General features: G+C 58.7%; 100 protein-coding genes and 2 rRNA genes (1 of these 102 running past the window's edge). 47 read left to right on the top strand and 55 right to left on the bottom strand.

Annotated elements, in window-relative coordinates:
* From queC to AU182_RS06150, 15 genes are all read right to left on the bottom strand, one after another.
* On the bottom strand, positions 1-285 hold the start of the coding sequence (gene queC, locus AU182_RS06220) for a 7-cyano-7-deazaguanine synthase QueC (protein WP_066962517.1). It extends 390 nt beyond the left edge of the window; only the first 285 of its 675 coding nucleotides appear in the window; the start codon lies at positions 283-285; its stop codon lies beyond the left edge, outside the window.
* 42 nt (positions 286-327) lie between these two features.
* On the bottom strand, positions 328-978 hold the full coding sequence (queE, locus tag AU182_RS06215; RefSeq protein ID WP_153039146.1) for a 7-carboxy-7-deazaguanine synthase QueE: 651 nt from the start codon (positions 976-978) through the stop codon (positions 328-330).
* A 199-nt stretch (positions 979-1,177) separates the two neighbouring features.
* A complete protein-coding gene (gene ybgF / locus AU182_RS06210) occupies positions 1,178-2,005 on the bottom strand; it encodes a tol-pal system protein YbgF (RefSeq protein ID WP_227718148.1) in 828 nt (275 codons plus the stop codon).
* Positions 2,006-2,020: 15 nt separating this feature from the next.
* Positions 2,021-2,500, bottom strand: a complete 480-nt coding sequence (locus tag AU182_RS06205) for an OmpA family protein (RefSeq protein ID WP_066962512.1) — start codon at positions 2,498-2,500, stop codon at positions 2,021-2,023.
* Positions 2,501-2,634: 134 nt separating this feature from the next.
* Complete coding sequence (gene tolB, locus AU182_RS06200) at positions 2,635-3,930, bottom strand: Tol-Pal system beta propeller repeat protein TolB (RefSeq protein WP_227718304.1); 1,296 nt, start codon at positions 3,928-3,930, stop codon at positions 2,635-2,637.
* Positions 3,930-4,691, bottom strand: coding sequence for a cell envelope integrity protein TolA (gene tolA, locus AU182_RS06195; protein WP_066962507.1), 762 nt, complete (start codon positions 4,689-4,691; stop codon positions 3,930-3,932). Before tolA ends, tolB begins: the two co-directional genes overlap by 1 nt.
* A gap of 19 nt (positions 4,692-4,710) precedes the next feature.
* Entirely contained in the window at positions 4,711-5,142 is a 432-nt protein-coding gene (gene tolR / locus AU182_RS06190) for a protein TolR (protein ID WP_066962504.1), read from the bottom strand.
* A 20-nt stretch (positions 5,143-5,162) separates the two neighbouring features.
* Complete coding sequence (gene tolQ, locus AU182_RS06185; protein WP_066962502.1) at positions 5,163-5,852, bottom strand: protein TolQ; 690 nt, start codon at positions 5,850-5,852, stop codon at positions 5,163-5,165.
* Between the two features lie 3 nt (positions 5,853-5,855).
* Positions 5,856-6,260 (bottom strand): tol-pal system-associated acyl-CoA thioesterase, encoded by a 405-nt coding sequence (gene ybgC, locus AU182_RS06180; RefSeq protein WP_066962499.1) that lies wholly within the window; start codon positions 6,258-6,260, stop codon positions 5,856-5,858.
* A gap of 127 nt (positions 6,261-6,387) precedes the next feature.
* Positions 6,388-7,407 (bottom strand): Holliday junction branch migration DNA helicase RuvB, encoded by a 1,020-nt coding sequence (ruvB, locus tag AU182_RS06175; protein ID WP_066962496.1) that lies wholly within the window; start codon positions 7,405-7,407, stop codon positions 6,388-6,390.
* A gap of 17 nt (positions 7,408-7,424) precedes the next feature.
* Complete coding sequence (gene ruvA, locus AU182_RS06170; RefSeq protein ID WP_066962493.1) at positions 7,425-8,036, bottom strand: Holliday junction branch migration protein RuvA; 612 nt, start codon at positions 8,034-8,036, stop codon at positions 7,425-7,427.
* Between the two features lie 43 nt (positions 8,037-8,079).
* Positions 8,080-8,610, bottom strand: coding sequence for a crossover junction endodeoxyribonuclease RuvC (gene ruvC, locus AU182_RS06165; RefSeq protein ID WP_153039145.1), 531 nt, complete (start codon positions 8,608-8,610; stop codon positions 8,080-8,082).
* Positions 8,611-8,758: 148 nt separating this feature from the next.
* On the bottom strand, positions 8,759-9,502 hold the full coding sequence (locus tag AU182_RS06160; protein ID WP_066962487.1) for a YebC/PmpR family DNA-binding transcriptional regulator: 744 nt from the start codon (positions 9,500-9,502) through the stop codon (positions 8,759-8,761).
* A 96-nt stretch (positions 9,503-9,598) separates the two neighbouring features.
* The gene (gene aspS / locus AU182_RS06155; RefSeq protein ID WP_066962483.1) at positions 9,599-11,377 is read right to left on the bottom strand and encodes an aspartate--tRNA ligase; all 1,779 of its coding nucleotides are present in this window, start codon (positions 11,375-11,377) and stop codon (positions 9,599-9,601) included.
* 78 nt (positions 11,378-11,455) lie between these two features.
* On the bottom strand, positions 11,456-11,710 hold the full coding sequence (locus AU182_RS06150; RefSeq protein WP_066967590.1) for an FmdB family zinc ribbon protein: 255 nt from the start codon (positions 11,708-11,710) through the stop codon (positions 11,456-11,458).
* Positions 11,711-12,021: 311 nt separating this feature from the next.
* Here AU182_RS06150 and AU182_RS06145 point away from each other — a divergent pair, with 311 nt between their 5' ends.
* The 4 genes from AU182_RS06145 (at position 12,022) to AU182_RS06130 (ending at position 16,327) form a co-directional block, all read left to right on the top strand.
* Positions 12,022-12,450, top strand: coding sequence for an HU family DNA-binding protein (locus AU182_RS06145; protein WP_066962480.1), 429 nt, complete (start codon positions 12,022-12,024; stop codon positions 12,448-12,450).
* A gap of 204 nt (positions 12,451-12,654) precedes the next feature.
* On the top strand, positions 12,655-14,385 hold the full coding sequence (locus AU182_RS06140; protein ID WP_066962477.1) for a proline--tRNA ligase: 1,731 nt from the start codon (positions 12,655-12,657) through the stop codon (positions 14,383-14,385).
* Between the two features lie 258 nt (positions 14,386-14,643).
* The gene (locus AU182_RS06135) at positions 14,644-15,204 is read left to right on the top strand and encodes a lytic transglycosylase domain-containing protein (protein ID WP_066962473.1); all 561 of its coding nucleotides are present in this window, start codon (positions 14,644-14,646) and stop codon (positions 15,202-15,204) included.
* Positions 15,205-15,268: 64 nt separating this feature from the next.
* The gene (locus AU182_RS06130) at positions 15,269-16,327 is read left to right on the top strand and encodes a helix-turn-helix transcriptional regulator (RefSeq protein WP_066962470.1); all 1,059 of its coding nucleotides are present in this window, start codon (positions 15,269-15,271) and stop codon (positions 16,325-16,327) included.
* A gap of 311 nt (positions 16,328-16,638) precedes the next feature.
* On the opposite strand, the gene AU182_RS06125 is transcribed toward AU182_RS06130, so the two are convergent.
* Positions 16,639-16,956, bottom strand: coding sequence for a cytochrome c5 family protein (locus AU182_RS06125; RefSeq protein WP_082859487.1), 318 nt, complete (start codon positions 16,954-16,956; stop codon positions 16,639-16,641).
* Positions 16,957-17,242: 286 nt separating this feature from the next.
* Here AU182_RS06125 and AU182_RS06120 point away from each other — a divergent pair, with 286 nt between their 5' ends.
* Both AU182_RS06120 and AU182_RS06115 read left to right on the top strand, forming a co-directional pair.
* Positions 17,243-18,094 (top strand): peptidyl-prolyl cis-trans isomerase, encoded by an 852-nt coding sequence (locus tag AU182_RS06120; RefSeq protein WP_066962467.1) that lies wholly within the window; start codon positions 17,243-17,245, stop codon positions 18,092-18,094.
* Positions 18,091-19,125, top strand: coding sequence for a HupE/UreJ family protein (locus tag AU182_RS06115; RefSeq protein ID WP_066962464.1), 1,035 nt, complete (start codon positions 18,091-18,093; stop codon positions 19,123-19,125). Before AU182_RS06120 ends, AU182_RS06115 begins: the two co-directional genes overlap by 4 nt.
* A gap of 72 nt (positions 19,126-19,197) precedes the next feature.
* Here the strand turns inward: AU182_RS06115 and AU182_RS06110 are convergent, their stop codons facing one another.
* The 6 genes from AU182_RS06110 to AU182_RS06085 form a co-directional block, all read right to left on the bottom strand.
* Positions 19,198-19,674: an Lrp/AsnC family transcriptional regulator gene (locus AU182_RS06110; RefSeq protein WP_066962458.1), complete on the bottom strand. Its 477-nt coding sequence runs from the start codon at positions 19,672-19,674 to the stop codon at positions 19,198-19,200.
* 142 nt (positions 19,675-19,816) lie between these two features.
* Positions 19,817-21,013, bottom strand: a complete 1,197-nt coding sequence (locus AU182_RS06105) for a pyridoxal phosphate-dependent aminotransferase (protein WP_227718147.1) — start codon at positions 21,011-21,013, stop codon at positions 19,817-19,819.
* 132 nt (positions 21,014-21,145) lie between these two features.
* Positions 21,146-23,281 (bottom strand): autotransporter outer membrane beta-barrel domain-containing protein, encoded by a 2,136-nt coding sequence (locus AU182_RS06100; protein ID WP_066962455.1) that lies wholly within the window; start codon positions 23,279-23,281, stop codon positions 21,146-21,148.
* Between the two features lie 156 nt (positions 23,282-23,437).
* Positions 23,438-23,953, bottom strand: coding sequence for a DUF2878 domain-containing protein (locus AU182_RS06095; RefSeq protein ID WP_066962451.1), 516 nt, complete (start codon positions 23,951-23,953; stop codon positions 23,438-23,440).
* Positions 23,954-24,037: 84 nt separating this feature from the next.
* Positions 24,038-25,525 carry a deoxyribodipyrimidine photo-lyase gene (locus AU182_RS06090; protein ID WP_066962449.1) on the bottom strand — a complete coding sequence of 496 codons (1,488 nt, stop codon included), beginning with the start codon at positions 25,523-25,525 and terminating at the stop codon, positions 24,038-24,040.
* A gap of 8 nt (positions 25,526-25,533) precedes the next feature.
* Positions 25,534-26,577, bottom strand: coding sequence for a DUF523 and DUF1722 domain-containing protein (locus AU182_RS06085; protein WP_066962445.1), 1,044 nt, complete (start codon positions 26,575-26,577; stop codon positions 25,534-25,536).
* Between the two features lie 266 nt (positions 26,578-26,843).
* On the opposite strand from AU182_RS06085, the gene AU182_RS06080 reads away from it, so the two are divergent.
* The 3 genes from AU182_RS06080 to AU182_RS06070 all read left to right on the top strand — a co-directional run bounded on the left by AU182_RS06080 (position 26,844) and on the right by AU182_RS06070 (position 31,794).
* Complete coding sequence (locus AU182_RS06080; protein ID WP_066962442.1) at positions 26,844-29,921, top strand: FAD-binding and (Fe-S)-binding domain-containing protein; 3,078 nt, start codon at positions 26,844-26,846, stop codon at positions 29,919-29,921.
* A gap of 50 nt (positions 29,922-29,971) precedes the next feature.
* A complete protein-coding gene (locus AU182_RS06075; protein WP_066962439.1) occupies positions 29,972-30,691 on the top strand; it encodes a tetratricopeptide repeat protein in 720 nt (239 codons plus the stop codon).
* 677 nt (positions 30,692-31,368) lie between these two features.
* Complete coding sequence (locus tag AU182_RS06070) at positions 31,369-31,794, top strand: 3D domain-containing protein (protein WP_066962436.1); 426 nt, start codon at positions 31,369-31,371, stop codon at positions 31,792-31,794.
* 110 nt (positions 31,795-31,904) lie between these two features.
* On the opposite strand, the gene AU182_RS06065 is transcribed toward AU182_RS06070, so the two are convergent.
* The gene (locus AU182_RS06065; RefSeq protein WP_153039144.1) at positions 31,905-32,585 is read right to left on the bottom strand and encodes a hypothetical protein; all 681 of its coding nucleotides are present in this window, start codon (positions 32,583-32,585) and stop codon (positions 31,905-31,907) included.
* A gap of 257 nt (positions 32,586-32,842) precedes the next feature.
* Positions 32,843-33,115: a hypothetical protein gene (locus tag AU182_RS06060; protein ID WP_066962430.1), complete on the bottom strand. Its 273-nt coding sequence runs from the start codon at positions 33,113-33,115 to the stop codon at positions 32,843-32,845.
* A gap of 190 nt (positions 33,116-33,305) precedes the next feature.
* On the opposite strand from AU182_RS06060, the gene AU182_RS06055 reads away from it, so the two are divergent.
* Positions 33,306-34,319: a rhodanese-related sulfurtransferase gene (locus tag AU182_RS06055; RefSeq protein ID WP_066962427.1), complete on the top strand. Its 1,014-nt coding sequence runs from the start codon at positions 33,306-33,308 to the stop codon at positions 34,317-34,319.
* 29 nt (positions 34,320-34,348) lie between these two features.
* Here AU182_RS06055 and AU182_RS06050 read toward each other — a convergent pair whose 3' ends face one another.
* On the bottom strand, positions 34,349-34,720 hold the full coding sequence (locus tag AU182_RS06050; RefSeq protein WP_066962424.1) for a hypothetical protein: 372 nt from the start codon (positions 34,718-34,720) through the stop codon (positions 34,349-34,351).
* Positions 34,721-34,826: 106 nt separating this feature from the next.
* A complete protein-coding gene (apbC, locus tag AU182_RS06045) occupies positions 34,827-35,987 on the bottom strand; it encodes an iron-sulfur cluster carrier protein ApbC (protein WP_304439083.1) in 1,161 nt (386 codons plus the stop codon).
* Between the two features lie 225 nt (positions 35,988-36,212).
* Here apbC and metG point away from each other — a divergent pair, with 225 nt between their 5' ends.
* From metG to AU182_RS06020, 5 genes are all read left to right on the top strand, one after another.
* Positions 36,213-38,252 (top strand): methionine--tRNA ligase, encoded by a 2,040-nt coding sequence (gene metG, locus AU182_RS06040; RefSeq protein WP_066962421.1) that lies wholly within the window; start codon positions 36,213-36,215, stop codon positions 38,250-38,252.
* A gap of 149 nt (positions 38,253-38,401) precedes the next feature.
* On the top strand, positions 38,402-39,334 hold the full coding sequence (locus tag AU182_RS06035) for a D-2-hydroxyacid dehydrogenase (RefSeq protein ID WP_066962418.1): 933 nt from the start codon (positions 38,402-38,404) through the stop codon (positions 39,332-39,334).
* A 236-nt stretch (positions 39,335-39,570) separates the two neighbouring features.
* Positions 39,571-39,894: a YqjD family protein gene (locus AU182_RS06030; protein WP_066962415.1), complete on the top strand. Its 324-nt coding sequence runs from the start codon at positions 39,571-39,573 to the stop codon at positions 39,892-39,894.
* A gap of 114 nt (positions 39,895-40,008) precedes the next feature.
* Positions 40,009-40,566 carry a hypothetical protein gene (locus AU182_RS06025; RefSeq protein WP_066962412.1) on the top strand — a complete coding sequence of 186 codons (558 nt, stop codon included), beginning with the start codon at positions 40,009-40,011 and terminating at the stop codon, positions 40,564-40,566.
* On the top strand, positions 40,532-40,777 hold the full coding sequence (locus AU182_RS06020; RefSeq protein ID WP_153039143.1) for a hypothetical protein: 246 nt from the start codon (positions 40,532-40,534) through the stop codon (positions 40,775-40,777). The genes AU182_RS06025 and AU182_RS06020 overlap by 35 nt, the downstream gene beginning before the upstream one ends.
* Before the next feature lie 37 nt (positions 40,778-40,814).
* On the opposite strand, the gene AU182_RS06015 is transcribed toward AU182_RS06020, so the two are convergent.
* Complete coding sequence (locus AU182_RS06015; RefSeq protein WP_066962406.1) at positions 40,815-42,173, bottom strand: nitrate- and nitrite sensing domain-containing protein; 1,359 nt, start codon at positions 42,171-42,173, stop codon at positions 40,815-40,817.
* A 521-nt stretch (positions 42,174-42,694) separates the two neighbouring features.
* Here AU182_RS06015 and AU182_RS06010 point away from each other — a divergent pair.
* From AU182_RS06010 to cynS, 3 genes are read left to right on the top strand one after another with little or no spacing between them, the layout of a single operon-like run.
* A complete protein-coding gene (locus AU182_RS06010; RefSeq protein ID WP_066962403.1) occupies positions 42,695-43,534 on the top strand; it encodes a formate/nitrite transporter family protein in 840 nt (279 codons plus the stop codon).
* 42 nt (positions 43,535-43,576) lie between these two features.
* Positions 43,577-45,358 carry a bifunctional protein-serine/threonine kinase/phosphatase gene (locus AU182_RS06005; RefSeq protein WP_066962400.1) on the top strand — a complete coding sequence of 594 codons (1,782 nt, stop codon included), beginning with the start codon at positions 43,577-43,579 and terminating at the stop codon, positions 45,356-45,358.
* Positions 45,359-45,401: 43 nt separating this feature from the next.
* A complete protein-coding gene (cynS, locus tag AU182_RS06000) occupies positions 45,402-45,851 on the top strand; it encodes a cyanase (protein WP_066962397.1) in 450 nt (149 codons plus the stop codon).
* A 56-nt stretch (positions 45,852-45,907) separates the two neighbouring features.
* Here the strand turns inward: cynS and yghU are convergent, their stop codons facing one another.
* The gene (gene yghU / locus AU182_RS05995; RefSeq protein WP_066962394.1) at positions 45,908-46,786 is read right to left on the bottom strand and encodes a glutathione-dependent disulfide-bond oxidoreductase; all 879 of its coding nucleotides are present in this window, start codon (positions 46,784-46,786) and stop codon (positions 45,908-45,910) included.
* 60 nt (positions 46,787-46,846) lie between these two features.
* Positions 46,847-47,440: a transglutaminase family protein gene (locus AU182_RS05990; RefSeq protein ID WP_227718146.1), complete on the bottom strand. Its 594-nt coding sequence runs from the start codon at positions 47,438-47,440 to the stop codon at positions 46,847-46,849.
* A 646-nt stretch (positions 47,441-48,086) separates the two neighbouring features.
* Here AU182_RS05990 and rsxA point away from each other — a divergent pair.
* The 8 genes from rsxA to AU182_RS05950 all read left to right on the top strand — a co-directional run bounded on the left by rsxA (position 48,087) and on the right by AU182_RS05950 (position 57,855).
* Positions 48,087-48,662 carry an electron transport complex subunit RsxA gene (rsxA, locus tag AU182_RS05985; RefSeq protein ID WP_010132630.1) on the top strand — a complete coding sequence of 192 codons (576 nt, stop codon included), beginning with the start codon at positions 48,087-48,089 and terminating at the stop codon, positions 48,660-48,662.
* Positions 48,663-48,669: 7 nt separating this feature from the next.
* Positions 48,670-49,281 carry an electron transport complex subunit RsxB gene (gene rsxB, locus AU182_RS05980; protein WP_066962391.1) on the top strand — a complete coding sequence of 204 codons (612 nt, stop codon included), beginning with the start codon at positions 48,670-48,672 and terminating at the stop codon, positions 49,279-49,281.
* A complete protein-coding gene (gene rsxC, locus AU182_RS05975; protein ID WP_082859257.1) occupies positions 49,278-51,449 on the top strand; it encodes an electron transport complex subunit RsxC in 2,172 nt (723 codons plus the stop codon). Before rsxB ends, rsxC begins: the two co-directional genes overlap by 4 nt.
* A gap of 10 nt (positions 51,450-51,459) precedes the next feature.
* On the top strand, positions 51,460-52,512 hold the full coding sequence (rsxD, locus tag AU182_RS05970) for an electron transport complex subunit RsxD (RefSeq protein WP_066962388.1): 1,053 nt from the start codon (positions 51,460-51,462) through the stop codon (positions 52,510-52,512).
* Complete coding sequence (gene rsxG, locus AU182_RS05965) at positions 52,512-53,207, top strand: electron transport complex subunit RsxG (protein WP_066962385.1); 696 nt, start codon at positions 52,512-52,514, stop codon at positions 53,205-53,207. The genes rsxD and rsxG overlap by 1 nt, the downstream gene beginning before the upstream one ends.
* Entirely contained in the window at positions 53,207-53,920 is a 714-nt protein-coding gene (locus AU182_RS05960) for an electron transport complex subunit E (protein WP_066962382.1), read from the top strand. The genes rsxG and AU182_RS05960 overlap by 1 nt, the downstream gene beginning before the upstream one ends.
* A 600-nt stretch (positions 53,921-54,520) precedes the next feature.
* Entirely contained in the window at positions 54,521-55,267 is a 747-nt protein-coding gene (locus tag AU182_RS05955; protein WP_066962379.1) for a TetR/AcrR family transcriptional regulator, read from the top strand.
* Between the two features lie 173 nt (positions 55,268-55,440).
* Complete coding sequence (locus AU182_RS05950) at positions 55,441-57,855, top strand: transporter substrate-binding domain-containing protein (protein WP_066962376.1); 2,415 nt, start codon at positions 55,441-55,443, stop codon at positions 57,853-57,855.
* Here the strand turns inward: AU182_RS05950 and AU182_RS05945 are convergent.
* The 4 genes from AU182_RS05945 to AU182_RS05930 all read right to left on the bottom strand — a co-directional run bounded on the left by AU182_RS05945 (position 57,832) and on the right by AU182_RS05930 (position 62,864).
* Positions 57,832-58,965, bottom strand: coding sequence for an SO2930 family diheme c-type cytochrome (locus AU182_RS05945; protein ID WP_066962373.1), 1,134 nt, complete (start codon positions 58,963-58,965; stop codon positions 57,832-57,834). The two genes, AU182_RS05950 and AU182_RS05945, sit on opposite strands and share 24 nt — an antisense overlap.
* Entirely contained in the window at positions 58,958-60,265 is a 1,308-nt protein-coding gene (locus tag AU182_RS05940) for a parallel beta-helix domain-containing protein (RefSeq protein ID WP_066962370.1), read from the bottom strand. Before AU182_RS05940 ends, AU182_RS05945 begins: the two co-directional genes overlap by 8 nt.
* A gap of 447 nt (positions 60,266-60,712) precedes the next feature.
* Positions 60,713-61,315 (bottom strand): Yip1 family protein, encoded by a 603-nt coding sequence (locus tag AU182_RS05935; protein ID WP_066962367.1) that lies wholly within the window; start codon positions 61,313-61,315, stop codon positions 60,713-60,715.
* A gap of 484 nt (positions 61,316-61,799) precedes the next feature.
* Positions 61,800-62,864, bottom strand: coding sequence for a branched-chain amino acid aminotransferase (locus AU182_RS05930; RefSeq protein ID WP_066962364.1), 1,065 nt, complete (start codon positions 62,862-62,864; stop codon positions 61,800-61,802).
* A gap of 797 nt (positions 62,865-63,661) precedes the next feature.
* Here AU182_RS05930 and AU182_RS05925 point away from each other — a divergent pair.
* Complete coding sequence (locus tag AU182_RS05925) at positions 63,662-64,972, top strand: hypothetical protein (RefSeq protein WP_066962362.1); 1,311 nt, start codon at positions 63,662-63,664, stop codon at positions 64,970-64,972.
* Between the two features lie 210 nt (positions 64,973-65,182).
* Here the strand turns inward: AU182_RS05925 and AU182_RS16410 are convergent, their stop codons facing one another.
* Positions 65,183-66,076, bottom strand: coding sequence for a hypothetical protein (locus AU182_RS16410; protein WP_153039142.1), 894 nt, complete (start codon positions 66,074-66,076; stop codon positions 65,183-65,185).
* A 1-nt stretch (position 66,077) separates the two neighbouring features.
* Between AU182_RS16410 and AU182_RS16405 the strand changes: the two genes are divergently transcribed.
* The 12 genes from AU182_RS16405 to AU182_RS05860 all read left to right on the top strand — a co-directional run bounded on the left by AU182_RS16405 (position 66,078) and on the right by AU182_RS05860 (position 79,608).
* Positions 66,078-66,503: a hypothetical protein gene (locus AU182_RS16405; RefSeq protein WP_153039141.1), complete on the top strand. Its 426-nt coding sequence runs from the start codon at positions 66,078-66,080 to the stop codon at positions 66,501-66,503.
* Positions 66,504-66,533: 30 nt separating this feature from the next.
* On the top strand, positions 66,534-67,730 hold the full coding sequence (locus AU182_RS05910; protein ID WP_066962352.1) for a hypothetical protein: 1,197 nt from the start codon (positions 66,534-66,536) through the stop codon (positions 67,728-67,730).
* A gap of 107 nt (positions 67,731-67,837) precedes the next feature.
* The gene (locus AU182_RS05905) at positions 67,838-69,403 is read left to right on the top strand and encodes a hypothetical protein (RefSeq protein WP_066962349.1); all 1,566 of its coding nucleotides are present in this window, start codon (positions 67,838-67,840) and stop codon (positions 69,401-69,403) included.
* Between the two features lie 448 nt (positions 69,404-69,851).
* On the top strand, positions 69,852-71,942 hold the full coding sequence (locus AU182_RS05900; protein WP_066962346.1) for a PEGA domain-containing protein: 2,091 nt from the start codon (positions 69,852-69,854) through the stop codon (positions 71,940-71,942).
* Positions 71,943-71,988: 46 nt separating this feature from the next.
* The gene (locus AU182_RS05895; protein WP_066962343.1) at positions 71,989-72,297 is read left to right on the top strand and encodes a hypothetical protein; all 309 of its coding nucleotides are present in this window, start codon (positions 71,989-71,991) and stop codon (positions 72,295-72,297) included.
* Between the two features lie 89 nt (positions 72,298-72,386).
* Complete coding sequence (locus AU182_RS05890; protein ID WP_066967552.1) at positions 72,387-73,181, top strand: MotA/TolQ/ExbB proton channel family protein; 795 nt, start codon at positions 72,387-72,389, stop codon at positions 73,179-73,181.
* Between the two features lie 108 nt (positions 73,182-73,289).
* Complete coding sequence (locus tag AU182_RS05885; protein WP_066962341.1) at positions 73,290-74,594, top strand: hypothetical protein; 1,305 nt, start codon at positions 73,290-73,292, stop codon at positions 74,592-74,594.
* Positions 74,584-75,666 carry a vWA domain-containing protein gene (locus AU182_RS05880; protein ID WP_066962338.1) on the top strand — a complete coding sequence of 361 codons (1,083 nt, stop codon included), beginning with the start codon at positions 74,584-74,586 and terminating at the stop codon, positions 75,664-75,666. The genes AU182_RS05885 and AU182_RS05880 overlap by 11 nt, the downstream gene beginning before the upstream one ends.
* A complete protein-coding gene (locus AU182_RS05875) occupies positions 75,663-76,664 on the top strand; it encodes a vWA domain-containing protein (RefSeq protein ID WP_066962335.1) in 1,002 nt (333 codons plus the stop codon). The genes AU182_RS05880 and AU182_RS05875 overlap by 4 nt, the downstream gene beginning before the upstream one ends.
* A 48-nt stretch (positions 76,665-76,712) precedes the next feature.
* A complete protein-coding gene (locus tag AU182_RS05870) occupies positions 76,713-77,366 on the top strand; it encodes a hypothetical protein (RefSeq protein WP_066962332.1) in 654 nt (217 codons plus the stop codon).
* A 31-nt stretch (positions 77,367-77,397) separates the two neighbouring features.
* Positions 77,398-78,111, top strand: a complete 714-nt coding sequence (locus AU182_RS05865; RefSeq protein WP_227718145.1) for a hypothetical protein — start codon at positions 77,398-77,400, stop codon at positions 78,109-78,111.
* Positions 78,112-78,156: 45 nt separating this feature from the next.
* Positions 78,157-79,608, top strand: a complete 1,452-nt coding sequence (locus AU182_RS05860; RefSeq protein ID WP_066962329.1) for a M48 family metalloprotease — start codon at positions 78,157-78,159, stop codon at positions 79,606-79,608.
* 10 nt (positions 79,609-79,618) lie between these two features.
* On the opposite strand, the gene AU182_RS05855 is transcribed toward AU182_RS05860, so the two are convergent.
* Entirely contained in the window at positions 79,619-81,562 is a 1,944-nt protein-coding gene (locus tag AU182_RS05855; RefSeq protein WP_227718144.1) for a diguanylate cyclase, read from the bottom strand.
* Between the two features lie 411 nt (positions 81,563-81,973).
* Positions 81,974-82,753, bottom strand: coding sequence for an enoyl-CoA hydratase (locus AU182_RS05850; RefSeq protein WP_066962326.1), 780 nt, complete (start codon positions 82,751-82,753; stop codon positions 81,974-81,976).
* A gap of 315 nt (positions 82,754-83,068) precedes the next feature.
* Between AU182_RS05850 and AU182_RS05845 the strand changes: the two genes are divergently transcribed.
* Positions 83,069-83,851, top strand: a complete 783-nt coding sequence (locus AU182_RS05845; protein WP_066962323.1) for a tryptophan 2,3-dioxygenase — start codon at positions 83,069-83,071, stop codon at positions 83,849-83,851.
* A gap of 111 nt (positions 83,852-83,962) precedes the next feature.
* On the opposite strand, the gene AU182_RS05840 is transcribed toward AU182_RS05845, so the two are convergent.
* Complete coding sequence (locus AU182_RS05840; RefSeq protein ID WP_066962320.1) at positions 83,963-84,391, bottom strand: biopolymer transporter ExbD; 429 nt, start codon at positions 84,389-84,391, stop codon at positions 83,963-83,965.
* A 167-nt stretch (positions 84,392-84,558) separates the two neighbouring features.
* Entirely contained in the window at positions 84,559-85,029 is a 471-nt protein-coding gene (locus AU182_RS05835) for a methylglyoxal synthase (protein ID WP_066962317.1), read from the bottom strand.
* Between the two features lie 230 nt (positions 85,030-85,259).
* On the opposite strand from AU182_RS05835, the gene AU182_RS05830 reads away from it, so the two are divergent.
* On the top strand, positions 85,260-85,676 hold the full coding sequence (locus tag AU182_RS05830; RefSeq protein WP_066962315.1) for a hypothetical protein: 417 nt from the start codon (positions 85,260-85,262) through the stop codon (positions 85,674-85,676).
* A 162-nt stretch (positions 85,677-85,838) separates the two neighbouring features.
* Here the strand turns inward: AU182_RS05830 and AU182_RS05825 are convergent, their stop codons facing one another.
* On the bottom strand, positions 85,839-86,711 hold the full coding sequence (locus tag AU182_RS05825; RefSeq protein WP_066962312.1) for a hypothetical protein: 873 nt from the start codon (positions 86,709-86,711) through the stop codon (positions 85,839-85,841).
* Between the two features lie 123 nt (positions 86,712-86,834).
* On the opposite strand from AU182_RS05825, the gene AU182_RS16650 reads away from it, so the two are divergent.
* Complete coding sequence (locus tag AU182_RS16650) at positions 86,835-87,698, top strand: hypothetical protein (RefSeq protein ID WP_066962309.1); 864 nt, start codon at positions 86,835-86,837, stop codon at positions 87,696-87,698.
* Between the two features lie 129 nt (positions 87,699-87,827).
* Here the strand turns inward: AU182_RS16650 and AU182_RS05815 are convergent, their stop codons facing one another.
* The 3 genes from AU182_RS05815 to AU182_RS05805 all read right to left on the bottom strand — a co-directional run bounded on the left by AU182_RS05815 (position 87,828) and on the right by AU182_RS05805 (position 93,254).
* Complete coding sequence (locus AU182_RS05815; protein WP_066962306.1) at positions 87,828-90,989, bottom strand: efflux RND transporter permease subunit; 3,162 nt, start codon at positions 90,987-90,989, stop codon at positions 87,828-87,830.
* Positions 90,986-92,227: an efflux RND transporter periplasmic adaptor subunit gene (locus AU182_RS05810; protein WP_082859255.1), complete on the bottom strand. Its 1,242-nt coding sequence runs from the start codon at positions 92,225-92,227 to the stop codon at positions 90,986-90,988. The genes AU182_RS05815 and AU182_RS05810 overlap by 4 nt, the downstream gene beginning before the upstream one ends.
* Before the next feature lie 325 nt (positions 92,228-92,552).
* Positions 92,553-93,254 carry a cyclic nucleotide-binding domain-containing protein gene (locus tag AU182_RS05805; protein WP_066962303.1) on the bottom strand — a complete coding sequence of 234 codons (702 nt, stop codon included), beginning with the start codon at positions 93,252-93,254 and terminating at the stop codon, positions 92,553-92,555.
* A 543-nt stretch (positions 93,255-93,797) separates the two neighbouring features.
* Between AU182_RS05805 and AU182_RS05800 the strand changes: the two genes are divergently transcribed.
* The 4 genes from AU182_RS05800 (at position 93,798) to AU182_RS05785 (ending at position 100,764) form a co-directional block, all read left to right on the top strand.
* Positions 93,798-95,027, top strand: a complete 1,230-nt coding sequence (locus AU182_RS05800) for a TonB family protein (protein ID WP_066962300.1) — start codon at positions 93,798-93,800, stop codon at positions 95,025-95,027.
* A 187-nt stretch (positions 95,028-95,214) separates the two neighbouring features.
* Positions 95,215-97,296, top strand: coding sequence for a M13 family metallopeptidase (locus AU182_RS05795; protein WP_066962297.1), 2,082 nt, complete (start codon positions 95,215-95,217; stop codon positions 97,294-97,296).
* A 173-nt stretch (positions 97,297-97,469) separates the two neighbouring features.
* Positions 97,470-98,822: an NADP-specific glutamate dehydrogenase gene (gene gdhA / locus AU182_RS05790; protein ID WP_066962294.1), complete on the top strand. Its 1,353-nt coding sequence runs from the start codon at positions 97,470-97,472 to the stop codon at positions 98,820-98,822.
* A 55-nt stretch (positions 98,823-98,877) separates the two neighbouring features.
* Positions 98,878-100,764 (top strand): MFS transporter, encoded by a 1,887-nt coding sequence (locus tag AU182_RS05785; protein WP_066962291.1) that lies wholly within the window; start codon positions 98,878-98,880, stop codon positions 100,762-100,764.
* Between the two features lie 86 nt (positions 100,765-100,850).
* On the opposite strand, the gene tpx is transcribed toward AU182_RS05785, so the two are convergent.
* The 5 genes from tpx to prfC all read right to left on the bottom strand — a co-directional run bounded on the left by tpx (position 100,851) and on the right by prfC (position 105,580).
* Positions 100,851-101,345 carry a thiol peroxidase gene (gene tpx / locus AU182_RS05780; RefSeq protein WP_066962287.1) on the bottom strand — a complete coding sequence of 165 codons (495 nt, stop codon included), beginning with the start codon at positions 101,343-101,345 and terminating at the stop codon, positions 100,851-100,853.
* Positions 101,346-101,499: 154 nt separating this feature from the next.
* Positions 101,500-102,906, bottom strand: a complete 1,407-nt coding sequence (locus tag AU182_RS05775) for a M20/M25/M40 family metallo-hydrolase (RefSeq protein WP_066962283.1) — start codon at positions 102,904-102,906, stop codon at positions 101,500-101,502.
* A 38-nt stretch (positions 102,907-102,944) separates the two neighbouring features.
* Positions 102,945-103,292 carry a hypothetical protein gene (locus AU182_RS05770; protein ID WP_066962279.1) on the bottom strand — a complete coding sequence of 116 codons (348 nt, stop codon included), beginning with the start codon at positions 103,290-103,292 and terminating at the stop codon, positions 102,945-102,947.
* A 21-nt stretch (positions 103,293-103,313) separates the two neighbouring features.
* The gene (locus tag AU182_RS05765) at positions 103,314-103,949 is read right to left on the bottom strand and encodes a lysophospholipid acyltransferase family protein (protein ID WP_227718143.1); all 636 of its coding nucleotides are present in this window, start codon (positions 103,947-103,949) and stop codon (positions 103,314-103,316) included.
* A 47-nt stretch (positions 103,950-103,996) separates the two neighbouring features.
* A complete protein-coding gene (gene prfC, locus AU182_RS05760; protein WP_066962276.1) occupies positions 103,997-105,580 on the bottom strand; it encodes a peptide chain release factor 3 in 1,584 nt (527 codons plus the stop codon).
* Positions 105,581-105,840: 260 nt separating this feature from the next.
* On the opposite strand from prfC, the gene AU182_RS05755 reads away from it, so the two are divergent.
* Positions 105,841-107,607, top strand: coding sequence for an aminopeptidase P family protein (locus tag AU182_RS05755; RefSeq protein ID WP_066962273.1), 1,767 nt, complete (start codon positions 105,841-105,843; stop codon positions 107,605-107,607).
* Positions 107,608-107,744: 137 nt separating this feature from the next.
* On the opposite strand, the gene AU182_RS05750 is transcribed toward AU182_RS05755, so the two are convergent.
* The 8 genes from AU182_RS05750 to AU182_RS16645 all read right to left on the bottom strand — a co-directional run.
* Positions 107,745-109,136 (bottom strand): MATE family efflux transporter, encoded by a 1,392-nt coding sequence (locus AU182_RS05750; protein WP_066962270.1) that lies wholly within the window; start codon positions 109,134-109,136, stop codon positions 107,745-107,747.
* Between the two features lie 78 nt (positions 109,137-109,214).
* Positions 109,215-109,673: a ribosomal protein S18-alanine N-acetyltransferase gene (rimI, locus tag AU182_RS05745; protein ID WP_193754301.1), complete on the bottom strand. Its 459-nt coding sequence runs from the start codon at positions 109,671-109,673 to the stop codon at positions 109,215-109,217.
* Positions 109,674-109,786: 113 nt separating this feature from the next.
* A complete protein-coding gene (locus tag AU182_RS05740; RefSeq protein WP_066962268.1) occupies positions 109,787-110,590 on the bottom strand; it encodes a hypothetical protein in 804 nt (267 codons plus the stop codon).
* 24 nt (positions 110,591-110,614) lie between these two features.
* Positions 110,615-112,150, bottom strand: coding sequence for a 2-isopropylmalate synthase (locus AU182_RS05735; protein ID WP_066962265.1), 1,536 nt, complete (start codon positions 112,148-112,150; stop codon positions 110,615-110,617).
* Between the two features lie 506 nt (positions 112,151-112,656).
* A complete protein-coding gene (locus AU182_RS16885) occupies positions 112,657-113,133 on the bottom strand; it encodes a MarR family winged helix-turn-helix transcriptional regulator (protein ID WP_066967534.1) in 477 nt (158 codons plus the stop codon).
* A 14-nt stretch (positions 113,134-113,147) separates the two neighbouring features.
* The gene (locus AU182_RS05725) at positions 113,148-113,627 is read right to left on the bottom strand and encodes a glutathione peroxidase (RefSeq protein WP_153039140.1); all 480 of its coding nucleotides are present in this window, start codon (positions 113,625-113,627) and stop codon (positions 113,148-113,150) included.
* A 618-nt stretch (positions 113,628-114,245) separates the two neighbouring features.
* Positions 114,246-114,361 (bottom strand): 5S ribosomal RNA (gene rrf / locus AU182_RS05720).
* Positions 114,362-114,575: 214 nt separating this feature from the next.
* A 23S ribosomal RNA gene (locus AU182_RS16645) occupies positions 114,576-115,343 on the bottom strand; the annotation flags it as partial.

Here is a 115,343-nt window from a genome sequence, read left to right as displayed (position 1 = left end):
CACATAAGTGACCGGTATACCAGAGGTCTCTACTTCCGGTACGTCGATACTGTCGTCGGTGAGCGCGGAGCCGCCAATGACCCGTAAGTCCAGCTTCACTACCTTGTGCTCGAGCGCTTCCAGGTCTGCCGCTACGCGCTGCGCGGCCATCAACTCCGCACTGTGCCGCTGTCCATAATCGAAGCCCAATGCAAAACACTGGTAGCCCTCGGCCCGCGCCATGGCGAGGACGGTGGCAGAATCCAGGCCCCCAGATAGCAAAACGACGGCTTTTTTGTCACTCATAACACAATCCATAGTCAGTCTCGGTGGCTGCCACCCGAACCATCACACGCCGGGCACATCACCCCACAGCAATTTGTGCAATTGCATCTGCATGCGTACGGGTAACCCATCTTCCAGTATCCACTCGGCCAACTGCCGGGGCGCCAGCTGCTCGTAGCTGGGGGAGAAAAGTACCTCACCGACCCGATCGACCAGTCCGTACTGGTCCAGGGTAAATCGGGCCCAGTCGTAATCCCCTCGATCACAGATTACGAACTTGATTTGATCATGGCGGCCAAGCAGCGGGATATTTTCCATGCGATTGCGCGCTTGCTCACCGGAAGCCGGTGTTTTCAGGTCCACAACACGGGACACTCGCCCATCGACCCCATCCACCGGCATGGCGCCGCTGGTCTCCAGGGAGACCCGATAGCCCGCGTCACACAGCAGCGTTAAAAGCGGTAGGCAGTTGGGTTGAGCCAGGGGTTCACCCCCGGTCACACACACATGGCGAGCGGGGTAGCTCTCGATCTTCTGCAAGATTTCCGCCAGCGTCATGCGCTCGCCGCCGTAAAAGGCGTATTCGGAGTCGCAGTAGGTACAGCGCAGCGGGCAGCCAGTGAGGCGGACGAACACCGTGGGCAGCCCGGAATCACGCGCCTCTCCCTGCAGGGAGTAAAAAAGCTCGCTGATTCTTAGCGACTCAATAGTCATATCACCCGAAGGCTGCACTGTGCCGGTTTGCACGCTTGTCATCTCGCCCATATGTTCGTTGCAACAGTCTCGAGGTCACCCCGGCGCCAAAAGCCGGACACCACATATAAAAACGCCCGGGAGGCCAATGCCACCCGGGCGCGGGATCATAGAGTTTTTTTGATCACAAAACCAGCACCTCACCGGTGCTGCGGCCGGCTTACTGGAAGTTTTCCTTCAAGTACTGTTTCGCCAGCCCCGAGGCGCGGGCATCGCTGGCCGCCACCTGCTCCAACAGTTCTTTAGCCTTGGCCTTGTCGCCCAACTGGTAGTACACGGTACCCAGCTTGTAACGACCGTCCCACACCTTGCTGGAATTGGGGTAACCGTCCAGCAGCGCCACAAACCAGGTGCGGGCCTCTTCAATGTTCCCCTGCACCAGTGCGATCTCACCTAGCCAATAGTTGGCATTGGGTGCGTACTGGCCATTGGGGTAGTCGTCGAGCAGGCTCTTGAAGGCCTTGCTGGCACCGTCGTAATCGCCGTTTCGGGCCAAACCAAAGCTGGATTGGTAACGATCGCGCTCATTTTCGCTGGCGGCGGCAGCGCCACCACTCGCCGGGGCCTGGGCCTGGGCAGCGGGACTGGCCGCGCCAGCACCACCGGAAGCCGGGGCATCGGTTGCGGGAGCATCGCCGGTCAACTTGGATAGACGGCGGTCGAGGTCCATGTAGTCTTCGGTGCGCTGTTGACGCAGCCGCTTGACCTCGTGCCGAAGTTCCTCCACCGCGCCGCGCAATTCCTGGACTTCCTGCTGCAGAACCTGCATCTGGTAGTAGGCGTCAGCCTGAGGATTTGCCTGCAGGTTACCGGCCGAGGTATCGGTCCGGCTAGCCAGCTGCGGATAACTGGGGGGAGGAGGTGTTGCAACGCCACGATTGCGGCCGCTGTCACTGGACAGGTCGACAATCGGGGCCTGCGAATATACGCACGGAACCGCAGCCATAAAGGCTGCGGCTACCGCGATTCTTCTAATCAGAAAAGACAATTGCATGCTTCCAGATTAGTTGATTACCACGCGACGGTTCATGGCGCGGGCGCTTTCGCTGGAACCTTCAACAGCCGGACGCTCTTCGCCGTAGCTGATCACTTCCAGGTTAGCGGCGTTTACGCCCTGAAGCACCAGGAAGTCGCGTACGGCGTTAGCACGACGCTCACCCAGGGCCAGGTTGTATTCGCGGGTGCCCAGCTCGTCGGCGTGGCCTTCCAGACGTACGGTGCCAGCAGTGGCGCCGCGCATACGGTCAGCGTGCTTGATCAGCAGCTCACGCGTAGAAGGCTTCAGCAGGCTCTGGTCGAAGTCGAAGTAAACGACGTTGTCCAGCGGCACTACAGTTTCGGTAGCAGTGGTATCTTCCACTACCGGAGGAGGGGTTTGCTCAACCATCTGGTTGGCGCTGTCGTCGGTGTCGGTGCTGGAACAACCGGCCATTACTGCCAGTACGCAAGCCAGACCCAAGCCGGTTTTAACTGATTTGAACATAAACAACTCCGCTTTAGTGTTATCGAGAAATCCTGTAAGGGGTAAAACCCGGTATTAAATCAGGGTTTCGCTTCTTCTTATTTGTTTGATCTCACACTTGCCGCAAAAAGATAATATATACGACAGGTACTGCATCAATCAAAGTAAGGCGACCACGCCGGCTCGCGGACATTTCCCTGCTGAGAAGGCAGGCTGTACTTAACCCCGGCATCCAGCGACACCGCAGCTAGAATACCCTTGCTCCCCCGCTTGGTGGCGTACATCAGCATCGCGCCATTGGGCGCAATACTCGGGGATTCGTCCAGGCGCGTCTCCGTAAGGACACGCATTTGTCCGGATACGATGTCCATCGTAGCGATCGTAAAAACCCCCCTGCTACGATGCACCATAACCAGTGTTTTGCCATCGGGGGATACCCGCGGACGCGCGTTGTAGTCGCCGTCGAAGGTTAAGCGGTCTACTTGACCCGTGGCAAGAGTCAATTGATAAATTTGTGGTTTACCTCCCCTATCCGAGGTAAAAACCAGCGATTTTCCATCGGGCATCCAGTTTGGTTCGGTGTCGATGGAGAAGTGGCGGGTCAATCGGGTAAAGCGACCACTGGCCAGATCCAACACGTAAATCTCGGGATTGCCGTCTTTAGAGAGCACCATCGCCAACTTGGAGCCATCCGGCGACCAGGTGGGCGAGCTGTTTAGCCCCTTGAAGTTGGTGAGCTGCTGACGCGCGCCGGTACGCAGGTTTTCGCGGAAAATCGCCGGACGACCTGTCTCGAAAGACACGTAAGCCACTTCCTGACCATTGGGTGACCAGCTCGGTGACATCACCGGTGCACTAAAGCGACGGATCTGACGTGCGCGCGCGCCGTCGATGTCCGACAGCATCAGCGCATAGCTGGGTTGCCCGCCGCGCTGGGTCTCCTGCACGTAGACCATCTGGGTGCCAAAGGCCCCGCGAATACCGGTAATCGCCTCGAACACCTCATCCGCTGCCCGGTGGGCAATATCCCGCAGCTGCTGTGCGCCGCCGGTGACCTGTTTGGTAAACACCTTGCGCTGCCCGAAGATATTGACCAGGTCAAAGCTCAACAGGTAGCCATTGGCCTGGGGCTGCATACGGCCGGTGACCACATACTCGGTGCCCAGCATGCGCCAGTCGCGAAAGCTCACCTGCTCTGGGGTCTTGGGGAAAGACAACATATCCTCCCGCGGCACCGGCGCGATCAGCCCGCTGCGGCGCAGGTCGGCGGCAATGATCGCCGATACATCCTCGGCCAGGACGCCGCTGCCGGACCAGTCAAACGGCACGACCGCGACCGGGGTGGGATTATCGTTACCGTCGACAATTTCAACCACCAGCTGGGCGTGGGCGGAAACCGCCAGCACACAGCCGAGTAACGTGGTGAGAAGAAGTGAGACTGTTTTTTTCATCATTGGCGCAGGCCTTCGACTCTGAATATCAGTTTGGTGGTTCGTATCTGGCGCTCAAACAGCGATGGTTCCTCACGGGCGACCTCAGCCACCTCGGGGAATACCTCAACCTTCTTGACCGCGGTGAGCACCGATCTGTCCACGGCCGCATTGCCACTGCCTTTGGTAATGGTTGAGGCAATCACCCTACCGGTGGGTACGAAATTGATCTGCACTTCTACCACCATGCCATTGCGGGCGCTGGGCGGCCGGCTCCAGACCGCCTCGATGCGCTGCTGAATGGCCTGGGCGACCGACATCACCGCCGCGGAATCATCACTGGCTTCCTGCAGAAACTCCTCATCTTCCAGCGCGTCCTCAAACGCACTCTTGCGCTCCTGCTCCAGCCGTTCCTTGCGTTCTTTTTCCTTGCGGGCCTTCTCCTCCGCCTCGCGCTTCTTGCGGGCGGCTTCGGCCTTGCGTTTTTTCTCTGCCTCGAGCTTCTTTTTGCGCTCAGCCGCGGCCTTGCGCTTCTTCTCAGCCTCGTCTCTGCGCTGGCGCTCCAGCTCCTGCTGACGACGCTTCTCCCGCAGATCTACCTTGGGAGGCGCTTTGGGCTTGTCCGATTTGGATTCCAGCTGCACCAGCTTGGCCTGTACGAACTTTGGCATGGGCTTGAGCTCACGCTTGTGCTCCGCCTCCCAGCCAAACGTAAGCACTGCGATCAAAAGCGCATGCAAAGCCACACTGATAACGATAGCCGGGCCGTAGGAGCCTTTCATACTTGCCTCTTGCCCCGGATCACTCTGACGGCGGTTCGGTAACCAGTCCGACGCTTGGCGCCCCGGCCTGCTGGAGATGGGTCATGGCACCCACGATCAAGCCGTACTTGGCGTCCGTATCGCCCCACACCAGAACCGGCGTTTTCGGCTTCTGGCGCAGCACCTTGGCCACGGTGTCCTTGATCTCCTTCAACGGCTTGGCGACTTTTTCATCTTCACCGAGATTCAGGTAATAGGTCCCATCCGCCTTCACCGACACGATCAATGGCTCGTCATCGGTGTCTTCAATCGGTGCGGAGGGGGCATCCGGCAGGTCCACCTTCACACCCTGCATCAGCAGGGGCGCGGTCACCATAAAGACGATCAGCAGCACCAGCATGACGTCGATGTACGGCACCACATTGATCTCGGAGACCAGCTTGCGCTTCGGAGCCTTGCGAAAATTGCTCATGGTTTCGCTGTCCTCGCGCCTCAGCTAGCGTGCACTTTGCGATGAAGGATGGAGGAAAACTCCTCGGCGAAGGTCTCATAGCTGGACAGCAGCCACTCCGCCCTGGCGGAATAACGGTTGTACGCCATGACCGCAGGGATGGCGGCAAACAGGCCCATGGCGGTTGCCACCAGTGCCTCGGAGATACCCGGCGCGACAGTGGCAATGGTGGCCTGATGCATGGTGGCGAGACCACGAAAGGAGTTCATGATGCCCCACACGGTGCCAAACAGGCCGATATAAGGACTGACGGAACCCACTGTGGCGAGGAACGGCAGGTTCATCTCCACCTTTTCCTGCTCGCGTGACATGGCGACCCGCATCGCCCGCTCGGTACCCTCCATCACGGCCGCAGGGCTGCTTTTACCCTGCTGGCGCAGACGTGTGAATTCGGTGAAACCGGCGCGGAACAGGGACTCCACCCCGTCGATGCCGCCCTTCTCCGCGGCGGCATTGCCATCGCGAAACAGCTGGTTCAGGTCTGCACCCGACCAGAATTTGCGCTCGAAGTTGATCATGGACTTGCGCGCCCGCGACAGATAGCTGCCACGCTGGATGATCATCACCCAGGAGATGACCGAGGCCAGCAACAGCATCAGCATCACCAGTTGCACCAGCAGGCTGGCGCTGGAAATCAGGCCCCAAAGAGAAAGTTGTTCACCGGCATTCATGTTTTAACTCGCTGCCTTCAATGCTTGATAGATGGTTTCAGGTAGTGCGCAGGGTTTGCGGCTGGCATCGTCCACACAAGCCACTTTGACCACGCCCTCGCAAATAATTTCATCGCCGCGCCAGATTTTCTGTTCGAAGGTAATCGCGGCACGCCCGAGCTTGCCAATACGGGCCGAGGCTCGCAGCGCATCGTCCAGTATTGCAGACCGGCGGTACTGGACCTCAGCGGAATGCACCACCAGCAGCAACCCCTGCTGCGGCATGGCGGGCTTATCATAGCCGAGGGCGCGAACCAATTCTGTGCGCGCGCGCTCCATATACTTTAAATAATTGACGTAATACACGATTCCGCCAGCGTCCGTATCCTCGATATAGACGCGAATGGGAATAGAGAAAGGTTCTGACACACACCGTCCTTAATTGACCGACCGCAGACGCGTTTTTGTTGTTGATAGCGGTTTGGGGGCCGCCGGTGCGATTTCAAGGGCACTCAGCGGCGACAACAGGACATGCTACAGGATCGCGACCGGTTCGTCAGGTACGGTCCGGGGCGGGAATACCGAAGTGCGCATAGGCCAGCGCCGTCACCACACGCCCACGGGGAGTGCGCGCCAGGTACCCCTGCTGGATCAGATAGGGCTCCAGCACATCTTCAATGGTATCCCGCTCTTCACTAACCGCCGCCGCCAGGCTGTCCACGCCCACCGGACCGCCATCGAATTTCTCGATCATGGTCAGCAATACGCGCCGGTCGAGCTGATCGAAGCCACTGGCATCCACATTGAGCATGTTCAGTGCCCGGTCAGCGGTCTCGGTGCACACGTGGCCGTTGCCCTTCACTTCCGCGTAATCCCGCACACGACGCAGCAGGCGGTTGGCAATACGCGGGGTGCCGCGGGCGCGGCGCGCCACCTCGTGGGCCCCGCCCTGGTCCATGGCCACCCCCATCAACCCGGCAGAGCGGGCGACGATGCTGGTGAGATCTTCTACCGAGTAGAACTCCAGACGCTGCACGATACCGAAGCGATCCCGCAGCGGTGATGTGAGCAGTCCCGCCCTGGTGGTGGCTCCTACGAGGGTAAACGGCGGCAAATCCAGCTTGATGGAGCGCGCCGCAGGCCCCTCACCGATCATGATATCCAGCTGGTAGTCTTCCATCGCCGGATACAGCACTTCTTCCACATGGGGACTGAGGCGGTGAATCTCATCGATGAACAACACATCGCCAGGCTCGAGGTTGGTCATAATGGCGGCGAGGTCGCCGGCCTTTTCCAGCACCGGCCCGGACGTGGTCTTGATCGCCACGCCCATCTCTGCCGCAATGATGTTGGCCAGGGTCGTTTTACCGAGCCCGGGCGGACCAAATACTAGCGTGTGGTCCAGCGCTTCCTTCCGCAGCTTGGCGGCCTGGATAAAAATTTCCATCTGCTCGCGCACCACCGGCTGGCCCACATAATCGGCCAGGGTTTTCGGGCGCACGGCGCGGTCGTACTGTTCCTCTTGCCCGGAAGGGCCGATGGGTTCGGGGGCGATCAGGCGGTCGGCTTCAATCACAGGGTCATCTCAATACGTTATGCAGGGGCCATGCTTTTCAGGGCGAGGCGGATCAGGGTCGCGCTATCGGCTTCGGGCTGCTCCTTGGCGGCGCGGGCGACCATCTTGCTGGCGTCGGTGGGCTTGTAACCCAGCGCGGCCAGCGCGCTCTCCGCTTCACCGGCATGGTCGACCTGTGGCTCGGCGCTGGCAGCCATCAGCGGGATGTCACCCAGGTCACCGCTCTGCGGGGTCAGCTTGCCACGCAGCTCGATGATCAGTCGTTCGGCGGTCTTCTTGCCCACACCGGGTACTTTCACCAGCGCGCCAACATTGTCGTCTGCCACACAGCGCGCCAGTGCGGCGCCGTCGAGGCCGGACAGGATGGCCAGAGCCATTTTCGGACCGACACCGTTGACCTTGATCAGGGTACGGAACAGCTGCCGGTCGGATTCACGAATAAATCCAAACAACTGCTGGGAGGTTTCCGATACCGCCAGATGGGTATGCAGCTGCACGCTACCGCCCAATTGCGGCAATTCAAAGATGGTGGTCATGGGGGCCAGCACTTCGTAGCCCACACCCTGTACGTCTACCAGTAATTGCGGGGGCTGTACGGCGGCCAGTTTGCCGGTGAGTCTTCCGATCATAGGTGTTCCAAGTTGTTATTTTCCGTGGAAATAGCCACTTCCATTAACCGATGCTCAAGCGTCCGCGCCGGAACCGGGTACGAGATCCAGCCGAGGTCTGAATCAAAGTCTGCATCGTATGCATATGACACAGCGCCACCGCGAGGGCATCCGCGGCATCTTCCTGCGGTGAGGCCGGCAGCTTGAGCAGGGTTTTGACCATATGCTGCACCTGCAGCTTGTCCGCACCACCGTTTCCCACCACTGCCTGTTTCACTTTGCGTGCTTCGTACTCCGAGACAGCCAGATCCGCATGGGTGGCAGCAACGATCGCCGCCCCCCTCGCCTGCCCCAGCTTAAGCGCCGAACCGGCACTCTTGGACATAAACACATTCTCGATCGCCATCTGCTGCGGCTGATACTGCTGGGCAATCTGGCTTACGGCATCAAATATGAGCTTCAGGCGCTCCGGGAGTGGGCCATCGGGGAGCTTGATCACCCCACTCGCCACATAGCGGGCGCTGGAGCGCTCGACGTCGATGAGGCCGTAACCGGTTTTGCGCGAGCCGGGATCGATTCCCAGAATTCGGGTCACGGCGGGCCACCCCCTGTACATTTATACAATTGTTTGCGGAAGTGTCCCAAGGCGACGCCGGGGCGTCAAGGCTGACCGCCGGGTATATCGGCGGCAGATACAAAAATGCCCCGAAATTCGGGGCATTGGGTGGTGGCATCTGGCGAATCTACGCGAGCTCCGCCATCACCTCTTCCGGAATGTCAGCATTGGTGTACACATTCTGCACATCATCCAGGTCTTCCAGCATATCCACCAGTGCCATTACCTTCTCCGCGCCGTCTTTGTCCAGCGGGATGGTGGTGGCCGGAATCATGGCGATTTCCGCATTGTCCGGCTTGAAACCGGCTTCGGTAAGCGCGTCTTTCACCGGCATGTAGTCGGTAAACTCGGTGGTGACTTCGATGCTGCCATCGTCGTTGGTTTCGATGTCCTCGGCGCCGGCTTCCAGAGCGGCTTCCATCAGCACGTCTTCATCGGTACCCGGCTCAAAGTACATCTGACCCTTGCGCGCAAACAGATAAGCAACGGACCCATCGGTGCCCAGATTGCCACCGCGCTTGGTGAACGCGTGGCGCACCTCGGCCACGGTACGGTTGCGGTTGTCGGTCAGGCACTCCACCAGTACCGCCACGCCACCCACACCGTAACCCTCGTAGGTCACCGCTTCGTAGTTATCACCATCCGCATTGCCAGCGCCGCGGGCGATGGCCTTGTCGATGGTGTCGCGCTTCATGTTCGCGCCCAGGGCCTTGTCGATCGTGGCGCGCAGGGTCGGATTGTCTTCCGGGTTGGGGCCAGACTTCGCGGCCACGGTCAGCTCGCGAATGATCTTGGTAAAAATCTTACCCCGCTTGGCGTCCTGAGCCGCCTTGCGGTGCTTGATGTTGGCCCATTTACTGTGTCCCGCCATCGATGAATCTCCGGTCTTTCTCCAATAAGGTGGCTTAAAGGTGGCTTACTTTGCTTCGCGCCCCCGGCGCACACCGGGGGTGTACGTTCAGAAACTTTAGCCCACTTGCTCTTCTTTCTGACGCAGGCGGATGCTCAGTTCACGCAACTGCTTGGCGTCCACGGCGCCCGGTGCGTCGGTCATTACACAGGCCGCGCTCTGGGTTTTCGGGAAGGCGATGACGTCGCGAATGGAATCGCTGCCAGTCATCAGCATCACCAGGCGGTCGAGACCGAAGGCCAGACCACCGTGGGGTGGCGCACCGTATTTCAGCGCATCCAGCAGGAAGCCAAATTTCTCACGCTGCTCCTCCGCGCTGATGCCCAGCGCACGGAATACGGTCTGCTGCATATCCTGGTTGTGAATACGGATGGAGCCGCCACCCAGCTCGGTGCCGTTTAGCACCATGTCGTAGGCACGGGACAGGGCTTCCAGTGGGTTTTTCTCCAGCTCTTCCGCCGCGCAGGAGGGGGCGGTAAACGGATGGTGCAGTGCGGTGATGCTGCCGTCGTCGTTCTCTTCGAACATCGGGAAGTCCACCACCCACAGCGGCGCCCACTCTGCCACATACAGGTTGAGGTCTTCACCCAGCTTGCAGCGCAGCGCGCCCAGCGCTTCGGACACAACCTTGCCTTTATCAGCGCCGAAGAAGATCAGGTCGCCGTTCTCCGCCTGCAGGCGATCGAGAATCGCCCCGCGCACCTCGTTCGGCAGGAATTTGACGATTGGCGACTGCAGTCCACCTTCAAGGTCCGCCTTGTCGTTCACCTTGATATAGGCCAACCCCTTGGCGCCGTAGATAGACACATACTTGGTGTAATCGTCGATCTGCTTGCGGGTCAGCTTGTCGTTGCCGCCGGGCACTTTGAGGGCGGTGACGCGGCCTTTCGGGTCGTTGGCCGGGCCGGAGAAGACCTTGAAGTCCACTTCCGTCATCAGATCCTTGATGTCCACCAGCTCCAGAGGAATACGCAGGTCCGGCTTGTCGGAGCCAAACTTGGCCATGGCTTCGGAGAATGGCATACGCGGGAATTCACCCAGCTCCACCCCTTTCAGCTCTTTGAACAGCTTGCGAATCATGTTCTCGGTGATGGACATGATGGCGTTTTCATCGAGGAATGCGGTCTCGATATCGATCTGGGTAAATTCCGGCTGGCGGTCGGCACGCAGGTCTTCGTCGCGGAAACACTTGGCGATCTGGTAGTAGCGATCAAAGCCAGACACCATCAGCAGCTGCTTGAACAGCTGGGGCGACTGCGGCAGGGCAAAGAACTTGCCACCGTGGGTGCGGCTCGGCACCAGGTAATCGCGCGCGCCTTCCGGGGTGGCCCGGGTAAGGATCGGGGTCTCGATGTCGAGGAAACCTTCACCATCGAGGTAGTTGCGGATAGCGGTGGTGAGCTGCGAGCGGAAGCGCAGGTTGTGCTGCATCTCATTGCGACGCAGGTCCAGGTAGCGGTACTTGAGGCGCACGTCTTCGCCCACCGCGGTGTGCTCGTCCAGCTGGAAGGGCGGGGTTTCCGCACTGTTGAGGATTTCCAGCTGCAGGCCGTACACCTCGATTTCGCCGGTGACCATGTTGGGGTTCACCGCCTCCGGTGCACGGGCGCGCACGCGGCCGGTTACTTTGAGGACATACTCGCTGCGCACTCGGTCGGCAAGCTCAAAATGCTCTGCGGCATCCGGATCGAATACCACCTGGGCGATGCCATCGCGGTCGCGCAGGTCGATGAAGATGACTCCACCGTGATCGCGGCGGCGGTCTACCCAGCCACACAGGGTTACTTCGCGGTCAATATCGGCGGATCGCAGGGCGCCACAGTAGTCGGTGCGCATGGAGTCTTATTCCCTTAGTAATGTTTCGATTCTGCTGGTTGTTCTGGATGCCGCCTGTCTTAGCTTGGCCCAGATGTGTCAGCTGGCTTTGGATTCGGTGCCACTTCCGCTGCTGGATTTGGCGGCATCACCGGCAAGGTTCTTCTTGCTGCCGGTTTTGAAGTCGGTTTCGTACCAGCCGCCGCCCTTCAGGCGAAAGCCGGCCGCACTGATCTGTTTGCTCAGCTCCGCCTTGTTGCAGGCGGGGCAGTCTTTCAGCGGAGCATCGCTCATACGCTGCAGGGCTTCCAGATGGTGGCCACAGGCCTTGCACTGGTATTCATAGATAGGCATCGTGATTACCCGGATCTCACTGAATATAAAGGGGCGCAGATTATACATGAGCACCTGCGAGGGAAGAAGAAGCCTTTAATTTGAGGGCACCCGCCACCCAGACGCTGTGCGTGCGGCGGGATTTGAGGGCCATTTTTCGAGCAAAACCCTGTAAAAAAGCACTTTTTTTCTGTTTTTACCCCGTGCGCGCGGACAAAAACTGGATATACTTCAGCTCAGTACTTGGGTAAGCCTAGGCCCCACAGCCCGGTAAGCCTTGTTGTACACACACTTTCACTGGAAAAACACGTATATAAAGAAGGAAGCTAACGATGGCCGCAAAGAAGAAAGCCGCAGCTAAGAAAGCCCCCGCCAAGAAGACTGCAGCCAAAAAGGCTCCAGCCAAGAAAGCCGCAGCCAAGGCCGCTCCGGCCAAGAAAGTGACTGCGATCAAAGAGAAGTACACCAAAACCCAGATTCTGAATCAGATCGCCGAGAAAACCGAGCTGTCCCGCAAGCAGGTGCAGTCGGTACTCGACGAACTGACCGACGTGATCGAAGGCCACGTGAAGAAGCGCGCAGTAGGCGAGTTCGCCCTGCCCGGCCTGATGAAGATCACCACCGTGAAAAAGCCGGCCAAAAAGGCGCGCAAGGGTATCAACCCGTTCACCGGTGAAGAGACCGTGTTCAAGGCCAAGCCTGCGAGCATCCAGGTAAAAATTCGCCCGCTGAAGAAGCTCAAGGAAATGGCCGAGTCCTGATCCCCGCTGCGTTCAGCCCCGAAAACCCCGCTTTTGCGGGGTTTTCTGTTTTTGGAACACGAGCTTTGTGCGAATTGCGCTCCTTGGCGGCACCTGCACCTTCGCATCGAGTTCGGTGGCCCCTACCAAAACCCGCCCCCACCGGCGTAAAATGGCCGCCCTCTAACTTTCCCCTAAATTCCACCGACAGAAAAAGAAAGCACTATGCGCGCATCCCGCTATCTGATCGCCACCCAGAAAGAAACCCCCAATGACGCAGTGGTCATCAGCCACCAGCTGATGCTGCGCGCCGGCATGATCCGCCGCCTGTCCTCCGGACTCTATACGTGGCTGCCCACGGGTCTGCGGGTACTGCGCAAGGTCGAGAACATTGTGCGCGAGGAAATGAACAACGCCGGTGCACTGGAAGTACTGATGCCGGTGGTACAGCCGGCCGAGCTGTGGGAAGAATCCGGCCGCTGGCAGCAATACGGCCCGGAGCTGCTGCGTATCCAGGACCGCCACAACAACCCCTTCTGCTTGGGTCCCACCCACGAAGAAGTAATCACCGACCTGATTCGCAACGAAGTCAACAGCTACAAGCAGCTGCCGGCCAATTTCTACCAGATCCAGACCAAGTTCCGCGACGAGATCCGCCCCCGCTTCGGCGTTATGCGCGCCCGCGAGTTCACCATGAAGGACGCCTACTCCTTCCATGTAAACGCGGACTCCCTGCAGGAAACCTACGACGTCATGCACGATGCCTACTGCCGTATCTTTGACCGCATCGGCCTCGACTACCGCCCGGTGCTGGCGGATACCGGTTCCATCGGCGGCTCCCACTCACACGAGTTTCATGTGCTGGCCCAGAGCGGTGAGGACGATATCGCGTTTTCCTCTGAAAGCCGCTACGCCGCTAACGTGGAACTGGCCGAAGCCGTGGCCCCCGCAGGCGAGCGCCCGGCGCCAAGCAAAGACATGCAGGAGCTGCACACCCCGGGGCACAAAACCATTGCGGCGCTCGAGGAAGCATTCGGTATCGCCGCCAATACCTCGGTCAAAACCCTGATTGTGTTGGGTGAAACCGCGGAAGAAGGCGACGAGGCGCCACTGGTGGCGCTGGTGCTGCGCGGTGACCACGACCTGAATGAACTGAAGGCAGAGAAACTGCCCGGTATTGCCAGCCCGCTGCAGTTTGCCCCGGAAGCGCGCATTGCCTCGGAGCTGGGCTGTGGTATCGGCTCCCTGGGCCCGGTGGGCATGAACATTGATGTGGTGGTCGACCGTGCCGCCGCCCACCTGGCGGACTTCGTGTGTGGCGCCAACAAAGACGACTACCACCTGACCGGTGTGAACTGGGAGCGCGATGTAGCGCTGGGCCGGGTCGAAGACCTGCGCAACGTGGTACCGGGCGATGCCAGCCCGGATGGCAAAGGCACTTTGGAGATCAAGCGCGGCATCGAGGTTGGCCATATTTTCCAGCTGGGCACCAAGTACAGTGAAGCGATGAATGCCACGGTACTGGACGAGAACGGCAAGGAGCAGGTGATGGCCATGGGCTGTTACGGCATCGGCGTTTCCCGCGTGGTGGCCGCAGCCATCGAGCAGAACCACGACGATGCGGGCATCATCTGGCCGGAAGCCATCGCGCCGTTCCAGCTGGCGATTGTGCCGATCAACATGCATAAGAGCGAGGCGGTGCAGCAGAAGTGTGAGCACATCTATGAAGCGCTCTCGGCGAAAGGCATTGATGTACTGCTGATGGACGAGCCGAAAGCCCGTCTCGGCGGCATGCTGGCGGATACCGAGCTGATGGGCATCCCCCACCGCATCGTCGTCGGCGACCGCGGACTGGAGAAAGGCAATATTGAGTACAAAGGCCGTCGCGATTCTGAGAACCAAGAGTTTTCTGCGGATCAGATTCTGGATATCCTGCTGGAGAAGATTGCCCACTAAGCTGCCGGCTTCGAGGTTCTTTGGGACTTCGTAAGCAAGTCCGGTGGCGGCCAAGCACTGGGGGAAGGGTTTCAGGACCACTGTGAACCCATCCCTGGGCGCTTCGGCGCAAACATCCTGTTTGCGACGATCCTGAAACCCTTCCCCCAGCGCTCGTCCTTCGCATCTCACCGAGAGCTACGGCGGACTCGCTAGAGCCCTAAGACTTGATGCGAAGCCCCTGCCCTTCCCCAGCCCATTCCCGTAAAATCTCACCCCATGATAAGAAAAGTTCTCTCCACATTGCTGCTGTGCCTGCTCAGCACCGCGGGCTACGCCCAGGTCAAGCAGGTGGACCCCCAGCTACTGGCCGCGCTCAAAGGTGCCGTGACCGAAGCCGACTCCTTCGTCGACCGCTTCGATGCCGAAGTGTGGCTGATGTCAAAGTCCCAACCCCTGGCCCGCTACATCAAGGAACCGGAAGAGCGCATGCGGGTACTCAAGGCCATACACCGGGAGGCCACACGCGCGGGGCTGCAACCGGAAATCGTGCTGGCCGTGATACAGATCGAAAGCGCATTTAACCCCTACGCGGTGTCCCGCGTGGGTGCCCAGGGCATGATGCAGGTGATGCCCTTCTGGAAGAATGAAATCGGTCGCCCGGAAGACAACCTGATCGACATGGACACCAATCTCCGCTACGGGTGCACCATCCTCAAGCACTACATCAAGAAAGCGAAAGGCAATATGCCCAACGCCCTGGCCTACTACAACGGCAGCTACGGCCGTCATACCTACAGCCGCAAGGTGCTCGATGCCTGGGTCGATCGCTGGCGTTGAGTGTGCAGACCGGTAGCGTGTGGAAGGCGTGGAAACGTAATAAGAGATAAACCCGAGGTAGCCGATGGATTATCGCTTTTTTACCGGCGCCGCCTGCGCCCTGCTGCTGCTCGCCGCGGCACGCATCGCCATCGGACACCGTCACCGGGTTGGCAGCCACTGGCTTCTGATTCTGATGCTCGGTGCATTTTTGTATCTGCTGCGCCCGTTACTGAATGACCACAACGGGCTGACAGACCTGCTGATCGATCTACCCACACTCCTGATTCCCGGTGCGTTCTGGGTGTTCACCCACCAGCTGTGCAACGACAAAGAATCATTTCCCCGCTGGGGCTGGGTCTTGATCGGGACGGAAATTGCGATCGACCTTGCCAGCCAACTGCATCTGCATGCATTTTTTTATCTGCTGGCACAACCCTGCAAACTGGGACTGATCGGTGCGGGCCTTGCGACCCTGCTGCAACAGCTGCAGTCCGACCTGGTGAACGAGCGCCGGCAATTGCGCATTGGCCTGCTGATCGCGATCGGCAGTTACATGGTGATTGTGGTGTGCGCGGAATTTGTATTTTCCTATTTTCCCATTCCATCGGGTGTTGCCACCCTGCACGCTATCATGGCCAGCGCTCTCGCCTTCGCCGCCTGCCTGTGGTTGCTCGCCCTGTCTCCCAGAGCCCTGGAAGAATCACTTCCCAGCATTGCGGATGAGCCGGAACCAACCACACAGCGTCACACGGCCCCGGCGGCGTCACCCGCACAGCCAGAACCATTGGACGCAAACCAGCACGTTTTGCTGACAAAATTACAACAGCACATGCAAGCGGGCGGATATCGCCATACCGGCCTGACTATCCGTGAGCTGGCGGATCAACTGGCAACCCGCGAGCACGCGTTGCGTGCACTGATCAACCAGCACCTGGGGTTCCGTAACTTCAACGAGTACCTGAATCAATTCCGCATCGATGAAGCCAGCCGCCGCTTATGCGACCCCAATGAAGCGCACCTGCCGGTACTCTCGATTGCACTGGATATCGGTTATCGCTCGCTGAGCCCGTTCAATGCGGCCTTCAAGCGCCGTCATAACCAGACGCCCACCGAGTTTCGGCGAGCGCATTTGCCCGAGTGAACCAGCCATCGCGCCGGCGCCCCCCCACATCGAATACAAAAGCGGGGCAAACCCTGCGTGAGTGACGAGGTTGACAAAGAGATGGATGAAAAGAAAGGGAAAATAAGGAGTGTAAAAATCCGTCAGATTTTTTTGGCTTACCAAGCCAAACGCTGCCACTTGGGCCACACTGAAACTTGCAGGATCTGTTCCGCAGGCGAATAGCCCAGTCACCACCTTGTCTGCGGACAGGTTCCTGCAAACTTCTCAAATACCCGTCCCCACCCGCGCAACAGAACGACTGAAGGCCCAGTGCGGCCGCCTGTGCCCACTTACTGTTTGGGCTCGGACATAAACTTGATCAGCGCCTTGTACTCCTCGTCCGTGCAGTCTGCACACAGGCCGCCGGGAGGCATGGCATTCATCCCATTTTTAATGGAACTCACCAGCGCATCCATACCCTTGTCGAGACGCGGCTTCCAGGCCTCCGGGTCATGTACCTTGGGTGCATTGGCAACGCCACTTGCGTGGCAAACATGACAGGCACGCTGATACTTTTCCTCAATGGTCTCCGACACGGCAATGGCAGAAAAGCCCGCCACACACGCCGTCAAGATGCCGCACACCGCGGTATGAATCATTGATTTCATAAATTCGCCTACTCCATTGGTAATCACTATCAAGTGTAAGTCTGGCAGCCCACGCTAACGCGCCTGCCCAAACTGGCCCGTTAATGACGGACAACTATATACACGGCACCGGCGGTATCCAAATCTCCTTAGGGATTCCAGTTCAAAAATGAAATACCTGCCAAGCGCGGTGTTGGCTTCAAGGGCCTCCGCAGCAAATTCCTAATCTTGAACTATCCTCAATGGGCACAGGAATACGTGTGCAACGAGCCGTCGTCAAAAAAAGAGCATAATTCGGAGTTCGTGAATGGACTTGCGTTGGATCAAGGATCCCAGCTTTCAATTCGCCGCGGTTGGCGCCGCACTCTTCGCCCTCCATGGACTATTCCAGACCGTCTCCCCCGGAGAGGGACAGGAAATTGTCATCACCCAGAACCGTATCCAGCACCTGTCCAATGTCTTCGAGCGCGGCTGGCAACGTCCCCCGGGGCCCGACGAGCTGCAGGGCTTGATCGACGAATATATCCGCGAAGAAGTGCTGTACCGGGAAGCGGTCAAAATGGGGCTGGACGAAAACGATACCGTGATACGCCGCCGGTTGCGGATGAAGATGGAGTTTCTCGCGAAAGATCTGGTGGACGCCATTGAGCCAACGGATCAGGTACTGGAAGCGTACTACTCCAGCAACATCGAAAAGTACACCGTGCCCTCCCACTACTCTTTTGAGCAGGTGTTTCTCGACAGCGGCAAACGCACAGAAGTCGCTGAGGATGCGCGACTCGTACTTACCAAGCTCACCGCCGGCACCGATCCGCAGACGCTCAGCGACAGCAATCTTCTGGAATTTAGCTATGACAACGTGAGCAGCGAGCGCATTGACCGGTTGTTTGGCAGTGATTTTTCCCAACAGTTTCTCGAGCTGGAAACCGGCCAGTGGGCGGGGCCGCTCACCTCCGCCTATGGCGAGCACCTGGTCCGAATTTCATCCTACGAGCCCCGGCATCAGGCCGACTTCACCGAAATTAAAGCGGATGTACTGCGCGACTGGCAGCAGGCAGAGCAGAAAAATATTCTGCAGGCCCAGTATGAAACCCTGCGCGCAAACTACCGAATTCGTGTTGCGGCACCGACCGCAGGGGACGCGGAGGGCGCACAATGAGACGCCTGCTACTGTGGATCGCCCTGCTCTGCACCGCCCTCTCGGCCAGCCTCCCCAGTATCAGCTTCGGCCATGAACTGCGCCCGGCCGCCCTAAGTATCGTGCAGACCGCAGCGGAACAGTTCGATGTAACCTGGCGAGTCCCCGCCCGTGGCGAGATGCGTCTTTCACTCTATGTACAGTTTGATGACCAGACCCTCGAGCGCAGCTTGCCCAGCGCCCAGATGGTCGGAGGCTACTACGTTGAGCGCTGGGCAATTTCCCATCCGCAGGCACTGGTCGGCAGCACACTTTCCATCGAAGGGCTCGCCAATACCATGACCGACGCGCTGGTGCGTATCAGCTGGCTGGATGGGCGGGAACAGATCAGGCGCCTTATGCCAGACCAAACCCAGCTGCAGGTCGAAAACCGGGCGGGCATGCTGCAGGTTGCGGGAACCTATTTTGTGCTGGGTATCGAGCATATCCTGCTGGGCATCGACCACCTGCTGTTTGTGCTGGCCCTGGTGGTTCTGGTGAGTGGCGGCGGGCAACTGGTCGCCACGATTACCGCCTTTACACTGGCGCACAGTATCACTCTGGCGCTTGCGGTACTGGGAGTGGTCACCGTGCCCCAGGCACCGGTCGAGGCCGTCATAGCATTAAGTATCGTGTTTATTGCCACAGAAATTCTGCACAAGCTGGAAGGGCGTAAGACACTCGCCATACGCAAGCCGTGGGTGGTGGCGTTTGGATTTGGTCTACTGCATGGACTCGGCTTTGCCGGCGCCCTGTCTGAAATCGGGGTTCCGGAGCATGCCATCCCCCTGTCTCTGGGGCTGTTCAATATCGGCGTGGAAGCGGGTCAACTGGCGTTTATTGCCGGCGTTGCGGCACTGATGCACCTGCTGCGGCGGGTAAAACCGGTGCAATTGTGGGAGGTACGTACCGGCACCTCGATCACGGCGGCCTCTGCGCTGCCGGTCGCTTATCTGGTGGGCGGGCTTTCCGCCTGGTGGCTGATCGACCGCACCATCGCGCTGGTGGTTTAATCCCCGCGGGCGCCGGGACCAGTCCGACCAGCCCAATCAGGTCGGGCCTAACGGGCAACAAGTGCCCGGTGCTCAATCCTGGAACAGAAGCTCCAGGGGGTAGCCGGTAAACGGCTTGGTTTTCTCAATCACCAGGTGCGACGTCATACGGGTAATCGCCGCATCCTCATCCGCCAGCAACTGTTCCGACACGCGATTGAAGTCCGCGGCATCCGGGCATACAAACCGCAGCATGTAATCAAACTCACCGGACATTTTCACACAGGAAACGATCTGCTCGATCTTGTTGATGGCTCGGCGAAAGCTCTCACTGGTTTTCGAGTCCTGACGCTTCAGCGCGACGTTGACGTAAAACTCTGCGTGGCGCACTTTCTCCAGGTTGATTTCGGCCTGGAACTCGCGGATAAACTTTTCACTGGTGAGCTTCTTCACCCGGGCCAGGCAGGCGCTCTCGGAAAGGCCAATCTGGTCGGCCAGGTTGAGATTGCTGATCCGGGCATTGGTCTGCAGCACTTCAAGAATTTTCAGGTTGTGGCGGTCTACTTTCACGGTAATCTACTTTTCATTCTGCCGGTAACTCGGCTGAGCCCGGAGGCGGGGCAAGGTGCCCGAAGGATAACGCAATTCGCCGTTGCGAACACGTGAGCCACTCGCGGTCCTCACGTGTTCCCAGGGCTATAAGCAGCGAGTTTTAGCCTGCTTTCAGGCAACCACCCGTCACGAACCGCTCAATGCGATCCAGCGCCCGGGAGAGTTCGCTCTCCTCCGCCGCCAGTGTCAGTCGCACGTGGTTCACCGCACTGGGGCCAAACGGTTTTCCCGGTAGTACCGAAACCAGCTCGGCATTGAGTAGCGCATCGGCGAACGCTTCCCCGCTTTCCGCCACTTCCGACACATCCACCATCACAAACATGCCCGCATCCGGGGAGTAGCAGCTGAGGCCCGGAATACGCCCTACCCGCTCCACAATCAGATCGCGGCGTTTCTCGTAGGCTTCGCGCATCTGGCTAACAAAATAGGTATCGAACTCCAGCGCGAACGCGGCGGCTTCCTGAATAAACTGTGGCACCCCAAAAATGGTCGCGCCGGCAAATTCGATCAGGCGTTCAACCATCTCGCCCTGCGCCACCGCCCAGCCCAGGCGCCAACCGCTCATCGCGTGGGACTTGGACAGGCCGTCAATCACAATCACATTGTCCAGCTGCTCGGCCGCCGCGCGCAGGGAAGTATGGCGGCGCGCGAAGGTGATCATGGAGTACATCTCATCGGAGATCAGCCACACGTTGCGCGCCCGGCAATAGGCGGCGAGTTCTCGCAACTGCTCCGGGGTTGCCATGGCTCCAGTGGGGTTGACCGGGGTGTTGATCATGACCGCGCGGGTATCGTCGGTGATCGCCTGCTTGATGGTTTCGATATCAAAAGCAAACCCCTGCTGGGCCGGGCAGGCGACTTTCCGGACATCCAGTTGCAGGGCATCGGTAATCGGCACATAGCCGATGTACATGGGCTCAGGGATGACGATCTGCTCGCCCGGATTCAACAGGCAGGAGAGCACCGCAAAAATGGCATTGGTGCCACCGGGGAACACCACCACGTCGTCGGGGCTGCAGGGGTGCGGTGAAACCTTGCTTTCGATATCGGCAATGGCACGGCGCAGCACGGCTTCGCCAGCCGCCGGCGAATAGTGGGTGCGGCCCACACCCAGACGGGCGCGGGCGAAGTCGAGAATGGGCTCCGGGGTATCGAAGTTGGGGTCACCCACGCACAGGAAAATGACATCTTCCCCCTTATCCGCAAGGTCGTGGGCACGATCGCTGACCGCCCAGACATCGGCGTCCGCGGAGTGCAGGGCCTGGCTCTGTTTGCTGAATCGGGGGCTGTACATCATTGGCGTCCATCTATTCGGGTTGTTATCGATCTGTTCACAATAACAACCGGCGGGTTAATCGATGCCGATTAACCCCCGAGGTTTTCGCAGCATGCCGATTTATTTACCCGGTTTGCCGCAGAAAATTCGGCGTCAGAATCGATAGTTCAGGCTCAGGCCTCCCACACTGTCATCTGGTCGCACCAATACATCAGCCGCCACGCGCAGCTTCTCATTGATACTCACCCCCACCATGGCCCCAACGCCACTCTGGAAGAAGCCGGTGTTGTCACTGCGATAGGACGGCAAGCGCGCCCAGTTGTTATAGATGGATTTGACCCCGATACCAAGGTCGGCAAAGTCGTCGCCGCTGGTGTTTTCCAGCCACAGCTCGCCGAACCACTGGTGTTCCGCGGCATCCGGGCTGTTGTAAAAGAAGCCGGCGCGGTAGCGCAGATACTCCCGGTCCTGCCCGTGTACCCATAGCCCCAGGGGGTCGCGGGGCTGACCCGCACGGTCTGTATAGGTGAGCATGGGGCGGGTGCGCTCGACAAACCCGTTCACGTCAATTTCGGTCCAGTCGACCGCGACAAACGGGCCCATCTGGCTGGCGAGATTGCGGCTTGCATCATAACCAGCGCGAATAAACGCGTTGTAACCTTCGCCATCGGTGTCTCCGTCCAGCCGGTGACGGAAGCTATATCCGAGCTGGATGCTGCGCTCGATGTCATCGTACTGAATGTCGGAGAAGCCGAGACCGCCATCCACAAACCAGAAGCCATCGTCCCAGCGTGCAAAGGCGCTGAAGTTTACGTTGCGGGAGCGGAGAAACAGCTTGTCGGGCTCGTACTCACTGCCGCCGTAGGACAGGCCGAGCCCCCATTCGAAGTCTTCAAAACCCGCAAAGCTCATACCTAAAAAGCCATCCCATACGGGCTGCTCGTCACTGATCGCCGGGCCGGCGCCCGGTTCTGCGTAGCCCACACTGGCGCCGAAAAATACCGTGGTAAAAGGGTCGCGGTAGCGCTGGGACATCAGGTGGTGATCGATATTAACGCGATGCTGGCGCAGATTCTGATACCCGAGGTCCGGCAACACGCCAAAACCCACCGCCGCGGTGAGTGTCTCGTAGTAGTAGTCGGCCAGCACACGCTGCCCCACCAGGGTGGGATGAATCCCGTCATAAAAAACCAGCAGGTCCGGATTGGGATCAGTGCCGTTGGCACCGTAGACCGGGTCCGGGTTGGCGCAATTGATATAACAGGTAGCGCTCTGGTTGATGTCGGCGAGGCCGAACGCCACCGGGTCCTGCAGCACCAGCTCCAGTATCCCTTCCATATCCAGTAACAGGATATTCCCCACGTCATAGTTCAGCTGCCGCCGCAGGGCATTATTGAATAACTCGGTACCCCAGTTGGCGTACTCGATGGCGGCCTGCCCCTGGGCGACGATGGCGGGGGTGCGCCCGATTCTCGGCGCATTCGTCATCACGATGTACTTGGCTCCAGCGCCCTTGAGCTCGCTGGCCGCGGTGGAGAGAAACGTAGCCGCGCGCTCCATCGACATGAGGCTCAGGTTGCCCGCGCGCACGCCGTCGAGAATATTGTTACCGCCCCCGTTGAGAAAAAAGAGATCACTGCGCGAGGGCATGTTCTGCGACAGGTACCCCTGGCCGGTGGCAAACGGCACACCGGTAAGGGTGATGTTGTTGTTCGGGTCATCTACCAGCGCCTGCAGCGCGGCCGGATTATTGAACGCCGCGGTGGCGGCAAGCACCTCCGGAGTGCTCAAATAAGGGCTCTCGCCCGCGGCCGGGCCGCACACCCCATCGGCGCCGCAGCGGCTTGAATCCGGCAAGATGGTCGAAAGCACATTGTGATCGGCCACGGTGGTATTGGGGAACAGCGCACGAAAACGCTGCGGCCCCACCAGGTCGAGCAGCACGTCGGCGGTACGGTTGCCCCCTACCGCCCAGTTGGGGCCATTTACCCGCAGGGAATCAAGGATCTGGGCAAGCTGCGCGTCCGGGCTGCCCGGCGCAGGCGCGCAGGGAATCAGCCCGCCGAAGTCGGCGCCCAGGCCAAAGCAGGAATTCTGTGTGGGCACCCCCAGATGGTCGGCAAGAAAGGAAACCGCGGGCTGACGCGGATAGATTCCCTGCGGGTCGGCGTTGGTAAACACGCCCGCGTTGCCGTTGTCGGCAAGGCTGTCACCAAAAACCACCAGCGAGCGGAATATGGGCTCTTCCGCCAGGGCAGGGGGCGCACTCGTCACAGCGCTGATCGCCAACGCCAAAACACCCGGCAGGCAGTACCTGCGGGGAACAGGTGCAGAGTGAACATATTGCTTCGAGCGCACGGCGGCCTCCTTGCCACGGCAGAATTTCGTGGCAAGTATAGGTCAATGGCTGAACGGAATTTCTGGATAAGACGGATTGTTTGGCAGTCAGGACGCGCGGCTCTCGGCCGCATCCGCCTGTTCGATCAAGGGGATAAGTACACCGCTTAGAAACGCCGCCAGCAGACTCCACACCAGTGCAATGGCCAGCAGACACTCCCACACCGGTCGCCCCCAGGCAACGGGGCCAAACTGAACACTGTTGAAGTAAAACGCGGGCGCCACGAGAAAACCCACCAGCGCCGCCCACACGGGTTTATTGGCCAGCCAGACGAGGGAGTGCCGCATAGTGGTGGCGAGCATGGCCCAGATGCAGATCGCCCAGGCCGGGGGCAGGCTTGAGTGGTATTCCTGCACGCCGCTCGCCATAAACGCCCACTCCACCGCAAAGCCGCAGAAGATAAAGCCGAGTATCACGAACATATCCCGGATATCCCGCCAGATCACAAAGTGGAGCATCACCACCACAAACAGCGCAATTAACGCCAGCGCATTGCCATACAGCAGGGCGGTCCACCATCCGGCGACGAACAGGGTGAAATTGACCAACTTTTTATAATTCATGGGCGACTCAATTATCAGAAAGACTCTGTACCGCGAGCGCGTCACTCCGGGCAATCCCCGGATACTGAATAGATCAGAGGAATCCTAAGACTTCAAGTTAGCAAATACCTCGATTGCCCGTTTGCGGGAGTCGGTCACATCGCAGATGGGCGGCGGGTAGTTTTCCTCGGAGAACAGGTCCTGCGGCGGGCAGTGAATGTCCCGGTCCGATAACGAAGCCAGCTCTGGCACGTACTGGCGAATAAACGCTCCATCCGGATCGTAGCGCTTGGACTGGCTGTAAGGATTGAATACCCGGAAGTACGGAGCCGCATCGGTGCCGGTGGAGGCCGCCCACTGCCAGCCGCCGTTATTGGCGGCGAAATCCGCATCTACCAGTTGCTGCATGAAATAGCGCTCGCCCTTGCGCCAGTCGGTGAGTAGATTCTTGGTAAGAAAAGAGGCCACCACCATGCGCAGGCGATTGTGCATCCAGCCAGTCTGATTGAGCTGGCGCATGGCGGCATCGACGATGGGCACCCCGGTCCGCCCTTCGCACCAGTGCTTGAAGTCTTCATTCCGGTTCGACCAAGGGACGTTCTCGGTTTCCGGCTTGAAAGGCTTGTTGCGACACACCCGCGGAAAGTTAACCACCAGATGCTGGTAGAACTCCCGCCACAGCAGCTCGCTCAACCAGGTGTTCGCGCCCTCACTGGCGCCCACCCAGCACCCGCCGTTTGCCTCCAGCGCCATCTTCACACACTGCCGCACGGACACCGCACCGCAGTTCAGATAAGGGGACAGCCGCGAGGTGTTCTCCCGCGCGGGAAAATCCCGCAGGCGGTCGTAGTCATCCACTTTTTCAGCGAAGACGTCCAGCGCACGCGCGCCCGCGGCCTCCCCTGCAGGCCAGTCCAGCACCCGTTTTTCATCACCGGGGGCCACGCCATAGTCACCGACGGTATCCGGTATCGTACGCACCAGATTGTTCGGGCCGTCCACCGCAATCCACTCGGGCCACTGCGCGCCGTGGTCGGCACCCGGAGCACGGGGTGTCGGCAGGGGCGAGAAGGCCTCCCCGCTATTGTCATGCTGGGCTATAAACGCGCGCTTGAATGGGGTGAACACCTTGAAGCCATCGCCACTGCCGGTGGTGAGGCTGCCAGGCGGCACCAGGGTACGGTCAGTGGAATATTCCACCGGCACCCCCTGCGCTTTCAGCTGTTGCCGCACCGCCTGGTCGCGCGCCAGCTCATTCACCGGATACTCGGCATTGGCGAACAGCGCATCCACCTGCAGTTTTTCTACAATCTGCGCCAGTGCCGCCGGCACATCGGCAAACTGCGCAAGTTCAATGAAATACAGGGGGATCTGCTTTTTCGCCAGCGCCGCCTGCAACTGGCAGAGACTGCGCAGACGCATGGCGACCACATTGTCACCATCGCCATGGCTGCGCCAGGTTTCCGGGCAGGCAATAAAGAGTGCCGCCAGGGCTTTGCAACCCTTGCCGGCGCGATACAGGGCTGTGTTATCTGCCATGCGCAGGTCGTTGCGTAGCCACACCAGCCCGCGTTCATACGCTTTTTCAGACATATATCAATTCAGTGAAAGTCACACAGGCCCAGCTCTGCGGGCTCTGCGGCCAGCAGCACCTGGCTGTGAATAAAGCTGTGGGGGCTGCGCGGTAAAAAGTGGCGCAGCAGGGTCAACACCGCAGACATGGGCTTGTGCCCGAGACGGTACTCCTCGATCAACTCCTTGAGTTCGGCCTTCTCGCGTTTGTCGAGAAACTCGCTCAGATGCCCCGCGCTGTGCATCAGGGCGTTGGTTTTATCTTTGCGCGAGGCCGGACGGGAAAGAATGTCCATGATCCGCCCGCGCACTTCAAAGCGCAGCTCGTCTTCCGGTATGGTTTTGGCGTCCGCCAGGTAGCGCCCCAGGGCGCGGGTTTTGTCCTGGCTGTGGGCCAATAGCAGGTATTTATAGGCGGTGTAAAACTCGATGACGCGCGCAATCACGGAACGCGGCTTGTCAGCATCGGCCTCATTGCCGTCGTTCAGCATGCGCTCCGGCGGCTGGTCATCCTGCCCTTCGACACAGCGGAACCAGGCATCATAGGTGAACACCCGGGTCAGGAAGTTCTCGCGCAGTTCACTGTTGTTCAGGCGCCCCACTTCCTCCATCGGCAGGTGCGGGAACTGCTGCTGCAGGCGCCGGGCAAAAACACCGACACCTTCACTGTCGATGCCGTGCCCGTTGTCCAGGTAGCGGCGCACCCCGTACAGACCGCAGCTGGGAGAGTTCTGCATAAAGATATAGCCGCGCACCCGCTCCAGCTCGGGCACCACCGAGTCTGCGTAGTCACGCAGCGGGGCGGTCACATCCACCTCCGGATTGTCCACGCCGATGACACGCACCGCGTCCACCGGGGCACTGGCCTTCTCTACCAGCAAGTGAATGGGTTTGCGCGGCACACCCATGCCAATGGCCACCTCCGGACACAGGGGCACATACTCGAAACACTGCGCCAGCAGTCCGGTACAGACCTTGCTGTGTTTGTGTCCACCATTAAAGCGGACCGGATCGCCCATGGCACACTGGCTGATGCCTACCGGGATTTTTCGCGGCAACCGTTCTGTCTTCATCAATACTCTATCTCGGGCAGGTATGCGTTTACTTTCCACAGTGTACTCTACGACACAGGCGACACCGCGGATGACCCGAAAAGACCGGGCGACCATCCCGCAACAACCCCGCAACAACCCCGCAACAACCCCGCAACAATCCCCCGCAGGGAGGCCTCTTTTCCGGTAATTGTTGCGCGGCACGCCACCGCCGCTAAAATGCCAGTCCGCGTTGCCCAAGTACCCCTTGGATACGCACCAAGTCTTACCAGATCCCGGGGCCCGGAATGATTCCAGCACTGCGCGAAATCAACGATGTACAGGCGCTTTACCTGCAGTTCCTGCATGCGCTCAAGCAGGCAGGCTTCCATGGGGATGCGAGCCCAAGCTATGCGAGCCGCACGGTGCTCTCCACCGACAACTCCATCTACCAGGTACTGCCGCAGGCGGTGGTGTACCCGCGGGATATTCACGACCTCCAGCTGCTGCTGTCTTTGGCAGACCGCGAGGAGTTCCACAAGGTGGTGCTGTCGCCCCGCGGCGGCGGCACCGGCACCAACGGCCAGTCGCTGACCGATGGCATCGTGGTGGATATCTCCCGCCACATGAACCGCATCCTCGAAATCAACGCCGAAGAGGGATGGGTGCGCGTGCAAACCGGGGTGGTCAAGGATCAGTTGAACGCGGCGCTCAAGCCTCACGGACTGTTTTTTGCCCCGGAGCTGTCCACCAGTAACCGCGCCACCATTGGCGGCATGATCAACACCGACGCCTCCGGCCAGGGCTCCTGCCTGTACGGCAAAACCCGCGACCATGTGCTGGAGCTGAAAACCGTGCTGATGGGGGGGGAACTGTGGCACTCCCACGCCATTGACGACGGCGAGGTGGAAGACATCGCACATCGGGACAGTCGCGCTGGCCGAATCCACCAGCTGGTGGACAGCGTCGAGCGCGGCAAGCGCGCACTGATCGAAGCCAAGTTTCCCAAACTGAACCGCTGTCTTACCGGCTACGACCTGGCGCACATCCGCGACCGGGACCCGGGCAAGGATGGCCGCTTCAACCTCAACAATATTCTGTGTGGCTCAGAGGGCACCCTGGGGTTTATCGCCGAGGCCAAGCTCAACGTGCTGAAAATCCCCAGCTGCGCCGCACTGGTGAACCTGAACTACGACCATTTCCAGGATGCGCTCAAGGACGCCACCGATCTGATGAAGGCGGGGCCGACTTCCATCGAAACCGTGGACAGCAAGGTGCTGCAGCTGGCCATGGGCGACATCGTATGGGACAGCGTCAGCGAGTTCTTCCCGCAGGACGAACGCGCGGTCAAGGGCATCAACCTGGTGGAGTACACCGCGGATTCCGAAGAGGCGCTGGAACAAGCGCTGAAACGATTCACCGACCATGTGGATGGCCGCATCGGCCAGCCGGGCAAGAGCTTCGGCTACACCATTGCCCGCGGTCACAGTGAGGTCAATAAAATCTGGGGCATGCGCAAGCGCGCCGTGGGGCTATTGGGCAATGTCGCGGGTGAGCAGCGCCCCATTCCCTTTGTGGAAGACTGCGCGGTTCCCCCGGAAAACCTCGCCGAGTTCATCCGCGAGTTTCGCGCGGCACTGGATGCGGCCGGGTTCGACTACGGCATGTTTGGCCATGTGGACGCCGGCGTACTGCATGTGCGCCCGGCCATCGACATGAAAGACCCCGAGCAGGCCAGGCAGGTGCGGGTCATCACCGAGAAAGTGGTCGCCCTGGCACAGAAGTACAACGGCCTGCTGTGGGGTGAGCACGGCAAAGGTGTGCGCTCGGAGTTTGCACCGGCCTTTTTCGGCGAGCTGTATCCGGAGCTGCAGAAAATCAAAGCGGCTTTCGACCCCCGCAACCAGCTGAACCCGGGCAAGATTGCCACCCCCAGCGCCGCCTCCGGCCTGCTCAAGATTGATGAGGTCCCCACCCGCGGCGAACACGACCGGCAGATTCCGGTACAGGTGTGGGAGGGATACTCGGAAGGGGTCTACTGCAACGGCAATGGTGCCTGTTTCAACTGGAATCCGGACGACGCCATGTGCCCCTCCTACAAGGGCACCCGCGACCGCATCCACTCGCCGAAAGGGCGCGCCTCGCTGATTCGCGAATGGTTGCGCCTGCTGGCCGAGCGCTCGGTGGACCCGGAGGCGGTGGCGCGCAAAAGTCGCGAACAGTCGTTCCTGATCGGGCTGCCGGGGCGGATCAAGAACTCCCTGGCCCGCGCCCGCGGTGAATACGACTTCAGCCACGAGGTGAATGCGTCCATGCAGGCGTGCCTGGCGTGCAAATCCTGCGCAGGCCAGTGCCCGATCAAGGTGGATGTACCCACGTTCCGCGCCAAGTTCCTCGAACTCTATTACAGCCGTTATCTGCGCCCGCTCAAGGACTACTTTGTGGGCGGACTGGAATTCATGATGCCGCACCTGGCACGGGTACCGCAGCTATACAACTGGCCGCTGGGGCTCAAGCCCGTGCGCTGGCTGATGGAGCGCGGGCTGGGACTGACGGATTCGCCCAAGCTGTCTGCCACGCGCCTCGACCAGGCCATGCAGGAGCTGGGGGTTCCCTACGCCAGCCGGGAATCCCTGCGCGCCATGGGGCCGGCACAGCGCGCCAAGGCGGTGGTGATCGTGCAGGATGCCTTCACCAGCTACTTCGATGCCGACGTGGTGGCCGACACCCTGCGCCTGCTCAAGCTGCTCGATTTCAACCCCCTGGTAGCGCCCTATCGCGCCAACGGCAAGCCGCTGCATGTGCACGGCTTCCTGCGCCAGTTTTCCCAAGCCGCCGTCAGCAACAGCGCCATGCTCAACAGCCTGGCGGAGTGCGGGGTGCCGCTGGTGGGTATCGATCCCTCCATGACCATGACCTACCGCGGGGAATACCAGAAGCTGCTGGGGGACAAGGCCCCCCAGGTACAACTGTTGCAGGAGTGGCTGGCGCAGCACACCGAGCACCTGGCCAGCAACCGCAACCGCCTCCAGAGTCGGCGCTTTACCCTGCTGCCCCACTGCACCGAGCAATCCAATGCCGCCGGCGCGGCGCGCCAGTGGCAGGCGGTATTCCGCGCACTGGGGATGGAGCTGGAGACCCAGGCGGCGGGCTGCTGCGGTATGGCGGGCACCTACGGCCATGAAACCGCCAACAAGGAAACCTCGCGGGTGATCTTCCAGCAGTCCTGGGCCCCCAAGCTGCAGGGCGATACCAGCGCCACACTGGCCACCGGCTACTCCTGTCGCTGCCAGAGCAAGCGCTTTGCAGAGGTCAATTTGCGCCATCCGTTGCAGGCACTACTGGCGCAGATCGAAGATTCGGGGTTTACTGTCAGTAATCACTAACCTGTTCGTCGCGGTCTTCAGGCCGCGGCGAACCCTGAGATGGACTGACCATGTTGCGCCTGCGACCCCTCTGCCGAGGCCGCCTGCTCGCCCCGCTGGGGCTGGCAATCTGCCTTGCATCCCCCGTTGTCACGCACGCCCAGGCGGCAGGCGCCGACATCGACGCCTCACCGCTTATCCTGCAAGCGGAAGAGCTGGCCCTTGAGGGTAGCTACGACGAGGCGCTGCCCCTGTACGAGCGGGCCATCGCCGGCCTCGCCTCTGAGCCCCACCGCCAGAACCAGCTGCGCTACCGCTACGGCATCATCCTGAATGCCCTCGGCGGGCAGCAGCCAGATCTCTACCCCCTGGCCCGCAGCCAGTTTGAGGCGGTGCTCGGCTACATTGAATCGTCCCCCGGGCTGCCCTTCGAACACTCCGCCGCGCGGGTGCGCTCGGCCATTGCCCACACCTACCACCAGCACTCGGCCCTGCAGGACAACCCCACCAAACGCGCCGCCATGCTGCGCAATGCCTACCTGCTCTACCGCAGTGCCATCGACGCCTTGCGCCGCGAAGAAGACTGGCAGAACCTCGCCATTACCGCCTTCAACATTGGTCAGGTGTGCGAGTGGCAGGGCAATCTGGAGGAGGCCATTGAGTGGCTGGAGCGGGCGGTGGCGCTGGACCAGCGCCATGGGTTTGCCGATCTGGAAGAAGACCAGGCGTACCTGACGGCACTGCGGGAACTGGTCAACCCCTCGCGTCCGGTGGGGAATACCGCCATCTGAGCTCCGGGGGCCGGGGGCCGAATATTCCGCCGCCGCCTCCGGTACTCCACCCTTAGCCCCCCAGGACCATCCTCCTAGCACCCTAACCCCACAAACGAGCGGGAAAAGTCTTCCGCTTGCCGTTTTCGCCAGAATGGGGAAAAACTCCGTCTGGCTGCTTCCCCACGAGACAAATCCAGGCTGAACCTTTCGACTTATCGTATTTTTTGTGATGAGCGTTCCGCCTACAACGCTGTCATCAAAAACCGGGGTGACTCTGAACTATCGGTCGTAAATAAATCGAAAAAAATTTTGTTCCACAGGATAGCGAGTCGCCGCGCCCCAATCGTACAAAATTCCACCAGCCGCAGAAGGCATCGCTGTCATCGACGCCCCGGGATTGGCAACCCCGTACCCGAAAGAAACCCACTGAGGGGCTATTTAGGATTGCGACGGTGCCCCAACTAGGTGTTTTTCCTTATTTCCTGACAATCTGAGCCCAAATAGCCCCCAAAGCAAAACTAAACGAAAACGCTATGCGGGATTCACCGGTCTGCGCCGCAAAGATTGATTACCCGCCGTGGATCTTTAATATGGCCAACCCTGATCAAACATTGATCACTTATGAAGAAATCAACTTGGAGGCCCAGCAGATGTAACCCATCTGCGACCAAGCGCCTTCGGAGGTACTGAACACTATGCGACAGAGTCTTAAAAAGTACGTGATTGTACTCGCAGCCTCCCTCTCGGCACTGGCCGGTGGCGACGCCTTTGCCGCGATCAAAAAGGAGCCTGCGAAGAAAAAGAAGTCCATGACCGTCACCGCGACCGCCTACAACTCCGTTGAAGGCCAGACCGATGACGACCCCTGGACAGCCGCCTGGAACAACCGCCTGCGCCCCGGTGACAAGATCATCGCGGTCTCCCGCGACCTGGAAAAGCACGGCCTGACCAACGGCGCCAAAGTGAAAATCGAAGGCTTGCCGGGCACCTACACCGTGCGCGACCGGATGAACAAACGCTACACCAATCGCATTGACGTGTGGATGGAAGAAGATATCAAGAAGGCCCGCAAGTGGGGCAAGAAGAAGCTGAAAATCATCTGGAACCACGACAAGAAATAGGTCGCCGCTGCCCGGGGACGCCCTGCGCACGCGGGCAGACCCAGGCTGTATGAATACAAAAAACCCCGCTTGTGCGGGGTTTTTTGTTGCTTGCAGGAAAAGCACACTATTTACGGCTCCGTGGTGGTTTCCACCCCCACAAGCTCGCGACAATCCTCGTTGTCGATATTTAACATGCTGGGCTGACGCGCCTGATTGTAGCGGTGCTCAATCCCCTCATCGCGAAACACCAACAGGTACTCTTCCTTTACCCAACCCTTATTCGTGCGGTATTCACTCAGCCACAACAGCGCCGGTGAACTTTCATGGCAATTGCCATAAAACATGCGGGTCTTTTCCACCAGCTCTTTGGTGAGGTAATCCCGATAGGTGCCCGGATAGGTAAAGCGCTCGCCGGAAAGGTCGACGTCTGTCACACCGTCTTCGCTGCCCTCCAGCTCTGCCTGGGATTGATCCCGTTGCGCTGCGGTGCTGCCCGCAACATTGCCCTGCTCAAGCCGCGCGAACTCCTCGGGTTCCGGCGGTTCCTCACCCTCCGGCCGCGCGCGCTCTGGCTGGCCGTCCCGGTCGTCAATACGCTCAAGGAAAATTGCGGTATTTTCATCGCAGTCGATACACGTTCGACCGGCAATGATCGCATAGCCATTCAACTCCGAGATCAGCTTGGCCTCGGCGAGATCCACATCGATCACCCGATCATCCGAGAGTGTCAGGGCAATACCCGACTGCGCCGGCATGGCGGGAGAAAAACACAAAAGGGGAATAGCAAGAATGGGAAGGAAATTTTTCATGCAGAGCAACCACACTTTATACATCTGCAACTGTGGCGGCCCGGTGACCGCGATCAGTTGGCACCGCCAGGGCAACATTCCTTGATGCCCGTTGGCGGCGCCGCGATTGGGTAGTGCTGTTACACTGTCGCGATTCCCTTCTATGTATAACCTTAGCAGGCCCCTGAAAAGCTGCAGTACACCGAGGGTTTTATTTGCAAACGAGCTTGCCGCATCGAGTCATCGACGCTAGTGCGCACCACAGCCCCTCCACCAGCCTAGGGCGCTTCCCAGCTGCCACTTGCCTCGGTATCCACCGGCCCAATGAATGCACCAACGCCTTCCTCTTTCAAAGCGTCCAGGGCTTCCTGCAACGCCGCTTCGTCGGTATCGAAGGCGTCCTCCCATACGGTCGTGTTGTTGTGCTCGTCAACAATCTCCAGTAACCAGCCACCCTCGCCATCGGCATATATATCGATGTTGACCGTGTGATCGCCATCGCTGTAGACGCGGCTGAGTGGGGATTCTTGGGGGGTAGTATCATCGGCCATGGGAACAACCTCGTTGGCAACCGGGCGACAAGAAAAATGCGGAGTTTTCCGCGCCCAATGAATCACGGGTCACGGGGCGCCCTCCGCTGTCGAAAAAGTGTACGACAGCACAGGGATTTTTCGTTAGAATGCGCGGCGATTTTTACCCACTGCCCCGGATTTACGCTCCGGCCAGCAAAAGGACAACACCATGACCCACGCGACCGACGTTGTGGTCTGCGCGCTGTACAAATTTGTCAGCCTCGAAGACTACGAATCCCTGCGCCAACCCCTGCTCCAGACCCTGCTCGACAACGAGGTACGCGGCACCCTGCTGCTGGCTCGCGAGGGGCTAAACGGCACCGTCGCCGGTAGCCGCAGCGGAATTGATAACCTGCTCGCCTACCTCAAGTCTGACCCGCGCCTGGCGGAGTTGGATTACAAGGAATCCTACACCGCAGAGATGCCGTTCCTGCGCAGCAAGGTGAAACTCAAGCGGGAAATCGTCACCATGGGCGTCGAGGGCATCGACCCGCGACGCACGGTGGGCACCTATGTCAAACCGGACAACTGGAACGCGCTGATTTCAGACCCGGAAGTCCTGCTGATCGATACCCGCAACGATTACGAATTCCAGGTGGGCACCTTTGAGCGTGCGGTCAACCCGAATACCACCAGCTTCCGCGAATTTCCCCAGTTCGTAAAAGAGCACCTGGATCCGCAAAAGCACAAGAAGGTGGCGATGTTCTGCACTGGCGGCATCCGCTGTGAGAAGTCCACCGCCTATTTGAAAGAACAGGGGTTCGACGAGGTCTATCACCTGCAGGGCGGCATCCTCAAATACCTGGAGGATGTGCCCAAGGAAGACACCCTGTGGAAAGGGGAATGCTTTGTGTTCGACGACCGGGTCACCGTGAATCATGACCTGGAGCGCGGCAGCTACCAACAGTGCAACGCCTGTCGGATGCCAGTCACGGATGAAGAGATGCAGTCCGCGCAGTTTGAACAGGGCGTCAGCTGCCCGCACTGCTTTGATTCTGTATCAGAGGCCGACAAGGCCCGCTTCCGCGAGCGTGAAAAGCAGATACAGCTGGCGAAGGCGCGGGGCGAAGACCATCTCGGTCACGACGCCAAGGCCACTACCCTGGCGCGCCGGGAGCAAAAGCGCGAGCTGCGCCGCCAACAGGCCGAGCAGGCGAAAGGGAATTCGTCGGTAACAGGTTAAGCGCTGGCGGTAAAAAGAGAGCCCTGCACTCAGGACTCCCTGCTGGCAAGCCACTCCAGCGCGGCGTGCTCGGTAAGGAACTCCACCACCCTGAGGCCTTTGGCAGTCGCCGCCTGATCGATACCGACGTTGGCATTGTGGTCCGGTGCATGCAACACGGCGATGTGCGCATGGCTGAGGCCCGGCAGGGTCGCGGCGTAGACGCCAAACTCCTGCCTCTGCTGCATATCCAGCAGTACCTTGGCCTCACGCACATCCACCACCAACAATAGGGGATGCAGGTGGCCATACTTCTCCGCTATCTGCCGCGCCGAGGCCATCTTCTCCTCGATGGTGACCTCGTCGAAAAATATCGCCCGCACTACGCGGTTTGGCGCATCGTATCGAATTTGAAAGCTCAACTGTCTATCCCCTGAGCAGCCAATGATCTCGCCCTGGCATGCCTACCTATAAACTGACTGTAAACATGCCCCGATTAGAACAGACATGTGCTTGAGGGCGCCAGTTTCAGACATTCTCGATGTCTGGCACCCCGTCTTCTTCGCCGAACAGCCAGACTTGTGCCGCGGCTTTTCGTGCAATCGCTTTGTACAGACCGGCGACCTCGCCCTGCGGGTCTTGCTTCACCGTCGGACGGCCACTGTCTACCTGTTCGCGAATGGACATCGCCAGGGGTAACTGCCCCAGCACCCGGGTCTGGTAATCCCGCGCAATCTTTTCACCGCCACCGGTGCCAAAAATCGGCTCCCGGTGACCGCACTGCGAACAGGTGTGCAGCGCCATGTTTTCCACAATGCCCAGCACGGGCACCGATACCTTGCGGAACATCTCCACGCCCTTGATCGCATCCACCAGCGCCAGGTCCTGGGGCGTGGTCACGATCACCGCACCGGACAGGGTCACCTTCTGTGCCAGCGTCAGCTGAATGTCGCCGGTGCCCGGAGGCATGTCCACCACGAGATAATCCAGCTCGCCGTCTTCACTGCCCTGCCCCCACAATGTCTGGGTCAGCATCTGGTTCAGCGCGCCACTGGCCATGGGCCCGCGCCACACCGCTGGGGTGCTCTCGGTGAGCAGATAGCCAAGCGACATGGTCTGCAATCCCTGCGCCGGAACCGGCACAAAAAACTTGCCGCCCTGCACCTCCGGCCGAAGCCCTTCCGTGCCCAGCATGGTGGGCAGGCTGGGGCCATAAATGTCCGCGTCCAGCAGGCCCACGGAAGCGCCCTCGGCCGCCAGCGCCAGTGCCAGATTCACCGCCGTGGTGGACTTGCCCACACCTCCTTTACCGGAAGCAACGGCGATAATGTTCTTCACCGCGCGCAGGGCCTCGACACCCTCACTGGAACCTGTACGGCCGATATCGAAATACAGATCACTCTGGACCGACGCGCCCTCGAGCGGGCCGTCGGCGAGCAGCGGTTCACAGGCGGTTTGAATACGCTGGGCCCAGGCGTCCTGCTGGCTTGCGCAGGGATAGCCCAGGGTCACGCCGGTGAATAACGTGCCGTCATCAAAGCCCACCTCAATATCGGCCTCCAGCTGATCCAGCGGTAGCCCGGTGGCGGGATCTTCAAGCGCGCCGATCACCTCGGCTACGCGCTCGAGCTGGGCCTGGACGTCTGCGGGAATATCCTCGTGGTCATGTTCATGCTGATGGTCGGTCACACTGCGATCCTCGCTGCTAGCTGACGGGACTGGATTTCCCGCGTGGGTTTGCGGCAGCATTGTGGGCAAGGTCTGCTGCCAACACAAGGGTGACGGGGCCCATCGCGGGTGCCTTGCAGGGCCCATTTCTGCTATATTCCGCGCTCTTTTCCGGTGGCTCCGGTCCACCGGCAAGCGCCCCTGAACTACTTGGACAATCCAGTCTCGCAGCTTTTGGAATCAACGATGTCTCAGACTCGCACCCAGCCCAGAAACATCCTCGTCACCAGCGCCCTGCCCTACGCCAATGGCTCCCTGCACCTGGGCCATATCCTCGAATATATCCAGACGGATATCTGGGCCCGCTTCCAGCGCGCACAGGGTAACCAGTGTTTGTATATGTGCGCCGACGATGCCCACGGCACCGCCATCATGCTGAAAGCCGAGCAACTGGGCCTGACCGCCGAGCAACACATTGCCAATATGCAGGCCGAGCACCAGCGGGACTTCAGTGACTTCCTGATCGGTGTGGATAACTATCACTCCACCCACTCGGAAGAAAACCGCGAACTGTCGGCGATGATCTACAAGCGCCTGCGCGACAACGGGCACATTGCCTCGCGCACCATTACCCAGGCGTTCGACCCTGAGAAGGAACTGTTCCTCGCCGACCGCTACATCAAGGGCACCTGCCCGAAGTGCAAGACCGAAGACCAGTACGGCGACAACTGCGAAGCCTGCGGCGCAACCTACAGTCCCACCGAGCTGATCAACCCGGTCTCCGTCATCTCCGGCGCCACACCGGTGGAGAAGGAGTCCGAGCACTTCTTCTTTACCCTGCCGGCCTTCACCGACTTCCTGAAGCAGTGGACCCGGGCAGGCCACCTGCAGAACGAAGTGGCGAACAAGCTCGCCGAGTGGCTGGATGAGGGGCTGCAGGAGTGGGACATTTCCCGCGATGCCCCCTACTTCGGCTTCGAAATCCCCGACGCCCCGGGCAAGTATTTTTACGTGTGGCTGGACGCACCGATCGGCTACATGGCGAGCCTGAAAAATTACTGTGATGAGAAAGGCCTCGACTGGCAGGAATACTGGAAAAAGGACAGCAGCGCCGAGGTGTATCACTTTATCGGCAAGGACATCGTCAACTTCCACGCCCTGTTTTGGCCGGCGATGCTCGATTCCGCCGACTTCCGCACCCCCAGCAAGGTGTGCGTGCACGGCTTCCTGACCGTGAATGGCAAGAAGATGTCCAAGTCCCGCGGCACCTTTATCAATGCGCGCAACTATCTCGACCACCTGAACCCGGAATACCTGCGCTACTACTTTGCCGCCAAACTCACCGCCGGTGTCGACGACCTGGACCTGAACCTGGACGACTTCATCGCCAAGGTGAATTCGGACCTGGTGGGCAAAGTGGTCAATATCGCCTCGCGCACCGCCAAGTTTGTGAGCAAATCCGGCGGTGTCCTGGCCAGCGAACTGGCCGACGCCGCGTTGTGGAACCAGTTTGTGGAAGCCGCGCCGCGCATCACCGAATTCTTTGAAGCGCGCGAATACAGCCGCGCAACCCGTGAAATCATGGCGCTGGCCGATGCCGCCAACGCCTGGATCGCCGACAAGGCGCCCTGGTCGCTGGCGAAGGAAGAAGGCAAGGAAGCGGAAGTGCTGGCGATCTGCTCCCAGGGCGTGAACATGTTCCGCGCACTGATGACCTGGCTGGCACCGGTACTGCCGGAAACCGCGAACAAAGCCGAGGAATTCCTCGGTGTGGCACTGGACTGGAACGCCGCCGTGACACCGCTGGCCGGCCACACCATCAACAAGTTCAAGCCACTGATGCAGCGTGTGGAAAAAACCCAGGTGGAAGCGATGCAGGAAGCGGCGAAGGAATCCCTTGCACAGCTGCAGGCAGAAGCGAAGGCAGCGAGCGGCCCGCTTGCGGACGATCCACTGGCAGAGCAGATCCAGTTCGACGATTTTGCCAAGGTCGACCTGCGCATTGCGCTCATTGCCAATGCGGAGCATGTGGAAGGTGCCGGCAAGCTGCTGCGCCTGACCCTGGACCTGGGTGGCGAGACCCGCAATGTATTTGCCGGCATCAAGAGCGCCTACAGCCCGGAAGACCTGATTGGCAAGCACACGGTGATGGTGGCCAACCTGGCGCCGCGCAAGATGCGTTTTGGTGTGAGTGAAGGCATGGTGCTGGCGGCGGGCCCGGGGGGCAAAGACCTCTGGATTCTGGAGCCACACGCCGGTGCGCAGCCGGGTATGCGGGTGATGTAAATCCGGCTCGCGCCCGGGGCTTTGTTTGAAGTTCCGGGCTGCCCTCAGGGGTCGCCTTCTGCTCCACAACCTCATCGGCAATCGTTCTGCAGAAGGCGACCCCTGAGGGCCTTAGCTGCAACTTCATTGGATTAAAAAGGATATTGGAAATGCGTGGGGTTTTTCTCGATACGCTGACGATGAAACTGGAGGAGCTGGATACGGCCGCTCTGAAAAACGCGCTCGATCAGTGGGATTTTTTTGAAACCACCTCGCCCGAACAGGCCGCAGAGCGTATTGCCAACGCGGACGTGGTGATCACCAACAAGGTGGTGCTCGACCGGCAGTTGATTGAAAGTGCCCCAAACCTGAAACTGATCTGCGTGTGCGCCACCGGCACCAACAACATCGACCTGGACGCCGCCGCGGAAAAAAATATCCCGGTTAAAAATGTCACCGGCTATACCGGCGCATCCCTCGCGCAACACACCCTCGCCCTGATCCTCGCCCTCGCCACCCGCTGGCACCAGTATCACGCGGACGTGCGCAACGGCAGCTGGGCCACATCGCCGGTGTTCTGCCGCCTCGATTACCCGGTGATTGAACTCGCGGGAAAGAAACTGGGCATCATCGGCTACGGCGATCTCGGGCAGAAGGTCGCGCAGCTGGGACAAGCGCTAGGCATGGACGTGCTGGTTGCCGAGTCCTTCAGCGGGGCGCAAAAAGCAGGGCGGGTACCCCTCAGCCAACTGCTGGCAGAGTCGGATGTCATCAGCCTGCACTGCCCGCTGACACCAGCCACCGACCAGATGGTGGACGCAGCCTTTCTCGCGGCCATGAAACCCTCCGCCTTTCTGATCAACACGGCCCGCGGCGGGCTGGTGGATGAGAAAGCGCTGCTTGCCGCGCTCCACAACGGCGATATTGCCGGCGCAGCCCTGGATGTGTTGAGCGTGGAACCACCGCCCGCCGACCACCCGCTGCTGGCCGACGACATCCCCAACCTGATCATTACCCCCCACAACGCCTGGATCAGCCGCGAGAGCCGGCAGAGACTGCTCGACGGTGTGGTCGACAATATCACCCAACAGTTTCCTGCATAAAGAGCCCCGGACGGCCCCTGGTACAACGTGTGAAACTGTCGTGCGCGGAGCAGGACTGTGCATGCGGGACCGGGTAGTCTGGGGCTTGATAAACCTAAAGCCCGCCCGGTTCACGCCTGTTCGATCTATCGCGTCACTCGCTAAGACCGATTATTTTTATCGGTGTTTTTTCTCTGCCAACTCCCCCACCACAAGCCTATCCTTCGCGCTCAACCTGACTATCAGAGGAGAGCGTCATGGCATCTGCAAAAATGCCCAACAGTGGCACACACTCAACCCGTGACAAATTACACCAAGCCTACAATCTGGCCGGGGAAGCCGCGCACGATACGGCGGAGCAGGTAAAAACCCGCGCCCGTGAGACGGCAGATCAGGTCAAAACACGCGCTCGGGAGACCGCCGATCAGGTGAAAACGCGCACCCAGGCCGGCGTAGAGCAAGGTAAGCAACGCGCCCACGATGTGGCAGAGCGCGCGGAAAGCTCCATCAAGGCTCATCCGCTCGTCAGCGTAGGTTGTGCCTTTGCCGCCGGCTGGTTGATTGCGAAGATTTTGAAGTAACCGAAAAAATAGCCAAGGTAACCACAACGTCCAGAATGTTCGGACGCGGGCCTTAAAAGGCCACTAGTAGTCACTTACTGGCAGTAACTTACTGGCGATTCTGGGGATCACTGCATGGCCGGATCAGAAAAACCGGAACAGAGACAGGATGCCGCTAACAGCGGCGCTGCATCGACCACGAGCACGGAAGGCGTTCAGCAATCCCCTGACCCGGCTGCAGAAACCAGCAGCCGGGCACGCCATGAGAAAGAGTCTGAAGTCGGTGAGTCACTCTCTGCCATTAAATCCGAAATCGATGCCCTGGTACAACGGGCCGAAGCGACCATGACACTGGCCACCGCCTGGTCGGAAAACTTCACCCGCCTAGTACAGCTGGAGTTCCAGCGCACCCTGAGCGCAGGAAAGCGCATTGTCGTTTTACTGCTGTTTCTATTTTTTCTCGCCGTTGCGTTGATCGTAAGCCTGTGCGCAGGTCTGGGATTACTCGGCTATTACTTTTTCCAGTCTATCTATATTGGTTTCGGGATTTTCTTCCTGACCCAGTTGCTGGTTTTTTCCGGATTGCTGCTATCGATCAACCGCCTGCGCGGGATGCTCGGCTTTGAAGAAAGTAAAAAGCAGGCAAGTGAGGCACTGAATGATGTCACTGCGCTCTTTAAACAGACAGATTGAACACTGCCGGGAAGAAATGGAATTACAGCGCCAAAGTGCGGTATCCCTGCTGCAGCAGCAACGCGCTCAAGCGCTGACGCAAACCCGAAGAATTCCCCTGCCCGTCGCCATGGGCGCTGCATTTGCGGGCGGCTATGTTCTGCAGCGTTTTTTCAACACTCCCGCACCACATACGCTGATTAACTGGTATCTCACACTGCGGGCATTCTGACGGCCGCCACCGGCGATGGCTCCTATGGGCAATGCGGTCAAAGTGGTTTGCCGTCTCCCGCCGTCGACCTGGGCCGCGCGCTGCCGCCGTCGGGGTTCGTGGCACTACGCTGGCTCCCGATCTCAATAATTTTTTGCGCCACGTCCGCAAGCCTGAGATTCATTTCCATCGCGCGCTGTTGCATAGTCCGGTACGCATCGTCCTCACTCAGTCGCAGGCTGCGCATCAGTACGCCCTTGGCCCGCTCGATCAACTTGCGCTCCGTCAGGGCCCGGCGGGTTTCCTCCAGTTCTTCGTTCACTCTCTGAATATGCGCAACCTGTGAGCGAATCAGGTCGTACAGGGAATGCGTCAGGTTCTGCCCATTCAGGGCCGGCACTGCTGCGGTCTCCGCGCGCCCATAGAGCCCGGGCACTTCGGGGTCGAACAACACCGCCAGCGCCGGTACGCGCCCCCAGTCAGAAGATTTCATTTTCTGTAGTTGCGCGCGATGATGCCCCAATTCCGATTGCGCATCCGCCACCCGCTGGCGACTCACCTGCAACAGACGGGCGGCCATCGCGTCTTCAACACCATGCATGGCATCAATACGCGCTGTGGCCAGCTGATACCAGACTTCGCTCACCTCCGGCGAGATGGGCTCGCCGTTTTTCAGTCCTGCAATCACCCGGCGCAGCCGATTCAGATCCCGCGACGCCTCACTGTCCACAATTTCCTGCCAGCTGGATTCTTCGGTTTCTCCGGCAAACTCCAGAAAAACCTCCAGGCTCCGCCGCTGACAATCCTGTAACTGTTCAAGACGCAAATGCAGCTTTTCGTCGAACCGGCTACCGGCAAATCCGATGGCACCCCAGGCCCGCTCCTGTCCCGCAAATTCCTTGGCCTGCATGAAGTTAAACAGTGCCACCAGCAGCCGAGTCACCTCCGGATCATCCGCAACGTCGGCGGCCTCAAACACCACCGAAAGTAATCCGGCAATCAACCGGCAATAGGCATCCGTGGACCCCAGGGCGTTTACTTCAAATGCATCGATGTGACGTCGCAGCTCTTCAAGCTCATCCAGGCCATGCAATGAATAAGCGATACTGTTCAACAGGCGCATGTCCCGTGGACTACTGCAACGGTCACTCTGCAGGTACTGGTCGTGCAACAGCTGGCGGAAGGTATCCGCACTGCGGGTGCCCTCCCGAATCTGCTCCCTGCGCAGGGCCGCAAACCGATGCCCGGAGGACACCAGGTAGATATTGCTGATACCGCGCTCCCGCTGCAGCTGGTGAACCAGGTCCGATACGGTGGTCACCAGTTCACAACTACTCGCCAGTCGCTCCAACGCCTGGATCTCGGAACGCTTGGCGGCGAGCAGGAATTTCTCTGCGTCTTCACTGTGATTGGGCATAGAGGCACTTTTAACAAAGAGTGATAATCCGCGGGCTCGGCGCCAGCGATGGTCTAACCACTTATTAGTCAGCAATAAATATTCCATTCGTGAACGATGTTTTGCTGAGACTTCACTCAGGTTTCGCGGACTCTGGCTGCCAATCTCACGACCCGAAATACACCATGCCACGATCGCTTGCACCACAATCGTGCATCGCGGTAGCAGCGTGGTGATGCATGTCTTGGTGAGAAATTATTTTCACCCGTTTTTTATCGATCCATAAACGTTGGCACCGAACTTGCTTCAAGCGTAAGCGTAGGGTTCTGGCGCGACAGGTTGCGCAAACCCTGCAGGGCTTCCGCCCGTGACATAACGAATATTCTGGATAAAGGCGTCCATCACGTTCCGGCTAAGGCTGGTCTGTGTGGGCGCTTTTTTTGTGCCCGGCAAACGCTGCTTTGGACAGTACGCCTCTTACGCAGATACCCATTTCCAGCACAGATGGACAACCGGTTCTCAAACTTTCAAAGGTGACAACTATGGCTTATCTCGTTCCCAACGAATTCGTGACCAAAATGGTCGACGCGGGGGAGTCCAAAATTTACATGTCCACCCGTGACACTCTGGTACGCGCCTATATGGCGGGTGCCATCCTGGCACTGGCTGCGGTATTCGCGGTAACCGTGGCGGTGACTACTGGCTCCCATCTTGTCGGCTCGATCCTGTTCCCGGTAGGTTTTTGCATGCTTTACCTGATGGGCTTTGACCTGCTCACCGGGGTCTTTGTACTCGCGCCGCTGGCATGGCTCGACAAACGACCGGGTGTTACCTGGGGCGGAATTCTGCGCAACTGGGGGCTGGTTTTCGTGGGCAACTTTGCCGGTGCGCTTACCGTAGCGGTGATGATGGCTTTTGTTTTCACCATGGGCTTTAACACCGAGCCGGGTGCGGTGGGTGCCAAGCTTTCCTCCATCGGTGAAGCGCGTACTCTCGGCTACGCCGAGTACGGAGCCGCCGGCTGGTTCACCATCTTCGTGCGCGGCATGCTGTGTAACTGGATGGTGTCCATGGGCGTGGTTGGGGCGATGGTATCGACCAACGTCAGCGGCAAGGTGATCGCCATGTGGATGCCGATCATGCTGTTCTTCTTTATGGCCTTCGAGCACTCTGTGGTGAACATGTTCCTGTTCCCCACCGCAATCATGATGGGCGGCGATTTTTCGGTGATGGATTATCTGATCTGGAATGAAATCCCCACCGCACTGGGCAACCTCGTTGGCGGCCTCGCGTTTACCGGCCTGACCCTGTACAGCACACACTACAAAACCGCACCGAAACGCCAGCTGACCGCGGCTGACGCAAACCCGGCGCTCGCCTGAACCTAGCCCACAAGCCCCGCACCTGCGGGGCTCTTTTATTCTATGAACAACACTCTGCAACTCGACATCGGTCAGTACAGCAGCGCCGGCCTCAAAGCGGAAAATCAGGACAGCTGTGGCATACGCTTTCCGCCTGAGCCGCAACTGGGGCTGAAAGGCGCCGCATTGGCGATCGCCGATGGCATCAGCTCAAGCACGGTCAGCGCCATTGCCAGCGAGACTGCGGTAAAAAGTTTTCTCGACGACTACTACTGCACGTCCGACGGCTGGAGCGTACAAAGTGCTGTGGCGCAGGTATTGAAGGCCACCAATGCCTGGCTCTATGACCAGACCCGACAAAGCCCCTACCGGTACGATAAAGACAAGGGGTATGTGTGTACGTTCAGCAGCGCAATTTTCAAGGGTGGGGAGGCCCACCTGTTCCATATTGGTGACTCGCGCATTTACCGTCTGCGCCGCGGCTCCCTGGAGCAACTCACCCACGACCATCGCCAGTGGGTGGGCGAACAACGCAGCTATCTCAGCCGCGCCCTCGGGGTTGCACCACAGGTGGAGGCGGATTACCGGCGACTGACACTGGAAGTGGGCGATGTCTATATCCTTACCACCGATGGGGTGCACGAATCCCTCTCGCAGGCCGAGTTGGCCGGACACCTGGAGCAGCGTGACAGCGACCTCAGCGATATCGCCAGGACCCTGGTCGACAAGGCCCTGGCCAACGGCAGCACGGATAACCTGACGGTGCAATTAGTGCGTGTCGCCGAGCTACCTGAGGCCACGCCACAATTGACCGAACAGGTAGAGAAGCTACCTCTCCCGCCGCTGTTAAAAAGCGGTGACGCCTTCGACGGCTACCGCATTGAGCGCGAGATACATGCCAGTAGCCGAAGCCACGTCTACCTGGCGTACGACCAGGCGAGCGATACCCGTGTGGTACTGAAAACCCCGTCCATCGACCTGTCAGACGATCCCGCCTATCTGGAAAGGCTGTTGATGGAAGAGTGGGTGGCCCGTCGCGTGAACAGCGTGCACGTGATCCATGCAGCAGCCACCCATCGCCCCCGCACCTATCTGTATACCGCCATGGAGCTGGCCGAAGGTCAGAACCTGCGCCAGTGGATGACCGACAACCCCAACCCCGATCTGGAAACCGTGCGCGGCATCGTGGAACAGGTGGCCAAAGGCCTGCAGGCGCTGCATCGGGCGGAAATCCTGCACCAGGATGTGCGGCCAGAAAACATCATGATCAGCAGCGCAGGCACCGTCACGCTGATCGACCTGGGCTCGGCCCAGGTCAGCGGTATTGCGGCAAGTTACCTGATGAATTTTCCGGAAGGTATTGCGGCAGAGGGTATTGCGGCAAACGCCGGGGAAACCAGCCCGCAGATTCTCGGCACCGCCCTGTACAGCGCACCGGAGTATTTTCTTGGCGACCTGGGCACCCCGCGCTCGGACCTTTTTTCTCTGGCAGTGCTGACCTATCACCTGCTATCTGGCGAATTTCCCTACGGCACCCGGGTGGCGCGCTGCACCACCCAGGCCGCGCAACACAAGTTGCGCTACCGCAGTGTTCTGAGCGAATCCCGGGAAATTCCCGCCTGGATCGATTCCGCCCTGAAAAAAGCACTGCAAATAAACCCGCTGCGACGCCACGAAGCCCTTTCGGAATTTGTGCGCGAGCTGCGGCACCCGAACCCGGAATACATCCATGCCACTCGCCCGCCGTTGATGGAGCGCTATCCGGTGCGTTTCTGGCAGTCGGTCAGCGGCATTCTACTGCTGATTATTGTGTACCTGCTGAGCATCATCGGCACAACCACCTGAACAGAGTTTCCCTCACCCGTTCGACCCTAAACAGGAGCAACCCATGATCAGTAACCGCGAACAAGTCACCGCGATGATTCTCTCCGCCAAAGTGCGTAAAGAACTTAAATGGAGTCAGGTCGCCGATGCCATCGGCCAATCCAAGGAGTGGACTACCGCCGCCTGTCTCGGGCAGATGACCCTGACCAAAGCCCAGGCCGATGTGGTCGGGGAGCTGTTTGACCTGAGCGACGAAGCCACGGCCTGGCTGCAGATAGCGCCCTACAAGGGCTCACTGCCCACTGCCGTACCCACCGACCCACTGATCTACCGTCTGTATGAACTGGTGAATGTGTACGGCAGCACGATCAAAGAATTGATTCACGAAGAGTTTGGCGATGGCATCATGAGCGCCATCGACTTTTCCATGGATATCCAGCGCGAGGAAGACCCGAAAGGGGACCGGGTACACATGGTGATGTCTGGCAAGTTCCTGCCCTACAAAACCTATTGAGTAACTGGCATCGAAGGCGGGCTTCTGTCCGCCCTCGACGCCTGGAGCCTCAAAGGTTACTCGCCATTTTCATCGCCGATTTTGTCCTGTGTGCGCAGATCAAAATCGCTGGCGTCGTGCCGTTCATGTAGCTGCCCGGCTGGGTCACCCCAGGTCCGATTCACCATGCTTCCCCGCTTGACCGCAGGACGCTCGCCAATCTCGTCCACCCAGCGGTTTACGTGTTTATAGGTGTGGGCTTCCAGAAACTCCGCCGCATCATACGCTTTGTTTTTTACCACCGCGCCATACCAGGGCCAGATCGCCATATCGGCAATGGTGTATTCCTTGCCCGCAACAAACGGATGCTCTGCCAGCTGCCGGTCGAGCACATCCAGCTGACGCTTTACCTCCATGGTGAAGCGATTGATGGGGTACTCGTATTTTTCCGGCGCGTAGGCGTAGAAGTGGCCGAACCCGCCACCGAGATAGGGCGCGGCGCCCATCTGCCAGAACAGCCAGTTGAGTGTTTCGGTGCGCTGTTCTGGGGTGTGCGGTAGAAACGCCCCGAATTTTTCTGCCAGGTACAGCAGGATAGAACCGGACTCAAATACGCGAATCGGCGGATTGGTACTGTGGTCCACCAGCGCGGGAATTTTTGAGTTGGGATTGATATCGACGAAGCCACTGCCGAACTGATCCCCCTCGGTAATGCGGATCAGATGCGCATCGTATTCGGCGCCCTCGAAGCCAAGCGCCAGCAGCTCCTCGAGCATGAGGGTAACTTTGACCCCGTTGGGGGTAGCGAGGGAATACAGCTGCATGGGGTGCTTGCCCACCGGCAGCTCTTTGTCGTGGGTGGGGCCGGCAATGGGGCGATTGATGTTGGCGAACTGGCCGCCGCTTTCGGAGTCCCACTTCCAGACTCTGGGTGGGGTATAACGCTCGTCGGACATGATGACTCCCTGGTTAACTTTCTGAATGAGCTACCTAGGGTAATCCTGTGGCGATGAATTTTAAACGTCCGGCAGGTTTTCCAGAACCGTCCGGCAGCTGTCGCTGCGTTTCAGCAGATCAATAACCTGCGATAACGGCGCCGCATAAAGGTCCGGAAGGTCGCGTTCACCATCGGCGGACGGGATGTACGCGAGACGTTCCTGGGGCGGAATAAATTCCGTGGTGATACCGCGCTTGTTGCCGCGGGCATCGATGCGAATCCAGCCGTAGGCATCCAGGTGAACAGCGTTGAGGCCATGCAGGCCGTAGCGGTTGTGCGCTTCGTCCAGCCGCAGCCGCTGATAACAGAAGCCCGCGGGGATGTCGTTGGCACGCAGCAACGCCGCCAGCAGGTGGCTTTTAGCAAAACACACACCGGTGCCCGCGGCGAGCACTTCCGATGCCCGACAGGTGACCGGACTCACGTCAAAATCACCGCTGTGGCGAATCTCGTCGCGAACAAACTCGAAGGTGTTGCGCACGGTGCCGAATTTTGCGCCGGAGCGACATTTGAGCTCGGCAGCCGCGGCCACGATTTCCGGGTGCTGCCAGTCAATAATCGGGGAGTCTTGTAGATACGCCTGCATGTTCACGTGGTTTGCCTGAATTCGCATGAATTGGTGTGGGAAGGTCTGCAATGGGCCCGCCTGATATAAACGCTGCCGGTTGCCATGTCTATGCTACGAACGTATGACATCCGCGATCACTCGGCTCGGTGCAGGCCGTCGCGCACCTCTTTGTTGGTCATGTTGGTCAGCCCGTTTGTTGGCCAGCCCGCTTGCTGCAGCCCTGCGCGATCTGGCGCGGTAATCATCCATTATAAAGGTATTCTCCGCGCTTATCTCCGCGCTTATAAGAGCCGCCCCAGCGCTGCCGCGCCATAAAAACCGCCCGTCACGATGCGCGCCCGCGTACAGCCGGCGATCAAAACCCGCCGTTACTCCCGCCGGGCAGTTAAGGCAAGTTGAACGCCTATACCCTCTCGCCCATAATACCGCCCCCGGATCAGGCGGCACTTGCTGGCCTGTGACACAGGCCCGGGGACCTGAAGTCGCCTCGTGCAGTGCAATCCGCTGCAATCTTTGCGCCAGCGCTGTGCATGCGACCTCCAGTGTCGGCCAGGTCGTGCGTCACCCGCAAAATCGCCTGCCGACGGATAGTCTACTTTTTGTACTACCACAGTCGCGCCCCGCGACTCCATCTCTGCGCGAAACACTTGCGCTAAACGTGGCCCGGCGCAGTGGGCAGAACGGAATCTCTATGACCGAATTTACCGTCATCCTGCTTTCTACCATCCTGGTGAACAATTATGTGCTGGTGCAGTTCCTTGGCCTGTGCCCGTTCATGGGGGTTTCCAACAAGCTCGAGACCGCCATTGGCATGGCGGGCGCCACCACCTTTGTGCTGACCCTGGCGGCCATTTGCTCCTACCTGGTGAATACCTACTTACTCGAACCCTTCGGGATGGAGTACCTGCGCACTATTTCCTTCATTCTGGTGATCGCGGTAGTGGTGCAGTTCGCACGCATGTTCATCGAAAAAACCAGCCCGCTGCTGCACCGCGTGCTGGGTGTCTTTCTACCGCTGATTACCACCAACTGTGCAGTGCTCGGTGTGGCACTGCAGAACACCCTGAAAGCCAACAACTTTGTGCAGTCCACCCTGTACGGCTTCGGCGCCGCGGTGGGCTTCTCGCTGGTGCTGATCCTGTTTTCCGCGATGCGTGAGCGCCTCGCGGTGGCCGATGTACCCAAACCCTTCAAGGGCGCAGCCATCGGCATGATGACTGCCGGGCTAATGTCATTGGCCTTTATGGGCTTCAGCGGACTGGTATAAGGAAGCGATGATGGAATGGCTGTCTGAAATATCCACGCCCCTGCTGATTCTCGGTGGCATGGCCCTGGTGTTCGGCGCCCTGCTGGGCTTTGCCGCGGTGCGCTTCCGGGTGGAAGGCGACCCGATTGTGGACCAGATCGATTCGCTGTTGCCGCAGACCCAGTGCGGCCAGTGCGGCCATCCGGGCTGCCGGCCTTACGCCGAGGCCATTGCCAACGGCGAGGCGATCAACAAGTGTCCGCCGGGAGGCCAGGCCACCATCAACGAGCTGGCCAATCTGCTGGATGTGGAGCCGACGCCCCTGGACGCGGAGCACGGGGTGGAAGACGTCAAAAAAGTGGCGTTTATCCGCGAGCCGGAATGTATCGGCTGTACCAAATGCATTCAGGCCTGCCCGGTAGACGCCATTGTCGGCGCGGCCAAACAGATGCACACGGTGATTGTGGACGAGTGCACCGGCTGCGACCTGTGTGTGGAGCCCTGCCCGGTGGACTGCATCGACATGATTCCGCTGGAAACCAGCCTGCAGCAATGGCACCCGAACAAACCCAACGACGGAATCCAATTGATTGCCAGTGACAGACCGGACCTGCACGATGACGACCGGAGTGCAGCATGAGCCAGGTAGACCACAGACAAAGCGCCACCGAGCGCCGCGCAGCCCGTGAAGCCCACCTGATCGCCAGCGAAAAAGCCCGGGGCCTATCCCGGGAGCTCAAGGTCAATGATTTCCACGGCGGTGTCCATCCGCCGGAGAACAAGCACCAGTCCACTGGCGAACCCATCGGCACGGTCCCCTTGGCGGAGGACCTGATCGTCCCGCTCAACCAGCATATCGGCGAAACCGCCATCCCGCTGGTCAAACTGGGGGATCAGGTACTCAAAGGCCAGAAGATCGCGGAAGCGGACGGGCCGATCAGCTGCCCGGTACACGCACCCTCCTCCGGCACCGTGGTGGCGATTGAGCCGATGTCGGTACCCCACCCCTCCGGGATGGCGGCGGACTGTATCCAGATCCGTACCGACGGCCGCGACGCATGGTGCGCACTCTCGCCCCTGAACGACTACACCAGCCTGGACATTGATACGGTGCTGGAAAAAATCCGCGACTGCGGTATCGCCGGTATGGGGGGTGCGGGCTTTCCCACGGCGGTAAAGCTCAACCCCCGCGGCGGCGCAGCCATCGACACCCTGATCATCAATGGCACCGAGTGCGAGCCCTATATCACCGCCGATGACATGCTGATGCGTGAGCACGCCGACGAGATCATCGGCGGTGTGGAAGTGCTCGCACACCTGCTGGAGCAGCCAGAGCGGGTGTTGATCGGTATCGAAGACAACAAGCCCGAAGCGATCAAGGCCATGCAGCAGGCCGCAGAGGGCACCCGCTTCCACGTGGTGACCTTTCCCACCAAGTACCCCTCCGGCGGTGAAAAACAGCTGATCGAGATTCTCACCGGGCGCGAGGTACCAAACGAGGGGCTGCCGGCCAACGTCGGTGTGGTCTGCCAGAACGTGGGCACGGCGCGGGCCGTGTTCCGGGCCGTCACCCTCGGCGAGCCGCTTATCAGCCGCATAACCACCGTGGTGGGCGAATCCCTCGACCGCCAGCGCAATATTGAGGTACCACTGGGCACCCCGATCCGCCATATCCTGGAAAACCACTGGATAGACCGCAAGCGGCTGCAGCGCATTGTGATCGGCGGCCCAATGATGGGCTACACCATCAAGGACGAGTCCGCGCCGGTGGTCAAAACCACCAACTGTATCCTGGTGCCTACCGACAAAGAACTCCCGCCTCCGCCACCGGCCCAGGCCTGCATCCGTTGCGGCCTCTGTGCCGAAGTCTGCCCGGCGAGCCTGCTGCCCCAGCAGCTCTACTGGTATGCGCGCGCGGAAGACCGCGACAAACTGCAGGCCTACAACCTGTTTGACTGTATCGAGTGCGGCGCCTGCTCCTATGTGTGCCCATCCAGTATTCCGCTGGTGCAGTATTACCGTGCCGCCAAGGGCGACATTCGCGAAGCGCGCCTGGAAAAAGAAAAGGCCGACCGTGCGCGCGAGCGCTTCGAATACCGCAAGCTGCGCCTGGAAAAAGCCGAGCAGCAAAAAGAAGCCAAGCGGCTCGCCCGGAAGAAAGCCGCCGAAGAAGCGCGCAAGCTGCGCGAGCAACAGGCCTCCAGCCCGGATGCGCAGGCGGCAAAGCAGGAATCCGATGTGGTGGCCGCGGCACTGGCGCGGGTCAAGGCCAAACAGGCCAGTCCGGACCAGCAGCTGGCCCGTGCCCAGCGCACCCTGACCAGTGCCGAGCACCGTGTAGAGCGCATGCAGGGCAAGCTCCACGGGGCTGAGGAATCCCAGAAGCCGCAGCTGGAAGCCCAGCTGAAAACCGCCGAGTTAAAGCTGAAGGAAGCCCGCGACAAGCTGGCAGAAGTGCAAAAACTGGCAGCGGCGGCACCGGTGCAGACACCTCACACGAACCAGTCCGGGCCGTCCATCACCGAAGACAAGCTCACCGTCGCCAGCGCTTCCTCATCTGCCGCCGGCGATGCCATCGAAAGAGCCAAGGCCGCGGCGGCCGCCCGCGCCACCATGAGCCCGCAAGAGAAGCTGGCCCAGGAGATCGAGGCCCTGCAAAAACGCGTGCAGAAGGCGGAGGCACGGCTGGCCAAGGCCCGCAGTGAGGACGACCCGAACACCAGCGCCTTTGCAACGGCACTGGAAAAAATGCAGGGCAAGCTGCAGGAAAAGCAGGCCCAGCAGGGCCGCAACGGCAGTGGGAATTGAGGAGTAAGCCATGTCCCTGATGCGAGTCACGTCCCCCCACGCCCATTCCGGCCAGAGCACCTCCAAGGTGATGCTGCAGGTCGCCGCCGCCACCATCCCGGGGGTACTGGCGCTGGTGGTTTACTTCGGCCCCGGCGTGCTGATCAATATCGCCCTGTGTATTGCCGCGGCGCTCGGTACCGAGGCGGCGGTGCTGAAACTGCGCGGCCGCCCGGTGGCCTTTTATCTGAAGGACTACAGCGCGCTGGTTACCGCGTTACTGCTGGGTATTGCGCTGCCCCCCTACTGCCCGTGGTGGATTCCGGTGATTGGCAGTGTGAGCGCTATTTTGCTGGCAAAACAGCTGTACGGCGGTATCGGCTACAACCCGTTCAATCCGGCCATGGTGGGCTATGTGGTTCTGCTGATCAGTTTCCCGGTGGAAATGACCCGCTGGGCCGGTGCCGCCGAGCTGATCCAGGGTGCGCCGGGGCTGGATGAAACCTTTGCCCTGATTTTCGGCAATATGAACGTGGATGGTTTTACCCGTGCCACCCCGCTGGAAATCGTGCGCCACAACCAGTCCACGGTCCTCGCCCAGCTGTACGAGATGGAACCAGTGTTCAGCCAGGGCACCATCGCCGGTGTCGGCTGGGAGATGGCCAATTTCGGATTCCTGCTCGGTGGTTTGTTCCTGCTGTTCCGACGTCTGATCACCTGGCATGCGCCGGTGGCCATGCTCGCCACCCTGGCCGCGCTGTCTGTGGTGTTTTATGACGGTGGTAGCTCCCTCAGCGAAGGCTCCCCGCTGCTGCACCTGTTCTCCGGCGCCACCATGCTCGGTGCCTTCTTTATCATCACCGATCCAGTGAGCGGCTGTACCAGCAACAAGGGCCGGCTGATTTTTGGTGCCGGTGTCGGGCTGCTGGTGTTCGTTATCCGCGCCTGGGGCGCCTACCCGGACGCCGTCGCGTTTGCGGTACTGCTGATGAACTTCGCGGCGCCGTTTATCGATAACTACACCCTGCCCCGCACTTACGGCCACAAAGCCCCGCGCAAGGCAACCGACCTGGAGGAGCAGTGATGCTGAGGCGCTCCATCGGCAGCAATGCCGTTATCCTTGCCCTGTTCGCCCTGGTGACCGCCGGCACGCTCGCGATCACCCAGATCACCACCCGCGAACCCATCGAGCGGGCCATTCGCGAAGCGGCTGCCAAGGCCCTGCTGGAAATCGTACCCATCGAGCGCCACAGCAATGACCTGCTGGTGGACACCTATCCCATCCCCAAACAGTACTGGGCCATGCTCGGGCTAAAGCAGGGCGGCAACATCAACCTGGCGCGCCAGGGCGACGGCAACATCGATGCGGTCATCATTCCCACTGTAGCGCCAGACGGCTACTCGGGCCCCATTGAGATGCTGGTGGGCGTCAACCGGGACGGCACTATTGCCGGTGTGCGGGTGACCAACCACGCGGAAACGCCCGGCCTCGGCGATAAAGTAGAAGTAAAGAAAAGCGACTGGATACGCTCATTCGACGGCACTTCCCTGGACGATCCCGGCCGGGATATGTGGAAAGTGCAGAAAGACGGCGGTGCCTTCGACCAGTTCACGGGGGCAACCATCACACCGCGCGCGGTGGTAAAACAGGTGCGCACGGTGCTGGACTTCGTTGCCGAACATCGGCAGGAAATATTTAGCGCACCGGTGTCACAACGCGCGGTTGAGGTAGAACCGCCGGCCACCGACGACACCAAGCAGCAAGGGGACAAAAACTGATGGCCACCCCGGAATATTCTGAGATTACCCGCAACGGCTTGTGGAGCAACAACCCCGCGCTGGTACAACTGCTCGGCCTGTGTCCGCTGCTGGCGGTCACTGGCTCGGTGGTCAATGCCATCGGCCTGGGCCTTGCCACTACCGCGGTGCTGGTCTGCTCCAACCTCGCCGTGTCCCTGGTGCGGCGGCAGATGCCCGAGACCGTGCGGCTGCCGGCATCGGTCATGATTATTGCCACCTTCGTTACCTGCGCAGAGCTGCTCATGAAAGCGTTTACCTACGAGCTCTACCTGGTACTGGGGATTTTTATTCCACTGATTGTCACCAACTGCGCGATTCTCGGCCGCGCCGATGCCTTTGCCAGCAAAAACCCGGTACTGCCTTCCGTGGTGGATGGACTGATGATGGGTGTGGGCTTCAGTGCGGTGCTGATCGTAATCGGTGCCGTGCGGGAAATTATCGGGCGCGGCACACTGTTCAGTGACATGGACCTGCTGCTGGGGCCGGCCGCGGCCAATTGGACACTGCCGGTGCTGGGGGCTGATTACTCTGGGTTTCTCGTCGCCGTATTGCCGCCCGGTGCGTTTCTGGTTGCCGGTTTGTTAATCGCCGGGAAAAACGCCATCGACGCGAGCATCGAGCGCCGCCAAAACCTCGGTGCGGACATCGTACGCGGCAGCAAGCGCGTGCGAACCACCGGAAAGATCCAGTAACGCCGACGCAATTCTTTGTTGGCGATCACCTGCATTGTTGTGAGTGGTCGCCGGTGGCACGCGTGAAGCGATTCAACGCCCTCCGCGCGCCCCCCCCTTGTCAGGCTCCCTCCTCACATTCACCCCTTCTCGCGTTCGCCCCCTCTCGTATTCACCCCCTTCCCGCACGCCAACGATTCACACCGGTACAAAATGCCGAGCGAAAAATTCTGACCAAACACACTAACAATTCAGACCAATTTTTCTCACATATTCAAACCAATTCCGCGATTTACCGAAGCATCCTTCGAATTAAATTCCCCGTAAGAGACTGTAATGGGATTTTATTCACAATCTTAAATTAATGAGTAGCCAAAGGGTCTCACATCGCTAAAATAGCGCGGCCGTCTCAGATTGGCTTTGCGGTCATCGCTATTCATGGAAGCGAGGCTGCAACATTCGTTAAACTGCTTGCCAACTAATAACACAATAGATTTTCTGAGGCAGGTAGATTGTGGGCACCAAAAGAGCCACACGTTTTTACCACGCTATTTTTCTGGATTGTGTATCACATGATCCCGATAGCTATTCGCTTACTAACGCAAAGGAATTCTTGTTGCCATGGCTTTAGACAAAGGAAAGTCTGAACTGGTTTATAACGGGCGCAAAGCCCAACGTGCAGACAGCCGTCAGCGCCGCAAAGCCATTCTCGAAGCGACCCTGCGTATCATTGTCAAAGAGGGGATCCGCGGAATCCGTCACCGCGCAGTAGCAAAAGAAGCGGCCGTTCCCCTCGCCGCGACCACCTATTATTTCAAGCACCTCGACGATCTGATCAGCGATGCCTTTACCTATTTCGTGGAACAGAATATCGACCATACCCGTGCCTTGCAGGAAGAAAGTGTTGCCGTAGCCCGGCAACTGACCCCGGAACAACTTGCCGCGCCCGCCGGCCGTCGCCAGCTGATTCAACAGCTGAGTCGTTTTGTACTGTCGCACATCCGCTCGCAGGCGAGTAATCGCGACCACCGCGTCATTGAACTGGCCTTCAAAAACGAAGCGCTGCGCAATCACCAGCTGACACGGGCCGTTCGCATGGCCAATCAGGCCACGGAAAACATGATCATCGAGTTTTTCGAGCTGCTACGTCTCCCCGATCCCGTTGCCGCCGCACAGATTGCCCACGGCACCATCCTCAACCTGGAATTTCAAATCCTGAGTGGCGCCACCGCCATCGACTCTCCGCTACTGGAGCGCACGGTGGCGATGATGATCAAAGCATTGATCCCCCCGACCGTAGAAGCACCCGCAGATGACCAGCCCTGCGGTGCCACTGACAAGCAGTTTATGCGCTTTACCGTCACCTGAGTCACACCGCCCTACAGGATTCTTCTGCCGCACTGGTGCAGCGCCTTTCGCTGCACCACCCGCTAACCCGCCTCCCCCGACCCACCTGCTGCTTTCACCCATTTCATCCGCAGCCAAATGCTGCCATTCAGCTAGACTTTCAGAGAATGTATTGGATGATGTAAATACACACCATGAACCTGTCTTCTGTTCGCGGCATTCTCTGTTGCCTGCTACCGCTGCTGCTCTGTCTGTCCGCCTGCGAGCGGGAGGTTGATGCACAATCCGGAAAAGAAACGCCGGCGCAAGGTGCCGCCGAAACCGTCGAGGCACAGAGCCCGGCGACCGACACTGATGCGCAACAGCCCGCGCTCGACACGGCCGAAGACAACGCTGCGGATCAGGAAAAGGCCATGCGCATGGCCGGCAAAGATGACCTGAGACCGGAAGCGGCATGGGCACCGGATACCACCGGCGAATACCCTATTAATGCCTACGACAACTATGTCGACACCGGCGACCTGAGCGCCCTGCGCGAACGCGGCAAACTACGCATCCTCGTTGACATCTCCAATACGGACTCCCTGCACCGCTCTGCCACCCAACAAGATATTGAGATCGATGCGGCCAAGCGCATGGCTCAGCAGATGGGGCTGGAACCGGTGGTGCTGTACGCCGAAAACTTCGACCAGCTACTGCCCCTGCTCGAGGCGGGAAAAGGTGACATCATCGCCAATAACCTGGTCATGACCGAAGAGCGCAAACAGCAAGTCGACTTTTCCACCCCCACCGCCAATACCGAGCTGATTCTGGTGTCGGAAAAAGATGCGGCGCCGGTGACCGACGATTCCGACCTGAGCGGCAAAACCCTTGCGGTCACCAAGGGCACCGCCTACGAAGCAGCAGCGCGGGAATTTGCCAAAAAGCATCCCGGCTTGAAGCTCAAAGTGACGGAAAAAAATTACGTCGAACTGGTGATCGACGTTGCAGAGAGTGACCTTGAATACACGGTGGTGGAGCGGCAGGTATTTGACCTGGTGGACCAGTTCAAAGACAACCTGCAGGAAAACTACGTGTTCCCCGGTGAGCGCCAGATGGCCTGGGGGGTACGCAAGAACTCCCCCGAGCTGGTGGAAGCCATTAACAAGTTCGTCAGGGACCACAAGCTGACGCGCACATCCGACCGCTCGGTGGGCGACCTGGATGAGATCAAAAAACGCGGGTACGTGCGCGTGGTCACCCGCAACCATCCCGGCACCTACTACATGTGGAAGGGGCGGATTCTGGGGTACGAATTTGAACTGGCCGAGAGCTTCGCCAAACATCTGGATGTCCGACTCGAAATCGTCGTTGCCCCCACCCACGCGGATCTGCTCAGTTATGTAGTCGACGGCAAGGCCGACATCGCCGCCAGCCTGCTATCCGCCACCGAGCGCAGGGATGATGCCGGCGTCGATTTCGGCCGCCCCTACATGAAAGAAAAAGTGGTCGTGGTCGGCGAAGAGAACGACAAGATCGACAGCCTCGATGACCTCGCGGGCAGAACCCTGCATGTGCGCAAGTCGAGCAGCCACTATGACGTTGCCCTCAAGGTCAAGAAACAGGTGCCGGATGTAAAAATTGAACTGGCCCCGGAGGAATTAAACATCCAGCAGATTATCGACAAGGTGGCCGATAACGATTATGACCTGACCATCGCTGACGATGTTTCTGTAAAGCTCGAACACAGCTGGCGCAAGAACATCAAGGAGCTGATCGACCTGCACGAAGACGACAACGTTTATGTATGGTTGATACGGGAAGGCAATCCGGAGCTGCAAGAAGCTGTGAACAAATTCTTTGACAAGAAGAGCACCCAGAAAAAAATGGCGGTGCTCTATACAAAATATTTCGATGCGCCAAAAAGAACCCGTCCAGAAATTAATGAAGTCAACGAGAACGGCACCATCTCTCCGTTCGACAAATATGTCAAAAAATACGCCGACAAATACGATTTCGACTGGCGCCTGATCGTTGCGCAGATGTTTCAGGAGAGCACCTTCAATCCCAAGGCAAAATCCTGGGTAGGTGCCAGAGGGCTTATGCAGGTCATGCCGGATACGGGCAAGCAGATCGGCGAGAAAAACCTGTTCGACCCTGAAACCAGTGTACGCGCCGGCATCAAGTACCTGGAGTGGCTACACCGGAAATTTGAAGACAAGGGTATCAGCCCGGAAGACATGATGTGGTTTACCCTGGCCTCCTACAATGCCGGACTGGGGCACGTTTACGATGCGCAGGATCTCGCCGAGCAAAAGGGTTGGGATCGCCGGGTGTGGTTCAACAACGTGGAGAACGCCATGTTGCTGTTGTCCGAGAAGAAGTATTACGAAAAGGCCCGCTACGGCTACGCCAGAGGCCAGGAGCCCTACGACTATGTGCGGAAAATTAACGCGCGTTTCCGCACCTATGTGGCACTCCTGGAAGACTACGAACGCAGGCAGGAAGCGGAAACCAGTATGTTGCTGGATCCGCTGTACCCCAAGTTCCTGCAGTTAAGCAATTTGGCAGGCGGGCGACAACCGGCGGTTGCCGCCACGCCAACTTCAGCTGCAGTTGCCGGGCATTGAGGCAATCCACGATTCGAGTAGCGCCGCACCTTCCTCATGCACCAGGCTGCGCCCCAGCTCGGGCATCATCGCTCCCGGGTCAGTGGATTCCACTCGAAAATTAAGGATGGAATCCTCCGGGCTTCCCGGAACAATCGCAAACAGCCGATCACCGGAACCGGTGCCTGCGGCCACCGGCGGCTTGCACACCCCAAGCTTGCGCATGTCATGTTCTGCGCTGTACAGCATCAGCCCGGATGTATCCGCTGGACCACTGGGGTTATGGCAGTGGCCGCAGTTAATATCCAGGTAGGAGCGCGCCCGCTCGTCCAGCGTGGCGCTGGTGTCCCGGTAATTCACATTGCGCGGCACACGCGCGAGGTCGGGCAAGTTGCTCAGGTATCCCATCTGCTGCCAGTACACCAGCTGGTTCTCGCTGCCCGTTGCATAGTCGTAGCGCTTGTTCAGGTGGCGGGCCCGCGGGCCAATAGGGCGCACCGCTTTCTGCGTGTGGTTGTCCGCGTGACAACCGGCGCATTGATTGGCATCCGGCACAACATAGGTAAATACCTCTCGGTTACCAGCCCCGTTCACCAACTGCAGCGGCATGGCTTCGCCCGCGATTTCCAGCACTGCATCGGTCTGGGCTTCATTCCAAACATAGGGCAGCGCCTGCCAGCCGTCCGTACGCTTGACCAGAATGCGGGTCTCGATCAGCTTGACATTACTCAGGTCAAGGCCGTTCTCGGCGAAGTCCCGGGAATAATCATCGGTCCGTAGCACCGAGCCATCTTCAGCCAACGGATAATAAAATGTCTTGCTGATGATGGTCCCGACCGGATAATCGAAATGCGCATCGCCATAACCGGCACTGGTCCCTTCCGGCATCCATACGGTGCGCAGCTTGTGGGCGTAATCCGTAAACAAAGCGGTATTCAGGTCATAGGGTATAACGCGCTGGTTGAGTGCAAGGGTACCGTTTGTCACATTGACCAGATGCCATTGGCTCAGGTTATCCGGTACCGCATTGCGTTCGTGCAGTGCAACCGGCTCGCGGGGGGCGCCGCACCCCAACAGCGACAACGCCAGCGCCGCGCTCCCTAACCAGCGGAGCGAGCATAATTTACGCATCGGCCACCTCATTCTCTGCGTGCTGCGCCTTGTCTTTTTCCTGTTCGGAATCAAACTCAAGAACGACTTGCGGCAATTTCTTCAGGCTACAGTTGTGGGCCGCAATGTCCGTAGAGATATTTTTGAAGTCGTTCTGCACATCGATATTGATGATGCCAACACCTTCGTTCTCGATACATAGCTTGAGTGCCGACGGCAGTGCGCCATCCACCATTTTCTGGCTGTCAATCGCCCCATCCCACAATACGTCGGGCAGGCGGCCGGTGAGGCCGAACTTGGCCACTTTCAGCGCTTTCAGCTCCAGGTGATCCGGGGACGTGCCACCACCGGTAAAGGTGTTGTCGTAGATATAAATACCTTCCGGATACGGGTCAAAATTTTCCTGGGTGGATTTATCGCTGTAGTAGCCGGCCGAAAAATAGCTGCTGACAATAATGTTGGCGGTGTCGTTGTCTGATATCTCGTTGTTGAAGATCTCAACAAAATCATTGGAATTGATCACCACACCAGAGCCCGCCGGCACGGCCGCCACGGGCGTGCCCTCGTGGCCAAAGTTCTCGGTATTATTCTTGTAGACCTTGTTGTTATACACGCGGGTACTGTGGCCCGGTTGCGGCAGGTTCGGCATATTAAATACCAGGATACCGCCGGTATTATTGGTGGCTACATTGTCGTAAACATCGGCACCGATCGTATTTTCAATCTCGATCCCCGCCACGTTAAATTCCGCACGGTTGTTGCGCACAATCACATTGCGTGACTGGCCAACGTAGATACCCGCATCGGAGGCCCCGATGGCGACGGTGCCTTCTACCAGCGTGTTTTCTGTCTGTACTGGGTAAATTCCATAAGCGCCATTCTCGGTGGACGGGCCATTGGTCCACTCCACGCGAATATCCCGAATAATGATGTTCTTGCCTTCATTGACCTTGAGGGCATCACCGATGGTGTCCTCCAGCGCGAGATCTTCAATGGTGAAGTCGCTGGCGTTCACCAGCAGCCCTTCCGCCCCCTGAATCTGGTTTTTGAAGGACAGGATGGTTTTGTCCATGCCCGCGCCGCGTATCGTGACCCCGTCGACATTCAGCGAAAGACTGCGGTTCAACTCGTAGCGTCCTTCCGGAATCTCGATCACATCTCCGGGCTGTGCCGTGATCAGCTGTTTAAGCAGCTGCTTCTGGAAATCGGCCGCGGCCGACGCGGCAGGCGAGCTACTGGTATCGCCCGGCCCGTTGTCCTGTGAACAGGCTGCGACCAACGCTGCCAGTAATACGGCACCCAACTTGACTGGTGTTTTCATGGAATCTCCCGTTTCCCTTTTTTTATGGCAACGATGCCGTATTTATTCTTCAAGGAGGCCCTCCCCCTCCATCAGGCGGTCTTGCGGCCGCCGTACTTCACGGCAATGGCGAACAGCGATATGGCCGGAAAACCATGACCATATTTGCCACTCGGGTTCTAAATGGTACGACTGTACCAACTAGGAAGCGCAGCGCCTGTCGACTGCCGTTGCCCGGATACTATCCAATGCCCCAAGACGCGGCAACGGTAATACAGGACCTTTGTCTCGTTTTAACCAGTCGAAAGATGACCGACTGGTGCAGCACCCGTCCGTCACCAGCCCTTAGCCTTCTCCTGCTCCGTACCGGTGGCCAGCATGCCCATGCCTCCCAAAAAAAACGGGCGCACCCGGAATTGCTTCCGGGTGCGCCCGTTTTCTAGCGCTCTGGGTTACACCGAAATCACATCAGTGCTGGAACACCGGTGCGGCAACAAAGCTCCAGAACAGCACGGTGCCAACCATCACCACCACGGCCATGACCAGACACGCCGTAACCACCGCGCTGGCAAACAGGAAACCACGCTCCTCATTGACGTTGAGCACGATGGGAATGCCCACATACAGCAAGTACACCGCATAAGCCACCGCCAGGGTTGCCAGCAGGATATCCAGCCAGAGGATGGGGTAGAGACCGGCCGCACCGGCAACAAAGATCGGGGTCGCGGTAAACCCGGCGATCACCATACCCTTCATTGGGTTGGACTTGGCACCGTAGGTTTTCGCCATCCAGTGAATAAAATAACCCACGGCGACCACCGCAAGGATCATGGTGACATAGAACACCGCCACCAGGGACAGGGCACTGTTACTGGTCAGCGTGCGCACCTGGCCGTTGCCGCCAATATTCCAGCCGATTTCTGTAGTGCCAAAATACCAGCACAACGCGGGTACTAACGCCAAAATAATGACGTAAGGAATCTGACGGTTGAGCCCTTTCTCAGACAGTCCAGCAATTTCCTGCCACTGCCTGCGCGGTTGTACCATCAGGCCATAGAGATGATTCAGCATTCCCGTTCTCCTCACTTGCGAGGAACCTCGCAGCTTGTGGCTGCGGGGGAGAGCCTTTTTTAAGGAGTCACCGCCAAAATTCGACCCCTGTGTCTCAAATTGATCTGGATACTACTTGTCAAAGTGAGGGATACCGCCAAAGGCTTTTCCCAAAAGTTCCAGTTTTTTATTGTTAACGCGCGCCTTTGGTTCGGCCGCGCTTTACCCGCACATTGCGCGGGCGCCAGCGCTGCAAGCCCAGGATACTGCCCGGTTGTGCAGATACAGGAATAACTTACAGCGCACAGTAGATTTGTAACACCTCGGTCATTCAAGTCAACGCACGCCAGCGGAAAAGTAGAAATAAAAAAGCGGCTGTTTCCCCTGGAAACAACCGCCTATACGGGAGTGCTACCAATACACTCGAACCACCAAAGCCGGCATTTACAGCCACTTTGCCGTGGAAATGTGTGACATCAAAAATATCTGCTGGAACCCAGAGGTGTCAGTAGCTGGCCACCGGCACCTTTTGCATCCAACCAAAGCGGTCTTCGGCCCGGCCTTCCTGAATATCCAACAGCGAGCGACGTAACAGGTCGGCTACGGGACCGGGCGCCTGCTTCAGGCGGTACCGTCGGTCGCCATCACCCAGCTCGCTGATCGGGCTGACAATGGCCGCCGTGCCACAGGCAAAGGCTTCGCTGCAGGTACCTGAGGCAACCAAGGCCAACAGGTCGTCGATATCAATGTCCCGCTCATGCACCTCAAGCCCCTGCTCCCGCGCCAGGGCGAGCATCGAATCCCGGGTGACGCCTTCCAGGATGGAGCCGTTCAGGGCCGGCGTGTGCAGGGCGCCGTCCATCACCGCGAAGAAATTCATGCCAGACAGCTCGTCAACGGTGTGGCGGTTCCCGGGGTTAAGCCACAGGGACTGGTCGTACCCGCGCTCTTTGAGACCGGCGATGCTCAGCAAGGAAGCCGCGTAGTTCCCGCCCACCTTGGCATCGCCGGTGCCACCCACCGCCGCGCGGCTGTCTTCGCGCTCCACCCACAGGCGCATATTCCCGGCATGGTATGCCTCGGAAGGACTGGCAATGACGTAAAACTCGTAGGCCTTACTGGCAGTGACCGAAAGATCCGGCTGGGTACCCATCAGGAAAGGGCGCAGATACAGCGATTCGCCGCTACTCCCCGGGATCAGCGTGGCGCAGTGAGATGCCACCGTGCGCACCGCGTCCATGAACAGGGATTCCGGCACCGGCGGCATACACAGACGACGGGCCGAGTGTGCCATGCGCGCCGCATTGCGCTCAGGGCGGAAAAGCCCCACACCATCGCCATAGCGATAGGCCTTGAGTCCCTCAAAGCAGGACTGGGCGTAGTGCAGCACCTTTGCCGCAGGATCCAGCGACAGAGGACCATAGGGGATCAGCTCGCCATCGCTCCAACGCCCGTCCTGGTATCGGGCCCGGAACATCACCGGGGCCATGACCGTGCCGAAGCCGAGGCGCTCCGGCATTTCAAATCCCCGCAGGCTGACGATGGCTTCAGGTTGTATTGTTATGTTCACAAAGCGCTCCCACTAGAAAGTACACAATTCGTCAAACCCGCGGATTATGGCCCCACGCAGCCCTTATTCCAAATATTGCGACCAAAGGGTATTGGTATCACGCAACACGAAAGGGAAAAACCGGCCAGAATTAGGACAACCCTTTTCCACAGGTGAAAATCGGCGACTGCCATGGGGCTCACGGTCGCGCCGTGCGCCATCACCGGATGTGGGGGCGCCCCACCCAACAAGTTAGTTTGCCTGCAACGCCACGCGAGCGAAGCGCCGTCACAATTTGCATTGCGCGGCAAATTATTGGCACCGGGTTTTCTGAGAATTCCCACCCATCTTTTCCCCGCCTGCCAGACTCTTTGAACCCCCGTACAGGTCACGCTACCGCCGTTTAAAAGGACCCAGGCAGGAGCGCGCGGAAGCCCGCGTGACGAAGGTGCAGAAGAGTCGTTCAGAACAGTGGCGTCACAGCACACCTGTGGAAGCAGGGGGCGAAAATTCGTTGGCTATACTGAAACTACATGGACGGTGAACGCCAATTGCAAGGGAACGCAGTGCCAATTTACGGCCAATAAATTCCCGCGCCACCAGAGTCCAGCGTCGACAATCGACAGCACACCGGGTAACCGGCAGGAAAGTGAACGAACCACACGTCAGGGAGAGAGGTTCCGTGCAACCGGGGTTAGCGCACACACGCAAGTGCGCACCGGACGATCATCGCGTCGCACGGATTTCGAGCTCGTCAGCCCAGCCCCCAAATGGCTGCAGACGGGTCAGGAACAACATGCAATGGAAGTGGTTCAACCGTGACACAGACAGATACCAGCAACGCAATTGCTATCGGCTTGATGTTTACAGCCTCAGCTCTGCTGTGTGGCTCTGTTACGGCGGAAGAAATCTCCGCCCTAGACTCGGCCCTCGACAACGCCAAGGCTCCTCCAGCAGCTTATATAGAAGCGGCATCCAAACCGCTGGAAAAACCAAAGCGACAGCTCCGCCCCTCGAAAGCGGCCGAGGATTATCGCCGGCGCATTGAAGACATGGAAGCCGAGCACGGCGCCTACGGTGCCGGTATCGACGAACAATTAATGGGGCTCGCCAGCGCTCTGCAGCGCAGCGGGAATCACGAAGAGGCCATCTCCGAATTTCGCCGTGCCATGCTGATCAACCGGGTGAATGAAGGGCTCTACTCACTCAATCAGGTGCCGATGATCGAACGTATGATTGAGAGTCAAATCGCCCTCAATCAATGGGAAGAGGCCAACGACAACCACGAATATCTGTTCTGGTTACATGCCAAAAACTACGGTGAAAAAGATCCGCGCATGCTGCCGATCATCAACCAGTTGAGCAACTGGCACCTGCAGGCCTATATCGATGAGAAAGGAGCGACGCTGTTTGAGCACCTGATCAATGCCACCAACCTCTACGCCCTGGCCGTCGATATTATTTCGCAAAACTTTGGTGCCAATGACTTGCGCATGGTCGAGGCATTGCGTGGCCTCAAGGCGACAAATTATTACCTGGCCACCTACACCGGTGAACCTCAGGAAGCCATTGTCATTAATGCGGGCTTTGCCGGTAGCGGCAACAGCACGCCAGAGCGTCGCGCGCAGCTGGATCACTACCGGATGAACAGTTTCAGCTCCGGTAAAACCGCAATCACCAAAATCATGGACGTCTACCAGAAGAACCCGTCTTCGCCACCGGCGGCATCGGCAAAGGCCAAAGTGGAGCTGGGTGACTGGTACATGATCTTCAACAAATGGCATTCCGCCCGCGAGACCTATGGCGAAGCCTATCAGGCACTGTGGGACAACGGCGCAACCAATGAAGAAATTGATGAGATCTTCGGCCGCCCGGCGGCACTGCCGACTCTGCCGCTGCTGGACGAAGATCGTGAGGCTCTGGCCAATTCCTATGTCACCGTTTCTTATGATGTGACGGCGTTCGGCAAGGCGCGCAACATTCAGATTTTAAGTGCCAGACCGGAAGACAAAGTGAGCATCCGTTCGCGGGTACGCAACGTGCTCAAACGGGCCAAGTTCCGCCCCCGGTTCGAGAACGGTGAACCGGTGGCCACCACCGGCATCGTGCAACGATTCGTATTCGATTGAAAAATTGAGGAAACAACACACCGTGTTCGACTGATGTAGCGAAGTAAGTTTGATTTCAGCATTGGGAAAAACTGGCAGCAAATCGGTTCTGCCAATCAAACCCCGCTGAAAGAAAGCTGTCGAACAGACAAGGAGCAAGACGGGTCGCCGCGATTTCGCTGCGGCCCGTGAACGCATCAGGAGATAGCTCATGGCATTACGGACGATCGCTCAGCGGTTTACGCAAAAAACCGGCAAGACAAATAATTGCGCCACTGGATGGCGCTGGCAATCGCTGGCGTCGGTGGTGGTATTGTCGGCGGTGATAAGCGGCTGCAAAAACCAGCAGACGCAACAGCAACCGCCGGCGCAGCCACAGCAGAAGTCACAGTCCAGTGCTTCACAGTCGCAGTCGCAGTCCCAATCACAGTCGCAGTCGTCAAGCTCGTCATCCAGCAAGTCGAAGCCGAGCCCGTCCACGGCCAGCAGTATGCCGTCGCCCAGCTCACCCAGCAGCAGCCGCAGCCCGAGCATGTCCACCGCCAGCAGCCCTGCGCAGCCGAATACCTCCTTCCCCAGTATTGAGTCAGCGGACCGCTCGAGTGAGCAATCCAGTACCGCCTCAGACTCCGGCGAAGAATCCGATCGCCGTTCGCGCCAGGCCAGCAGCAGCGCTGAAGACCCCACGGCCAGCAGAAACCCGTCGACGCCGGTGTACAGCGACTCCGATGAGCGCCCGCAGGAAACCCGCATGCCACCAGACCCCTCCTCCAACAGCGAGGGCGAGCCACCGGACGAGATCGATTTTTCCGAAGAGCAGCAGACCGCGAGCAGCGCCTCATCCAGTTCTTCCAGCGCCTCCAGCAGTAGTGCCTCCAGCAGCAGCGCCTCTGCCAGTGCGTCCAGCAGTGGCGCCCCCAGTAGCGCATCCAGCAGTTCCCCTTCCGGCGCCCAGGGTGGCGCACAGGCTAGTGCATCTGCGAGCGGACAACCCGGCGGTGGCGGTGCGCCCGCCAGCGCTTCCAGTGCCGGGAGCCCGGCCAGCGGGGGCAACCCGGCACCCAACGAGGCTCCCGCCAGTTCTGCAGAGCGGGTAGCGGATCTCGAAGGGCAGTTTGAATCCACGATGGCCAGTTACGACGGCATGATCCTGCGCGAGCGGGATTACGTGCGCAATCGCCCCGCCTCGGCGGAAGAACAGGAAGCGGCAGAGAACGAGGTACCGCCCGGCGAGTCTCTGGAAGACCTGATCCAGTCTGCCGAGGCCGAACTGCCTGCCCCTCCGCCCTCTGGCGGCGGCGAGGGTGGCAGCGGACCGGAGCAAAATAATTCCAGCGGGCAGGCCACCGGACCGGGGCTGCCAACCAGGGGCCGCAAAGGTGAGTACAACCACACCAACACCGCCGCCGTGGTTCCGGCAGACATCCCCAGCGGTGACGATGACGATGTAGTTGCCCGGCAGATTCGCGAGGCCGCCATGCGCGAGGCTGATCCGGAATTGCAGGAGCGACTCTGGGAAGAGTATCGGAAATATAAAAAATCACAGAAATGAAGATGAACATTCATCAGGGAGAGTAGTGACATGTTTTTCTCACACACACGCACAACCCTGTGCACGCTGGTCATGGGCCTGCTGACACTGGCGGGCTGCACCACTACCGAGGTACGCACGACCGCTTATACGCCGCTCACGGTTGAAGACGCGGCCATCGCCGAAAACCGGCTGCTGGATGTCGGCATCGTGCAATTCAATACCGGGCTTGACCAGGAAGAAGAGCCAGAGGAAGACGAGCTGGTGTTTCCGGAATTACGCCGCGCCGAATCCCGCTACCTTGCGGTCACGCTCGCCGATGCATTGCAGTCGAGCCAGGGCTGGGGCGCGGTGCGCGTGATTCCCAGCGAGCGCACCAATATCGATGTCACCGTGGCGGGCACCATCGTGAAGTCCGACGGTGAAACCCTGACGGTAGACGTTACCGTGACGGATTCCCGCGGTCAGGTGTGGTTCACCAAGCAATACACCGAGCACGCCTCCCACTATGCGTACGATCGCAAACACCCGACCGAAGGCGATGCGTTCCAGGGTATCTACAACCGTATTTCCAATGACATGCTGACCTACCGACAGCGCCTGTCCAGTCAATACATCGCCGAGCTGCGCACGATTTCTGAAATCAAATTTGCGCAAAGCTTTTCGCCCGGTGCGTTTGATCGCTACCTGGTGCAGGACGACGATGGCCTCTACCAGCTCAGTGCACTGCCCGCAGACAACGACCCGATGTTGATGCGTATTCGACGGGTCCGCGAACGCGACTATCTGTTTGTCGATACGCTGCAGGGCTACTACGACACCTTTGTAAAAAGCATGGAGACGCCCTATCAGGAGTGGCGTGCCATGAGTTATGAAGAGGTCAAGCAGATGCGTGAACTGAAACGCAAAGCGCGCAATAACACCATCATGGGCGTCGCCGCCATCGTGGGTGGTATTGCGGCTGCCGGTGCCGGTGGTGGCGCAGCGCGCCAGGCTGGCAACGTGGCCGTGGCCGGTGGTGGTTACCTGGTGAAAAGCGGGTTCGACCGCCGCTCCGAAGCCAAAATGCACATCGAGGCGCTGCAGGAACTCGGTGACTCAATGGAAGCCGAGGTAGAACCGCGCATCGTTGAGCTGGAAGATCGCACCGTAACGCTTTCCGGTTCTGTGGAAAACCAGTACCGCCAGTGGCGCGAACTGCTCAAGGAAATTTACGAAGTGGAAACCGGGGGCATGAGCGATATTTAACACGCTCACCATCGTGTTCCAGATTCGTCTCTACCTGGCCGGCCGTGCCACTCAATTTTTAGCGCTGGCCGGCAACCGAAAATAACAGCAAACATAGCGGAATTACCATGCAACACCGCGATCCATCACCGGAAGACCAGTCCATCATTCAGCCTGCCGATTTCTCCTTCGGAGGCACCGCCAACGGCGAGCAGCCGGGAGATCCGGCGGCGGCGCATACGGCAGACAAAAAGCCGTCAGGCAGCGGCAAGCTGGCCCCGGTTATCCTCGGCGGCGGCATGCTGGCAGCTCTGGTCGGCGTCTTCTGGGTACTTCCCCAGATGGTTGAGAAGCCAGTCATTCCCGCCGCCACCACCACGGCCGCCAGCACACCGGCAAAAGCCAGCGTAAAGCAAGTCCAGGAATCCCCCTTTACCGAGGCGGAAATTGCTGCCCAACGCCGTGAAGTGCAGAAGATATTGCAGGAGATTCTGCAGCTGCAGGAAGAACTGCTGGAGCGGAAGGTGGAAACCTGGGCCGCCGAGGACTATTTCGCCGCACGTACGCTCGCCGAAAATGCCGATGGCATCTACCGCCAGCGCAAATTCATGCAGGCGCTGGAGCAATACCGCCAGGCGCTGTCCGGTATGCAGGCAGTGCGGGATAGCATTCCAGAACGAATCGAAAAACATCTGGCAGACGGGAATAGCGCGCTGGATGCCGGTGATGCCGAAGCCGCCCACAAAGCCTTTGACCTCGCCCTGACGATCTCCGAGGACCACCCGCGCGGGGTCGCGGGCAAAGCCCGCGCGGAACAGTTGCCGGAAGTGTGGCCGCATGTGGTCGCGGGCAAAGAGGCCTTTGAAGCAAATGCCCTCGACACCGCGAAGCAGGCACTGGAAACCGCCCTGAACCTGGACCCGGAAACGGCCCCCGCCAAAGCACTTCTGCCAGCGGTCAACGCAGCCATTCTCGAACGCGACTACAGCGAGGCCATGTCCGCTGGTTATGCCGCTATCGCCGCCGATGAATTCACCAAGGCCAGGACCCACTTCGTTAAGGCTCGCACGCTGAAGCCGGATGCCAGAGACCCGAACATCGGTATTACCCAGGCGGAAAACGGGCTCGCCAAGGCGCGCATCGACCGACTGTTTGCCACCGCCGCCAAGCACGAACAGAGCGAGCAATGGCACAAGGCCGCGGAAAAATATGGTGCCTTAATCGCCGAAGACAGCAGCCTGGTAGAAGCACTTACCGGCAAGGCCCGCTCGCAGGCGCGCGCGAAACTGGATGACCAGCTGCAGGAATTACTGGAGGACCCCCTCACACTCGGGCAGAGCAAACGCAATCAGTACGCGCGTAAGGTACTGGCCGATGCCCGCGCACTCAGAACCAGTACCCCACGGCTCACGGGACAGATTGAGGCACTGGAATCGGCTCTCACGAAGTCCCTGATCCCGATTACCGTGCTGCTGCAGTCCGATGCCAGCACCAACGTGACCATTTACCACGTAGGCAGGCTGGGGAATTTCTCAGAACGGGAAATTGCACTGAAACCCGGGCGCTATACCGTGGTGGGCACACGCCAAGGCTATCGGGATGTGCGCCGCGAACTGATCGTGGATCCGTCCTCGGAGTCTCCCGTAGTGACCATCGAGTGCGAAGAAAAAATTAACAGCGCCAATAAATCCTGATCGGTGAAACCCTTTGCCCGCGGGCAGATCAAAAACTAAGCGACGTCGGAAATCATCCGAATTTTACGTAGCCGTTTTTGACGCAGCTTTGGCCGCTCCTACGGCCAGGCTGTCCGCGGGTCGCACCAGAATATTCTGACTACCCGCCCACCTTCCGCAACCGAAATTCGCCCTTGCGCGCTGGCCCCGAGCCGGTGACGGGCAATGGACGAAATTGTCGTCCTGGTATCGGTAAAACGGAGAAAGCTACGCCAAAAACGCCCCCGCTCCGGCTGCAAGCGCGAGAGCGGGCTAAGCTGAAATGCGCGGCTTTGTCTCTGGCAGCAAGCCCCGGGCCGGACAGGTAACGCATGCGACAAGAATGTGACAAGCATGCAACAACACCGCCCGGCAGCAGAGATTCCAGCTACGTAAAAATCAATAAGTACGCAGTAACAGGACATCATAAATGACAGCCAAGGAAGCGGTACCCGTTCGCGACAGCGAGCCGGCAAGCGAAGATGCATCCGTCATTCAACCCATCGGATTCACCCCCGCCCCGGTTACCACCGGTGGCAGAAAACTGCTACTTACCCCGAAAGCAATTGTGGTCGCCAGCTGCCTGCTACTGGGCGCCCTGATGCTGGTCTACCTGCTGGTCGCCCGCTCACTCATTTTTGAAACACAGCCTGCCGATGCCGACGTATCGGTCAGTGGTCTCGCCCTCCCCCTGGGCGATGGCCATCTGGTTTTACCCGGTCACTACAACTACACCATCAGTGCCACCGGCTATCTCCCGCGCACTGGTGAGGTCGAAGTGAGCAGCGACAGCAACAGTCGCCACGCAGTGAAGCTGGAACGCTTGCCGGGCCACCTGCAGGTGGTAACCGACCCACCGGTACCCGTGCGCGTCCTGGTGAACGGTGCGGAAGTGAGCAGCACGGACGGTCTGGCCGCGTCCATTCCCGCCGGCCGCAAGCGCATCACCATTCTCACCGAGCGCTACCTGCCCTTCAGCAAGGAAGTTGAGATTGAAGGACTGGACAACACACAAACGCTCTCTGCAACACTGCGCCCGGCCTGGGCCAACGTGTACATTACCAGTAACCCGGCAGGCGCAACCGTCAGTGTGGAAGGCCGGGTTCTGGGCACCACCCCGCTGACCGCCGAGCTGGTGCAGGGAGATCGACTGGTAGATATTTCCCTGCCGGATCACAAGACCGCACAAATCCAGGTACCCGTCACCGCGGGGGTCGACCAGACCCTGGCCACGGTGGACCTCAACGCTGCCGACGGCACATTGCGCGTGGTGACCAATCCGCCGGGTGCCAGTATCACCGTCAATGGCGAGTACCGCGGGCAGGCGCCCATCGATCTGGAACTGGCCTCCAACAGCCGACATGAGTTGCGTTTTTTCCTCGATGGATACAGTACCGTCGAGCGTACCGTCGATGTCCGCGCGGGTGACCAGCGGGATATGAACGTGGAGCTGACCGCCGTATTCGGCAAGGTTTCCATCACCAGTAATCCAGCAGAAGCGCAGGTATTTATCGACGGCAAACTGGCCGGTGTTGCCGGCCAGACCTTCACCCTGCCCACCCGCAGCCACAGAATTACCGTGCGCAAACCCGGGTATGAGGACTACTCCACCACCATCGTGCCATCCAGCAAGCTGAAACAGTCGGTACGGGCCGTACTGCTCACCGGTGAGCAGGCACGCTGGAGTGGCATACCCGCTGAAATCACCCACGGTGCCGGCGGCAAAATGTTACTGATGCGTCCCAATGCACAGTTCACCATGGGGTCGTCCCGCCGTGAACAGGGCCGCCGCGCCAATGAAGTCATGCGCAAGATTGCACTCACCCGGCCGTTCTATATCGGCGCGACCGAAGTGACCAACCGCGAATATCGCCGTTACCAGCGGATGCACAATTCCAGCCATGCCAATGGGGTGAGCCTGGATAACGATAACCTGCCGGTGGTGAATATCAGCTGGAATGATGCCGCCCTGTTTTGCAACTGGCTAAGTGCACGGGACGGGCTCAAAGAGGTGTACCGCAGCGAACGCGGACGCATAGTGGGCTTTGACGCAAGTGCAAATGGGTACCGTATGCCGACCGAAGCGGAGTGGGCCTGGGCCGCGCGCTTCGAACGCGGTGCCATGCGCAAGTTCCCCTGGGGCAATGCGCTGCCGGTGGGCAAGAACTCCGGAAATTACGCCGATAGCAGCGCGGGGCAGATAGTCCCAGCCGTACTTCGCACCTACAACGACCGCTATCCGGCCACCGCCCCCGTAGCCAGCTTCGCACCCAACCACACTGGCCTGTTCGATATGGGCGGCAATGTCTCTGAATGGATTCACGATCTCTACACCATTGGCACCGGTTTGTCCCTCAAACGGGAAGAGAACCCGGTGGGCCCCCAGGAAGGCGACTATCACGTGGTTCGGGGCTCCAGCTGGAAACACGCTGGGCTCACAGAATTACGTTTGTCGTACCGGGACTATGGTGCCGAGGCACGCAACGATATCGGGTTCCGCGTAGCCCGGTGGGTGAACTGAAGTCATGGCCTGCGTGGAATCACGCAATTACTGACGAGGCACAGCGATGCAACTTACACAGTGTTTTACCCGCTCCCGCTACCAGGTATTGGCTTTCGCACTACTGACCGCACTTGCTGGTTCGGTAGCCGCTCAGGTCGCCGCTGACTCCGCAAGCGAAGCCAGTGATAGCGACACCAGTAAGGCGGAAGCGAGCGCACAACCGGTCAGCGTCAAGGCTGCGGAACCCGCACCGAAACCGGTCAGTAAAAAAACACCCAAGATCAAGGCACAGAGTGCGGAAAGCGCCGATGGCTATGAAGCCTCGGAAGAAATTTCGGAAGACCTCTCGGTCTCCTACCCGGTGGACATCTAAACCCAAGATCGCATATTCAACAGGCACAGTCAGAGCAATATCCGGGCCCATCGCCAATGGAATGGCCCTACAAAAAAGCGGGAAAACCCATGAAATTCAAGTCTTCAGATTTCGTCTTCCAGCTGTTTGCCCTACTCGGGGCGATCATCCTGGTACATGCCATCTATGTGGCCATCATCCGCCCCAACGCCGATGCCTTGATCGCCGAGCAAATGGCACGGGAAGAAGCCGGCGAGACCTACATACAACAGCGATCGATCTACATCGTGATGCGCGACTACGAACAGGAAGCCTGCTTCGTACTCATGCTGTGGGCCATGGCCATCATGGGACTGAAAGCGCGGCGCGGCTTTCGCGAACGCAAACTGCTGGACCAGGCACTACTGAACGTGAGCGAAGGAACACCCATTCTGCCGGAAGACGCCCGCGACCTGTCGCGACCGATACAGGCGTTACCAGAGGAAGAGCGTAATTTCCTGCTACCTCGCGCCCTGCTCACTGCATTGCAACGCTTCGGTTCCACACGCAATGTGGCCGCTGTATCCAATTCGGTCAAAGAGGTCTGTGATACCGAAGGCGATAGGCTGGATTCAGAACTGGCGATGGTGCGCTACATCACCTGGGCGATCCCCTCTATCGGGTTTATCGGCACGGTGCGCGGTATCGGTGAAGCACTAGCGCAGGCCCATCGCGCCGTGGAAGGCGACATAGCCGGGGTGACCGTAAGCCTCGGTGTCGCGTTCAACTCCACCTTTATCGCCCTGGTCATCAGCATCGTCATCATGTTCTTCACTCACCAGCTGCAACTCATGCAGGAACGCCTGGTGCTGGACACCCAGAATTATTGCGACAACAAACTACTGCGCTTCTTGAAAGTGGGCTAACGCAGAACAGCCCAGATTCACGCGGTTACGCGTCCGGATCACGAATCACTGCATAACGCAGGCTGACCAGGGAAGTGGCCAGCCGCAACAGGGAAAACAGGAGCTTCCATGAGCAAGGGTGTACTGGATATCAACGACTGCGGTCTGCGGGTTTTTGTCGGCAACAATGAAGTGCTGGAAAGCCCGGGGGTTGCCATTGTCAATGATCAGGAAATTGTCACAGGCACCGCCGCCTTGATGCGTGCGCGCAGCCACCCCACACAGATCAACCACCAGTTCTGGCGTCGACTCAGTCTCGAATCGGTCAAGTCCGACAACCCGGGCTGCCGCCATCACGCGGACCTGGCGTTCTGCCACCTCCAGCATATCGCCGAACTATGCGACCTGCCGGATGAGGTCGCCCTCGCAGTGCCCGGCAACTTCACCCGTGAACAGCTGGCCCTGCTGCTGGGTGTCATCAAAGAGAGCCCGTTCAACGCTATCTCTCTGGTGGATGCCGCAGCCGCATGTATCAGCAGCTGCGCTCCACGGGGTGTACACCTGCATATCGAACTGCACCGACACCAGACTCTGGTAAGCCGTGTTGTGGTACACGAGCAGGCGGAACTGGATATCGCGGAAACCGTAACCGATGCAGGGCTCCAGCACTTCCAGGAAGCCTGGGCCCGCATGTTTACCGATGCCTTCATCATGCAGTGCCGGTTTGACCCGCTGCACTCGGCAGAATCCGAGCAACAGCTGTACGACATGCTGCCACAGTGGATCGCCCGCGCGATGCGCCAGGGCGAAGTCATGGCGGAACTCGATGACCGCACCGCCAAAGTCAGCCTGCGACAACTGCAGGACGCGAGCATACCGATTCTCTCCCGGGTTCGCGCCATGATTGAGAACCTCAGTGAAGCCAACAGCGTTGTATTTGTCTCGCACCGTTGGGCGGAAATTCCTGGGGGCGCGCAGCTGGCCGAGCGTATACACCTGCTGCCGCACAACGCGGTGGCACAGGCGGCGGAAAAGCACTGGCAGGAAATCCACAGCGAAAGCGAGCAACTGCGGCTCGTCAATGCGCTGAGTGCGGCACCGGCCACCGAGGTTGCCGTACAGGTCAATGCTGCGGCGGAGGCTGGCGCAACGCACCTGCTCTTTGGCCATCGGGCCCTGGCCGCACAGCAACCGCTGTTTGTCAGCTGGCAGGAGGGCAAGCTCAACATCACGCCCACGCCACCCACGCACCCGGCCGCCACCATCACCAATCACGCCGGTCGCCTGGCACTGCGCGTGGATGCCGGTGCGCAGCTGATGCTGAACGGTGAAGAAATTTCTGCGCCGGTGAATCTCACCGCAGGTGACCGCATCGGCGCGGCCAATCTTGAAGACGTAATTACTGCGATCAGCGTGGAACATTATGGCGCGTAAAAACCGGCGGTTCTCAGCCTTCAGCCTGTCGTTTCTGGACATCATGTCCTGTGGATTCGGTGCCGTTGCATTGATCTTCCTGATCATCAAGCACGGCTCCGACCACGATATCGAGGCGGAAAACCAGGATCTGGCTGCCGAGGTCAACCTGCTGCAAGAGGAAGTCCAGTTCGGGCAAGAGCACCTGGTCCTGGCCCGCAACACCCTGGACACCACCAGCGATGAACTGGCCACGGTGCAGGGCCTGGCACGACGCATCATGGAGCAGATTGAAGAGGTAAAAGGCAATATCGCTGAGGTCGACAGCACCACAGACGAAATGGACATTGCCCGCCTGCAACAGAAGCTCAAGAAACTGGAGCAGGCCAAGAAGCAGCTGGAGGCTGAAAACAAAAAGTTGGGTAACAACGTGCGCAAATTTGTCGGCGATGGCGACCGGCAATACCTCACCGGCCTGCGCTTGGGCGGTGATCGCATCCTGATTCTGCTGGACTCTTCTGCCAGCATGCTCGGCGACGAGCTGATCAAGGTAATTCGCACGCGCAACATGTCCGATGCGGTAAAGCGGGATACCGAAAAGTGGCGACGTGCCAAACAGACCGTTTCCTGGCTGGTGTCGCAATTCCCGCAGGATAGCCAGTACCAGATTTACACCTTCAATACCGAGTTCCGCGCCGCCCTCGTCGGCTCCGAGGATCGCTGGCTGAACGTGGACGATCGCGATCAGATGGACGATGCCATCAAGGCCCTTGACACCATCGTGCCCGAGAACGGTACCAGTCTCGAGCGAATCTTCAATGCGGTGAACAGCATGTCGCCGCTACCCGACAACATCATCCTGATTACCGATGGGCTGCCCACCCAGGGCATGAAGGCCCCTCGGGGCAATACGATTTCCGGCAAGGACCGCTTGAAGCTGTTCCGCAAGGCGGTAAAAGCCCTGCCCAAAAGTATTCCCGTCAATGTGGTCCTGGCTCCCATGGAAGGCGATCCCTTCGCCGCCAGTGAATACTGGAAACTGGCTATGGAAACCCAGGGTTCATTCCTAGCACCCTCCAAGGACTGGCCATGAGTAGACGCAGCAAACGGCAACAAGAAGAGTTCAGCATCTCGTTCCTCGACGTCATCTGCTGTGGGTTTGGCGCCATCGTACTGCTGTTGATGATCGCCAAGACGGTGGAACCCATCGTGCTGGAGGAAGCCGAGCTGGATCTGGATGGCCAAGTTCAGGAGTTGCAGGAACAGCTGGCGGAAATCCGCGGGGAAACCTCCGTACTGAACCGCGATCTGAACGCCAAAAAAGAGCAGCTGGATATCGAAACCAAGCGCATCGCTAAACTGAAGGGTGAACTGGAAACCCTGCAGGCTCAGTATGCGCGCAAGACCGAGAGTGAAAGCGAGGAAGGTAAACTCAAGGGCGAGCTGACGATTGCGCTGCAGAGTATGACCGACGAAATGAAACGGCTGCTCGGGGAAAATTACCAGCGTAAAAACAATGTCATTGGTGGCATTCCAGTGGATAGCGAATACATCCTGTTTATCATCGACACCTCGGGCAGTATGTTTAATTACGGCTGGGATCGCATGATCCAGGAGATGGTCAACACCCTGAACCTGTACCCCAATGTGAAAGGTATCCAGGTGATGAACGATATGGGGGACTATATGTTTTCCAACTATCGCAATCGCTGGATCCCCGACACCCCAGGGCGTCGGGACGCGGTACTGTCCCGCCTCCGCTCATGGAATCCGTTCAGTAATTCAAGCCCCGTGGAAGGCATCCAGAAAGCGGTACGCACCTTCTACGATCCGAACAAAAAAATCAGTATTTACGTACTCGGCGATGAATTCACCGGCAAGTCCATCCGCAACGTCATGATGGCAGTGGATCGCGTGAACGCGCAACGCGGGGAGGACCAGCGCATGGTCCGCATTCACGCGATCGGCTTCCCCATTCAGTTCTCTCGCCCACTACACCTGCAGACCACGGGTCTGCGCTTTGCCGCCCTGATGCGTGAACTGACCTACCGCAATGGCGGCACCTTTGTGGGCCTGAATGACTTTCGCTGATAGGCAACTAAAGACGACGTTGGGTTGGGAGAAACCCGGGAGCAAACCATGAATCGCTTGTTAAATGGAATTGGCACGATCCGAACCTTCACCTTGGTAGTGCTGGCTGGTCTGCTGACCGCCTGTGCCCATACGGTGTCGGTGGATGGCGAGTTCCCCGCACCGGTGGGCGACCCCCACCCTCTGACTGTCGGCGTTTATTTGAGTGATGATTTCCGGCAGTTTACCTATAGCGAAAACCGGGATGATCGCGATGAGTGGAACATCGACACCGGTCGCGCGCAGAGAAACCTGTTTGAAACGGTACTGGGCTCCATGTTCCAGGAAACCATTAACCTCGCGCAATACCCGTCCGACCTCCCACAGGGGTTGGACCTGGTGATTGTCCCCGAGGTGCGCGAACTGCAATTCACTATGCCCCGGGAAACCCGTGTCAACATTTTCGAAGTGTGGATCAAGTACGACATGCACGCCTACAACCAACAGGGTGAGTCGGTGGCAGAATGGGTCATCACCGCCTACGGAAAAACCCCTACCGCCTTTCTGAAATCCCAGGAAGCGGCACTGGCTCAGGCCATCAATGTGGCGCTGCGCGATGCCGGGGCCACCCTGTATACGGGTTTTGAGCGTGTGCCTGAGTTGCAGGCACTCATCGCCGACAAACAACGCGCCCTGAGCATGAAGCAAACAGGTAGCGACTAATAGTTTCCAGCGGAGTCTGGAAATTCCGTCCGTGTACCCGGTACGCGGAAATCTCAAGGAGGATGTACTGGTGAAATTCCTGAGCGCACTTTTTTCGATTTCGGTCCTGACGCTGTTTTCCAGCGGGTGTACCACCGTGGTGATCGATGAATACCGGCGCAGCACCGGCGAGCTCGCCGTTGGCGACTCTGTGGTGATTCTCGGCCGCCGTCATTCCAGCGACTACGAAACCGAGCCGGACCTGATCGACTGCGTGGGAAAAACCCTGCACAACCCCAGCGCGGGGGTTAACGTCATTCCCGAGCGACAATTTGTGGATGCGTTGTACCCCTGGTTCGAACCGCGCACCGCACCTATGCATATCAAGTCCCTCGACAAATTGATGGACATTCCCGATGTGCGCGACCGCATGGCGAAATATGGGGTGAAGTACATCGTCTGGATTGATGGCTCTACCGAGACCACCTCCAGTGCCGGCTCCATCGGCTGCTCCATTGGTACCGCCGGGGCCGGCTGCTTTGGCTTCGGCACCTGGGACAAGGAATCGGATTACGAGGCCGCCGTGTGGGACTTCCGGGACCAGGAGCTATCCGGGAAGATCAGCGCGGATGCCCAGGGCACCTCCTACATGCCCGCCATTGTTGTGCCGATTCCGCTGATTGCGCGGGTACAGAACAACGCCTGCAAAGGCATGGCGGCACAACTGCAGGAGTTTTTGTTACCGCCTCAATCCGCCAGCCGCTAGCACGGCGGCGATGCTCACTGGAAACAATAACGACAGGAGATAGCGATGCACACGCTCAATAAACTGTTGGCCGCCATCTTGTTGACGACGGCCGCCGGCTGCGCTTTCAATCCGGCCACAAATCGCCCGGACCTCGTGCTGATGTCGGAGGAAAAAGAGATCAAAATTGGTCGCGAAATGCACGAAAAGCTGGTGGCGAGCACCCCGATTTACAACGACCCCATCCTGACCGCTTATGTGAGACACGTGGGTGAGAAGATCGCCAAAGCCAGTGATCGGCCGGACCTCACTTATCATTTCACGATTATCGACAGCCAGGACATCAATGCATTTGCCCTGCCCGGCGGTTACGTCTACATCAACCGTGGGCTGCTCACCTATCTGCAATCGGAAGCAGAAATGGCCGCGGTACTGGCCCATGAAGTGGGTCACATTACGGCCCGCCACGCAGTCCGCCAGAAAACGGCAGCCACAGGTGCGGGCGTTGCCTCGGTTCTCTCTGTGCTGGTGACCGGCAGTGGTGTGGTGGGCGATGTCGCCAACTTGTGGAGTACCGCTGCGGTGAAAGGTTATGGCCGCGATATGGAACTGGAGGCGGATCGCTTCGGCGCACAGTACATGTACAACGCGGGATACGATCCCCAGTCCATGATCAACGTGATTGCGCTGCTGAAGGACCAGGAGACCTTTGCCCGCCGCCGCGCGCGTGTCGAGGGCAAGAAGCAGCAAACCTATCACGGGGTATTCTCGTCACATCCACGCAATGATGTGCGACTGCGCGAGGTGGTGGCAGCGGCCGGCGAGCTGCCGGAAGACAAGAAAGTGACCAAGGTCGAGTACTACCGGGAAAAAACCGAGGGCATTGTGTACGGGCAGAATGCCCAGGAAAGCGAAAAAAATCGCTTTAATCACAAAAGCCTCGGCTTTTCGCTGTTGTTTCCGGATGGCTGGGAAGTGGAGAACCAGCGTTCCGCCATTGTGGGTAAGGCACCGGACAATTCGGCCACACTGACAATCCGGGTCGCCAAGCGCGACGGTAACCAGCCGGCGGATATGGCCCTGCGCGGCGTGTACGATGTCCGCAGTCTGGAGGAGGACGAAGCGCTCAACCAGTATCGCCTGGAGGGACATACCGGCAAGCTGCCCGTGAGCGGCGAAGACGTGCCAGACCGGGTCGCGGTGCTGTTCTACGGCAGCCGCCAGTACATTCTCGAGGGCCGGGTGAAGGAAAAGCCTTCAAAATCGGAAGCAGAAACCGAGTACGACAACTTGTTTTTGACCAGTATCCGCAGCTTCCGCCCGTTGCGTAAAACGGATATGGTGACGCCAGATATCAAGCGGGTGAAGTATGTGCAAGCCAACGAGAAAACCACGTTTTCATCCCTGGCCCGCCATATGGAGATTGGCGAGTACGCCGAAGAGCAACTCCGCCTGCTGAATGGGTACTACCCGCGCGGCGAACCCAAACCCGGCGAGTGGATCAAAATAGTGCAGTAGGCCGCTAAACTCAGGCTGGCTCCTGCTCTGCACCATCCACCATTTCAATCTGGAAGCCAGTCTGCGATGGGGAATCCTCGGGCGATGCATCTGCGGCATACTCCACCACGATGTTGCGCCCGCGCTTTTTAGCGCAGTACAACGCCTGATCCGCACGACGCAGCAACTGCTCAACGGTAACGTCTGAGTCGCGGTACGCAATGCCAATACTGGAAGTAAATTGCACCGTCTCCCCTGCGGCATCCAGACGAATACCGCTGATACTGTTGCGCAGGCGCTCTGCCGTGTGCAGGGAATCAGGCCGAGTCTCGGTAATCAACAGCGCAAATTCTTCACCGCCCAAACGCCCGAATACGTCGGTCTCGCGCACCGTTTTTCGAATCGTCTGACTAAACTGGCGGAGCGCCTCATCGCCCACGCCATGGCCGTGATTGTCGTTGATCGACTTGAAGTGGTCGATATCGAACATCAGCAGGCTGACCGGTTCGCCCTTGCGCTGGGCGCGCTTGATCGACAGGCTGGCCTCGGCGAGGAAACTGCGCCGGTTGCAGATGCCGGTCAGGGGATCCGTGCGCGCTTCCTGCTCGGCCTGCTGTTTGGCTTTTTCCAGCTCTTCGGTGCGGGCGCGTACCAGCCCCTCCAGCTTCACCTTGGATTCCTCCAGGTGCCGGCGATACTGTCGCTCGGACTCAAGCCCTTGCAGCCGTACCCGGCGCAACTTCATCCCCATGGCCGCCATGATGGTCACCATCTCGATGAATGAACTCAATGGAGGCAAATAGTAATTGACCAGATTGTGCTCCACATAACCGAGATCGCGCAGAGCCTGGTAAAACAAACCCAGCAACAGCAGTGTCCAGCCCACAGCAAATACTGCGGCTTCGCTCGACCCCTGACGCCAGCGCACCAGCGCGATGATGGTACTTGCGGGGTACATCAACAATGCGAGCGTAATGGTAATCAAGGCCAGAGCCTTAACCTGCAACAGCGCACTGGCCAGCAGCACACAGGCGTTGAGCATCATCAGCAGCAGAATGTAATCGAGCCTGGGAGTGTATTTGCGGGTTTGCAGGAATAACCGATCAAATACGACACCACACAGAATACTGACCGCTCCCGCGGCCGACATGTAGTGCCAGTGAAACGCATCGCGCAACACATACTGATGGGCAAATCCCATGATGGTGCCCCAAGCGACGATCTTCGAAAGGCCGTACACAAAGTAGGCAAAAAAACTGGACTCGCCCGTGGTCAAGCCCACGATCAGGGAGAACAGAGAGATCAGCGCAATACCACCAAAAAGGAAGGCCAGTACCGAGGTTTCGCCAGTGTGTGCCTGGCTCAGCCTTTCCGGTGTCCAGATTCGCATGGACGGGAACACGAACCCGGCCTCTTCCGAATCAAACCGCACGAGGAGTTCGAGGGTTTCACCGGCACTCAGGGTAACGGGCACCACGAACCGGTTGTGAAATACCGGGCGCGCAGAAAATGGATCCCCCATGGCCTGCTCGGCAACTTTGTCATACCCGCCTGTAGAACCGATGGGGCGAGCGTAAGCCTGCAGCCGCATCAGCTGGTGATCTACATACTCCAGATGCAGGGTAACCGCGTCGGCAGTGGTGTTGTGAAGTGCAAAGTGCGACCAGTGACTCCCTTTTTGCAAGCCGGTGGACCCGGCACCCGGCAAGGGCTGAAAGGCGCCCCGCGCGAGGGCCTCCTGCGCCGCCTCTGGCCCGGCACGCCCGGATGGATCGTGCCAGATAGCTGCCTGGCCCGTGCGCTTGCTCCCATCCTCAAGTGCGCGAATGGCAATCGGCTCAAGCGAGGGCGTTGCCATGACCACGGTGGAACACAGCAAAAGCGCGCCGATGGCGGCGGTGCACAGGCTGTACACCAGGGAAAGCCTCGCCGCAGACGCGAGTAAGGAGTAAAAAAAGCGGGACGCTATCATCATGGTCCTGAAAATCAGGTTACCGCAGAATGTCTGCGAAAAAATTAACCCCCGCCGCGTTATTGGATCTTATCGATTCAGCACCGTGCGACAGGGGGGACGGCCAACGGCCGTTGGCTGGCCCGGAAACCAATGCCCTAGCAGTGTACCGGCTCGCAAAACGAGAATCATGTATCCCCCCTGGTTTTAACGGATAAAAATCACAAAAAATACACGGACAGGCACGCCATTAGCCCTAAAGGGCCAACCACCAAAAAGGGTCACATTACGCATGCTCACGGGATCAATGCGAGTGTCGCAGGGCACGATCTTCGACCCTAAAAAAACAAAAAGGGCCGCCAAAAGCGACCCTTTAGAATATTTTTTTAACTTGAACGATTTAAATATTTCAAAAATCTACACTGAAGCCAAAAGCTAGTCGAACTTTGAAAAATCCGCCGGCCGCTTTTCCATAAACGCGGTAGCCGCCTCACGAAACTCTTCCGATTGCAGACGACTCTGGAAGTGTCCCGCCTCTTCACGAATCGCCGCCAGACCGGTTTCCATCGTACCCTGACGCAACAATTTTTTGGTCAGACGCACTGCTTCAGGCGCCTTCTGCGCCAGTTCCAGCGCGTACTCGCGCGCGCGTCCCAGGGCCTCTCCCGAATAAACCACCTCGTTGCAGATATTCACATCGGCGGCGGTCTGGGCGTCAAACTTTTTCCCCAGCAGTAAAAGCTCCGAGGCCTTGGCGTGCCCCATGATTCGGGGCAACAGGAAACTGGAGCCATATTCGGGGCACAGCCCCAGATTGACGAAAGGCATCTGGAACAGCGCGTCGTCATCGGCGATAGAAAGATCGCAGTGCAGCAGCATCGTGGTCCCGATGCCCACTGCCGGCCCGCTGACTGCGGCAACCAGCGGCTTGGGAAATTGATACAGCGCCGACATGAACTGAAATACCGGCGACTCCTCTCCGGACGCGGAGCCGCCGAGAAAGTCACCCAAATCATTGCCACTGGTAAACACACCACCGGTGCCGGAGAGAATGACCACGCGCACGCCCGGATCACTGGCAGCGCTGTTGAGTAACTCGGCCATCGCGGAATACATGGCCATGGTGAGCGCGTTCTTACGCTCCGGCCGATTGATGGTGATTTCCAGCACCCGGTCGGACAACTGGGCCTGGATTTCTGCGCATGTACTCTGCATAGCGGGCTCCGCATTATGTGTGGTTATCACAGGTTTTGTTCTGGCAAATATTGTGTGACCCCAAGCGTGAATTACGGTCACAGGCAATAAGTCACTAGTTTAGCCACTCCGTCTTCCGGCACGAGGTCCAATTCAACCAGTTTGGGTAACGGATTGTGGGGCTCGCGGTCATTGAGCGGATTTTTCCAATATAGCGGCCTAACACCTTATAATACGGCCACAGTTTTGCACATTTACGCAACATCAGAATCCCATCCTTGCGAAAACCGGTATAGAAATTTCGGTCGCAAAATGAGACAAAGGAATTACCCACCCATGACCGTGACGTACAGCTCCTACCTGAAGGTAGATGACCTGCTGAAGTGCCAGCAACCGCTCTCTGAGGGCCCGGAGCACGATGAACTACTGTTTATTGTCATTCATCAGAGTTATGAACTCTGGTTCAAGCAGCTTCTCCACGAGCTGGATTTCTTGGTGCGCCTGTTCAACGCGGGGGAACGCAATCGCGCACTGCATACCCTGAAACGGATCGACGCTATCTACCGCACGTTGATTCAGCAGGTCGATATCCTCGAAACACTGACGCCACTGGAGTTCATGTCGTTCCGCGACCGTTTGTCCACCGCCAGCGGCTTCCAGTCGTACCAGTTCCGCGAACTGGAGTTCCTGTACGGCGCCAAGGATTCGAAAAAGCTGGAAAACTACGCGCCCGGCTCCGAGCACTATCTGCGTCTGCAAAAGCGCCTGCAGGCACCGACCCTGTGGGATGCGTTCCTGCGGTTTCTTGCCCACGAGGGGCATGATATTCCGTCCTCCGTGCTGGAGCGCGACTTCAGCCAGACTGCGGAACCCTCCCCTGCGGTGCAGAAGGTGCTGATCGACGTTTACCGTAACGATCCGCTGGTCAGTGACATTTGCGAAGCCCTGGTGGATATCGACACCTCGCTGCAGCAGTGGCGCTACCGACATGTGAAAATGGTGGAGCGTACCATTGGCAGCAAGATGGGCACCGGCGGCTCAAGCGGTGTGGGCTACCTCCAGAGCACCCTGTTCAAACCGGTTTTCCCGGACTTGTGGCATATCCGCTCGGAGTTTTGACCCGCAAAAGCCAATCGGCAGACACAAAAAAAGCCAGCAATTGCTGGCTTTCTTCTGCAGGTCGGCTTTTCGCTAGAACATTTTTCTAACGCAGCCCCTTTGCTTGGCGCGTTACTTCTTATCGTCGAAAGGAACCAGGGATACCTGAATATTCGGGTTCACTTCCTTCGCCGCGTCAGCAATGGTCACGTAAGTGTCCGCACTGGACTTGTTGTGCGCACGGATAATCACGATCGCCTGCGGGTTTTCCGCAAACATCTGCGCAATACGGGCACGCACGGCACGGCTGTCGATGCGGTTCTGCCCCATCCAGATCTCATCCGCAGAGTTCACTGTGATCAGGATATTCTGCTTGTCGGGGTCCGGCGGAGTCTGTTCAGTCTGATCTGGATCGGGCACGTTCACGTCCAGCGCCTTCTCTTTCACGAAGGATGCCGTCACGATAAAGAAGATCAGCATGATAAACACAACGTCCAGCATGGGCGTCAGGTCAATATCGGCCTTTTCTTCTTCTACGGCCTTACCGCGTCGTCTACTCATAAAACACCGTACTGTTTTTCAATTCGAATTCGCCGGACACACCGGTCTAATCAGGGGGGGAAGATTGCCGGGAAATCGCCATCAATGCAAGTGCAACCTGCGCGCAACAGATATAGCCCTTTAAAATCAATACGTTGGAGCCGCCCTGACGTGCAAAAGCTCACAAATCATACAGCCAATTCATCCTTTCGTGCCGCCAGATAGCCTTGATAGTCAGGTATTTGCCGGGGAAAGCTCTGCGCCATCAGCGCTGACTGGATCATCATATCCGCGCTGCTCGCGTTACACGCCACCGGGATATTCCATACCGCCGCGATCCGCAGCAGCGCCTTCACATCCGGATCGTGGGGCATTGGCTCGAAGGGGTCCCAGAAAAAAATGAGGATGTCCACTTCTCCCTGACAGATTTTTGCCCCCAGCTGCTGATCCCCTCCCATCGGGCCACTGAATAGCTGCTCCACCGGCATACCGGTGGCTGCCTGAATTTTGCTGCCGGTCGTGCCGGTACCCAGCAGTTGGTGCTGCTCGAGAATCCCACGGTGTTTGTTGCACCACTGGATCAATGCTGACTTGCGGTTATCGTGTGCCACCAGGGCAATGCGCTTTTGCGCAGCAATTGGCTGGTCTATGTAATCCACGTGGCCCCCAGGCGAATAATGGTCAGTTGGTTGGCACCGCCAAACAGGATTCCCCGCCAGTGCGGGTCCTACATCAGGGGTACCGTTGAATTATGCTAAATTCCGCGCCCGCCATCCATCCGCCAGTGCACGCCGAAAGACGCGCGCACGCGGTTGCAGGTAGAGCGGCGCACACAGGTAGGTATAATCCGCCCCATTCAATCGCATGCCTACCTTTTATAGGAGTAATTATGAGTGTCGGCGCCTGGGAACCAGAAAACCAAGCCTCCAACGACCAGTCCCGCACCGAGATCGACCGCGTGTTACTGGCAAAGATCATCCACGCACTGGGGGAAGAGAGCGGCGAAAACGCACCGGACCTTAAGTCCATCGACCAGGACATTCAGCTTGCCCATTGGCTCGCCGGTGTCCCCGCTGCTCAATGGCTCGCAGAAGCCGCGCACTGGAACGAAGCTCAACTTTGGGCCTTGATCCGCTTTTTCACCCTGGCAGAGATGCAGCTGCCGGAGTGGCGGGGAGGCGCGGAATCTCCGGTAATTCCACTGGCGAAATCCCTCCGCCAGCGAAAAGCGCCACTACAGCGAGAACAGCTGCTGTGGATTCGCGAGCATTCCGACAACCGCTACCTGCCCTACGGCCCCCTGTAAGCCATTTCCCGGCAAGCGCTCGCACGGTGCCAACCCCGAGCGGTAAGCCCCTGAAAAGTTTCACAAAATGGCGCAATGGGTCGACCCCATTGCGCCAATCTAAATCGCTGGCTACGGAGAAAACCTGCGGGCAAAGGTGACACCACACACGAACCCCAGCAATCAGTCTTCGACGCGCGACAACTGGCTGCGTAAATTTTCCGCCTCCGCCGGAACCCGGTAATTCATCGCCAATTCACGCCATAGAATGTATCCGTCTGCATCCAGAAGCCAGGCGCTCGGACGCACCGCGTTCGTGCAGCGTGCAGGCCGACGGAAAGCGTGCAGCAAAAAAGGGGCGGCGGACCCAGCAATAAACCCTTGTGCGTTGGTTCCAGCGATATCCAATTGCTCCAATCGGCAATCCTCACCGGCAAGCGCGGTACGTTCAGCAGTCAGAGAGGCGGGCCAATGGGCGGGCAGTTGCCCACTCAACAGCAGCATGCCGATGTTGCGCCGCGCAAGTTCCGGCATCAGCCCGTGCAACTGGTGGAGCTGCCGCCGACTGGCGGCACAAAAGGCACCGCGCAGGAAGACCACGAGCACACCACGTAGATGCCGGGCGGAACAAAATTGTCTCGCCTCCCAATTTTGCCCACCAGCGAGTTCAAGCTGGGGGAATTTGTCATCCACCGCTGGCATTTTCGGGTGCATCACCGTGCTCAGGTGATAGAGATAAACGAGCAGGACAAACAGATTGCCAATCGCCAGATAAATCGGCAAACCAAGCGCCGTATCTGTCAGCAGCACGATCGCCAACCCCACCAAAACACCAAATAGCGCACCCGACGCACGTAAATCACCGGCGAATTTTTCCGGGTACCGATAACGTAACAGCATCCAAACCGGCAGCGCCCAGGCATTAATTAATAGCCCCAGCCAGGCCAGCATAGAATTACCGCCGTCACCGCTCGCGATTGCGAAAATAGCCCCTGCCCCACAGAACAAAAGCCACAAAAACGCGATAAATGTAAAAAAAACCTTAAATTTATTCATTAGAGAGTAAAAACACCCTTAAAACACTTGCATTCAAGTATATAAATAAGCTGCAATTAGCGCGATGAATTCCACTCATCCAAAATAACACCTAAATACTAAATTTAGACACAGGGATATTTTATGGCCGCACGTAAAAAAGCCACTGCTAAGAAAGTGAGCGCCGTAGCGAAGTTGGAAGCGGAGCTCGCCTCACTGAAGAGCCAGCTCGAAAAAGCACGCAGCACTCAAGAAGCCGCTGCACAGAAGGAAGCCGAGAAAGCTACCAAGGAAGCCGATAAGGCAGCCAAGAAAGCTCAGGCTGCTGCCGCCAAGGTAAAAGCCGCGCGCGCAAAGAAGAAGTCTGCCGCTCAGCAGAAGCAACTGAAGGCCGCTCAGACTGCTGCAGCTGCTGCCAAAAAGGCCGCTACCGCCGCCAAAGCTGCCGCTGCCGATGCCAAGTCCAAGCTGGCCACGATCAGCGCCGAAAACGCACTGGCCACCAAAGTCGCCAAGGCAGTAGCCAAGGAAGAGGCCACCATTACCAAGAAGCTGGCCGCTGCTGAGAAGAAAAAAGCCGCTGCCGCTGCCAAGAAAGCCGCTGCCGCCGCGAAGAAGAAAGCTGCCGCCGAGAAGAAAAAAGCGGCTGCCGCTGCTAAGAAAGCCGCTGCTGCTGCCAAGAAGAAGGCCGCTGCCGCCAAGAAGAAGGCTGCCGCTGCGGCCAAGAAGAAAGCCGCTGCTGAGAAGAAGAAGGCTGCTGCTGCAAAGAAAAAGGCCGCTGAAAAGGCCAAGAAAGCTGCTGCCAAGGCTAAGGCCAAGGCAAAGTCTGCAGTCAAAAAGAAGCCCGGCCGTCCAGCCAAGAAGTCTGCGGCTAAAACTGCGGCCAAGAAGCCTGGCCGTCCAGCCAAGTCTGCGGCAGCCAAGAAAAAGCCAGGCCGCCCGGCCAAGTCTTCCGCCGCCAAGAAAGCGCCAGGCCGTCGCGGTCGCCCGCCAAAGGCAAAATCCTAAGCGGTTATTTCCAGCTCCTGGAACGAAAAAACCCCGGCTCGCCGGGGTTTTTTCGTTTTCAGCCACTGGTCCAAGAATCTTTCTGATGCGCAGGGCGGGCTCGCCGTGCCCTGCCTCCTACAGGCGTGTTCAGCCTTCTCTTACCGCGCGCAAACGCTCAGGCATTACCCGCTGCATCCGCTGCTGTAGCGAGGATGGCAACGCCAGCATCACCGGGGTCACAATCAGCGTTAACAGGGTGGAAAAGGTCAGCCCGTAAACAATGGCGCTGGCGAGCTTTACCCAGAAAGAAGCAATCACCCCGTTGACCACCACGGTACGGCCTACCATATCCACACTCACCCCCAATGCCAGAGGTAACAGGCCGAGGATCGTGGTTGCCGTGGTCAAAAATACCGGTCTCAACCGCTGTGCCGCCGCTTTCACCGCAGCCGCACTCTGACTCAATTCCGGTTCGGCTTTGCGCACATAGTTATAGGTGTCGATCAACACGATGTTGTTGTTCACCACAATACCCGCCAGTGCCACGATCCCCACCCCGGTCATAATGACACTGAAGGTGCTCTGGGTGAGTGTCAGACCCAGCATGACACCCGCGGTGGACATGATTACGGAAGAGAGGATCAGCGCAGACTGGTAAAAGCTGTTGAACTGGGTCACCAGCAGGATGAACATCAGGAACAGCGACAACAGGAAGGCACCAAGCAGAAACGTCAGCGACTCATTCTGGTCCTCATCGGCACCACGGAACAGTAACTCCACCCGGTCGTCCACCGGGTTTTCCGCCAGCCACTGCCGAATCTCCCGCACTTTGTCGTCGGCCAGCACACCATCTTCCACATCGGCCTTTACCTGCATCCGCGTAATGCCATCGATGCGTTCGATCTTGTCCACCTTGGGGCCGGCATGGGTGGAAACAAAACTGCTGACCGGGACCGCGCCGTTGGGCGTATTCACCTTAAGCTCGTCGAGCGCCGTGATCCCCCGCGCATGCTCCGGGTAGCGGATGCGGATGTCGACCTCCTCATCCGAGTCATCCGGGCGGTACTCAGCCATTATTACCCCGTTGGTAACCAGCTGAACGGCGCGCCCCACTCCGGTGAGATCCGCCCCGTAGAGTGCCGCCTTGGCGCGGTCCACCTTGACCTCCCATTCAATACCCGGCAGCGGCGCCGTGTTAACGATGTCGCGCAGGCCATCGAATTCACCCACCATGGCACGGTGCAGGCGCCAGGTCTCCGCGAGCAGTTGATCGTAATCGCGGCTGCGCAGCTCGAGCACAATATCCTTGCCAACCGGCGGGCCGCCCTCAAATGCATTGGCCGTGGTCTTGATACCGGCAAAATTCGCGGTGCTTTTGCGGATATCGGCAAATATCTCTTTACTCTTGCGCTCCCGCTCCATCGACGGCAGCAACTCCACCAGCAAATTGGCAATCTGGTCCGGGGACTTTTCCGAATTACCGGAAATCCCACCGGAGCCAATCGCCGAGTACACCACGCGAACCTCCGGCACCCCCATCACCGCTGCTTCCACCTGGGACACCAGCGCTTTCTTTTCCTCCATGGACAGGTTGCCCTGCGCCCGAACCTCGACGTTGCCGTATTGCTCTTCGGTATCGGTGAAAAACTCTACCCCGGGGTTGAAGACATTAAAGGCAACAAAAATACCCACCAGGGTCAGGATGGTCGCGCAAAATGAAGTGATCGGGCGACGCACAACCGGGTCGAGCAGGCGTGCATAAAGCCCGGTAACGCCCTGTAGCCCCTTGGGGTCACCGGATTCCAGCTGTTTGAGATACTGCTGATCCGCCAGGTCCACTCCGGACTTGCCAAACACCGAGCCCAGCACCGGGGCAAAAAACAGGGCGTACACCAGTGAGCCCGCCAGCACGGCGAACACGGTCACCGGCAGGTAACGCATGAAGTCACCGACAACGCCCGGCCAGAAGATAATCGGCAAAAAGGCAGCGAGCGTGGTTCCGGTCGAGGCCACCACCGGCCAGAACATACGACGCACCGCAATTGAATAGGCGACCCGAGCGGACAGCCCCTCGGCCATTTTACGGTCGGCAAACTCCGTAATCACGATGGAGCCATCGATGAGCATGCCGAGCGCCAGCAACATGCCGAACATCACCATGAAGTTGAAGGAGTAACCCAGATACCAGGCGATGATGGCACCAAACAACAGCGAAAACGGAATACCAAACCCCACCAGCAATCCGGAGCGAAAACCCAGTGCCGCCACCACGATGATCATCACCAGCAACATCGCGGTGAGGATATTGCCCTCCATTTCACTGACCATATCCCGCGCAACCTGCGACTGGTCAAACACGAAGTCCACCTGAACGCCCCGCGGAAGGTACTCCCGCTCGGCATTGACCACGTCGCGGACGGTATCGGCAAGCGCCACCGAACTGGCACCGGTGCGCTTTTCCACATTGATGGCCAGTCCCGGGCGCCCATTCACGCTGGTGTAGGTGGTTGCATCTTTAAAGGTGCGACGGATATCCGTCACCTGCCCCAGGGTCACAACACCGTCATCGGAGCGCTTCAGCGGGATTTGATACACATCCTCAGCGGATTCGATCAGGCCCGGCACCTTGACGGAGAAACGGCCCTTGCTCACATCCATTTCACCGGCGGGGATCAGCAGGTTATTGCCCAGCACCGCATTAATCAGTTCGCCGCTGGTAATCTGGTAGTGCTCCAGGCGCACCGGATCGATGGTCGCCTCCACAACCTCCTCACGATTGCCATTGATCTCCGCGCTCAACACTTCGCTGATATTTTCAATTTTGCGCTGCAGTGCCTGAGCACTGCGCAGCATCTCGCGCTCACTAATCCCCTGTCCCGCCAGGGTTACCACGATCGTGGGGAATGGCTGTGCCGAGGCTTCCTCAACGATGGGCTCTTCCGCATCCCGCGGCAATTCAGCTTTCGCCCGGTCCACCGCGTTGCGCGCCTCATCCACCGCAAGGTCAATATCCAGCGCCGAGTCGAACTCGATCACCAGGTACACCAGCCCCTCGCGGGCGGTGGCGATCACTTCCTTCACACCCTCGAGCGCCCGGATCTCCTGCTCCAGGGGACGAATCAGCAGGCGCACGCCGTCTTCCGGTGAGATCCCCTCGTGCATCACCTGCACAATAACGATGGGCGGATTGACTTCCGGACTGGATTCCACCGTCATGGCACCGCGCGCCGCAATGCCCATGATGACAATCAGCAGCATCAGGCTGATGCTGGCGCGAAAGCGGTTAACCGCGCTCTCAAGCAGCTTCATTGCACGGGCTCCTGCGCAACCGCGCCAGACGGCACATCAGGCTGTTTTACCCCGACGCCGGCGGAGGCTTTCAACAGATCGGCCCCATAGCCTCGGCTCTCCCCGTCCACGCGGGATACCGGCGCCGGCAGGTCACCGGCAGACTCCTCCAGCTCTACAGCCACCTGCTCACCCTCGCTCACGTACTCCTGACCCACGGTAATCAGCAGTGACTGGGCTGGGAGGCCGGCAACCCAAACACCCGAGCTGTCGTCACTCACGAGTCGCACATTCACAAATTGGACCCGATGCTCCTCATCCAGAATACGCACGCCGAGCTGCCCCCGGTCATCCAGCGTCAACAGGGAGGCATTGATACGGTGCGCCAGCACATCTCCAGTGGGCAACGCCATACGCGCACTGATACCACTGCGCAGCGCCCCATCGGCGTTCGGCACCGCGACCTCAACGCGATAAGCGCGCGTGACCGGGTGCGCCTGCTGGCTGACATAGCGCAAACGCCCCTCGACCAACTGACCCTGCTGCAATTGCGCCGAGGCCTGCTTCCCGGGCTGCAGGCTGGCTACCTGTGACTCGGATACCTCACCCACGATCAGAATAGGGTTCAGGTCGAGCAGCGTTGCGCACTCTTCACCCCGACGGACGAAGTCCCCCAGCTCAACCGCCCGACGATTCACCAGCCCATCGAAGGGAGCCCGAATCCGCAGGTTCTTCACGTCCACCTGCGCGCGCTTCAGTTCGGCCCGGGCAATAGCCAGATTCACTTCCTGCTGCGCCATGGCCGCTTCCGACTGCAACCCCCGCCCCTGGAGCTTTTTGGCTCCGGCATAATCCAGTTCCGCCTTGCGCAGCGTAGCGCGGGCCCGCGCCAGCTTCTCCGGTCGATCTTCGGCAGCAATTTCGCAGATCACATCACCGGCGGCCACACGTTCACCCTCCGAAACCGGCAGTGCCGCAATCACACCATCCAGTTCCGCACGCAGCTGCACACTCCGGTTTTCCTCGGTACGGCTGTTGACGATCACACGGGTGGTGTAAGGCTGAGCCTCGATCCGGCGCGCGCGAACAGAAATGTTCTCCGCCGCGGCTCGCTTGGTACTTGCAGCACCATTGATCTGAGGCGCGGCATCGCGGCCAGCGGACAGCACGCCACTCAGTAGCCAGACAATTGCAAGGAGAGCGACGATCGCGGCAATTCGATAATTGCGCTGCCGCCAGAACGAAAGCAGAAAATTCATACCTACTGTATTCCTGTTTACTCGGAAGGTGCGTGGTGCAGAGCGGCGTAAACCGCCGAAAGACTCAAAGTTGTACGCATTTTATGCGCAAAACGATGACCACGCAGTGATGAAAGCTGCCGAATTGCGAAATCGATAGGCGAAAACACGGCGGCAGGCAGGGCGTGCGGCGAAACACAGGGATACCAGACAAGAGTTCAGAGTGAAGCGCAGAATTCATGACCGTAAAGCCACGGCCACGCAGGCCGGTGCTCGCCCGGCATGCAAACCGGGCGGGGAAGCACTCGGGGAAAAGCTGGAGGTGCTCAGGAAAGAGAGAAGGTGCTCAGGAAAGAATCGACTCGAGAAAATCGGTCATGTCGGACTCTTCGGCCGCGAGCTGGCCACTGCCAAACTCCGCATTCCAGTCCAGTAGGATCCGTGCCAGGTCTCGCGCCTGACCGGCCAGGGCAACCAGCTCTTCTTTACTGTTTTTGGGGCCGGTGTACAGTTTCAGGCGACGATGACTGTTGGCAAGCTCGTGCATGGGGTACTTGGAACGATAGACCTCAAGTTTCCAGCGCAGCGAGTGCACCATATTGCGGTAGAACACCAACTTGGTCGGCAGGTGCAGCAGAGAGAAGTCCTCAAGGTCGCCAAACAGGGTGCAATCCACCGCCAGCACCTGAATGTCCTGGCCGACCGGGGCTGCCACGATGGTCGCACTGCGGGGTTTTGCCAACAGCATGGACAGGTCCCCGAACACCTCGCCGGGGCGAATGACCGCCAAGGGCCGCTCGCCGCGGGCCGCCGCGTCGTCATCAACATGCACATGCAGCTCGCCGCGCAGCAGGAAGTACACCCACTGATCCACGTCCCCCGCATGGAGCAACGCCTCACCGGGCGACAGGGTGGACAGGCGCGATCGCTTCAGCAAGACATCGTACTGCCATTCACTGGTGGCTCGAATATCGCGAAAGAGATGGATGACATTCAGGAGACGATCTACCGCATCCCGCGGGTAATCACTGAGCGGCTTGTAATTCATGAAACTCTTGGCTTGGTCGTTAATGTTCGTTGAATGGTACTTGCATTTGCAGATACCGGTTGAAGTAAATGCGCGATCTTCTACGCAAAGGGAGCTTTAATCGGGCGAACCGTGCCTGCTTCGTGCCTCAGTGCCCGTTGCCGGCCCAATGGCTTTTATTCGCTCCTGTACACGCCCGTGTCATTATCGTGTCTTTCCTGCAGGCAGGCGGGGCTGAATCATCTGATCATGCATTCTAGGCGGAAAGTTACGTCTGTCTTCCCACCCCATCCCCGGATTTAAAAAAACGAGACATTTTACCCACTTCAGGGTTGAACTCCATTGCAGTTAAAGTAGAGTTGAGCAGAGCCTCGATTAATCTCTATCCGCCACTGGGTAAAAAATGCCCTACGGTTTTTAGCGGGTTAGCGCGGGGCCCCGTGCCTTTCGGGGAGGGTGCGGTCGAAGCGGCTGGAAATGACTCTGGGGTATTTTGATTGATTTTTCAGCGCTTTATCTGCCGGGTTCTGCCCATCCGGCTTTCAATCAGATACCAAAGCAAAAATGAAAACGACCAACTTCGTCATTGCCCTGCTGTTGTTCGCTACGGCCCTGACTGCAAAAGCCGCGCCGCTGCTGAACGGTCTCGCTCTGGAACAACAATTCAACAAAGACCAGTACATCGCTGCCGTGTATTCCGAGCGTCTCGCCAGCGACGCGAGTAGCCTGCTCGATAACAATACGCCACGCAGCCTGGAGGTCCGGATTGTTGCGGACCGCCTGTCGGCTCGCCGCTTCCGCAACCAGTGGATGGAAGGCATTGCCATTAATAACCCCGGCAACACCCTGACCAGCCAAGCGGAAAACATGGTGACCTTCGCCAACCTGTTCAAAGGCCGCCTGGTCGCGGGAGACCGGCTGCGCATTGACTTTGCAGCGGATACCGGCACAACCTCGATCTCTCTCAACGACATCATGCTCGGCATGATTGAGGACCGCGAGTTCTTCAATACACTGTTGCGTGCCTGGATAGGCCCTGTCCCCCCCTCCACCGACTTTCGTGACGACCTGATGTCCGCCGGTGAGGTGACATCCGGCCTGCTAGCCACCTACGAGGCCCTGCAGCCGGGTGCCGACCGTGTCGCACAGGTAGCATCCATGGTTGACCAGCAGGAAGCCCAGCAAGAGCAAGAACAGCAGGCCGCCGCTCAACCGGCGAAGCCGAAGGCCGAGTCCGCCCAGATTGCGGCCGCCTCCCCACAGCCGTCACTTGCGGCCAACATACCGCCGCCCACACTGGCTGCGATCAGCGCACCGGCGATCGAAAAGCCCGCCCCGGCACGCCCCGAGCTCAAGCCCGAAACCGCCGCCGCTCAGGCGACCTCGCAGCCGGCTTCACAGCCCAAGCCCCTCAAGCCCACCACCACGCGCCCCGGCGCGCCGGTAGACGATGAGGACCTGGAAGAAGAAGAGGAAGCCCCGCTGACCGCCGACATGATCCTGGCTCGCCAGATCTACCATTCCATGCTGCTGCGCCATACCTTCAAGCACATTCGCTATCCGAAACGCGCCCAGGAGCGCGGTCAGGAGGGCAGTGTCCGCCTGAATGTGACCATCGACAGCAGAGGTAACGTAACGAACGTGAACACCCTGCAGGAGTCCCGCTATTCCAGCCTGAACCGCGAGGCCCTGGAGGCAGTGGAACGCGCTGGCCCCTACCCGGCCACGCCTTCACAGCTGAAGCTGGATGAGTACAAGTTCTCGGTACCCATTACCTTCCGCCTCCCGGACTAATCCGGAGCCAAATGGCCAATAAAAAACCCCGCGTCGCGGGGTTTTTTATTGGCCGAAATCCGTCGCTCCTTGCCTGCAGCTGGCCGCAAGCCCGCTTGCTCCGAATCCACACCGGTGCATACTATACGATTGATTTCGTTCCACCCGGTCCCTGACCGCAAAATATAACAAGCCCAAAAGGCCATTCATGAAAAAACTGCTTTTACCTCTGGCAATTGCCGGCGCTATTGCCGGCAGCGCACTCACCGGTTGCTCCCAGTCCGAAAACCCCGAAGCAAAGAGCACCCAGGGTGCGACCGAAGCGGCCGCTGTACAGACCGCCGAACTTGGCTCCGGTATCGACCTGAGCGCTATGGATACCAGTGTGCGCCCACAGGATGACTTCTATACCTACGTCAATGGCAACTGGCTGAAGAACACCGAGATACCCGCGGACAAATCCCGCTGGGGTGGCTTCAGCATCCTGCGCGACAAGGCCATGGAAGAAGTTAAGGCGTTGATTATGGAAGCTGGCGAGCATGCCAACAGTGCCGCGGCCAAACAGATCGGCGATCTCTACAACAGCTATATGAACGAGGAGCTGATCGAGAAAAAAGGCCTGAGCGCAATCGCCGGCGAACTGGCCAAAGTGGACGCCATCCAGTCTCGCAAAGACCTGAGCGACTTCTTTGCCTACGCCGACACCGTCGGCTACAACGTGCCCTTTGGTGGCACAATTTACCAGGACCTGAAGCAGGTAGAGAATTACATCACCTTTATGTGGCAGGCGGGCCTCGGCCTCCCGGATCGCGATTACTACTTTGACGACTCCGAAAAAGGTCAGAAGCTGCAGCAGGCTTATCGGGAATATCTGATCAAGATGCAAAGCATCGCCGGACTCGATAATGCCGAGGAAAGTGCCGACGCGGTTTACGCGCTGGAGAAGAGTCTGGCCGAGCACCACCGCACCCGTGTGGACAACCGTGACCCCGAGCGCTACTACAACAAGAAAACACTCGCTGATCTGAAAGCAATGATGCCGGCCATCGAGTGGGACAGCTACCTGCAGAAGGCCCACCTCGAGAGCGCTGAAGAGTTCATTGTCGGCCAGCCGGAATACCTGGAAGCGGCCAACACAATCATTGCCGAGACTGATCTGGCCACCTGGAAGCGCTACCTCAAACTCAAGGTGCTCTCTGCCGCTGCGCCCTATATGCACAGTGAAATCGCCCAGGCCAACTTCGATTTTTACAGCACCACCATCCGCGGCGTGGAACAGATGGAGCCCCGCTGGAAGCGCGCGGTACAGTTTGTTAACGGTTCTGTCGGCGAACTGGTCGGCCAGCGCTATGTGGAAAAATACTTTCCGCCAGAAGCCAAGGCGCGCATGGTGAAACTGGTGGACAACCTGAAGGCGGCCTACCGGGAGTCCATCGAGTCCCTGAGCTGGATGAGCGAAGATACCAAACAGGAAGCCCTCACCAAGCTGGATAACTTCACCACCAAAATTGGTTACCCGGACAAGTGGCGTGACTACAGCGCGCTGCAAGTAAAGGCGGATGATCTGGTCGGTAACGCCATTGCCGCGACCCTGTTTGAGACCATGCACGAGCGCGACAAACTGGGCAAACCGCTGGATCGTGGCGCCTGGGCTATGAGTCCGCAGACGGTCAATGCGTATTACAACCCGGCGATGAACGAAATCGTTTTCCCCGCCGCCATCCTGCAGCCGCCGTTCTTTAACATGAACGCAGACGACGCCGTAAACTACGGCGGTATCGGCGGGGTCATCGGCCATGAGATCGGCCACGGCTTCGACGACAAGGGCTCCAAGTTCGACGGAAAAGGTTACCTGAACAACTGGTGGACAGACTCTGACCGCAACAACTTTGAGCAGCTGACCGGCAAATTGGTCGCCCAGTACAATGGCTTCGAGCCAATTGAAGGCGAACACGTAAACGGCGAGCTGACCCTGGGTGAAAACATTGGCGACCTGTCCGGACTGGGTATCGCCTACAAGGCCTACAAGCTTTCCCTGAATGGTGAAGAAGCACCAGAAATTGATGGCTTCACCGGCGATCAGCGTGTGTTCCTCGGCTGGGCGCAGGTATGGCGTAGCAAGATGCGCGACGAAGCACTGAGCGAGCGCCTGAAAACCGATCCGCACTCACCGGCGGAGTATCGTGTCCAGGGCGTCCTGCCGAACATCGAGGCGTTCTACTCTGCCTTTGATGTAAAAGAAGGCGACGGCATGTACCTTCCGGAAGAGGAGCGCGTGGTCATCTGGTAAGCGCACCCACCAGTGACACGGAAGAAACCCCGCCCTGCGGGGTTTTTTTATGCTCCGGCAATCCCAATGCCGCGCGCTGGCGTAGGTATTGGCAGGTACTGGTAGACACTGGTTGAGCTATGGTTATGCGACCTGGGCACCAAGCCAGCGGGATTAACGAGCGGAGCGACTCCATGGACAAACAGCACAAGCAAGGTCTGGAAGACTTTCTTGCCTGGGTACAAACGCGCAACCCCGATGAGCCGGAATTCAACCAGGCAATACGGGAGCTGGCGTACGATGTGTACCCGCAGTACGCCGAGCACGCCGGATGGCACTCCGCCAAAATATTACCCCGTCTCAGTGAAGCCGATCGGATCATCACATTCCGTGTGTGCTGGGAGGACGACGACGGCGAGGTACAGGTGAATCGCGGCTGGCGAGTACAACATTGCAGTGCCGTTGGCCCTTACAAAGGTGGCATCCGCTTCCACCGCTCGGTGACAGCGTCCGTTCTCAAGTTTCTCGCGTTCGAGCAGACCTTCAAGAACGCGCTCACCGGGCTGCCCATCGGCGGCGGCAAGGGCGGCTCCGACTTCGACCCCAGCGACCGCTCGGACCGCGAGATCATGCGCTTCTGCCAGGCCTTCATGAATGAGCTGTACCGCCATATCGGTGAGAACACCGATGTCCCTGCCGGAGACATTAACGTGGGGCGCCGGGAAATTGGCTACCTCTTTGGCCATTACCGGCGGCTTGCCAATTCCTTTACCGGCGCCCTCACCGGCAAGGACATCGAATTTGGCGGCAGCCATGTGCGTATGGAGGCCACCGGTTACGGCCTGATCTATTTTCTGCGCTGCATGCTCGCACAGCGGCAGCAAGAGCTGGACGGCCTGCGCGTGTCTATTTCCGGGGCGGGCAATGTGGCACTGCATGCCGCACAGAAGGCCGTGCAGCTTGGCGCGCGGGTGATAACCCTGTCTTCCAGCAAAGGCGTCCTCCACAACGAAAAAGGTATTCCGCAAAAAGATATCGATGCAGCAATTGATGCCGCGAACGGTAGTACCAAAACCCTGAAAACAATACAGTCCAACAGTGGCGGTGACTGGCACGATGGGGAAAAACCCTGGCAGTTCCCGTGTGATATTGCCCTCCCGTGTGCAACCCAGAATGAACTCGACAAGGAGGATGCGCGCGCACTCATCGACAATAAATGTCAGATTGTTGCGGAAGGTGCCAATATGCCCTGCACCGAAGATGCCACCGGTTTATTCAAGGAACACAAGGTATTACACGCACCCGGCAAAGCCTCCAACGCCGGGGGTGTCGCGTTATCCGGTCTTGAAATGGCGCAAAATGCGTCTTTTTCCCGCTGGGAGCAGGAGCACCTCGATGAAAAGCTGCTGGAAATCATGCAAGACATCCACGCCCAGTGCATCGCGCATCTCGAGGCGGACGACGGCTATCAGGACTACCACCGCGGGGCCAACATCGCCGCGTTCCACCGTGTAGCCAATGCGCTGATGGCTCAGGGAGTGGGCTAACCTGGCGGCTTGAGATGGTTTACCATTGAGCGGTACCAGTTACCGGGAGCCCCACATGGCCCACCTCAGCCAATCGCAGCTGTTGCGCAGTCGCCGTTTTCTACCCTTTTTCTGTACCCAGTTTCTGGGGGCATTCAACGACAACGTGTTCAAGAATGCGTTGATTGTCATGATCGCCTTCCGCCTGGCCGCCTCCGAGGCAAACTTCCTGATTAACCTGGCGGCCGGCCTTTTCATTCTGCCCTTCTTTCTTTTCTCCGCCACCGCCGGCCAGGTGGCGGACAAGACCGACAAAAGCGTGTTGATCCGACGGATCAAGCTGGCCGAAATTGCCATCGCAGTATTTGGTATTGGGGCGCTGTACAGCGGCAATAACACCTTTTGCCTGATGGTACTGTTTGCTCTCGGTGTTCAGTCGGCGTTCTTTGGCCCGGTAAAATACGCCATTCTGCCGCAGCACCTGAAAAAGCCGGAACTGGTCAGCGGTAACGCACTGGTGGAAATGGGCACCTTTGTATCGATATTGCTCGGCACCATCGTGGGTGGCCTGCTGGCAGGACAGACCGGTAGCGGGCAGCATGGCCTGCTGTGGATTTCCATCATCATCCTGACCACCGCTGGACTGGGCTATTGGATTTCCAGAGCCATTCCCTCCGCCGTGGCACCAGTGCCAGAGCTGAAGATCAACTACAACCCGGTTAGCCAAACCCGCAGGATGTTGCGGGAAGCACTGAAAAAGCCATCGGTGTTTTACGCCATAATCGGCATCTCCTGGTTCTGGCTGCTCGGCGCCGCATACCTCACCCAGATTCCCAGCCTCACCCGCAATGTGCTGGGTGGTAGCGAATCGCTGGTGACCCTGCTGCTGTGCTGCTTCACCATCGGCGTCGCCATCGGTTCACTATTGTGTGGGCGGCTATCTGGCGGACGCGTGGAACTGGGGCTGGTACCCATCGGCGCGGCCGGGTTGACGATTGCCGGGGTGTTACTGGCATTCACAACCGGAGGCTATCAGCCACCGGCCGAAGCGACCGTGACAGCATTTTGGGCGGCCGAGGGATCTCTGGGTATTCTGATCAACCTGACATTGATCGGAATATTCGGAGGCTTCTTTATCGTGCCCCTCTACGCCATGATGCAGGAGCGCTCGGACCCCAGTATCCGCGCGCGGATTATCGCGGTGAACAATGTGCTAAATGCGTTGTTCATGGTGGTAGCGGCAGTGCTGGGCATTGTGTTTCTCAACCTGCTCGGGGCGACCATCCCGCAGTTTTTCCTGATCATGGCGCTGATGAACGCGGCAGTAGCCGTATTCGTTTTTGCCAAGGTGCCGGAGTTTGCGATGCGCCTGCTGATATGGCTGCTCTCCCACACCATGTACCGGGTAAACCACAAGGGGCTCGAACGCATTCCCGCCGAGGGACCAGCGATTATTGCCTGTAACCATGTAAGCTATGTGGATGCGCTGTTGCTGGCCGGCGCCGTGCGCCGACCTATCCGCTTCATCATGTACAAACCGATCTATGAAATTCCGGTGCTGCACTTTATCTTCAAGACAAGCCGCGCCATCCCGATCTGCTCCAAACAGCAGGACCCGGCCGGCTATGCACAGGCATTTGCGGAGATCGAACAGGGACTGAAGGATGGGGACTTGCTGTGTATTTTCCCGGAAGGCCAGCTAACCAAAGATGGCGAACTTCAGCCGTTCAAGGCGGGGATCGAAAAGATTCTGCAGCGCACCCCGGTGCCGGTGATCCCCATGGCTCTGCGCGGTTTATGGGGCAGTTTCTTCAGCCACAAGGACGGCAATGCATTCAGCACACTGCCCCGGCGTTTCTGGTCGCGTGTATGTGTGGTGGCAGGCGATCCACTGACCGCGGCAGAAGTGAAAGCAGAAGCGCTGCAGGAAACCGTGCTAGATTTGCGCGGGCAGCATCGCTGAGGATGCGAGCCGACGGGGCCCCTCTTAAACAAAAAACGCCGCGACAGTTGTCGCGGCGTTTTTGAAAATAAGGTGCCGAATGATTGTCAGAGTGCGCTGATGGCACCCTCGTAACTCGGCTCATCTGCCGTTTCTGCCACCTGTTCGGTGTAGGCGACCTTGCCGTGCTCGTCAATCACGACCACCGACCGGGAGAGCAGTCCTTTTAACGGGCCGGTCTCGAAGGCTACGCCGTAATCCTTACCGAAGCTCGCGCGGAACGCCGAGCCCAGTTTCACATTTTCGATGCCCTCGGCACCGCAGAAGCGCGCCATGGCAAACGGTAAATCCGCAGATACACACACCACTACGGTATTGTCCAGAGACGCGACCTTTTCATTGAACGTGCGCACCGAGGTAGCGCAGGTCGGCGTATCTACGGATGGAAAAATATTAAGAACCACACGCTTGCCCGCGAGATCATCCAAAGTGATCTCAGACAGATCCCCCTGCACCAGGGTAAATGCCGGCGCATCGCTTCCAACCGCAGGCAGTTCACCAACGGTAGTGACGGGATTTCCTTTCAGGGTGATATTGGCCATAACCTATTCCTTGACTTGCCTGATTGAGGTGCAGCCAGCATGACGAGCAGGTATGGCCTTGTCAATCGAGCGGCAGTTAATTCGCGCACAATACCCGAGGCAAAAAAAAGCCCCACACATTGCGGGGCTTTGGGAACGAAAACAGGCAGCAGGCTTAGTGCTCGGTGGGCACCCGGCCAAAATCCCCTTCCATTTCTGCGGCGAGGAATGACATCACGACCCAGGCCGCCACGTTCTGCTTGAGATTCTCCGGATCCACCTTGTCCAAGGTATCGTTGGGCGTATGGTGGTAATCGAAGTAGTCGGTACCATCCTGGAACAGTCCCATGGCCGGTACGCCCTGCGCCACGAAAATGCTGCTGTCTGGACCACCGTAAGACTTGTTATTGCCGCGCTCGATACCCAGTGGCGCCAACAGCTGCATCATCTGGTCGGCGATCACAAACTTGCTCTCCGGAATACGCGTATCAAAGCGCCAGATCTTGCCAGCACCAAAGTCCGATTCGGACACCATGATGATTTTATCCAGCTCACTCTGGTGCGCATCCACATACTGTTTCGCACCGACCAGGCCGATCTCCTCAGCTCCGAACAGCACGACACGAAGGGTGCGGCGCGGACGCTGGGGCAACTCTGAAATAAGACGCGCGGTTTCCATTACGATGGCCACACCGGCACCATCGTCCAGCGCTCCGGTACCTTCATCCCAGCTATCCAGGTGTGCGCCAATCAGCACCACTTCTTCCGGCTTCTCGCGGCCCACGACTTCACCAATCACATTGAACGAGGGGCCATCCGCCAGCGCTTCATTGTGCACATTCAGCTTCACTTCCACCGGCTTGCCACGCTTGAGCATGGCTTCAAGCAGGTTGGCGTCAGGCGCGGACAGTGCCAGCGCCGGTACCGGATTTGCTACACCGTCGATCGACATCATGCCGGTGTGCGCGAAACGGTCGGAATCGGTGCCTACGGAGCGCAGCAGCATAGCGGCGGCGCCCTTCTCGGCGGCAGCGCGCATGCCCTTGCTGCGCCCTTGCACCGCGGGACCATAGCCTTCACCGGTACGTGCACGGCCCATGCGCTTGTTGATAAATGCGATTTTTCCCTTCACCTTGCGCGCGGGCGCTTTCATCAGCGCTTCGACATCGGCAAACTCAACGATTTCAGCGGTAAGACCACCCTCTGGCGTGGAGGCGCCGTAACCCAGGGATGACACCACCAGCGGCTGGGGGTAAGGCGCGGTGACTTCCGCATGGGCGTGGCCGCGTGCCCAGCGCTTTACATCAATCTGCTCGGTGTAGACCCGGTCAAACCCCAGAGCCTTCATCTTCTCCTGTGCCCAGGCCACCGCTCGCTCGTCCCCCTCGGTACCCGCACGGCGGGGGCCCACTTCCACGGTCAGGGACTCGACAATGCTGTATGCATCCGAGGACTCCAGCGCGCGGTCACGCAGCACTTCCGCCACCGACAGATCTTCCTGTTTCAGGGGAATAGCCTGGGCAGCGACCGCCACCAGTGCGGCGGCCAGCCCGCCGGCAACACTCTTCAGGGGTTTCAACATGATTTCTCCAGTTACAGCATTGAGATTGTTATCAGAATTTATTCGGGTTCATCGTGCGACGGCAGTGCCAGCAAGCGCTCGCGCAGGTCGCGTAGCCTTTCCAGGCCAGTGTCGGTAAACAGGTACGGGAGCTTACCGGTGTATTCGTCATCTTCAATTTGCAGGCATTCCAGCCGCAGGGCTTCCAGAGCAGGATCGTGGCGCATAGGGTAGCTAATCAGCATTCGCCATGCATTTTCGTCCGCCTGCCCAACAATTACCTCTTCCAACCCGCGCAGGAAGTCCGCCCTCTCCATCCGGAAGCGCGGTGTGCGCATGTGCATCAGCCCCCAGATCACAAGAGAAAATATCGCGAAGGAGACACACAGTGTTATGACGATGGTCATTGCATATGCCTCCATTAAACGTCAGGCGGCCTCGTCAAAATCCGTCTGGTATTGCGGGTTGCGGCCCTGGTACTTATGGAAACGTCGCTGGATTTCCCGCATATCGATTTCCAGATTACCAGTGGGCTGGTACAGGGAATCCACGCAAATCTGCTTGCTGGGGAAATCCCAGGCAATCAGCACCACCGGCACATCCGCCGCATAGGCGATACGCAAAAAACCGTTCTTCCATTTTGCGGTTTTCTTGCGGGTCCCTTCCGGGGTAATGGCGACCCACATTTTTTCGTTTTTCCGGAACTGGCTCGCCACCTGTTTGGCCATGCCGCCAGCCGCAGAGCGGTCAGTGGGGATACCGCCAAGCCATTTAAACAGGTTTTTAAACGGGAAGAAGAACGCTTCCTTCTTCATGAGCCAGGATGCCTTGAGGCCCAGCGCCAGGATGAATGGCATTGCTACCACAAAGTCCCAATTGGAAGTGTGCGGAGCCAGTGCCACCATCACCTTTTTTTCCCGCGGGAATTCTCCTTCAATACGCCAGCCCAGTGCTTTCACGATCAGCAGGCCAACACCGCGGGTAAACCAGTTGCCGCTGCGCGGCATTTCGTCCGGCAATTGCGCGGGGATCGTGGTTTTCTTGGCAACAGTCACGGTCATCATCTCTTCTCAAAGGTTACTGCGTAAGTACTGCTATTTGATTGCGGGCGTCAGTGTTCCCGGGTCGCGTAGAAGCGGACATCCGGATAACGCTCTTGTGCCAGCTGCAGGTTCACCCGTGTGGGAGCCAGGTACGTCAGGTGCCCGGAGCCGTCCAGCGCCAGATTAATACTTGCCTTGCGCTTGAAGTTTTCCAGTTCCTTAACACTTTCACTGTCGACCCAGCGCGCGGTGTTTACATTGACGTTTTCGTAAATGGCTTCCACCTTGTATTCGTCTTTCAGACGATAGGCGACCACTTCAAACTGCAGCACCCCCACCGCGCCAACAATGATGTCATTGTTGTCCAGCGGGAAGAACACCTGTGTCGAGCCCTCTTCGGACAACTGCTGCAGCCCTTTCTGCAGCTGCTTCAGCTTCAGCGGGTCTTTCAGGCGAATACGGCGGAACAGCTCCGGGGCAAAATTGGGAATCCCTGTGAACTTCAGGCTCTCGCCTTCAGTAAAGGTATCGCCAATCTGGATAGTGCCATGGTTGTGCAGGCCGATAATATCTCCTGCGATTGCCTCTTCCACATGGGTGCGATCGCCGGCCATAAAGGTTACCGCATCGGCAATTTTTACGTCCTTGCCAATACGCACATGCTTCATTTTCATGCCGCGGTTATAGGTACCGGAACATACACGCATAAAGGCAATCCGGTCGCGGTGCTTGGGATCCATGTTTGCCTGGATCTTGAAAACGAAACCGGAAAACTTGTCCTCATCGGGCTGTACTTCACGCTCATTGGTGGCGCGGGACTGCGGACCCGGGGCCCACTCCACAAAACCATCCAGCATCTCGCGCACACCGAAGTTGCCCAGCGCCGTGCCGAAAAACACCGGCGTCAATTTGCCCGCTCGGTAGGCTTCCAGGTCAAACTCGTGGGTCGCGCCACGCACCAGGTCGATTTCCTCGCGAATCTCCTCCGCATCCTCACCCAGCAGCGCCGTCGCCTCGTCGGAATCCAGACCCTGGATCTGGATGTCTTCGGGAATGGTGTGACCCTGCCCCTGCTTGAACACATGAATAGTGTCGGTGTAGAGGTTGTACACCCCCTTGAACAACTTGCCGGAGCCCAGCGGCCAGTTGATCGGCGCCGCCTGAATATTCAGCACCTCCTCGATCTCATCCATCACCTCGATGGGATCGCGGATATCACGGTCCAGCTTGTTGATAAAGGACAGGATCGGCGTGGTGCGCAGGCGACACACGTTCATCAGCTTGATGGTGCGATCCTCAACACCCTTGGCCCCGTCGATGACCATCAGTGCGGAGTCCACCGCCGTCAGAACCCGGTACGTATCCTCCGAGAAGTCCTCGTGCCCTGGGGTGTCCAGCAGATTCACCACGCGCTGTTTATAGGGAAACTGCATCACCGAAGAGGTCACGGAGATGCCCCGCTCCTGCTCCATGGTCATCCAATCGGAACGAGCGTGCGGCCCCTTCTTGCCCTTGACCGAGCCCGCCAGCTGGATGGCATTCCCGAACAGCAGCAGCTTTTCGGTCACCGTGGTTTTACCGGCGTCCGGGTGGGAGATGATGGCAAAGGTGCGGCGGCCATTGATGCCCGCCAGACTTGAAGACTGACCCATAATGCAACTTGAAACTGGATAAAAAACAGGCGCGCATTATACACGTCTGGCGCGCCGGTATCGCTGGAAATGGCGATTCGGGGGGCCTAGACTGCGGCTAAACTGGCTGGCTCTATTTCCAGTGGCAACAAGATACGCTGTGAAGGATGTAATGCCCGGCCCCCGGGATGGGTTATCGGGGGGGGGGCGCCAAGCTCGTGTCCCGCAAGTTGTCCCCGGTCATTGCATCCGCTGCGACATCCATAAGAATGAGGTGAATCATGAGTCAGGAACGATTGGAGGCCCTGCAACAGGCGCTATCCGAACAGCAGGTACAGGGCTTCCTGGTGCCCCGGTGCGACGAGTACCAGAACGAGTACGTGCCCGCCGCCGATGAACGCCTCGCCTGGCTCACGGGCTTTGATGGCTCTGCCGGCCTCGCCGCCGTCACCACCAATCGCGCCGCCCTGTTTGTCGATGGCCGCTATACCATTCAGGCCAAGCAGCAGATTGGCGACCAGACCATCGAACAAGGCGACCTGGCACCCAGCGCAATCGCCGACTGGCTGTGCGACGCCCTCGGTGAAGGGGACATTCTCGGCTACGACCCGCGACTGCACACCGAACCCGGCCTCGCCCCCCTGAAACAACGCCTGGACGAGCGCGGCATCGAACTGCGCGCCCTCGACACTAACCCCATCGACCACATCTGGCAGGACCGCCCCGCCACACCATGCGGTCCCGCGCGCCCGCACCCACAAACCTTTACCGGCGAGGATGCCGACAGCAAACGCCAGCGTATCGCCAAACTGCTCGCCGACAAAAACCAGGATGCCCTGTGGCTCGCCAACCCCGAAGTCTGCGCCTGGCTGTTCAACATCCGCGGCAGTGATATACCGCACCTCCCGGTGGCCCTCTGTATGGGCTTCCTTTACCACGACGGCAGTGCCACCCTCTATCTGGCAGCAAGCGCCAGCGGAGACGCCCTGCGCCAACATCTGGGGAGTCAGGTCGAACTGGTCAATGACAAAGCCGCACTGTTCAGCGCCGCCGAGCGCCAGCATGTACAGCGGGTGTGGGCAGACCCACAGCTCACCAACTGCTGGACCCTGCAGCAACTCAGAAGCCGCGAGATACAGGTACTCCTTGAGCGCGATCCGATTACCGGCGCCAAGGCCAGAAAAAACCCGGTTGAGCTGGAGGGCAGCCGCGCCGCCCACATCCGCGACGGCGCCGCCCTGTGCGAATTCCTCGCCGAGCTACCCGACGCCGTAAAAAGAGAGGGCTTTGGCGAGCTGGAGGCGGTACAGCTATTGCGCGAGAAACGCGAACAACGGGAAGGATTTACCGACGACAGCTTTGATTCCATCTCCGGCTACCAGGGGAACGGGGCCATTGTGCACTACCGGGTAAGCCCGCAATCCAGCCTGCCGATGGAGGCCCGCGGTATTTATCTGATCGACTCCGGCGGCCAGTATCCGGACGGCACCACCGATGTGACCCGCACGGTGGCGCTGGGAGAGTTCCCCGCGCAGGCCAAGGAGCATTTCACCCGGGTGCTCAAGGGGCATATCGCCATTGCCACCCTGCGCTTCCCCAAAGGCACCTGCGGCGAACAGATCGACGCCTTCGCGCGCAAATCCCTGTGGGATGCCGGGCTCGACTACGCCCATGGTACCGGTCATGGCGTGGGTAGCTTTCTCAGTGTGCACGAGGGGCCGCAGCGTATCGGCAAGGCCCACACCAGTGTGCCTCTCGAAGCCGGCATGATCGTTTCCAACGAGCCGGGTTTTTACCTTGCCGGTGAATACGGTATCCGCATCGAGAATCTGGTCTTCGTGAAAGAGTGTGCAGAGTGTCCGGGTTTTCTGGAATTCGAAGAGCTGACACTGGCACCGATCGAGCACCGCCTGATCGAGGCGGAATTACTGACGGACGGCGAACGAAAGTGGCTCAACGACTACCACCAAAAGGTACGTGATACCCTGCTGCCACTGGTGAGTGACAAAACGAAAGCCTGGCTCCAGCGGGCCACGCAAGCCATCTAGGGACACAGCCAGGATTCACGGTTCAAGTACCAGCTCTGGCTAACCGGGATGACTACTACGGTGTTGCTGTTGGCCAGAGTTCGTTGCGCATTCACAGGAACAGATCTCGTCGGCACATGCCCCCGGCAAGGCATGACTTACTTCAGTTCTGCGCCACTGGCCGCCGCAGAACCACTCAACTCGGCATGGTGGCCCTGCAGATATCCTCGCAACCACCACCAGGCCAAAGCCCCGAGGACCAGGTTGGAAATCAGGGTGGCCACAAACAACCCCTGAATACCCCAAAAATGATTGCCCAACCAGGCCAGCGGCAAGTAAACCCCCAGCACCCGAAGAAACGAAATAAAGGTTCCTGGCAACGGATGCCCCAGGCCATTGAAGGCCGCATTGGCCGACATCACAAACCCGTAGCCCGCGTAACTGAACGGAACCAGACACAGGTACGCTACGGCCACCGCCATCACCTGGGGCGAATCACTAAACAGGGATACCATCGGGCCCGCGACGAACCAGAGCACCACCGCCAACACGAGCCCGAAAATAATGCAGAACTTTGCCAGCACGGCCACGGTCTGCAACAGGCGATCGTATTTTCCAGCGCCGGCATTTTGCCCCATAAACGGCCCCACAACCGAAGACAACGCATAAAACACAATCAGGGCCACCGGCTCAATGCGCAGGGCAACACCCAATCCTGCAACAGCATCGATACCGTGGGCAGCGACAAGCGCCACCACCACACCACCGGACATGGGAATAATGACGTTGGTGGCGATAGCCGGCAGCCCCACCGCCAGCAGTGTGCGCCAAGAATCCCTGAGCGCTGGCCACTGCCAGCTGGGCATTACGAGAATCCGCTCTCGCCGCACCAGCACATAGGCCGCAATTACAAAACTTAAGCCCCGCGCGATGACCGTGGCCAGCGCTGCTCCCTGCAGCTCCAGGCGCGGGAATCCAAACAGACCGAATATCAGCAAAGGGTCGAGAATCAGGTTGAACAGCGCCACCGCCATCAGGATTCTGCCGGTGATCGCGCTGTTACCGATAGCCCGCAGCGCGGAGAGGGAAACCATGGGCACGACGGCGAACACCGCGCCGAGATACCAGGGCACCATGTATTCTGCGATAAGTGGCAATAAATCCGGTTCAGCGCCCAGTAGGCGGAACAGCGGCTCGACGGTCAGGAGACCCACGGCACTGACAGCAAGCGCAACAAGCAAAGCCAGGAAGGTCGCATCGCTCACCAGCTGGCGAACCCGCGCCATATCGCCCGCGCCATAGGCGCGCGCGACCGCAGATGAGGTCCCTGCGCCTAGCCCAATTGCCAGCGCATTGATGACCATAACCACGGGGAAGGTAAAGCTCATGGCAGCCAGCGGTGCGTCACCCAGCTGCGCGACAAAGTAGGTGTCGACCACATTGAACGACATGGTGGCGAGAATCCCCCACACCATAGGCAATGCCAAACGATGCAGGTGGGCCGCGACCGGGCCTTCGAGCAGGGACGGATGAGAGCGATTGGCTGGCATGCGGGTTCCGGAAAATGGCGCGGGTTTAATACTGAGTGCGCAGGCAGGGCGGCCTGGGCTCGCCGTTAATGGCGCGGCCTACAATACCAGACTCATCAGCAACGCGTCTTCCCGGCTCCCGTCCGGCTTCGGATAGTAGTTTTTACGGCGACCGTCTTCTGAAAACCCGAGCTTGCGGTACAGCGCGCGCGCCGGGCGGTTGGATGCACGCACTTCCAACAGCACGCGTGCGACGTCTGCCGGCAGGCGAGAAAAAATCTCCTGCAGCAAGTGAGCACCCACACCCTGTTGTCGCCACTGGGGCGCAACCGCCACATCGAGAATTTCGATTTCATCAAACAAGCGGCTAACCACACAGCAGGCGGCAATCGCCGGATCATCACCGTCACGCAATATCCAGCAGACATGGCCGGACTCCAGGCTGCCACGATACTGAGCAGCGCTCCAGGGATGTGAGTGTGCGCTGTGCGCCAGCACTGCCAGGGCATCGCAGTCAGACTCGACGGCCTGCTGCAGGTGCAGGGAGAGTTCAGGCATAACGGCAACCGAAACTGGCCAAAGGATTTGAGGGGGATGCATTCACTGAGGCAACGTCCGTGTTCAGCAGCGTATGTGATGAAGGGGTAGACGTGGGCAACAGGCGCTCAGGCTCAGCGCCGCGTCTGCTCCGGGTACAAGCGGCGCAGCATGTTCCAGACTTCGCGCTTGCGCGCGGGGGCTTCCAGTAATTCCGTGAGGCTTGGCATGAATACCACGCGCACACCCTGCCAGTCGCCCACCCCATCGGTCATGGCGACCGGCGCGCAGAATTCCTGTGCAGGCAAGCCCATCAGCCAGATGGATTTGACCGGCTTGCGGGCGCAGGCGGCCTCCAGCCAGCTTGTGCAGGTATCTTTTGCATCTTCCGCCCCGGCGGCGGCCGCGAACGGGTTTTCAGCCAGCGGCCAACGAAGTTTATTGCGCTCAGATTCGAGGCCGTGCCAGCCGAGCGCGCGCGCAATATTGCCGAACAATGACTCCACCGGCAGCGCAACACCGGGTTCGCGGCTATCCACCGCCAACAACTCATCACCCAACCGCCAGCTACTCAATACAAAAGGAGCCACCTGCCGCTGCGGCGGCGCGACCGGCGTCGCCTTCGGGGCACTGGCGCTGACTCGGGATTCCGCCGTGATACTGCCGATTACCCGCCCCACATCCGATACCTGTTGAGCGGATGATGGCGATGGGTCCATTCCGGTTTGCGTCGCCCGATCCGCAGCCACAGGGGCTTCCGTGACGACGCCCGCAGCCGCCATCACCGCGGAGACCCCGCGCGGGGCCTCCTGAGGTGCATCCACAGGGGGAGGAAGAAGAGCCTGCACCGGGTCCGGTGCCAACGGCAGACAGAAGCGCGGCATATAGCTGGTAACACCCAGTGCCGAAAGATATTCCGTCCGCTGTCGTTCGTTCACGATAAATTCCGCTGTGTTGGTCGATCAAACGCCCTGAGGCTTGGGGCTTTGGCTGGCCAGCAAGTTTAACGCATCCAGATACGCTTTGGCGGACGCCACGAGAATATCGGTATCCGCACCCACGCCATTAACCAACTTTCCATCCCGCTCCAGGCGAACGGTCACGCTTCCCTGGGAATCGGTTCCTTGTGTCACTGCATTCACAGAATACAGTTTCAGGTCGGCCTGACTCCCGACCACAGATTCGATGGCCTTGAAGGTGGCATCCACAGGGCCGCTGCCCTCGGCACTGCAGGCCTTCTTGTCACCATCAATCAGCAGCTCGAGGTGAGCCTGGGGGTTGCAGCCACTCTTGCTGCGCACTTCCAGGTCTGCCAGCTGATAATGCTCTACCGGATCGGCAGCACCGGAAATCAGCGACTGCAGGTCTTCATCGAAAATTTCGTGCTTCTTGTCGGCGAGATCCTTGAAGCGCTGGAAGAGTACGTTGAACTCTGCGGGATCCGCAAAGGTAACGCCAAGCTCCTCGTAGCGCGCTTTTACCGCAGCGCGGCCCGAATGCTTGCCCAGCACCAGTCGATTCTGCCCCCAGCCAACGTCTTCCGCCCGCATGATTTCATAGGTTTCGCGATGTTTGAGCACGCCATCCTGGTGAATACCAGACTCATGGGCAAATGCATTGGCACCCACGATGGCCTTGTTGGGCTGTACCGGGAAGCCGGTGATCGACGATACCAGACGTGAGGTTGGCACGATATGCGAAGCATCCACTCCCGTCTCGACCGGGTAGAGATCCTGACGGGTTCGCACCGCCATCACAATTTCTTCAAGGGAGGCATTACCCGCGCGCTCGCCGAGGCCATTAATGGTGCATTCCACCTGCCGCACGCCATTCATTACTGCGGACAGGGAGTTAGCGACCGCCAGCCCGAGATCATTGTGGCAATGGGTGGAGAAAATGGCCTTGTCGGAATTCGGTACATTTTCGATGACTCGGCGGAACATGGCGCCATACTCGCCAGGTTCGCCGTAGCCCACGGTGTCGGGGATATTGATCGTGCCCGCACCCGCTTTGATCACCTCTTCGATGATGCGATACATGAACTCCGGCTCGGAGCGGCTTCCGTCTTCCAGAGAAAACTCCACATCATCGGTGTGCTGACGCGCAAGCTTGACGGCGGCAACCGCTTGCCGCAACACATCCTCAGGATCCATTTGCAGCTTGTATTTCATGTGGATCGGTGAGGTGGCGATAAAGGTATGAATGCGAGAGGAGTTCGCCCTCTTCAGCGATTCCGCGGCACGCAGAATATCCGACTCAACCGCTCTGGCGAGGCTGCAGATGGTGGAATCCTTGACGGTCTCGGCTACCGCCTGCACCGCCTCAAAGTCGCCTTGGCTGGCAATGGCAAAACCCGCCTCGATCACATCGACCCGCATGCGCTCCAGCATACTGGCGATCCTGACCTTTTCATCCTTGGTCATGGAAGCGCCGGGGCTCTGCTCACCGTCGCGCAGGGTAGTATCAAAAATGACTAATTTATCTTTTTTAGTGTTCATCAGGGCTCTTCTCCTAGTCTGGCCCGAGGCTAAACAGCGGTGACGCCGCTGTCTATGCACTGCTCAAATTAAGTACGGAATTCTGTAGACGGGTATGGGGATAAAATTATATGCCGCAGCGCGGCAGTCGTAGCAGGCTTGCTAGTCGCAGGAAGGAGGCACAGGGCGCGCTGTAGGGGTGCACCGGGCGGAAAGAAAAAACGGTAACGGGATTTAAGCGGACCCCCTTGGGCCTCGCATCCGTCGATATGGAGTCATCGGAAACTATGGCGTTCATGATTGCGGTTTTCGTTGTCGTGCCAATGGATCACTGGTGTACGTGGTTACTACGCTGGCCCGGGAGGCCGCATCTGATGCGGCCCATGTGCTCCCGGGTTGATCCAGCCGGTCGCTCCGAACTATATGCCCGATAAGCCCCCGCATCAACAGCCATCCTAAAAAACCATGAAATTAGGCAAAACAGCGCAAGATCATATTATTATTTAAGGAAATTACGGCGAAGCGTCCTAACTTGTCGTTACCGCGCGGAGCTCCGCAAGCAATACCCACAAATCTTCGTGCAGCGCAGCCATACGCGCGCGAGGTAGCGACAACCCGCTCAACGCCTTATCGCGCCAGACTTTCGCATCCTGCCGCAGTTGCTGGGCAGAAGTAGTGATACGAATCAGCGTCACTCGCTCATCCCGTTTACTGCGCGCCCGGGTCACATGACCTTGCACCTCCATGCGCTTGAGCAAAGGCGTGAGGGTGCCGGAATCCAGCATCAACTGCTCGCCCAGTGCGCTCACCGTACATTCCTCTAGCTCACGCCCCTCGTTTTCCCACTGCCACAACACCAGCAACACCAGGTATTGTGGATAGGTAATGCCGAGCTCACGCAGCATTGGCTGATAGGCACGGGTCATCGCCCGCGACGCCGCATAAAGTGCAAAGCACAATTGCCGGTCAAGATTGAGGGAATCTAGCTCCTTGTCTGAAGACACGGCGCCCCCTCCTGTCAAAGCAGTTTTTCAATGTCTTCTGCCAGTGCTTCCGGTTTGTCCTTGGGGGCATAGCGGTTCACCACCTCGCCATCACGGTTCACCAGAAACTTGGTGAAGTTCCACTTGATTCCCTCAGTTCCCAGAATGCCAGGCGCGGACTTCTTGAGCTGGGTAAACAGCGGATGCGCATCAGCGCCATTTACATCCAGCTTGGCGTATACGGGAAAGCTCACACCATAATTCAGGGTGCAGAACTCCTGTATCTCGCTGTCACTCCCCGGTTCCTGCTTGCCAAACTGGTTACAGGGAAAGCCGAGAATAACGAGTCCCTTATCCTTGTATTTCTGGTGAAGCTCTTCCAGACCTTTATATTGAGGGGTAAACCCACACTTGCTCGCCGTATTGACGATCAGCAGCACTTTGCCCTTGTACTGCTCCAGCGTGGACTCTTTCCCATCATTGGCCTGCACGGGAATGGTGTAAATGTCGCTCATCAGAATCTCCTTGTTTTCCATTTAGGTTGTGCGCAATTTATTTGTAGGCAATGTAACAGCTTGCAGCGTCCCATGCGAGACTAATTTTCAATGCAATTCCCACAGACAAGTACGGATGTACAACTGCGCATGTGTAACTGCGTGCGTAACTTTTCAATGCTCCCGAAATGGGCCACCAGGCGCACCACGGCCTCATTAGTTAAGAATTGATTTTGATAATATTTTTCCAGTTATCCACAATCATGTTACACACAGAAACCTTGGACAGAGCTGTGGGTAAGTCTGGGATATTAGGTGTGAGCGGCGTGGTTGCTGGGTTTGGGAAAGCGTCTAAAAAAACGTCATATGGGTTGGATGGATTTTGAAGAAAGAAAGGCTGGGTTTTCGGGTGGGGAGGAGTTAGGAAGGCTTGTGCCTGCTGGTGGGGCGATGACCTACACTGGGTGGCGAGCCGTGCTCGCCATCGCGTTGCGACGCCTGCGGCGCCCCCGGCTTTGCTCCTGCGGAGCGTGGCCGGTCACATGGCAGCGCTTTGCGCTGCATGGTAGTAAGAGAAGTTCATCGTATCCTAAATACAAAAAAGGCCACCCCATTGGGGTGGCCTTTTTGTATTTAGAAGCCTGACGATGACCTACTCTCACATGGGGAAGCCCCACACTACCATCGGCGATGTTGCGTTTCACTTCTGAGTTCGGCAAGGGATCAGGTGGTTCCACAACTCTATTGTCGTCAGGCAAACTGGCTTGGGTTGGCGTGGTCTTATGAGCTCTATGCTCCGCGCTGCCGCTTGATCGTCCGTTTGCCACTGCTCTCGCAGCTAACGATCAACCCAAAAAGGTCGGTAAAACATTCTGTAGTAATACACCGCAAGTCGATCAATCGATCTACGCGTCGCTCGATTCACAATCCCGGATTCATAATCCGATCGTAAATAACCATTTCTGTTGTATGGTCAAGCCGCACGGGTAATTAGTACTGGTTAGCTCAACGCCTCACAACGCTTCCACACCCAGCCTATTAACGTGGTAGTCTTCCACGGCCCTTTAGGACTCTCAAGGAGTCAGGGAAATCTAATCTTGAAGGAGGCTTCCCGCTTAGATGCTTTCAGCGGTTATCCCGCCCGAACATAGCTACCGGGCAATGCCACTGGCGTGACGACCCGAACACCAGAGGTTCGTTCACTCCGGTCCTTTCGTACTAGGAGCAACTCTTCTCAAATTTCCAACGCCCACGGCAGATAGGGACCGAACTGTCTCACGACGTTCTACACCCAGCTCGCGTACCACTTTAAATGGCGAACAGCCATACCCTTGGGACCGGCTTCAGCCTCAGGATGTGATGAGCCGACATCGAGGTGCCAAACACCGCCGTCGATGTGAACTCTTGGGCGGTATCAGCCTGTTATCCCCGGAGTACCTTTTATCCGTTGAGCGATGGCCCTTCCATACAGAACCACCGGATCACTATGACCTACTTTCGTACCTGCTCGTCATGTCTGACTCGCAGTCAAGCGCACTTATACCATTATGCTCATTGCATGATTTCCGACCATGCTGAGTGCATCTTCGTACTCCTCCGTTACTCTTTGGGAGGAGACCGCCCCAGTCAAACTACCCACCATCCACTGTCCTCGATCCGGATAACGGACCAGAGTTAGAACCGCAAACATACCAGGGTGGTATTTCAAGGATGGCTCCACTGCAACTTTTTTTTTAG

The sequence above is a fragment of the Microbulbifer sp. Q7 genome, from assembly GCF_001639145.1.
Taxonomy (GTDB): Bacteria; Pseudomonadota; Gammaproteobacteria; order Pseudomonadales; family Cellvibrionaceae; genus Microbulbifer.
Note: the sequence above shows the minus strand (reverse complement) of the source record. Positions and strands in the feature narration are given on the sequence as shown.

Coding starts and splice junctions, on each gene's coding strand:
- AU182_RS05805 (WP_066962303.1), bottom strand. CDS start 93,254: ATGAATTACAAGCCGCTCAGTGATTACCCGCGGGATGCGGTAGATCGT.
- rimI (WP_193754301.1), bottom strand. CDS start 109,673: ATGCCTGAACTCTCCCTGCACCTGCAGCAGGCCGTCGAGTCTGACTGC.
- tolQ (WP_066962502.1), bottom strand. CDS start 5,852: ATGAATGCCGGTGAACAACTTTCTCTTTGGGGCCTGATTTCCAGCGCC.
- AU182_RS05725 (WP_153039140.1), bottom strand. CDS start 113,627: ATGAGCGACATTTACACCATTCCCGTGCAGGCCAATGATGGGAAAGAG.
- tpx (WP_066962287.1), bottom strand. CDS start 101,345: ATGGCCAATATCACCCTGAAAGGAAATCCCGTCACTACCGTTGGTGAA.
- yghU (WP_066962394.1), bottom strand. CDS start 46,786: ATGTCCGACGAGCGTTATACCCCACCCAGAGTCTGGAAGTGGGACTCC.
- AU182_RS06115 (WP_066962464.1), top strand. CDS start 18,091: ATGAGACGCCTGCTACTGTGGATCGCCCTGCTCTGCACCGCCCTCTCG.
- AU182_RS06080 (WP_066962442.1), top strand. CDS start 26,844: ATGATTCCAGCACTGCGCGAAATCAACGATGTACAGGCGCTTTACCTG.
- rsxB (WP_066962391.1), top strand. CDS start 48,670: ATGATGGAATGGCTGTCTGAAATATCCACGCCCCTGCTGATTCTCGGT.
- metG (WP_066962421.1), top strand. CDS start 36,213: ATGTCTCAGACTCGCACCCAGCCCAGAAACATCCTCGTCACCAGCGCC.
- AU182_RS05785 (WP_066962291.1), top strand. CDS start 98,878: ATGGCCCACCTCAGCCAATCGCAGCTGTTGCGCAGTCGCCGTTTTCTA.
- AU182_RS05885 (WP_066962341.1), top strand. CDS start 73,290: ATGAGCAAGGGTGTACTGGATATCAACGACTGCGGTCTGCGGGTTTTT.
- AU182_RS06125 (WP_082859487.1), bottom strand. CDS start 16,956: ATGAAATCAATGATTCATACCGCGGTGTGCGGCATCTTGACGGCGTGT.
- AU182_RS05755 (WP_066962273.1), top strand. CDS start 105,841: ATGAGTCAGGAACGATTGGAGGCCCTGCAACAGGCGCTATCCGAACAG.
- AU182_RS05850 (WP_066962326.1), bottom strand. CDS start 82,753: ATGCAGAGTACATGCGCAGAAATCCAGGCCCAGTTGTCCGACCGGGTG.
- AU182_RS06140 (WP_066962477.1), top strand. CDS start 12,655: ATGCGCGCATCCCGCTATCTGATCGCCACCCAGAAAGAAACCCCCAAT.
- AU182_RS05935 (WP_066962367.1), bottom strand. CDS start 61,315: ATGCTGAATCATCTCTATGGCCTGATGGTACAACCGCGCAGGCAGTGG.
- AU182_RS06120 (WP_066962467.1), top strand. CDS start 17,243: ATGGACTTGCGTTGGATCAAGGATCCCAGCTTTCAATTCGCCGCGGTT.
- AU182_RS05960 (WP_066962382.1), top strand. CDS start 53,207: ATGGCCACCCCGGAATATTCTGAGATTACCCGCAACGGCTTGTGGAGC.
- AU182_RS05945 (WP_066962373.1), bottom strand. CDS start 58,965: ATGCGTAAATTATGCTCGCTCCGCTGGTTAGGGAGCGCGGCGCTGGCG.
- AU182_RS06105 (WP_227718147.1), bottom strand. CDS start 21,013: ATGATGTACAGCCCCCGATTCAGCAAACAGAGCCAGGCCCTGCACTCC.
- AU182_RS05845 (WP_066962323.1), top strand. CDS start 83,069: ATGACCGTGACGTACAGCTCCTACCTGAAGGTAGATGACCTGCTGAAG.
- AU182_RS06010 (WP_066962403.1), top strand. CDS start 42,695: ATGGCTTATCTCGTTCCCAACGAATTCGTGACCAAAATGGTCGACGCG.
- aspS (WP_066962483.1), bottom strand. CDS start 11,377: ATGCGCACCGACTACTGTGGCGCCCTGCGATCCGCCGATATTGACCGC.
- AU182_RS06085 (WP_066962445.1), bottom strand. CDS start 26,577: ATGAAGACAGAACGGTTGCCGCGAAAAATCCCGGTAGGCATCAGCCAG.
- AU182_RS05900 (WP_066962346.1), top strand. CDS start 69,852: ATGACAGCCAAGGAAGCGGTACCCGTTCGCGACAGCGAGCCGGCAAGC.
- AU182_RS16405 (WP_153039141.1), top strand. CDS start 66,078: ATGGCCAGTTACGACGGCATGATCCTGCGCGAGCGGGATTACGTGCGC.
- cynS (WP_066962397.1), top strand. CDS start 45,402: ATGATCAGTAACCGCGAACAAGTCACCGCGATGATTCTCTCCGCCAAA.
- AU182_RS06060 (WP_066962430.1), bottom strand. CDS start 33,115: ATGGCCGATGATACTACCCCCCAAGAATCCCCACTCAGCCGCGTCTAC.
- AU182_RS05950 (WP_066962376.1), top strand. CDS start 55,441: ATGAACCTGTCTTCTGTTCGCGGCATTCTCTGTTGCCTGCTACCGCTG.
- AU182_RS05830 (WP_066962315.1), top strand. CDS start 85,260: ATGAGTGTCGGCGCCTGGGAACCAGAAAACCAAGCCTCCAACGACCAG.
- AU182_RS06035 (WP_066962418.1), top strand. CDS start 38,402: ATGCGTGGGGTTTTTCTCGATACGCTGACGATGAAACTGGAGGAGCTG.
- AU182_RS05855 (WP_227718144.1), bottom strand. CDS start 81,562: ATGATGATAGCGTCCCGCTTTTTTTACTCCTTACTCGCGTCTGCGGCG.
- AU182_RS05875 (WP_066962335.1), top strand. CDS start 75,663: ATGAGTAGACGCAGCAAACGGCAACAAGAAGAGTTCAGCATCTCGTTC.
- AU182_RS06030 (WP_066962415.1), top strand. CDS start 39,571: ATGGCATCTGCAAAAATGCCCAACAGTGGCACACACTCAACCCGTGAC.
- AU182_RS05905 (WP_066962349.1), top strand. CDS start 67,838: ATGCAACACCGCGATCCATCACCGGAAGACCAGTCCATCATTCAGCCT.
- AU182_RS06025 (WP_066962412.1), top strand. CDS start 40,009: ATGGCCGGATCAGAAAAACCGGAACAGAGACAGGATGCCGCTAACAGC.
- queE (WP_153039146.1), bottom strand. CDS start 978: ATGACTATTGAGTCGCTAAGAATCAGCGAGCTTTTTTACTCCCTGCAG.
- AU182_RS05895 (WP_066962343.1), top strand. CDS start 71,989: ATGCAACTTACACAGTGTTTTACCCGCTCCCGCTACCAGGTATTGGCT.
- AU182_RS05735 (WP_066962265.1), bottom strand. CDS start 112,150: ATGAACACTAAAAAAGATAAATTAGTCATTTTTGATACTACCCTGCGC.
- AU182_RS06075 (WP_066962439.1), top strand. CDS start 29,972: ATGTTGCGCCTGCGACCCCTCTGCCGAGGCCGCCTGCTCGCCCCGCTG.
- AU182_RS06020 (WP_153039143.1), top strand. CDS start 40,532: ATGATGTCACTGCGCTCTTTAAACAGACAGATTGAACACTGCCGGGAA.
- AU182_RS05795 (WP_066962297.1), top strand. CDS start 95,215: ATGAAAAAACTGCTTTTACCTCTGGCAATTGCCGGCGCTATTGCCGGC.
- AU182_RS06070 (WP_066962436.1), top strand. CDS start 31,369: ATGCGACAGAGTCTTAAAAAGTACGTGATTGTACTCGCAGCCTCCCTC.
- AU182_RS05910 (WP_066962352.1), top strand. CDS start 66,534: ATGTTTTTCTCACACACACGCACAACCCTGTGCACGCTGGTCATGGGC.
- AU182_RS06135 (WP_066962473.1), top strand. CDS start 14,644: ATGATAAGAAAAGTTCTCTCCACATTGCTGCTGTGCCTGCTCAGCACC.
- AU182_RS06130 (WP_066962470.1), top strand. CDS start 15,269: ATGGATTATCGCTTTTTTACCGGCGCCGCCTGCGCCCTGCTGCTGCTC.
- AU182_RS06160 (WP_066962487.1), bottom strand. CDS start 9,502: ATGGCGGGACACAGTAAATGGGCCAACATCAAGCACCGCAAGGCGGCT.
- AU182_RS05825 (WP_066962312.1), bottom strand. CDS start 86,711: ATGAATAAATTTAAGGTTTTTTTTACATTTATCGCGTTTTTGTGGCTT.
- AU182_RS05890 (WP_066967552.1), top strand. CDS start 72,387: ATGAAATTCAAGTCTTCAGATTTCGTCTTCCAGCTGTTTGCCCTACTC.
- tolB (WP_227718304.1), bottom strand. CDS start 3,930: ATGAAAAAAACAGTCTCACTTCTTCTCACCACGTTACTCGGCTGTGTG.
- AU182_RS06145 (WP_066962480.1), top strand. CDS start 12,022: ATGGCCGCAAAGAAGAAAGCCGCAGCTAAGAAAGCCCCCGCCAAGAAG.
- AU182_RS05990 (WP_227718146.1), bottom strand. CDS start 47,440: ATGCGAATTCAGGCAAACCACGTGAACATGCAGGCGTATCTACAAGAC.
- AU182_RS05815 (WP_066962306.1), bottom strand. CDS start 90,989: ATGAAGCTGCTTGAGAGCGCGGTTAACCGCTTTCGCGCCAGCATCAGC.
- prfC (WP_066962276.1), bottom strand. CDS start 105,580: ATGGGTCAGTCTTCAAGTCTGGCGGGCATCAATGGCCGCCGCACCTTT.
- gdhA (WP_066962294.1), top strand. CDS start 97,470: ATGGACAAACAGCACAAGCAAGGTCTGGAAGACTTTCTTGCCTGGGTA.
- AU182_RS05880 (WP_066962338.1), top strand. CDS start 74,584: ATGGCGCGTAAAAACCGGCGGTTCTCAGCCTTCAGCCTGTCGTTTCTG.
- AU182_RS06090 (WP_066962449.1), bottom strand. CDS start 25,525: ATGTCTGAAAAAGCGTATGAACGCGGGCTGGTGTGGCTACGCAACGAC.
- AU182_RS06055 (WP_066962427.1), top strand. CDS start 33,306: ATGACCCACGCGACCGACGTTGTGGTCTGCGCGCTGTACAAATTTGTC.
- AU182_RS05860 (WP_066962329.1), top strand. CDS start 78,157: ATGCACACGCTCAATAAACTGTTGGCCGCCATCTTGTTGACGACGGCC.
- AU182_RS05955 (WP_066962379.1), top strand. CDS start 54,521: ATGGCTTTAGACAAAGGAAAGTCTGAACTGGTTTATAACGGGCGCAAA.
- AU182_RS05940 (WP_066962370.1), bottom strand. CDS start 60,265: ATGAAAACACCAGTCAAGTTGGGTGCCGTATTACTGGCAGCGTTGGTC.
- tolA (WP_066962507.1), bottom strand. CDS start 4,691: ATGAAAGGCTCCTACGGCCCGGCTATCGTTATCAGTGTGGCTTTGCAT.
- AU182_RS06065 (WP_153039144.1), bottom strand. CDS start 32,585: ATGAAAAATTTCCTTCCCATTCTTGCTATTCCCCTTTTGTGTTTTTCT.
- AU182_RS06150 (WP_066967590.1), bottom strand. CDS start 11,710: ATGCCTATCTATGAATACCAGTGCAAGGCCTGTGGCCACCATCTGGAA.
- AU182_RS05770 (WP_066962279.1), bottom strand. CDS start 103,292: ATGACCATCGTCATAACACTGTGTGTCTCCTTCGCGATATTTTCTCTT.
- AU182_RS05810 (WP_082859255.1), bottom strand. CDS start 92,227: ATGAATTTTCTGCTTTCGTTCTGGCGGCAGCGCAATTATCGAATTGCC.
- AU182_RS05750 (WP_066962270.1), bottom strand. CDS start 109,136: ATGCCAGCCAATCGCTCTCATCCGTCCCTGCTCGAAGGCCCGGTCGCG.
- tolR (WP_066962504.1), bottom strand. CDS start 5,142: ATGAGCAATTTTCGCAAGGCTCCGAAGCGCAAGCTGGTCTCCGAGATC.
- rsxD (WP_066962388.1), top strand. CDS start 51,460: ATGTCCCTGATGCGAGTCACGTCCCCCCACGCCCATTCCGGCCAGAGC.
- AU182_RS05870 (WP_066962332.1), top strand. CDS start 76,713: ATGAATCGCTTGTTAAATGGAATTGGCACGATCCGAACCTTCACCTTG.
- rsxG (WP_066962385.1), top strand. CDS start 52,512: ATGCTGAGGCGCTCCATCGGCAGCAATGCCGTTATCCTTGCCCTGTTC.
- ruvA (WP_066962493.1), bottom strand. CDS start 8,036: ATGATCGGAAGACTCACCGGCAAACTGGCCGCCGTACAGCCCCCGCAA.
- rsxC (WP_082859257.1), top strand. CDS start 49,278: ATGAGCCAGGTAGACCACAGACAAAGCGCCACCGAGCGCCGCGCAGCC.
- AU182_RS05840 (WP_066962320.1), bottom strand. CDS start 84,391: ATGAGTAGACGACGCGGTAAGGCCGTAGAAGAAGAAAAGGCCGATATT.
- AU182_RS05765 (WP_227718143.1), bottom strand. CDS start 103,949: ATGATGACCGTGACTGTTGCCAAGAAAACCACGATCCCCGCGCAATTG.
- AU182_RS05800 (WP_066962300.1), top strand. CDS start 93,798: ATGAAAACGACCAACTTCGTCATTGCCCTGCTGTTGTTCGCTACGGCC.
- AU182_RS06205 (WP_066962512.1), bottom strand. CDS start 2,500: ATGTTCAAATCAGTTAAAACCGGCTTGGGTCTGGCTTGCGTACTGGCA.
- AU182_RS06015 (WP_066962406.1), bottom strand. CDS start 42,173: ATGCCCAATCACAGTGAAGACGCAGAGAAATTCCTGCTCGCCGCCAAG.
- AU182_RS06005 (WP_066962400.1), top strand. CDS start 43,577: ATGAACAACACTCTGCAACTCGACATCGGTCAGTACAGCAGCGCCGGC.
- rsxA (WP_010132630.1), top strand. CDS start 48,087: ATGACCGAATTTACCGTCATCCTGCTTTCTACCATCCTGGTGAACAAT.
- AU182_RS06095 (WP_066962451.1), bottom strand. CDS start 23,953: ATGAATTATAAAAAGTTGGTCAATTTCACCCTGTTCGTCGCCGGATGG.
- AU182_RS05775 (WP_066962283.1), bottom strand. CDS start 102,906: ATGTTGAAACCCCTGAAGAGTGTTGCCGGCGGGCTGGCCGCCGCACTG.
- AU182_RS16650 (WP_066962309.1), top strand. CDS start 86,835: ATGGCCGCACGTAAAAAAGCCACTGCTAAGAAAGTGAGCGCCGTAGCG.